The organism is Paenibacillus ginsengihumi DSM 21568, assembly GCF_000380965.1.
Classification (GTDB): Bacteria; Bacillota; Bacilli; order Paenibacillales; family NBRC-103111; genus Paenibacillus_G; species Paenibacillus_G ginsengihumi.
This window is the reverse complement of sequence record NZ_KB905561.1, coordinates 1-98,559: the sequence shown is the minus strand read 5'-3', so window position 1 is coordinate 98,559 and position 98,559 is coordinate 1. Positions and strand designations below refer to the sequence as shown.

Below are 98,559 nucleotides of genomic sequence, written 5' to 3'. Positions count from 1 at the left end.
GAGCCCCCCCGGGCTATTTTCAAGATAGACGCCCATGCCGCTGGCGCAGCACCATCAGAAGATGAAAACAGGCCGCGCCCCAAGCGCTATTTTCAAGATAGACGCCTATGACGAGCGATTCCTCTCGTCATCGGTCGTCACCTTCGGTGTTGAAATTTTGTCGGCGTATACCGCCAAATTTTCAAGAAGACGCCTATGACGAGCGATTCCTTCGTCATCGGTCGTCACCTTCGGTGTTGAAATTTTGTCGGCGTATACCGCCAAATTTTCAAGAAGACGCCTATGACGAACGATTCCTTCGTCATCGGTCGTCACCTTCGGTATTGAAAAATTCGTCGGAGGAATCCCGTCCAATTTTTCAAGATAGAAAGGAGCTTTGTCCTATGATCAAAGGGTTAACGCGGGCCGGGGTAGGGCCGGTCGGCGAGCTGCCGGCGTTCGTCGCGCTCGCGCCGCGATACGGCTTCGGAGCTGTGGACGCCGGGGGCCAGGAGCTGGAGCAGTGGATTGCGGCTGAAGGCGCCGAAGCCGTCCAGGCCTATTTGCGGAAGCATGGCGTACAGATCGGGGCGATCGGGCTGGCCGCGGAATGGCGCGGCTCCGAGGAAGCGTTCCGGCAAGGCTTGGCCAGGGTCGTCCAGGACGCGGAAGCGGCTTCCGCGCTGGGGGTTACCCGCTGCTGCACTTATGTGCTGCCGTCGACGGACATGAACCCGGCGCGCTTCATGGCGCTGGCGACCCGCCGGCTGCGCACCTGCGCGGAAATATTGGACGCTTACGGAATCCGGCTCGGGCTCGAATTCGTCGGACCGCACCATTTGCGCACCCGCTGGGCCCATCCGTTCATTTGGGATATTCCGAGCACGCTGGACTGGATCGACGCGATCGGCAAGCGGAACGTCGGCCTGCTCTTGGACGCGTATCACTGGTACACGTCAGAGGCGACCTACGACGACATTGTCCGGCTGTCTCCCGATCAGATCGTCCACGTGCATATCAACGACGCGCCCGACGTTCCCGTATCGGAAGCGCTCGACAACGGGCGGGTATATCCGGGCGAGGGCGTCATCGACCTGGCGTCATTTCTGCAAGGGCTGCACCGCATCGGCTATCGCGGTCCCGTCGCGCAGGAAATATTAACGCAGGAGCCGCCCACGCAGCCGGCGGAGGAGCTGCTTGCCCGTTCGCAGCGGGGCTTCGCCAAAGTTTTCGCGGCAGCGGGACTGGAATAAAAGCACGAAATCCCCTTGGCGCTGTGAACTGCTCCCCGCAGGGAGCAGTTCACAGCGCCAAGGGGATTATTAGTTTGCGGCCGCGCTCTGGCGGCCGTTTGTCCTGGGACAGAAAAACCGGAGACCCCTACGCCGGGTCCCCGGTTCCGCGTCCAAGGATTATTGCTGTTGGCCGCCCTCCGCCGCCTTTCCTTTCGGCACGCCGTCCAGCCCGTACTGCTGGTCGTATGCGTCGAAAATTTTGCGCGCGATCGGCGCCGCCCCCCAGGCGCCGAAGCCCCCTTCCGGCACGACGACGGCGACGGCCAGCGTCGGGTTCTCCTTCGGCGCGAAGGCGATGAACACCGCGTTGTCGACCTCGCTCTTGGCCACCCACTGCGTGGACGTCCCGGTCTTGCGGGCCAGCGAATACGGAAAATCGCCGAAGCCTTGCACCGAACTCTCCATGCCGCTGATGACCGCATCCCAGTGCTGCGGGGAAAACTCGGCCTCGTTCAGCACAACGGGGCCGTCGAACTTTTGCACAAGCTCCCCTTCGTACGTTTCGATTCTGTCGACGAGCAGCGGCTTCAGCCGCTTGCCGCGGTTGGCCAGCGTCGTGGCGTATTGGGCGAGCTGCAGCGTCGTATATTTCTCGTTCTGTCCCCACGAAGCGAACACCATGCGCGACTGCACCGACTCCTTCGTGTTCGTCTGGAATTCGTTCAGCCCGGCGTACTCCCGGGGCAGCCCGCTTTCCGTCGAGACGCCCAGGCCGAACTGGGCCAAATATTCCGCCCACACGTCGGGCGCCTTCGCGCCGTATTTGGCATGGAACGGAATCCCGATCATCGCCGACATGAACGTGTTCGACGAGAAACGGAGCGCTTGCGTCGCATTGATGTTTCCGAACGCCTTGCCGTCGGAATTCCGCAATCTGGCGCTGTTGTCCCGTCCGTAATAAAATACGCCGGAGTCGTAATAAGTCGTCCGTGGGTTAAAGAACCCTTCCTTGAGACCGATCAGCACCGACAGCGGCTTGATGGTGGAGCCGACATAGACGATCGAGGACGGGTGATATTTAAGCTGATCCTCCGGATAATCCGGATAAGCCGTCGTAATCGTTCCGTTGTTGACGTACGGCGCTACCTTCGTTCTGTAGGTCGTCTCCGGCATGCTGCCGGCGTTCCACAGGTTCGGATCGTAGTCCGGCATGCTGGCCATCGCCACCACCTTGCCGGTCTTGACCTCCATCGCCACCGCATAGCCAGCCCTCGCATTGGGCGCATAGCCGTATCGCTTCGCGCGGGCGGCAGGCGATTTCATATAAGCCAGCTGGTCCACGATCGCTTGCTCCGCTGCCTTCTGCACCTCTTTGTCGATCGTCAAATACAGATTGTGGCCTTTTTCCGGCGGAGTGATCGTCACGTTGCCGACGATTTTTTGCGCGGCATTGACCGGATACGTCTTGTACCCGTTCTTGCCGCGGAGCACGTCCTGGTACATCAGCTCGATGCCGTCGAAGCCGACATATTCGGTATCGATATAGCCTTCTTTATTTTTGTATCCGAGATTATCGTTAGATCGGGCGACGGAGTAGGAGCGCATGTAACCGACCAGCTGGACGGCCATCCGGTTCTCTTCATCGTTGTAATTGCGGATGCTTTCCTCCATAATCTCAAGCCACTTCAGCTGATCCCGGCGCTCCATCAAATAAGCGATCTCGTCCTTGGTCAGATCGGACTTGATTCTCCGCGGCACGTAGGAATAGTTGATGATCGGCACATCGTTCTTGTTGATGTCGTAGCCGACGTCCATTCCCTTAATGATGTCGGCGGCCGTCAACGGGGGGTGCTCGGCGTCCGTTCTGCCGTACTCCCTGAAAATTCGCTCCAGCTCGTAAGCCAGGGCGATGACTTCGTCCTTCTTCTGCCCCGATTCGATCCGGAAGTACAGCGACTGCGCGGACGACGTATAAGCGATCGGCACGCCCGACCTGTCATAAATGTTGCCGCGGATCGGCGGAATCGGCGTATCCTTCTTGGAGACGAGCGCTTCCTGCGCCTTGAGCTCCTCCCCTTGCACGAACTGCAGCATCGCCAAGCGGACGATCAATATGGAGAACAGAAAGAACGTAGCGAAAAAGAACACATTAATGCGCAGCGTAAAAGCGCGCCGTTTGTTGACTTCGCGTTTTTTCGGATCATCCGTCAGCAGCTGATTTTTCACGGCCTTGCTTCTCCCTTCCCCTCGTTGTTGCCCAGCGTCCGACGTTTACAGCATTAATAATTCCCTTAGCGAATGAATGCCGTCCCCGGTATGGTATGCGTAGCGCTTGATTTTCACGGCGTCGATGCCCGCCTGGGCGGGAGCCCAAAGATCGTTCAGGTCGTGGTCGCCGACATACAGCACCTCGTCTGCCGCGAACCCGGACCGCTCCAGCGCGAGCCTGAAAATCGCCGGGTCCGGCTTTTCCAGTCCGACCTCCGTGGAGACGACGACCGGATGAAAATAATGCAGGATGCCTTTATGCTCCAATATCGACTTCAGCGTCGGCGCGAAATTCGACACGATGCCGAGGCGGAAGCCGCGGCCAGCCAGCGCTGCAATAGCTTCCGCAACATCCTCGAACAGCGCGTACGGCTCCGGCGAAGTGAACAGCTCGTACAACCCGCGGCTGGCCTCGCCAATCCGTTCCTCGCTCCACGATTCCTTGCCCGCGTCCAGCCTGGTCAATATGTAACGGTACAGCTCCACCCAGAACGCCCGGTCGCTTTCCGGCGTGCATACCGTCGCCGGGCCGTGCTCTTTCCCGTAATAAAATTGACGAAATGCCTCTTCAAAAAGTTCACCGATGCGCTCCTGGTCCCGATGCAGCCCTAGCGAAGACAAATAACGCTGCATGATCGCCTTCGATTCGGGAATCGTCATCAGCGTATCTCCCGCATCGAAAAAAATCGCTTTATATTGATTGAGCGGCTTGCGCAGCCGGATCGTCATCATCCGTTCCCTCCCTGATCTCATCTTACCAGTTTACCACATTTCCGTTCCAAAAAGGAGAAGCCGAAATCGGCTCTCCTTCCCCTCATCACGATGGAAAAAAAAGAACCGTCTCGGCATGCTCAAGCTTCCTTAATATGCGTCTCTTCGAAATTCGGGGGATCGAACCAATTCCCCCCGCTGGATACCCAGGTGGAATCGAGCGGCGCCCATCGCTGCTGCTCCGACAAGTACACCTCGTTCCAGGCATGCGGACCGTAGCCGCCTCTTCCGTCATAGCCAAGCCCGGTGACGACCTTGACCTCCAGTCCGACCGAACGGGCCATGACCGCATACAGCCGGGAGTAGTCGATGCATACGCCCTGCCTGGTCGCAAAGGTCATTTCCGGAGTCTGCTCCTTCCATGTTCGCTCTTCTTCGTACAGCCGCACCTTCTCCCAATCGTACGCGATCCGGGTGCCAACCCACTCGTACAGCAGCTTCGCCTTCTCCTCGTCCGTGCGCCCGTCCGCCGCAATCTGCTTGGCCGCTGCCGCAATGTCTGAAGGAATGTTCGCATCGATAACCTCGTATTTCCGCTGCAAAATGCTTGCGAATTCCTCTTCCACCGCCCGGGTGAATACCGGCAGCCGGCTGGCAAGAAATTCGCCGGTAACCGGCTGGATGATTTCCTTGGCGCCCTTCTGATAAAGCGATGAGGCTTGAATGTAAGTCGCAGCCGGAGACTGCGGGAACAGCGTCGTCACGGCGAACAGCAGCGCGACGAGCAGCAAGGCCCAGGCGACGCCGGTCACCGCGCCGATGCCGGCGCCGATCGCGCTGCTCCACAGCGAAGGAGCGGACCGCCGCTCCTGTTCGGAAAGCGGCGATTTAGGGGACCACCGGTCGACAAGCGGATCGGCTATGCGGTACAGCAGCTGCTTGCCCAGCAGGTAGGCGAGCACGAACAGCAGGCTGAAGCGGAGCAGCGGAAAATCCCTTACGGCCGTCGCAAACGTATAGTACAGCTGCTCCCCGAAACCGAGCTCGCGCGCCGGGATGGCGATGCCGAGTCCGGAGAGCCACGCTTGCACGACCGGCGACAGGGCGCTGGCCACGTGCCATGCGGCGAATAGGGCAGCGGCCGTCACCGCCCCCTCCAGCATCATCGCCACCAGCCGCCTGGCCGAGGAGGAGGCGCCGCGGCGCATGCCGTGGCCGATGGAATACAGCAGCGTCAGCCCGATCAGCAAGGTGACGGCGTTCCAGCCGTCCGTCCATTCCTTCAGAATCTCCACAGCAACCCCTCCTCGCTTCGCTGCTCCGGCCGATCCGCGTTCATCGGCGAAAGCCGCAAATTACAAGCCCGCGTTCTGCTTCGCCTGCTCAATCACCGTCTTCAAAATCCCGTCCGCATTGACGGTGAACGTCTTGTTCATGAACGTCACCTTCACCTCGGCGGAACCGGTCTTCCCTTCCAGCCGCACGCTCCTTGTCATCACTGCGAACGTTCCGTCTGGTCCCGATTCATACTTCGCATCCTTCAGCTCGTTCTGAATCGCCTGCAGCGCCTGCTCCTTCACTTCCGCCGTGACTGCCGCGGCCGCCGTCGTGCCGAGCTCCAGCAGCTGGTCCTTGTAGCTGGCTCCGTAATAGAACAGGCCGGCGACCAGCGCCAGCACGATCACCCACTTGACGACAGTCTTGACGATTTTAATGACGATAACCAGCGCCAGCAGCACCCCGACGACAACGAACCAGCGCTCTGCCAAAAACGTACTGATAAATTCCAAAATGACCCTCCCCTTTTCCTGCATGCGCATTATCCGATCTTATCCCCGCTTGCCGTCTTGCTCGGCGCGGCACCGTCGTTTACCGCTCTGATTCCGGGCGTCTGTTCCATTACCCATCTGCCGGGAAATGAGATGGCCAGCTTCGGCGTCGAGCGCTGGCGGAAGCAAGGGATTTATTGTCTTCAGCCTGATTGTAGCAGGGATTGTGCTCCCGTTTCAATCCCGCCGGACTGTGCTTTGAACATCGCTGCCAAGCGGGCCCGCCGGCAACATTATTTTGCAGGACGGACCCAAAACAGGCCGTCACCTGCGAACTCGTTTAATTGGAGCTATATTTAAGGAGGTGAAAAGCATTGCAAAGAAAGTTTGACCGCACGAATCATTTACCTGTTAAATCTGATAGGAGTGAACGCTTCATGACATCTGCTGTTTTACGCAAAACGGCACAAGTGACCGCGCTCTTGATGGTTCTTACTCTGGTCGTGCCTGTTCTCGCGTTTGCAGCAACAGGATTCAAGAGCGGGCTGGAGTACCGAAGCGGAACAGTGAGCGGGTCTGTCTATTCCGACGTATACAGCGAGAACGTCACCTCGCAGGTATACATCTATTCGCCGGACGGTACCGAACTGGGGGTTGTACCAGCAACTTATTCCACCTATGACGGTACTTATAACCTTTATGACTTCAGACAAGTAGACCTTGGCAATTACGATTATTTGCGCCTGAAGGCCGTCATCTCTGACGGCGACGTTACGGAATCCGTATACGAAACCGTCTATCGCTCGGGTAGCAGCGGCGGTCGCGGCGGTGGCGGTGGCGGCGGTTACTGGGGCACCGGCAGCGAGCTGACGGTGAATAGCGACGGCCGAATCGATGCCTACTCCCTGGAATCCGCTCTGCAGAACTACGATACGGTCACTCTTAAGCTTAGCGGCAACTTCGTCTTGATCCCGGCCAAAGCGCTGGAGAAATTCGCAGGCGACGCCAGCAAGAAGATCGTGATCGCAGGCAATGCCGGCACCTACATCCTTCCGCTGAAAGCGGTCGATCTGGACAGCCTGTCCGCGCAAGCTTCCGCGGAGATCGACGATCTGTTCATGAAGGTAGGCATTGCTCAAGCGGACGAGGCTGCGGCCGATGCCGCGAAAGCTGCGGCAGAAGCGCTTGGCGCAACGGCTGCCGGCGATGCTGTCCATTTCTATGTCCAACTGGTCGGTAATGAGAACAAAACGGTCGATGCGAGCTTCGGCAACAACTACATGAGCCGCGAGATCGCGCTCGACAAAACGGTTGACGCAAGCAAGGCGACCGGTGTCGTATACAACCCGACGACGAAAAAGCTGAGCTTCGTTCCGACGCTCTTCGCCACGGAAGACGACAAGAGTGCAGCTACGCTGAAGCACGCAGGCCACGGCATTTACCTCGTCATTGAGCTGGACAAGAGCTTCACGGACATTGCCGGCCATTGGGCTCAAAGCAACATCGAGCTGCTGGCTAACAAGCTTGTCGTCGAGGGCGTAACGGACGAGCTGTTCCAACCGGAGCGCAGCATTACCCGCGCTGAATTCGCGGCTTTGGTCGTTCGGGCTCTGGCACTGGATACCAGCAGCGTATCCGGCTCCACTTACTTTAACGACGTTAAGTCCGGCGAATGGTATACCGGCGTGATCGGCGCCGCGGCAGCTGCGAAGCTGGTTGACGGTTACGAAGACGGCTCGTTCCGTCCGCACGACTACATCAACCGCGAAGAACTGGCCGCTATGGTCGTTCGCGCGCTGGATTACGCAGGCTTCAAGCCGGAAGTGAGCGCAAGCCGTCAAGCTGAGCTGCTCGCGAAATTCGTGGATTCCAGCGACATCGTCTGGGCAGACGCTGAAATCGCGGCAGCGATCGAGTCCGGCATCGTCGACGGCATGACCGACGACCAGATCGGACCGCGTCTGAGCGCGACGCGCGCGCAATCGGCAACGATGCTGAAGCGTCTTCTGACAGAAGCCGACTTCATCAACTAATTCACAGCAACAAAAGCCAGGTCAATACCACTCTCCGCATCACGGCGGCCCGGCAATTAGCCGGGCCGCTTTTTAAACTTTATCCATAACGACATGCGTTTTGCCGAATCTTCCCCCCAGATAATGCAGGGTCCGAGCAGTAATGCCTGTCATCTGGGCAATATCTTTAACCGCTAATAATCGTGTCTTCATCCCAAAACTCTTCTACCTCGTCCAGTATTTGAGCAGCAGGCGTTATTGTGGCCTCGAAGATCGTTTCTTAAGTAATATTGAATCAAATAATATCCGCAAGCGTAGCCAGCGCTATAAGGCATATTGACCGGTTTAAAGTTTTGAAGCTTTGCGATCTCGGCGCCGTAAAGATACGGGGCAAATTGATCAAAGCCTGTTAATTGCAACTTCTCCCTAAGCACAGGCTTAATGCGCTTGTTCAGTGTTTCGGCGTCTGTATTCGTTACCCAGGGGCCAAGCCATTGTAAGAAGACTTAACACCCGGCCTTCAAAGACTCATTGAAACAAGCATTCCGTGGCACCATGGCAGGTTATTCACAGGGTTGAGTTATCCACATTCCGATTTAATATTCATTTTTCATCACTCCAGGTCGTTTATTGCGGTAATTTTACACTATGACGCAACGTCATAGTCAAGCAGTTACGGTCGTTAATCCGCGCGTCATTCGCCAATCTTCCGTGCATGTCGAACGTTCCATCGATTGCTGCCGCATTTTATCCCCCCCGCCCCCCGCAGTCGACATTTCCCGGGAAATGCATACATAAAATGATTGGAGCTTACAGCCAAAATACATATACTATAAACAGGAGATTGTCTAACGATAGCAGACGCCACAGCACACGCGGTGCCGATCCGTCAATAACGTCCGCGCAAATGAGGTGACATCATGTCGATCGCCATCATCGTTGAAGGAAAAAACGACAAAACGAGGTTGAAACGGCTGCTGACCGATCAAGTGTTAATCTTATGCACCTACGGCTCTTTAAATACGGCAAGGCTGGAGGATTTGAAGAAGAAGGTCGGCGACCGCGAGCTGTACCTATTCACCGACAACGATTCGTCGGGCAAAAAAATAAGAGCGATCCTGCGCGACACTTTCCCGGACGCCGAGCAAATCTATACTCGCAGAGGCTACGCCGGGGTCGAAGGGACGCCGGAGGAATATTTGCTGAAGCAATTACTACGCCGGGGTCGAAGGGACGCCGGAGGAATATTTGCTGAAGCAATTGGAAAAAGCCGGGCTCGAGGAGTACATTCAATACCCTTCCTCGGACCCGGCTTGGGGACAACCGCAGCCGCCTGCAGGCAGCCGCGGCTTAACCAATAAACTGCAGCAAATAGATGACCAGCGTCACCGTAAAAATGCTGAAAATGGTCGACGAAAAGACGACCTGTGACGCAAATTCAGGCTCGCTATCGTATTCGACGGCGATCAGCACGCTGCTGAGCGATGTCGGAACCGCGCAGGACAAAATCAGCGCTTTGGCCATCAAGCCGTCGATCCCCATCGCCCAGACGATGAGAAAGCCGACAGCCGGCCCGACGCACAGCCTGAGCACATTCGACAGCATCACGTCGGAAAAGTTAAACTGCCACTTCATGCTGCCGAGCTGCACGCCGAGCGTCAGCAAGGCCGTAGCGATAAAGGCGTTGGACACATAATTGATCGGGGCATAGATCGGGTCCGGCACAGGAATGTCGAAGCCTCTCATGAAGAACGCGATCGGAATGATGTAGATGACCGGGAGCGTGAAGATCGTCTTCATCGTCGCCCGCAGATCGGCCTTCTTTTGCGCATTGACGCTGTAGATGCCATACGTATTGGGAAGCAGGCTTTGCATCATCATAATAATGATCTGGATCGACAGCGTGAACGTATCGCCGACAAACACCAGCTGATTGAGCGGAAGGGCGTAATTGGCGCTGTTATAAAAGATGACGCTGTTCCGCATAGCCGGCACCATGCCGCCGCGATAGCCGCGGATGCGGATGACCAGTTCCACAATCAGAAACATCGCGGCGAAGAAAATAGCAAAAAACAGCAGCGTTTGCAGCAGAACGCCGAGCGAGATCGTCGATTCGTAGAGCATTTTGAAGACGATCGCCGGCGAAAACAAGTAGAAATTCAGCTTCGACAACGTTTTGATATCCAGCTTGAAGGCCCGGTACAAAATGATCCCGATGCCGATCATAATCGTCAGCGGAATAACGTTGTTCAGCAAAATATGCCAGAAGTATGTCATAGCAGAATGCAGGACTCCTTGAAGTTATTCCTTGCCGAGATTATTCCTTGCTCACTTGAATCAAATCGTTGACGATGAGATCAAGGTCCAGGTCCGGATCGTCGCCTAAATAATAAGTGCGAATATTCCCTTTGCCGTCGACCAGCAAAATATAATTCGTATGGGTAAAGGTGTCGCCTTGCGGGTCTTTCACGACCAAAATGCCGTAATCCGTGGCAAGCTGCATCGCCGCGGCCTCATCATTGTCCGGATTGCGCAGGAAATACCAGCCGCTCAAATCGGCATTGTTCATTTTGGAAAACTCCTGCAGCCGTTCCCTCGTATCCTTCGTCGGGTCGAAGGTAATGGAAACGATGGCCGTGTCCGAACCGAATACGCCCTTCTCCTTCAGCTTGTCCTGAATTTTCGACAGCGTGTAAGTCGTCGGCAGGCAGACGTCCGGGCAGGTGGAGTAATAGAAATAGACCAGCTTGGCCTTGCCCGCGGTATCGGCCAAGCTTACCTGATTGCCGTTCAAGTCCTCCAGCGTAAAATCCGGCGCCTTCTTGAGCACGCCGATCTCTCTCCCCGGCTCCTGGAGCAGCATGTAAGCAAGATAACCGATCATGCCGAGCAGCAGGACGATAATGACCCATTTGAACCCGTTATTTTTCATGAAAGCCCTCAAACCTCCATCATAGTAAATTGACAAAAAGAATCCCCATGCAAAAAACGCATGGGAATCGCTAATTTGAACCGTCTCAGCCTTGCGCCGTGTTAATAATCATGACGATCAGCAGAAGAGTCAAATAATTGACGGAGAAAATGAACATTTTCTTGGCCCACATCTCTTCATCCTCGGCCTTGAAGCCTTTGAGGGCCAGGAATACCCACAGAAGCCCCATAATCGCAGCCACAAAAAAGTACACGAGGCCGACATATCCGAACAAGTACAGCGTCAGCGATACAGGGACGAGCAGAACGACATACCGGATGATGCTCATCTTGGTGATATAGGTTCCCTTCACGACGGGCAGCAGCGGATAACCGGCAGCGCGGTATTCTTCCAGGCGGCGAATGCCCAGCGCCCAGAAATGCGGCGGCTGCCACAGAAACAAGAAGCTGTACAATATGAGCGCTCCCGCATCAAGCTGCGGCGTTACCGCGCAGTAGCCGATGATCGGCGGCATCGCGCCTGCGAAGCTGCCGACGAAGGTGCTCCAGACAGAAGTGCGCTTGAACCAGGCGGTGTATACCCACACATAGAGGAACATGCCGATCAGGCCGAGCATCGCCGAGATCGGGGTGGCGCCGAACCAGAGCAGCGCAAGTCCCAGGATGCCGAGCATAATGCCGTACACCAGCACGACTTGCGGCGACAGCTTGCCCGCAGGCAGCGGCCGGTTCTTCGTCCTGGCCATCTTCACGTCAAAATCGCGGTCCAGGTAATTGTTGAGCACGCAGGACGCCCCCATGACGAGCGCCGCGCCGACGATGGTATATAGTAAAAGAGCCCAATCGATCTGCCACTTGGAGGCAACCCAAAAGCCGCCCAGCACCGCAAGCGAGTTCGAGAACACGATTCCCGGTTTGGTCAATTGGACGAAGTCTTTCCAGCTCGCCTTCGCTGCCGGGCTCGCTTCCGCCGCTTCCACTGCCGCGTCGGTCCCGAGCTCCAGGCTATGTTGTTTCATTCCGGTGACCTCCCAATAAATAGCTTGACACGCATCGCTGCGTGCCTTCCTTCATGTCTTCTATATCATATCAACACGCCAATCGTTTGACAACAAAGCGGCGGGGGAATTCATAATATTGTCGATATATGTGACAAATCTTACACGGACTGCGGCTGTCGGCGCGGTATGCGCCGCCTCACCTATTATACCGCGTTTTATGGCCATACAAAAAAACCGCCTCCCTATCGCTTGCGCGCGGGAAATGCGGCTTTGGCGTTACGGCGTTACTTGGGAACCTTTAGCGGCGGTTGGCCGAACAGCTCGCGGCGAACGGCGGTCCAGGCTGTCTCGACGACCCGTTCCAGGTCGATCACCCGACGGCCCAGCGCCGATACGATGACGCCGTGCTTGACCGCGGAGCTGACGCCGCAGTAGACGGGCGCTCCCGCTTCCATGAACAGCTCCAGAGCGCCGCGGAGCATGCCGGTCGTGTCCGGGCCGATCCGGTCCGAAAACACATAAAAGGAAGCGAGGTGGGTATAATCCTCAAAGCGCCCTGCCGCTTCGACCTCCGACGCCGCCGGCTCAAGCCGCTGCCTGGACTGATAAATGGGCTCCTCCTCCAGCCATACGGTCAGGCGGCTGCGGTACTGCTCGTACTGGAACAGCTCGCCGCGATGCAGGCGGCCCGGGCATACGATATCGCTCATCACAAGCGCAGCGCCCGGCGCGAGGACGACGTCCGTGGCGCTGCGAAAGCGGGCATCCTTGTACAGCGTGACCGGCTCCGGCATGTATTCCACATAGGCGCCTTGCTCCAGCACAAGCTTTTGGCGCTGCTCGCTGGCGCCGCCAGCTCCGGGAACGGACGGATGCACCTTCGTATACGACTGGTTCGTAACGAAGACGTTCGCCGCTTCGCCGAAATGCCAGCTCAGCTCGTACCGGTCTCCCGCCATCATGCCGGGGGATGCATCCATTACATAGACGCCGAGCTGGCGGTTCGGAAAGGAGAACGTCTTGGCGATTTTCAGCGGATACGAATGAACGCTTCGCTCCAGCCGCGTCGCGCCCCCGGAAGCCGAGAACTCGGCGCGCACCGAACCTGTCACTCTAGGCATGGCCGTATTCGTGCTCGACCCAATGAACGATGCGGTCCAGCCCCTGGCCGTCCATCAGATTGGAGAAAATGTACGGCCGCTCTCCGCGCATTTTTTTCGTATCCTCTTCCATCACCGCCAGACTCGCGCCGACATGCGGCGCCAGATCGATCTTGTTAATGACGAGCATATCGGAACGGATAATGCCTGGGCCGCCCTTGCGCGGAATTTTTTCCCCTTGCGCGACGTCGATTATATAAATGAAGCGATCCACCAGCTCCGGGCTGAACGCCGCGGCCAAATTGTCGCCGCCGCTCTCGATGAATATGATGTCCAGCTTGTCGAAGCGCCTCTTAAGCTCCTCCACGGCCTCGAAGTTCATCGATGCGTCCTCGCGAATCGCCGTATGCGGGCAGCCGCCCGTCTCCACGCCGATGATGCGGTCGGCCGGCAGCGCCTGCGAGCGGATCAAGATTTCGGCGTCTTCCTTTGTATAAATATCGTTCGTAATGACGGCGATGCTGTACTTGCCGCTTAGCTCGCGAGCGATCCGCTCGACGAGCGCCGTTTTTCCCGAGCCGACAGGCCCCCCGATGCCGATGCGCATAGGCCGGTCTGCAGGCTGGCCTTTCGGCCGCTCCCATTCGTGATGATGATGCGCCCCTCCTTGACACATAAGCCATTCCTCCTAGAGTGGTATCGAGATTCAGGACATAAACAACCGCGAATACAGCCCTTCATGCCGCATCATGGCGATATCCGCCAGCGGCGTGCCGCCGTCGCCGTCCTCCCACGGGTCGAGCCGCTCCGCCTGCCTCCACGCTTCGCCAATCGCCGGCTGCAGGTCTGCCAGCAGCTTCTGGCCGTCGGTCTGGCCGAGCGACATGAGCCGCAGACCGCTGTTGATGCAGGTCATGACGCATGTGTACAAATATCCTTCCGCCGCGATGGTGAGCGGCGCTCCGAGACGCAGCGACAGCCAGCCGTGAACGAGCGGATGCGCTCCGACGCAGCGGCCCTCGCGCATCGCCTCGTCGAGCGGCGCGAAATCGAGCTGCGGATAGACCGACCGGGCGAGCTGAAGCAGGCGGCGGCCCATCTTGGCGACGCCCTCCCGCGTCTCCGCCGCGCCGCGCTGCGCATGCTGCAAGCGGTCGAGCTCCCACAAGCGGTCCCAGCGGGCGTCCGGCGCGCATATATAGACCGCCTTGACCGCCAAAGCATCGACCGGGGCCCAGGCTGACGCCAGCATCGCCTGGATGTAGCGGCCCAAGTCCTGCGCCGTCCGGACGCGCCCTTCCTGCACCAGCGTCTCCAGCCCGAACGAATGCGAGAAGCCGCCGATCGGCAGCGCGGAATCGAGCCACTGCGCGTAGGCAAGCCACGAAAACGGCACAGGGCGATGATCGCTCTTCTCGTTGGCGCTCGCGTTCATGCGCGTTGCCACCTCCTTCCGTTGACGCATTCCGGAGAACGGGTGCTTCAGAACAAAAAGTACCTCTGCCCCATCGGCACGACCGAGACCGGCTCGCAGGTAACCGGCGCTCCGTCCACCTTCACCTCGTACGTCTCCGGGTTCACCTCGATGGCCGGCGTCTCTCCGTTATGAATCATGTCCTGCTTCGTCACGCTGCGGCAGCCGCGCACCGGCTCCACCCGCTTCTGCAGCCCGAGCTCGCGGTGCACGCCGCGATCGTACGCCGCTTGCGAGACGAACGTAATGCTGTGCCGCAGCGCGCGGCCGAACGCGCCGAACATTGGACGCCCGAACACCGGCTGCGGCGTCGGAATCGACGCGTTCGGATCGCCCATCTGGGCGAAGGCGATCATGCCGCCCTTCACCACCATATCCGGCTTGACGCCGAAGAACGCCGGCGACCAGACGACAAGATCGGCCAGCTTGCCCGGCTCGACCGAGCCGACCAAATGCGCGATGCCATGGGCGAGCGCCGGATTGATCGTATATTTGGCGATGTACCGCTTGATGCGGAAGTTGTCGCCTTCCGCCGCCGCGTCCTCAGGCAGCGCTCCTCGCTGCCGCTTCATCTTGTCCGCCGTCTGCCAGGTGCGGATGATCACCTCGCCGACCCGGCCCATCGCCTGGGAGTCGGAGCTGATCATGCTGAACACGCCCATGTCGTGCAATATATCTTCGGCGGCGATCGTCTCGGGACGAATCCGCGAATCGGCGAAAGCGACATCCTCCGGAATGCGGCTGTCTAGATGGTGGCAGACCATCAGCATATCGAGATGCTCTTCCACGGTGTTGACCGTATATGGCCGCGTCGGATTCGTCGAAGACGGCAGCACGTTGCTCTCCGAGGCGATGCGGATAATGTCGGGCGCATGCCCCCCTCCCGCCCCTTCCGTATGATACGTATGAATCGTGCGGCCGCCGATGGCGCGGACCGTATCCTCGACAAAGCCGGCCTCGTTGAGCGTGTCCGTATGGATCGCCACCTGCACATCGTAGCGGTCCGCGACGCGCAGGCAGGCGTCGATGGCAGCCGGCGTCGTGCCCCAGTCTTCGTGCAGCTTCAGGCCGATCGCGCCGGCCTCCACCTGCTCCGCCAGCGGCTCCTCGAAGGCGGCGTTGCCCTTGCCCGTAAAACCGAGATTCATGGGAAAAGCCTCGGCGGCCTCCAGCATCCGGTGTATATGCCAGGCGCCCGGCGTGCAGGTGGTGGCGCTCGTGCCCGCGGCCGGCCCCGTGCCGCCGCCGATCATCGTCGTCACGCCGGACTGCAGCGCCGTCTCGATCTGCTGCGGGCATATATAATGGATGTGCGTATCGATGCCGCCGGCCGTCACGATCTTGCCTTCCCCGGCGATCACCTCGGTCGACGCTCCGACAATCAGCTTCGCGTCCACGCCGTCCATAATATCCGGGTTGCCGGCTTTGCCGATGCCGACGATGACGCCGTCGCGGATGCCGATATCGGCCTTGACGATGCCCCAATGATCGATGATGACCGCATTCGTGATGACCGTATCGAGCACGCCGTCGGCGCGCGTATGGCGGCTGGACTGCCCCATGCCGTCGCGAATCACCTTCCCGCCGCCGAACTTGCATTCCTCTCCGTATATCGTGTAATCTTTCTCGATTCGCGCCCACAGCTGTGTATCGGCCAGCCGCACCGCATCGCCGGTCGTCGGCCCGAACATCATCGCATAGGCTTTCCGGTCCATCTCCTTCAAATCAGCAGCCCTCCTCCCATTCGGTCAGGCGAATCCGCACCGGCTCCGGCAGCACGCCGCGGCGCACGCGGCCTTGGGTCAAGCCGTTCAGTCCGAACGAAAGCCGCGCGCCGCCGAGCTCGACGAGCGTCACTTCCTTTTCCTCGCCGGGCTCGAACCGGACCGCCGTTCCGGCGGGAATATCCAGCCGCATGCCGAACGCCGCTTGCCGCTCGAAGCGGAGCGCGCGGTTCACTTCAAAGAAATGATAATGGGAGCCGACCTGCACGGGACGGTCTCCGGTATTGACAACACGGATCACGACCCGTTCCTTGCCTTCGTTCAATCGAATCGAGCCTTCGCCAACCCGATATTCTCCAGGAATCATCACGCAACCCCTCCCTGCTTCCCAAATAACTGTTCTTCCTCGCGAATAATTGCCCTGCCCGCGGCTTGTGCTGACGCTTCGCCCGGATGCGCCCGCATCGGCACCCGCTTCAGCGGATCGGCTGATGCACCGTCACCAGCTTCGTTCCGTCGGGAAACGTCGCCTCCACCTGCACCTCGTGCACCATCTCCGGCACGCCCTCCATCACTTGCTCCGCCTTCAGGATCGTCGTGCCGTATGCCATCAGCTCGGCGACGGACATGCCGTCCCGCGCCCTCTCCATCATGTCGGAGGTAATGAGCGCGACGCTCTCCGGATAATTCAGCTTCACGCCCCGCTGCAGCCGGCGCCGGGCGATATCCGCGGCCACGGTCACGAGCAGCTTCTCCTTCTCCCTCTCGGTCAAATACATACGATGCCTCCTCATCCAAACACGAATAATCCGTTGCTGATACGTTTATTATATTCGTCATTTGTGCAGCTGTAAATATTGAATGTTAATTTTTATTACAAGATAATGTCTTTAATTATCCATTTTTTGTATATTTACAGTTATTTATTTGATTATATGTCTTTTTAAAGCACGCAAAATGGTCAAATCAATTCACAAAAATCATTTTAACAAAAATTATGTTAGGTATATTGACACTAAATTACGATATGAAATATGATAAGGCATGTAAGCAATCCGGCAATGCCAATAATTAGGGGAGTTGATCTTTATGAAAGTAAAGAAAAAAGCATTGACCCTGCTGATGGCTGCCAGCTTGTCGTTCTCCGCCCTGCTGGCCGGCTGCGCATCGCAGACGAATTCGTCGGGAACGGCAGGATCGCCGGGCACGGATGCCGCGGCCGGCGCCGGATCGGGAGACGACACGGTTTACGTCGGCGTCCTGCACAGCCTGACCGGAACGATGTCGATCAGCGAGGTGTCCGTCAGAGACGCTACGCTGCTGGCGATCGAGGAGATCAACCAGGCCGGCGGCCTGCTCGGCAAGCAGCTGAGGCCGGTCGTCGAGGACGGCGCGTCCGACTGGCCGACCTTCGCGGAGAAAACCAAGAAGCTGCTGCAAAAGGATAAGGTGGCCGTCATCTTCGGCGGGTGGACATCCGCCAGCCGCAAGGCGGTGCTGCCGGTCGTCGAACAAAACAACGGCCTTTTCTTTTACCCGGTGCAGTATGAAGGACTGGAATCTTCGCCGAACATTTTCTATACCGGAGCGACGACGAACCAGCAGATCGTCCCGGCCGTCACCTGGCTGCTCGAAAATAAAGGCAAGAAATTTTTCCTGCTCGGCTCCGATTACGTATTCCCGAGAACGGCTAACAAAATTATCAAGGAGCAGCTGAAAGCCGAAGGCGGCACGCTCGTCGCCGAGGAATATACGCCGCTCGGCCATACCGATTACAACGCCATCATCAGCAAAATCAAGAAAGAAAAGCCGGACGTCGTGTTCAATACGCTGAACGGGGACAGCAATGTCGCCTTCTTCAAGCAGCTGAAGGATGCGGGCATTACGGCAAACGACTTGACGACGCTGTCCGTCAGCATCGCCGAAGAGGAAATTCGCGGCATCGGCGCTTCGGTGCTGGAAGGCCACTATGCCGCCTGGAACTATTTCCAAACGACCGACACGCCCGAGAACAAGAAGTTCGTCGAAGCGTACAAGGCCAAGTACGGCAGCGAGCGCGTAACGAGCGACCCGATCGAGGCCGGATATTTCGGCGTCTATCTGTGGGCAGAAGCGGTGAAGAAGGCGGGATCGTTCGAGGTGGACAAAGTGAAGGAAGCGGCCAAAGGCATCGAGTTCAGCGCGCCGGGCGGCAAAGTGACGATCGACGGCGAGAACCAGCATGTGTACAAAACGGTGCGGATCGGCGAGATTCAGGCGGACGGCATGTTCAAGGAAGTATGGAACTCCGGCCAGCCGGTGAAGCCTGATCCTTTCCTCAAGACATACCCTTGGGGCGCTGCGGTTTCCCCGCAGTCCTGATTCCATCCATCGCCGTTTGACGCCGGGGCTGCCTTCCTGACAGGCAGCCCCCGCCATTATGCCTGTCTCCGACCTATGAAGGAGTGATTGTGAATGAGCCTCGTGTTTTTGCAATTGTTCAACGGCGTCAGCCTAAGCTCCATCCTGCTGCTTATCGCGCTCGGCCTTGCCATTACATTCGGTCTGATGAACATCATCAATATGGCCCACGGCGAATTCATCATGATCGGCGCCTACATGGCCTACACGGTGCAGCAGCTGTTCCAGCAATTTCTCCCGCCCTCCGTGTTCGGGTATTATTTCATCCTGTCGCTCGCCGTTGCCTTCCTGGTCGCCGCAGCGATCGGCTGGCTGCTGGAAACGACATTGATCCGCTACCTCTACGGCCGGCCGCTCGACAGCCTGCTCGCCACCTGGGGCGTCAGCCTCGTCCTGCAGCAGGCGGCGCGGAGCATCTTCGGCGCGCCGAACGTCGCCGTCCAGGCCCCCGCCTGGCTGGAGGGAGGGCTCGCCGTCACCGCCGAGCTGACGCTGCCCTACAAGCGTCTGTTCATCATCGCGCTCGTCATCGTCTGCCTGGCGTCCATTTATCTTTATTTGTACCGCACCCGCGGCGGCCGCAATATGCGCGCGGTCATGCAGAACCGCTCGATGGCCTCCTGCGTCGGCATCTCTTCCCGCCGGGTCGATGCCTTCGGCTTCGCGCTCGGCTCCGGGCTGGCCGGCATTGCCGGCTGCGCGCTGACGCTGCTCGGACCGATTGGCCCGACGATCGGCACCTATTATATCGTCGACGCCTTCATGGTCGTCGTGCTTGGCGGGATCGGCAAGCTGATCGGCACAGTAGCCGGCGCGCTTGGCATCGGCGTATTCAATACGCTGTTCGAGTATGCGACGAGCGCCACGCTGGGCAAGGTGATCGTCTTCACGCTGATCATCGCGTTCCTGCAGTGGAAGCCCGCAGGGCTCGTTACCGTTAAATCCCGGGCGCTGGATTAAGGCTGCCGGAAGGAGTGAACCGTTCTATGATGTTAAGGATTGGCAGCACCCGAATGAAAATTGTGCTGACGCTGATACTGATGGCCGTTCTGCTGATCGCGCCCATGCTGCTGTCGGAGTTCCGCTTGTCGCTGCTGGGCAAATTTCTCGCTTATGCCGTGCTCGCCATCGGGCTCGACCTGATCTGGGGCTATACCGGCATCTTGAGCCTCGGTCACGGCGTTTATTTCGGCCTCGGCGCTTACTGCATGGCCATGCATCTGAAGCTGGCGGCCGCCGGCGGCCACTTGCCCGATTTCATGTCGTGGAGCGGCGTCGAAAGCCTGCCGTGGTTCTGGGAGCCGTTCCGGTCGGCGGGAGCCGCGCTTGTGCTCGCCCTGCTCGTGCCGGTTGCCGTCGCCTTCGTGCTCGGCTACCTGACGTTCCGCAACCGAATCAAAGGCTCCTTTTTCTCCATCCTGTCCCAAGCGCTCGTAATCATCACGGTGACGCTGTTCGTAGGGCAGCAGGGCTACACCGGCGGAACGAACGGGCTGACCAACTTCGATACGTTCCTCGGCATCCCGCTTGGCGATCCGCAGACGAAGCTGACGCTGTATTATGTGACGGTCGCCGTCGTCATCGCGACGCTGGCCGCTTCCTTATGGCTCGTATCGAGCCGGCTCGGCAAAATTCTCGTCGCCGTCCGCGACGCCGAGAACCGCGTCCGGTTCATCGGCTTCAACCCGGTCGCCTACAAGGTGTTCATTTACTGCGCATCGGCTGCGCTTGCCGGTTTGGCCGGCGTGCTGTTCGTGCTGCAGGAAGGCATTATTTCGCCGGCGCAAATGGGCATCGTGCCGTCGATCGAGATGGTGCTGTGGGTCGCCATCGGCGGACGCGGCACGCTGTTTGGCGCCGTGCTTGGCGCCATCGTCACGAACGCCGCCAAGTCGGCCCTCAGCGAAGCGTATCCGGAACTGTGGCCGATCATGCTGGGGGCCCTGTTCATCGTCGTCGTCCTGTTCCTGCCGAAGGGCATTGCCGGCACTGTCAAGGAATGGAGCGAGCGCAGAGGCTGGTTCTCCTCCCGCGGCCAAGAAGACGGGATGCCCGCCCGCCAGGCGCCGCCGGCGTCGCCGGCAGCCGATATTTAATTTTTTTAACAAGGAGGCTGCAAGTTTATGAGCATGACCGCATCGTCGCTTAAGCAGGAGCCTGCAGAGCCGCTAGTGCGCGTCGACAGGCTGGAGGTGGAGTTCGACGGCTTCAAGGCGATCCGCGGGCTGAATTTCTCCTTAACCTCGGGCGAGCTTCGCTTCCTGATCGGCCCGAACGGCGCCGGCAAAACGACGCTGCTCGATGTGCTGTGCGGCAAAGTCAAGCCGTCGCGAGGCAAGGTGCTGTTCAAGGGCAGCATCGATCTGGCGCGGCATCAGGAGCATCAGATCGCTGAGCTCGGCATCGGCCGCAAGTTTCAGGCCCCGTCGATCTTCGTCACCTTGACCGTGCTGGAAAACATGCTGCTGTCGATGCGCCAGAAACGGGGGCTGCTCAGCACGCTGATCGCCAAGACGACCCCTGAGCAGCGGGAGAAAATACACCATTACCTCGGCATCATCGGCTTGGCCGGCAAAGCGCGGGAGAAGGCCGGCTCCCTCTCGCACGGCGAGAAGCAGTGGCTGGAAATCGGCATGCTGCTGATCCAGGAGCCGGAGCTGCTGCTGCTCGACGAGCCGGCGGCCGGCATGACGGACAGCGAGACGGAGAAAACCGGCGAGCTCTTGCAGCGCATCAGCGACAAGCAGACGGTTGTCGTCGTCGAGCACGATATGGATTTTGTCCGCCGCTTCGCGCAGGCGGTGACCGTCATGCATGAGGGCATGGTGCTGCGGGAAGGCACGATGGAGCAGATTCAAAACGACAGCCGCGTAGCGGAAGTATATCTCGGAAGGCAGGGCGAGCGAAATGACTAAGGGCATGGCCGCATACGGAGCGGCAACGGACGGCGCGTTGGACATCGAAGGGCTGGAGGCGGGGTACGGCGAGAGCATGATTTTGCGCAAGGTCGCCCTGAGCGTGCGTCCCGGCCAGGTCGTCTGCCTGATGGGCCGCAACGGCGTCGGCAAAACGACGCTGCTGAAGACGATCATGGGACTGATCAAGGCGAGGAGCGGCGTCATCCGCTATGCCGGCATGGAGCTGACGAGCGCTCCCCCGGACCGGCGGGCAAGAGCGGGCATCGGCTACGTCCCGCAGGGGCGGGAAATTTTCCAGCAGCTCACGGTGGAGGAAAATTTGCTGCTCGGCCTGGAAGCAGCGGCCGCCCCGCTGCGCAGCAAAGGCATCCCGGAATCGGTCTTCGAGATGTTTCCGATCCTGAAGGAAATGCTGCGGCGCAAAGGGGGCGATTTGAGCGGCGGCCAGCAGCAGCAGCTGGCGATTGCCCGGGCGCTCGTCGCCGAACCGAAGCTGCTGCTGCTCGACGAGCCGATGGAAGGCATCCAGCCCAACATCGTGCAGGATATCGAGAACGTCATCGCCGCGATCAAAGCAAGCCGCCGCATGTCCGTGCTGCTCGTCGAGCAGAGCCTGTCGTTCGCGACGGCAATCGCCGATTATTACTACGTGCTGGACCGCGGCACGATCGTGGCCGAGGGCGGCTCCGGGGAGCTGAACGAGGAGCAGATGAAGCAGCATCTGGCGGTATAACCTTACGCGCTGCACCGGGGTTTTCGGCGGCTGTTGTACAGCTTTTCGGCGGGCCTTTCGACGGACTTTTCGGAGAACTTTTGGATAGCTTTTCGGCGGGCCTTTCGGCGGCTTTTCGGCGGCTTTTCGGAGGACTTTTGGGCAGGCTTTTTGACGGATTTTTCGACGGACTTTTCGGTATACTCTCAAGGCCGAAGGTCCTTTTTTTGCCTTCATGAGAAAGTGTGTTATGATGAACAAAAGGGCCTGTCCGCGCAAGGTCCTTCAATCGATTCAGGGAGGGGAATCCACCGATGACAACGACTATAAGGCACATTGCCGACACGACCGTGCTGAACAACGGCGTCAAGATGCCATGGGTCGGCCTTGGCGTATGGAAAACCAAGGAAGGCGACGAAGTGATCCAGGCCGTGAAGCATGCGATCCGGGCCGGCTACCGTTCGATCGATACCGCCGCAGTGTACGGCAACGAGACGGGGGTCGGTACGGCGATCAAGGAGAGCGGCGTGCCCCGCGAGGAGCTGTTCATCACGACCAAGGTGTGGAACAGCGATCAAGGCTACGATACGACGCTTCGCGCCTTCGACGAAAGCCTGCGCAAGCTGGGCCTTGAGACGATCGACCTCTACCTGATCCATTGGCCGGTCAAAGGCAAATACAAGGAAACGTGGAAAGCGCTGATCCAGCTTCAGAAGGAAGGCCGGGTCAAAGCGATCGGCGTCAGCAACTTTCAGGTGCACCACCTAAGCGATATTATCGAAGACAGCGGCGTCGTTCCTGCCGTGAATCAGGTCGAGTTCCACCCGCTGCTGAACCAGGCGGAGCTGCGGGCTTACTGCAAGGAGAAGGGAATCCAGCTGGAAGCATGGAGCCCGCTCATGCAGGGCAATCTGGATCAACCGCTGCTCTCCGAGCTGGCCGCCAAATACGGCAAATCGCCGGCGCAAATCGTGCTGCGCTGGGATCTTCAGCACGGCGTCGTGACGATTCCGAAATCGATCAACGAACAGCGCATTCGCGACAACGCGGATCTGTTCGATTTTGTGCTGTCGGACGAGGACATGGCCAAAATCGACGGACTGAATCAAAACAAGCGGTTTGGGCCCGATCCCGACAATTTCAACTTCTAGCATCATGAGCGCTTTCCGGCGCACGAAGGCGGCGCAAGACGCCTTATCCGATGGCAGATCGGATAAGCGTTTTGCGCCGCTTGCCGTCTCTGCTCTTTGGGTTCACGCCGCACTCCCCCGCCCCGCTCTCTCACGCTGGCAGGCGAGCTCCGCGTTGGTGCATGCACTCTGCGGCAGCGCGCGAGCTCCGCGTTGGTGCACGCACTTTGCGCCAGCGTGCGAACTCCGTGTTGGTTCTGCCCTCCCCCGGCCCCCCTGGGCACATGAAGCGACGAATCCTGCAAAAAGTGCAACATTTTCCGTGTCCTTTGCGCTCGAGGAAGGAGAATGTTGTATTTTGTGCAACAATTTGGGCGGGATGAGCTTCATACCCGTGAATATCGCCCGAAATGTTGTACGTTCTACAACTTTGAGCCGCAAATATGGTTGATTCCCCCGTTTTTATTGCACAAAATACAACATTTGCTGACCTTCAACCCTTTAGTCACGTCAGGACAAATGGGCAGCCCGCCGGCTTTTTTTCGGGAGATGTCACCTTTTGGCCGGGCGCTCCATATAATGGTCTGTGCATAAGCCCAGAAAAAAGGATGTGATCGACCGTCATGGCTGTCATTAAGGCGAATTCCAACGATCTGAAGCTGCTGGCCCGGCTTCTCCGGGCGGAGGCGGAAGGGGAAGGCGATCTCGGAATGCTCATGGTGGGCAACGTCGGGGTCAACCGCGTGCGTGTGGATTGTCTGGACTTCAAAAACATTCGCACGATCCCGCAGATGGTGTTCCAGAGCCCAGGGGGCTTCGAGGCGACTCAAAAAGGCTATTTCTATCAGCGGGCCCGCGAGTCGGAGATCCGGCTGGCGCGCAGAGCCGTAAACGGCGAACGGCAGCATCCGGCCTCCAACGCGCTCTGGTATTTCCGTCCCGAAGGCCAATGTCCCCCCACCTGGTGGAACCAAACTCATGCGGGCCGCTTCAAAGCGCATTGCTTCTATAATCCTTCGCGCCAGGATTGCCCCAGCGCTTACTAAGGAACGCGCGCAAAAAAGCTAATGGGACAACCTGTTCGCTGCATACCATGTAACAAGCGGTTGGATCGGCCGCAAACGATGAAGATGCAAGGAGGGTTTTGCTCAAATGACAAGCAATATATACCCAAGGCCGGGGGGCAGCATCCCGAGCGGCAGCGTGCCCGGCGGCGCCGCGCCATACGGATATCCGTCCTATGCCCAGGGGGTGCCCCATGCGCAGCAGCCCATGGGACAGCCGCCGCTGCAGCAGTCGATGTTCCCGCAGACGCTTGGGCAGCAGCACATGACTCCGCCGCCGGGAACGAGCGGCGCAACCATCTCGGGTCCTTTCTCCGTACCCCAGCCGACCCCAGTCGCCGGTATAACCCCGCCGGGTCAGCTGCCGATCGAGCAATCCTACATCGAGAATATTTTGCGGCTCAATCTCGGCAAGATGGCAACCATCTACATGACGTTCGAGAACAATTCGGAATGGAACGCCAAAGTATTCAAAGGCCGGCTGGAGGCCGCGGGCCGCGATCATATCATTATCAGCGACCCGGCGACCGGCTTGCGCTACTTGCTGCTGATGGTCAATCTGGATTACATCACATTCGACCAGGAATTGAATTATACTTACCCGATCGGCGGCGGGACGCAGACGGGACGATAACGTCAGACGCCGGCGCAGGGAATCTCCTGCGCCGGCGTCGTTTGTGCGGCGGCCGCCAGCCTGCGGGCCGTTTTCGCTCCAGGCTTTGCGGCCCGGGCGAATGCCACCCGCCAGGCTTTGCGGCCAGGCGAATGCGATCCGCCGTTGGCAGCCTCCGCTTGCCGCTCACCCGAAAACTTGGAACGCATCAAATCAGGTATTCTTTCAGTGGAAGGTCCGACTTGCGGATTTCTTCCGCCACCAGCGCTGCCACCTGTGCCGCGCCGTCCTCGTTGAAATGAGTGTCGTCCTGAACGCCATCCGGGTAATTGGGATGCTCGTTCGGCTTCAGCCAGACGAACAGCCGCTTCGAGTTTTCCGGTCCGAGCGATCGGTACAGCTCCTGCGTCCGCGGACACAGATCAAGCAGCGGCACGCCGCGTTCCCTGGCCAGCTTCCTCATCGCATCCGGATAAGCGCCGTGAGAGGGCGTCAGCTCCCCCGCTTCGTCGAAATGCCGGCGCTCGACAGAGGTCAGCAGCACGGGCCGCGCGTTCTTGGCGACGGCCAGCTCGATATAGCGCGCCAAATGCTCGGGATACGTCGTCTCCGGGTCGGTATGCCGCTCCTCGTCCGGCTTCTGATCGTTATGGCAGAACTGGATCATGAGGTAATCGCCGGCGCCGATCGCCTCCTCGATCCGCTGCAGATGCCCTTCCGCGATAAAGCTCTTCGAGCTGCGCCCGCATCTGGCTTCATTGACCACTTCGACCTCCGGGCCGAACAATCGTCCGATCATTTGCCCCCACCCGGCCATCGGCGCCTGCTCCTGCGGATACGTGGCCGCGGTCGAATCGCCCGCAATAAAGATGCGCACCGGTTTCCTGCCTTCCTTCATAAAACGCTTCATCTCCTGTCGTCCCTGCAGGCGAACAAGCCTCGCCATCGGTCTCTTCTATTGCCGTCTGAATCGATGGGCCCAAGGCGGGCCGCCCGGCTTCCAAGAACGAGTATATAGGAAAGCGATAGTTTCCTCAATGAGATTTTGGCCTGTCATCCCGGCTCCGCTGCTGCGAAGAAAAGGCCGCGCGGCGGCAAGCCCCGCCGACTCCCGCCGACTATTGGCCGACGTCCCGCTCTCCCCGCTTGGGCCAGCCTTTGACTGCCTGCAGCAGCCGGTAGATCGACTTCGATTCCTTCGCCAGCAGCGGACCCAGTATGGCGAGCAGCAGCACATACAGCACGGCGAACGACTGCACGGTCGGCAGCAGGCCGCCGGCTTTGCCGATGTTCGCCATAATGATCGAGAATTCGCCTCTGGCGACGAGCGTCAGGCCGACATTGAGCGACGCTTTGGACGAAAAGCCGGCGATGCGGCCGGCGATCGCGCCAGCGGCGTAATTGCCGAGGATCGTAAATACGACGCCGACAATGGCCATCCATACCGCCCCGCCCAGGGAGAGCGGATCGATGGTGAGCCCGAATCCGAAGAAAAACACGGCGCCGAAAAAATCGCGAAATGGCAGCACTTGATGTTCGATCCGTTTGACATGCTGCGATTCGCCGAGCACGAGACCGATCAGCAGCGCGCCGATCGCCTCGGCCACGTGCAGCGTCTCCGAAAACCCGGCAACGAGAAACAGAAGCGTCATAATCGTGAGAAGAAACAGCTCTGGAGTGGACACATTCAGCGCCTTGTCGATCCAGCGGACAACGAACCGGCCGACAACCAAAAATGCGATAATAAAGCCGAGCGCAGACAGCGAAACAAGCAGCACATCGGCCAGAGAGCCTGCGCCGCTAAGCACGAGCCCGGACAAGAGGGAGATGTGCACCGCGACGAACAAATCGTCGAACATGATCATGCCCATAATCATTTCCGTCTCGGGATTGGCCGTCCGCTTCAGATCGACCAGCACCTTGGCGACGATCGCCGTCGATGAGCTGGTCATGATGCCGCAGATGACGAGCGTTTCATGCAGCGGCATCCCCGCGCTCCAACCGAGCAAGAGCCCCGAGGCGAAATTGATCACGACATAGCAAGTGCCGCCGATAAGAATGGCCCGGCCCGATTTGACCAGCCGTTTGACAGAAAATTCGAGTCCCAGATAGAACAATAGAAATAAAATGCCGAGACGGCCCATGAAATCGATGAACAGCGAGCTTTCGATAAACCTTAGGTCAATGATCCAAAAATGCGGGGCATGCGGCCCCACGGCCATTCCAGCCAATATATAAAAAGGGATAACCGAAAAGCGCAGCTTCGAAGACAGAAAACCGACGATCGTAATCAAAGCTGCGGCAAGACCTACTTCGAAAACAAGCGTTTCCGCCATTACTCCGCCCCTTTCGCTTCTCCTTTCGACAGCAGCTGCTTCAGACCGTTCAAATGTATCCTTTCCCCGACGACGATCAGCATCGAGCCGGAAGAGAACACATAGTCCGGTCCGGGATTAATCGTTTTGCGATGATCCTTCTCGACGACCGCGATGACGGTCGCCCCCGTTCTTTGCCGAAGATCCAGCTCCCCGATCCGCTTGCCGATACATGCGAACGAAGGCTCGACCCGAATCCATTCGATGATCAGATCCTCCAGCACCGCCTCCCTGGTCTCCTCCAGCTTCGGCTTGTAGACGATGCCGGCCAGAATGGCCGCGATCGCCCGCGATTCCTCCTCGCTGAGCGTGACGACGGCGAGCACCTCATCCGGATCGCTCTCGCTCATCCGAAAAATTTCGCGCCGCTCGTCATTGTGAACGATAATGACAAGCCGTTCTCCGCTCCGGGTTTCGACGCAAAATTTTTGACCGATGCCCGGCAATGCGGATTCCTTAATTTCCAAATCCATTCCCTCCATCCAGGGGTCACGGCCCTCTTGAGCCCCCCTGCATCACATTGATTATGGCGCAAACCACATACTGTATCCGACAACAGCCAAAGTGAGCAGCAATAAGACAGCCGTTCCGTAGGACAGGATCGCAAAAAATCGTTCGACTTTACGCTCATCCTCCGGCCGCTCTTCCGGTTTGCCTGGATGCTTCATCACATACCTACCTCCCACGCCGCTCCCTTCTAAGGATCGTCCGAATCGGGGAACTGGATGCCGCCGATGACGACTGCCTCGTTCTTGCCGTACAGGGAGATTCTGAAATATTGTCTTTCCAGGCGCATCAGCAGCTGTCTTCCCGTTTCGGATAAATAAGAAAACCGGCCGCGGTCCGGATTCTCTTCCCCCGGGAACACGAGACGCACCCAGCTTGTTTTCATCGTACCGAGATGCAGCAGCTGGATATCGGCGCCAATCACGACAAATGGAGGAGACGGCTCCTGTTCGCCTTCAAACTCTCCTTCATGCTCACCGATCCATTCCTGCAGCATCGCCATATACCGTTCGATAAAATCGCTCGTATTCTTCGAACCGATCCCGTCCTGCGCCAGCGCAATCCGCTCCTTCTCCTCCGCCAGGACGCGGAGCTGGTGCGACAGCATTTCGCGGACGGGCCGGACCGACTCTATTCCATGCATACAACCACCTGCCTCGGACAACGAGATGAATAGGCCATTAAATAGACTAATACTAAATCTAAATAAATACACGCGACATTTTTACAGGCCGCGCTGCTCACCTATCCAACGGAATCGCCTCCTTATTGAGAAGCTGCATACATTAAATGTAAAAAAGCCTTAAACATGCGTGAAGGCACTTCGTTCGCGCCAGCAAACGAAATGCCTCTTAGCTTCATTATCGCATACTCGAGTGCAAAGATCAACAGAATCAGCAGATCATAGAATGAATTGAAACATTTGTCATAAAATGTCTATATCCAGGCTGCAGTTCCTCAAGCTCCAGGCATCGTCCGTGAATGCTCCCACCGCTCGACTTAGGCCCCGCGCCATTTTCACACACGCTCTTCTGCATATTGTCTAATTATCTATAATAAATATTATTTTAGAATAATTATAAAAAAGTATTGACTATTAAGTAATAATCGTTTAAATTATCATCATAGTCATTGATACTGATTCTCAATTGCATTCTCGCTATCAAGCAAAACGATTCTAATCTATTCATTGATGAGGTGAATGGCATATGTCTTCTAACAAGTACGATTTGACCACGAGCTGGGGCGCTCCCGTCGGCGACAACCAGAACTCCATGACGGCAGGCTCGCGCGGGCCGACGCTGATTCAGGATGTGCATTTGCTGGAGAAGCTGGCCCATTTCAACCGGGAACGCGTTCCCGAACGCGTCGTTCATGCCAAAGGCGCCGGCGCGCACGGTTATTTCGAGGTAACGAACGATGTCACCCGGTATACGAAGGCCAGCTTTTTGTCGGAGGTCGGCAAGCGCACTCCGGTATTCGTCCGTTTCTCTACAGTGGCCGGCGAGCTTGGTTCTGCCGATACGGTGCGCGACCCGCGCGGCTTCGCCGTCAAGTTCTATACCGAGGAAGGCAACTATGACCTGGTCGGCAACAATACGCCGGTGTTCTTCATCCGGGACGCGATCAAATTTCCCGATTTCATTCATACCCAGAAGCGCCATCCGCAGACCCATCTGAAAAATCCGAACGCCGTATGGGACTTCTGGTCGCTATCTCCCGAATCGCTGCACCAGGTGACAATCCTCATGTCCGACCGCGGCATTCCGGCGACATACCGGCATATGCACGGCTACGGCAGCCACACCTTCAAATGGGTGAACGCGCAAGGGGAGGGCGTATGGGTCAAGTATCATTTTAAAACGGAGCAAGGCATCAAAAACCTGGATGTCGATCTGGCCGCCAAGCTGGCTGGCGAAAACCCGGATTATCATACGGAGGATCTGTTCAACGCCATTGCAAACGGCGATTACCCCGCTTGGAAGCTGTGCGTGCAGATTATGCCGCTGGAGGACGCGAATACGTACCGCTTCGATCCGTTCGATGTGACGAAAGTATGGTCGCAGAAAGATTATCCGCTGATCGAAGTCGGACGCATGGTGCTCGACCGCAATCCGGACAACTATTTCGCCGAGGTCGAGCAGGCGACGTTCTCTCCGGGCAATTTTGTGCCGGGCATCGAGGCTTCGCCGGACAAAATGCTGCAGGGACGCCTCTTCGCTTACTCGGACGCCCATCGCTACCGCGTCGGAGTCAACCACAATCTGCTGCCGATCAACCGCCCGATCGCTCCGGTGAACAACAACCAGCGGGACGGCCAAATGCGGTTCGACGGCAACGGCGGCGCTTCTGTCTATTATGAGCCTAACAGCTACGGCGGAGCAAGCGAATCTCCCGCGCACAGGACGGCTCCTTTCGAGGTATCCGGCATGGCCGACAGCGTTGCGTATGACCGCGACGACCATTATACCCAGGCCGGCGACCTGTACCGGCTGATGAGCGAGGCTGAGCGCGACCGCCTCGTCCGCAACATCGTCGCCGCGATGAAGCCCGTCGAGAAGGACGAGATCAAAATCCGGCAAATCGGCCATTGGCACAAAGCCGACCCGGATCTCGGACAGCGCATCGCCGACGGCCTCGGGCTGCCTGCGCCGCAGAACGAATAAGTCCGGGGCGCTCAGCAGAATATAAGTCAAGCGTAAAAACAGACTTCCCTACATCGGGCGCGGGTGCCCTCAAGGGAAGTCTGTGCTTGTTTCAGCCGCGCGGGAGCGAATATCGCAACCTATTCATCCCATATCCGGCCGACTCTTCATGTTTGTTACTAAAGCTTATTGCAGCTTCGGCCCGCTCTTCGCGCCCGGCTCCAAAAGCTTAAGCGAATTTTACCTTGGCGCTTCGTGTGCTTTTGCCTTATAATTTAAGGTACCTCCAGAACGCCTGCCAAACCGCTTCTGACCCGAAGGTCGTGGCGTCGGTCCGTTACAGCGTGCAATCCAAGATCATGGAGCTGTTATCCGAATCGCCGGATATTCAGCAGCTGCTGCTGGACCCGATCGCCTCGCTGAATACGGCGGACGATTTCCGGGAGTACCTCAGTTCCGCAGAAATGCATCTTGCCGAATTCCCGCAGCTGACCGAGAAGCAAATTCGCAAGCTGTTTCCAAAAAATAAAAAATTGGCGCTTCCCGATCTGTCCGTTGATTATCGATTCGTTACCTATCTCGGCTGGGTCGATATCTCTTCCACCAAACTGTTCATCGTTTACCCTTTGGACGGACAAGTCGTCGGCATTGAAGGGAAGTACACGCCTACCCATAAAAAAAGCGTCTGCTTTCTGTGCAACAGGCACAGCGAGACCGCGCTGTTCACCGCGGTATCCAAAGCGCGGCCGGCCCATGCTTCGCCCGATTATTATAAAGCGGTCGGGAACTACATGTGTCTGGACAGCCGGGAATGCAACAAGCACATTACGAACGTCGACGCGCTGGAAAAGTTTATTCGCAGCGTGATCGGTACTTGACGAATCATCATCCAATGTTCAGGATTGACCCCATAAGAATCAAAAGGAGCTGCCGCAGCAGCTCCTTTTGTTATCTCTCGACACGTTACAAGCGATGTCCTGCCGTTCCGACCCGGCCCTCCGTTACCGACCGTCGCCCTACGCCCCGCCATTCCACGCCAGAAAATGAGGCCGTTCCAGGGCAGACTTGTTCGGCTTATGAATCGCCACCGTCCACCATTCCTTGGCTTCCCGATTCCAGATGACGGTCGGGTCGGCTGCCCCGTCATGGATCGGGTCGCGGAACAGCGGCGCCTGCGGCGGTTGTGCGGGACCCGGCATCTTTTCTCCCTCCTTATAAGGCTCCCGCTTGACTCGCGCGAGCTTGCTGCGGAAGCTCCTGTCCGATCAGCTCCAGGCAAATGATGACATTGATCGACCATTGGGAGGCGGTATTGGTCGACATCCACGGAATTTCGCGGAGCGGCCTGACGTATTCGGTTCCGTCCACGTCCTCCGTCTCCAGCTTCAGGCTGACCTGCCAATGGGTCTGCTCCTCCAGCAGCAGCTTCCAGGCGAGCTGCGCCAGCTCCCGGTCGTTGCGGCGGGCGGCGGAGTAGGCAGCCAGCGAAGTCGATAGCATCGGGATATTCCACTGCTTCCCTTGAATCTCCCCGGACGTGCGGCGCGCCTTCTCCTCGCTCGGCAAATTGTAGAACTCTCCGAACTCATCCAGCATGCTCTCCCACTCTGGATCATCCAGCAGCGAGGCAAGCTCCATCCATACCTGGGCGCCGCCCATGCAGATGATGAGATGGTGTCCCCAGTTCTCGTTGCCCATGAAGGACAGCTCTCCGGTCTTCGGATCGTATCCGAACACCGGTCCGGTCAGAAGGCGGTACGGCATCTTTTTCAGACTGTCGATGCCGACGCGCATCTTGTCCAGGCAGGCCTGATCCTCATACCGCTCCCACCGGGTCATCCAGTTCGAGCAGAAAGCTGCCCAATCGGGGCCGCTGCGGGCATGCGTCGGGAACTCGTCCTTCGGATAGTAGTAGCGCATCGGATCGAGCCGCTCCAGCGCGTAATCCGCATCCCTCACCTCGTCCATAATGTCCCCGATTCTTTCATCCGCGGTGAGATAATAATAGAACCGATGCAGGCCGGCCATGCCGATCCGCGCCTCCTTGCAGCCGCAGCCCCAATGCAGCACGTTGTGGCGCGAGCCGAGCCCGGCGTACTCGCCGATATGATACACGTCCACCTCGCTCGTATGGCGGGTCATCGCCTCCGCCAGCCGGAACAGATCCTCCCGCCCGCTCCTCAGGAACATGTACCACAGCCAAAAGTTCGGCGCCAGCTCCGTATTTTGCCAGGCGCAGCCGCCGATATCGTATTTCCACGTATGGCGCACCGGGTCGTAGCTGTGCATGAAGTCGCCGTAATCCCAGAAGCCGTACCAGCCGCGCTGCTCGACCTCCTCCTGATAAAAGCGCACGACTTCGTCCAGCGTGTCCTCGAGCTGCGCCTTAAGGGGCGTGCTGCGGTCCGGAAGGCTCCAGGCGCCGAACGCCTTCACGCCGTGATAGTGCTCGGGCGCGCAGACGAAAAGCGGCGGCTCCTCCTTCTCCCCGGCCAGCTTGCGCAGCGTCTCCGAGGCCGGGGCGGCGTCGAAGCACCAGATGCCGAGCTCGCTCGTGTTGCCGATGCCGTACGGCGTGCTGCGCAGCTCGTCCGCGCCTTCGTAAGCCGATGCGACATGCGTCTCCGTATCGTAATGGCGCAGGTCCATGGCCGGCGCGTCGGGCGACCAGAACCATGCCGTCACGACCGCTTCGCTGCCGGATAAGCCGCGAACCTCCAGCGCCGACGGGCACTTCTGCCAAAAGCGGCGCAGCCCGACCGCAAGGCCGCCCGCCTCGCTGCCGGCATAGGCGAGCCCTGCCGAGCGGCGGCCGCCGACGGCCCTGATCCAGCTGCATTCCGCTTTATCCGTCCGTTTATAAATCGTATACGAATCGGCCGATACCTGCGTCAGCTTGTACGCATCCCACACCGCGGCGTCGTCCAGCAGCTCCAGCAGCCGCTCGTCCTCCGCCGGGTTCAGCTTGATCGGCAGACCGGCGATTTGGCGGCGGTACGCTTCATTATATTGGGGATCGAGACGCCAGTTCAGCAAGTTTTTGGGCGATTCGCTGAACAATCCCGTGTCGCCCGCCAGGCGGACGTTCCGGTTGTACAGCGGCCCTTCCAGCGGCACGCGGAAAGCGATCCCGAGCCCTTTGATAAAATCCTTGTGCGGGTTGCCGTCGTACAGAAACGTATGCACCGCCTTGATCCCGTGCTGGCCGGCATAAAAATACAGCCGCAGCGTGAAGGGCAGCCATTCGCGCGCGTCGGCCGCGGCCGCCCGGTGCCGGCCTTCGAGCTTGACCACGGCGCGGACGGGCCCGCTCTGCTCGACGGCCGCCCGCCGGATATAGCCGGCAAACGGCTCCTCCTTGACCGTGCGACTGCCCAAGGTATATGCCCGCGACTCGCGAATCCCGACCAGTTGACCGCCCGAACAGACGCGCGCCTCCCCGCGGACAATTTCGCGGATGACCGAATCCCCCTGCCGGTTGATCCGGCAGCGGATCGCTCCGGTATCCACCTCGATGTATTCCTCGGCTTCGGTCACACGGATGCGCTCGGCGGGCGCAGCCCCTTCCCCGCGCATCAGCGTGTACTCGCCCTCCTCGGCCTGGAGCAGCGAAGCGGCGTGCGCGGTCCACTTCACGCTGCCGTCCGGCCAATAGGCGGTCGGCCAGCTCTGCACCGGGACCGGCTCGCCCGACGGCGCGACGAGCGCCAGGCTTTCTCCTCTGCGCAGCTCGCCCCGCGCCCATGGCACGCCCCAGGTGACGCCGGCGGGCACGTGCGGGCGCTCTTTTAACCAACGAAGCGATATGGTAGGTTGTTGACTCATGCTGTCAGGCTCCTTTCGATCATTCCGACGGCCGCGCGGCGATCACGATCCCGTGAACGCCCAGCTTCACCTGCGGCGGCAGCGCCTCTCCCGTCAGAACATCGGTGTATGATTTTCCGTCCAAAGCGACGGTCTGCTCCTTGCCGCTGAAATTCATCAAGAAGACGTAATCAGTCGTTCCGTCCGTGCGAAGCTGGGCGGTGACGCCCGGCGGCAGCTCTGTCCCGATCGTGCGGCGGATGCCCATCTCGCGGATCAGGGCCGAGTAGAAATCGGCGTGGAACGATGCATCGTTCCGCGAAGCGATATAATAAGCTTTTCCTTGCCCGTACCGGTTGACCGTCAGCGCCGGCCGTCCTGCGTAGAAGTCGCCGCCGTAATGCGCCAGCGCCTCCGCCCCTTCCAGGTGAATCAGATCGCACAGCTCCGCCGCGCGATACTCGCTGCCCAGCGGCAGTACGCCGCCTTCCTTCGGAATGACGCGATTGCTGTCGCGGTCGTACAGCGAATCGATCTCCTCGGACCAGATGCCGAGCACTTTGCGCAATGGGCCGGGGAAGCCGCCGAGGAAGCACAGGTCGTTCTCGTCGACAATGCCCGACCAATAGGTGGCGACGAGGGTGCCACCGTTCTCCACGAATCGCTCGAGGCGCTCGCCTACGCCGGGACGGACCATATACAGCATCGGGGCGACAACCAGCTTGTACTTCGAGAAGTCGCTCTCCGAATCGATCACATCCATCGGCACCCCGGCTTCCCAGAACGGACGGTAATGAGCCCGAATCGTCTCCTCGTATTTGATCGCCTGATTGCGGGGCCCCTGCGCGTTCTTGACGGCCCAGCGGTTCTCCCAATCGAATATGATCGCCGCCTCGGGCTGCACGCTCGTGCCGATTACATCCTTCAGCTTCTCCAGCGCCTCTCCCACCTGCGCGACGTCCTGAAACACCCGGGTATGCTCATGGCCGGCATGATCGACGACCGCTCCGTGGAACTTTTCGCTGGAGCCCCGGCTTTTGCGCCACTGAAAATATTGCACCGTATCCGAGCCATGGGCCACCGCCTGCAGCGACGACAGCAGGTGCATGCCGGGCCGCTTCAGCTTGCTGATCGGCTGCCAGTTCGTGTTGCTGGGAGTGCTCTCCATCAGCATGAACGGACGCCCGTCCTTGAGCGAGCGGAAATAGTCGTGGTTCAGCGAGATCCAGGCGGCCACGTCGCTGTCGTCGTCCGCCTCGTGCCAGGCCGGATAGCTGTCCCAGGAGATGACGTCGAGCAGGTCGCTGAATTTCCGGTAGTTGAGTCCCTCGTAGGCGAGCATGAAATTCGTCGTCACCGGCAGGTCGGAGCGGACCGCCCTAAGCGGCGCGATCTCGTGCCGGCAAAAATCGACCGTCTGGTCGGTCACGAACCGGCGCCAGTCCAGATTGAGCCCGTGCGTCTCCTGCTCCCCGTGCGGCGCCGGCGATTCGAGCTGACTCCAGTCCGTATACGTGTGGCTCCAAAACGCTGTCCACCACGCCTCGTTCAGCCGCTCCAGCGTGCCGTATTTGGCCTTCAGCCAGCTGCGGAAAGCTTCCTGGCAGTAAGGGCAGTGACAGCCGCCGCCGTATTCGTTGGACACGTGCCAGCCGATAACGGCCGGATGGTGAGCGTAACGCTGGGCGAGCTGCGTATTCATGCGCGTGACGTGCCTGCGGTAAGCCGGCGATGTAAAGCAGTGATTGTGGCGCCGGCCGTGCAGATTGCGGACGCGGTTCGCTCCGACGCGCAGCACCTCCGGATATCGCTGCGACATCCAGGCTGGTCTGGCGCCGGACGGCGTCGCCAAAAACGCATAAATGCCGTGCTCGGCGAACGTATCCAGCACCCGGTCGAGCCACTCGAACCGGTACACGCCTTCCTCCGGCTCCAGCGCGGTCCAGGCGAAAATGCCGACGGACATGACGTTGCACTTCGCTTTTTTCATCAGCCGGATGTCTTCCTCGAAGACGCCGGGGTATTGCAGCCACTGATCGGGATTATAGTCGGCTCCGTGCAGAAACGCCGGAACTTTGCTGCTGATGGGCGGATATCTTTTCATACCATCGCTCCTTTGGCCCTCGTCTGCGTTTTTGGCAAAAAGATAGACGCCTATGACGAACGACTCCCTCGTCATCGGTCGTCACCTGCGGCGCTGAAAATTCGCCGATGAGCTTCGTCGAATTTTTCAAGACAGAGGGCGTGCAATTATATACGACTATTGTAAGCACTTGTCCGCCGGCGCGGAATGCAGAATCCGGCTGAATTGCTGTATAATGCTGCTGACCGCCTATCCGCCATCGCCGCAAGAGCGCCTCGGGCCAAAAGCGAGGCAGCTGCGACAGGCGAATCTCCTTCGTCATCGGTCCCGGATCACAATTCCGCTCACAATCTCTCTAACGCTTGCGACAAACGCTATTTAGCTGAATCGAGCGCTTTTGAAAATGTAAGCGAAACTGACGAGCGCTATTTTGTCCGAAACGCCGAATCCGGTAGCTAAAAATGCGAAATAAGGCTGCTCACCAGCGTTAGAACGCCAAATCGATCATTTTCAGCGGAATAAGCTCTGTAGCAAGCGTTAGCCCAGCCAAACAATCCAAGGATAAGCGCCCGCGCTTCAGCGGACTTTTTTCTTGGGCGCAGAAAGCAGCCGCATCTCGCTTTAACGCTTCACCGAAATGAAACTTTCTGGCGTGCAACGTCTCGCGAATACCCGTCTTTGCGGCAGCTTTTTAAGCGAGACAGCGATTGGAAACGGCAAGCACGTTGCGGGCGAGGGCTCGATATAGCTCGCTGATCTCCGCCTCTGCCGCATCGATTCGGTTCATCGTCAGCCTCCCGCTGCCGTTCCCGGCCAAATGCCGCTTCCAGCAAGACGAACCCATCTTCCATTCGAAAGACGGGTTCATGCCTCTGATATGGTCCGAGGGCTTCACGGCGATCATGATGCCAGGAAGCCCCTTCTGGAGATGACCGCTCAGCCGTCATATTAACTGACGCTAGTTAAAATCCACTTGTCCACCGCATAGGCGATGCCGTCTTCGTGCAACGTCTTCGTGACAAACCGCGCCTTCCCCTTCAGCTCGTCGCCCGCATTACCCATAGCGATGCCGGTGCCGACCGACTCCAGCATTTCCAGATCGTTCAGCCCGTCGCCGAAAGCGGCTGCTTCGCCCGAGGAGATGCCCAGATGCTCCATCAGCCGGTACAGCCCGACCGCCTTGTTCATGCCGCCCGGGTTGATATCGAACGCCCAATCGCGCCAGCGGTGCAGGTAATAGGCGCCAGGCTCGGCGCCGACGTAAGCGTGCTGCTCGTCCTCGCGGCCAAATACGATGCACTGGTATATATCCGGCACGTCATCGCCCGAACGAAGCAGAATCGGCTCCATAAAGCCGATCTCCTGCTGGGCTTGGCGAAAATAATCGCAGTGCTCCCGGTTCGTGAACATGCTGTCCGAGCTGTATAAAAGCAGCGTATGCCCCGCCCGTTCGGCCTCCTGCAGCCAGCGGGCTACCGTCTCCTTAAGAAAAGCGGTCCCGAACGCCGTCTTGCCGCGGTAGCCGATATGGCTTCCGTTGCAGGTCACCGCCCAGTCGATGCCGAGCTCCCGGCGAAGTCCCGCTATCTCGTACTCGCTGCGTCCGGTGCACAGCACGACCGTCACGCCACTCTCCTTCAGCCTGGCGACCGCGGCCTTCGTCGATTCGGGCAAATAATCCCGGTCTCTGAGCGTGCCGTCCACATCGAATGCTGCCAATTTGATCATCTCGCGCCACTCCATTTCTGTATACCAATGATGAAGGCATCATCGTCTTCTGCTTTCGATTATACCAGAGACCGCCGGGCTTGGGCGCAGACGGGCGATATTTTCCTGTGGATAACCTTCTCTGTGGATATGTTGACGGATACAGCTTAACCTATACACAAAAGGGCTCCGATCGCTGTGAATATTGTGAACAACATTGTGGATAACTGCGTCTTGGCGCACTTTTTCCTGTGCATATCTCGCCGCGACGCCCGCCATGCGGCCGCCCCGTCCAGTCCCTTCCGGGCTTGTCGATCAAATCCCGAATCACCTGCGCCTTCGCTTCTTCCAGCGGATAGCCTATCGGGTATGTGAATGAATGAGAACGCCGGATGGCCCTGAACAGTTCTCGAGTTCATTAATATTTTTAGGGCTGAACATTGCACAAGCGGGCTGTGACTTGCGGAGATGATACTCACCTTTTCGTAAGTACCTGTTCTAAAAGTGCATACTTACAAAATGACAGCGGACGTTTTATACTCAGGACACATCCTATCTTGAAAATTCGACGAAGCTTATCGGCGAATTTTCAACACCGAAGGTGACGACCGATGACGATAGGAATCGCCTGTCATAGATCTTTTTTGCAAGGAGGCCCGCATTTTGAAAACACTTGTGATCGTTACTCACCCCAGCATCGAAACCTCTGTCATTAACAAGCGATGGAAGGAAGAACTCCTGAAATACCCGGAGAAATATACGGTTCACGAACTGGCCAAGGCTTACCCTGACGGAAATATCGACGTGAACAAAGAACAAGCACTCGTGGAATCGCACGGCAATCTTGTTTTGCAGTTTCCTGTCTATTGGTTTAACTGTCCGCCGCTGCTCAAAAAATGGCTGGACGACGTGTTCGCTTACGGGTGGGCTTACGGTTCCACTGGGGATAAATTGAAAAATCGCAAAGTCGCTTTGGCGGTATCTGCGGGAATACGGAGAGAGGATTACAGCGAAACCGGAAGATACCGGTACACGCTGGGACAAATATTGGTTCCGTTCGAAACGACGTTCCGGTACTGCGGTGCGGATTATCGTTCGTTCTTCGCGCATTACGGCAATGAGCAGGAGCCCGGCGGCAATGTGCCCGGTGCCGAAACCGAATCGCCTGCAGACGCATTGGAGCAAAGCGCTAAGGATTATTTGCGCTTTATCGACAATATGTAATAAACAGCGCTTGCAAAAAAAAGAAGTATTTTCTTCATTCAGGAATTACTTCTTTTGCTGTGAAGCAACCGCTATCCCTGCGGCTGCAGTGCGCTTTCCCGCTCGGGCAGACGGTTGTTTTCTCCCCACTCGCACATCATGTTTAACAAAGGAACGAGGGAAAGTCCGCGCTCCGATAGCGAGTATTCGACTTTTGGCGGGACTTGGGGGAATTCCTTCCTGATGATCAGGCCGTCGGCCTCCAGCTCCTTCAGCATGACGCTGAGCGTTTTGAACGAAATCGTGCCGATGCTTCGTTTCAGCTCGTTGTGCCGCATGACCTTATGCTCGGCCAGCTTGTATATAATGATCATTTTGTATTTGCCGCCGATTAAAGATAGCGTGTATCCAAAGCCGGTATCCTTCAAGTCTACGCCTGTCGGAACACAGGTTTCGCGCCGCACTGGCTGCACTCTCCTTTGCTGGCCTATATGTTCAGAGGCATGTGCTTTACATTTTATTATGCAAGCTTGCGGCAAGGATGTAAAGCATGCCGGGGCGCGAGCCGAGCGCCGCCTTGCGCCCGTGCCAGCTTGCGACGCGGCTTGCGGCAAGTCGGCCGCACGAAAAAAGCTTCCCGCCACAGAATAGCGGAAAGCTTGTCGGTTTAAGGCCTGGCGGCCGCTTCGGTGCGGCGGGTCCGGACGATGCGCGCCAGCGGGTGCAGCCGGCCGCTTACTCGCCCGGCAGCTGCTTCGGCGGCGCGCCGAACCATTTGGCGTACAGCGCGCTGTAGGTGCCGTCCTTCACAACGGCGGCGATCGCCTCGTTGATGCGGCCGATATATTTGCTGCGTTTTTGACCCATGACGCCGTAGCTTTCTTTGTTCAGCATCCCGCCGACGATCTTCACCTTGCCGTCGCCGTTCGTCTGGATATAATCGTGAACGTTGCGTTCGTCGAAAATGACGGCATCGACAGCTTTATTTTTCAGCTGGTCGTACGCTTCGGATATGTCGGGGTAGCCGCGAACCTCTCTGATCCCCGGAATCCCGCTGGCATACAAATAAGCCGTCGATCCGGTGCGCGTCGCCACCACCTTGTCAGCCAAATCGTCTTTCCCCTGGATGTCCTTGTTATCCTTGTGTGTAGCAATCACCAGCCCCGTGTCGAAATACGGATCGGAAAAGGCGACGTTGTCCTTGCGGGCTTTGTTGATCGTCATTCCCGCAATAGCGAGGTCGACCTCGCCGCTTTGCACGGCCTTGTTCATTTCCCCGTAGGACAGCGGCACCAGGTCGTACTTCAGGTTCGCTTTCCGGGCGATCGCCTCCCATAATTCCACCTCGAAGCCCTTATTTTGCCCCGCTTCCGTATAGGTGAACGGGCGAAAATTGCTCTCAATGCCTACCTTGAGGGTCTTCTGGTTGCCGCCGCAGCCCGCCGCGGACAGCATCGCCAGCATGACGGCCAGCAGCCCGATCCCCCGCTTGCTCCATAAGCCCATACTCATTGCTTGTTGCACCCTCCTTCGCATGGTAAACAAAGGTATTGTTTGCCATAGCTTGGGCTGTTATTCAAGCAAACGGCAAGATCGCTGCAGGCGATCGTTTCCCGGATTACAGCGCTTTGCTCATCAGCACCGTGCGAACCGGAAAGCCGTTCGGGTTAACGACGGTCTCTTCCTGATCGACGCAGTAACCGACGGAGCGATACATGTTTCGCGTAACAGACAGGCGAACTCTGCACTGAAGCTTCAGAATACCGCGGCAAGCTTCGCTAGGGCAAGCCTTTTGCGTTGCCCCATTGGCCTGAACATCGGCACGAAGCGCGAGATCTGATCCGATCGGAATCGAGAAAAATGGTCTTGACAATGCAGGTAGGTTCCTTTTATTGTTAATATGTCGATTTTGATATTGATAATCATTATCATATTAACTTTTGCATTCATTTCCACGGAGGAGAAGGAGAATGAACATGAAGCCGCGATGGATGTATTTGACGCTTGCTTGTGTGCTGCTTCTGAGCGCCTGCGGCGGACAAGCGACGGCGCCGGCCGACACCGGAGGCGTCGCTGCTGAGAACAAGCCAGCCGAGACCATCATTTACCAATCCGAGGACGGGCCTGTCGAGGTGCCTGCCCATCCGCAGCGCGTCGTTGTCTTGTCCAATTTTACCGGGCATGTGATGGCTTTGGGCGTTCCGCTCGTCGGCGTCGACAAGTGGGCCAAATCGAATCCCCGGTTCAGCGAAGCTTTGCAAAACGTGGCGGAAGTATCGGACGAAAGCCTGGAAAAAGTGATGGAGCTGGAGCCCGATCTGATCATCGGCGAGTCGAAAACCAAAAACATCGAGCAATTTCGGCGAATCGCCCCGACGGTGACCATCTCCTATGGCAAAACGGACTACTTGTCGCGATTTATCGAAATCGGCAAGCTGCTGAACAAGGAGAAGGAAGCGCGGGCATGGATTGACGATTTCCAGAAGCGCGCGAAGCAGGCAGGCGAAGAGATCCGGGCCAAAATCGGCGAAGACGCCACCGTCACTGTGTTCGAAAGCTACGAGAAGGCGCTTTACGTCTTCGGGGACAATTGGGGCCGCGGCACGGAAATTGTATATCAGGAAATGAAGCTCGGCATGCCGGAGAAGGTGAAGGAGCATGCGCTCAAGGAAGGCTATCACATGCTTTCCCTGGAGGTGCTGCCCGAGTTTGCCGGCGATTACATGATTCTCAGCAAGGACGGGAGTGCGGATCTCTCCTTCCAGGATACGGAAACGTACCGGAATATCCCTGCCGTCAAAAACAACCGCGTGTTCGAGGTTGATGCCAGAACGTTTTTCTACAACGATCCGGTGACGCTGGAATATCAAATGGAGTTCATCACGAGCCGTTTCCTCGGCAAGTAAGCCGGAGAGGGGCGCACATGGCGTGCGAGCAAGCAGCGAAGCATCAAACAACCAGGCGCACGGGTCATGCCGATTATAGCGCAGACCAAGCTTGAATGCCGCCGCTTGCTCGCCATCGTCAACCCGGGTAACGGACAATTGGCAGGCTAGAGATCATTATTGTCGTCTCTTCCAGCGAACGGCACTCAGTATCGTTCAGAACGAAACTGAGGAACGCTATTTGGTCAGAAACGCCCATTCGGGTCGCCCAAAATGCCGAATAATACTGCTCACTTGCGTTACAATGTCAAATCTAGCGTTTCAAGTAAAATAAGCTCTGTGGCTAGCGTTAGCACTAGTCCAGTCACCATTCAATAGTGTTTATTCGAAGTTTTCAAACCAACATAGCTAAACTACAACATATTCATTCCAAATACTTTCAAATTCCTCTTTACTTATCTGCATTGGAATAAACTAGTTAAACTTTCTGTAACGTTAAACGAACGCGCCTCGAGGGGTCTTGGGCACTCCCTGCGAAGCGCGTTTGCTAAAATGTTACCCGGACAATTGCCCCCCGCATTACCGCGCCGGCCTGTAAGGGCTCTGCTCCTTGTACTGCAGCTCGTACAGGCGGTAATAGTAGCCGCGCTGGGCAATAAGCTGATAATGGTTGCCGATCTCGCGTACCTTGCCCTTGTGCATGACGACGATCTGGTCGGCGTGCTGGATCGTCGAGAGGCGGTGGGCGACGATCAGCGTCGTCCGGCCCTGCGAGATGTTGTGCAAGGCGTCCTGTACGATCAGCTCCGTCTCCGTGTCGATGTTGGAGGTCGCCTCGTCGAGAATCAGGATTTGCGGCTGATGGGCGATCGCCCGGGCGAACGACAGCAGCTGGCGCTGGCCGAGCGACAGGTTGATGCCCCGCTCGCCGAGCTGCGTGGCGTAGCCGTCCGGCAAGCTGCGCACATAGTCGTCCATATGTACCATGCGCGCCGCTTCCCTCACCTGCTCGTCGGTGATTTCATGATCGTTCAGCCGGATATTCGAAGCGATGTCGCCGGTGAACAGGAAGACGTCCTGCTGCACGACGCTGATCGAGCGGCGCAGCTCATCCAGCGGAATATCGCGAATATCGATGCCGTCGAGCTTGATGCTGCCCTTCTGGATGTCGTAGAAGCGGTTGATCAGCTGAATGATCGAGCTTTTGCCCGCGCCGGTCGCGCCGACGAAGGCGACGGTCTGGCCCGGCTGGATCGTGAAGCTGACGTCCTTGAGCACCCATTCTCCTTCATTGTAAGCGAACCAGACATGCTCGAAGCGAATTTCGCCGCGCACCCGCTCCGGCAAATGCTTCGGATTGTCGCTGCAGGCGATGGCCGGCTTCTCGTCCAGCATGTCGAAGATCCGCTCCGCGCCGACCATCGCCTGCTGAATCTGGTTGTATTTCTCGGCCAGACTCATCAGGGGCTGGAAAAACTGGCGCACATAGTGCGTAAAGGCGTACACGATACCGAACGTGATGCTGCTGTCGATGACTTTGACTCCGCCGTACCAGAGCAGCAGCGCGATGGCCAGATTGCCCATCATGCCGATCGCCGGCTGAAAGATCGAGTTGATGACCGTGCCGCGCATCCCGGCCCGGTAATACGCGGTATTGTGATAGTCGAACTGCTCCCGCTGCCGCTCCTCGCGAATGAACAGCTGCGTAATCCGGATGCCGGACAAGTTCTCGGCGAGGAAGGCGTTCAGCCGCGACAAAATGGTGCGCGTCCGGCGCTGCGCCTCCCGCACGACGCGGCGGTACCAGAACGTCAGCAGCGCCAGCACCGGGATGACGGTGAACGACAGCAGCGCCAGCTCCACGCTCATGTGCAGCATGACGGCGACGATGCCGACGAGGACGATGACGTCCTTGACCAGGTTGACGACGACCTGGGAGTACAGCTGGTTCAAAGACTCCGTATCCTGCGTCACCCGCACGACGAGCCGTCCGACCGGATTGCGGTCGAAATAGGACATCGACATCCGGCTCAGATGGTTGAACAGCTGCTGGCGGATGTTGAAAATGATCGTCTGCCCCGTATACTGCAGCAGGTTGCTCTGCAGATAGCTGAGCGCCGCCGCGCCGATCACGGTCAGCAGGAACAGTACGCCGAGCCGGACGAAGCCGGCGTAATCCTGCGCGCGGAACGCCGCCAGCGCTGCCTCGTCCAGCGGCGCGGCCGCGAATGTGCGGCCTTCCGACAGCACCGCGGCGCGGCCGTCCGCTTCCGCCGCTTGCACGGCCGCCTGCGGCGAGCTGAGCCAGCCCGCGATCAGCCAGTACTGTCCGTCCGTACGAACGATTTGGACAGCCTCCGCGCCTTCGGGCGGCGACGCTTGCGCCGCGGCGGCGTCCTCCTCATCCAGGCGGACGTACGACTTGCCGTCCCATTCGACGACCCGGCCGTATCGCTTGAGACTCTCCGCCTGCTCCGCTCCGGCCGCCAGCATCGGCCGGTTCAGCCCGTTGATATGGCCGTCGATAACGACCTTCATAATGTACGGCCGCGCCAGGTCGGCGACGACGATCAGGAACGCCAGCGCGATGCACAGCACAATCATTTTCCAATACGGCTTGGCATAGGACAGCAGCCTTGTCAGCAGCTGGGTGTCCTTGAACTGCTTGACCGCCTTTTCCTCGTGGATGCTCCGGCTCATGCCCCCGCACCTCCCTGCACCATTCGGGGCTTGGAGCCTCCGATGTCAGTCTCCTCCTGCCGCTCCGCCTCTTCGTCGAGCAGCTGCTTATGATACATGTCCGCGTAGATGCCGCTCATGGCGAGCAGCTCCTCATGGGTGCCCCGCTCCACGATGCGCCCCTCCTCCAGCACGACGATCTGATCGGCCGACTGTACGGACGAGATCCGATGCCCGATAATGATCGTCGTTCGCCGGTTCATGACCGACTTGAGCCCTTCCAGAATCAAATCCTCGGTAATCGTATCGACCGCCGATAAGCTGTCGTCGAAGATAAGAATCGACGGCCGCTTGATGATCGCCCGGGCGATGCTGACGCGCTGGCGCTGTCCGCCGGACAGCGAGATGCCCCGCTCTCCGAGCGCCGTATCAAACTGATCGGGGAACTCGACGATATTGTCGTACACCTGGGCAATCTTCGCCGCCTGCTCCACCTCTTCGTCCGTATACGGATGCGGGTCGAAGCCGATGTTGTCGCGGATCGTGGATGAGAACAGGAATTGGTCCTGCGGCACGATGCCGATCTGCCCGCGCAGCGTGCGCAGCGGAATTTCGTGAATATCGTGACCGTCGATGAAGATCGTGCCCTGCGGCGGATTGTACAAGCGGACGAGCAGATGCACGAGCGTGCTCTTCCCGCTGCCGACCCGGCCGACGATCGCCAGGCTCGAGCCTTTCGGCACCTTAAGCGAAATATCCCGCAGCGCCGGACCGGGCGCTTCCGGGTACGAGAAGGTCAAGTTGCGGATCTCGATGCTCCCTTGGATCTCGTCAATCTCCGGCTTCGCCATCTCGTCGTCGACGATGTCCGGCTGCGTATTGAAAATTTCCAGCAGCCGCTTCTCCGAGGCGCGGCCGCGCTGCAGGATATTGACGACTTTGCCCAAGTTCTCGATCGGCCCCATGAGCAGCGACAAATACGTGTTGAAGGCGACGAATTCCCCCAGCGTAATGATATCCTTCATGACCATAACGCCTCCGATAATGACGGAGACGAGGAAGCTGAAGCCGACGATCCCGGCGCTCAGCGAGCCGAACAGCGAGTTGGAACGGACGAACCTGCGGTTCATATCGACCGCATGCTGATTGTCCCTGGTGAACAGCTCGCGCTCCGCCTTCTCCTGCACGAACGCCTTGACGACGCGAATGCCTGCGGTAAATTCCTGCACCCGGCTCGTCATGTTGCCGATGGCCACCTGCATGTCCGCCGACTGCTGCTGAATGCGGCGGTTGAACTTGTAGGCCAGCAGGCTGAGCAAAGGCAGCGGCAGCATCGTTAGCAGCGTCAGCCAAGGATTGACCGAGCTCACCATCGCCACGATCGAGATGACGATCAGCAAAAGCGCTTCCAGAACGTTATAATAGCCTTGCATCGTTACCTCGCGAATGACCCCGACGTCGCTGATGGCGTGCGACATCAGATCGCCGATCCGCTGATTGTTGAAATATTGGGCGGACAGCTTCTCCCAATGCGAGAACAGCTCGCCGCGCACCCTCATCTCCAGCTGCCGCGACAGGCGGAACAGGTAGATTCGCGACCAGGAGCGGAAGAAAGCGATGCCGAAGGCGACGGCCGCCATCCAGAGAGCAAAATCGACCGCTTCCCGGTACGTCAGCGAGCCGATCTGCAGATTGTCGGTGAAGCGCCCGAGCAGCCATGGTATCAGCAGTTGAAGCAAGCTAGATATGGACAATAATGCGAATCCCATCACATAGGCCCACTTGTGGGATTGGATATGCGTCCGGAAAATATCCTTTCTCTCCATGCGTTCTCCTCCTGCCGAATGAAACAGACTATTGTAAGGGTAACTCGAAGCGGAGGGAGATGCCATGGATATCCTTGCCGCAAATCATGTACTATTTTACTTTTTCAAACCGCCAAATATGGATTTTCTCTCTCCCTCCGTCCACCCATTCGCCCAATGGAGCAAAGTGCCGGTATACATCCGCTGCTGCCCCGGATTCGCTCCCGCTCCGCCGGCGCGCCCGCTTCATGTCGGCATAGGCCGCTTCATCGATTCCTTGCCAAACCTCCACAAACAGGTTCCTTTGGTCCGTCCCCTCATATAATGTGCATTGCGGATAATGAGCTTTCACCGATTCCGCCCACGCCAGGTAAAGCTCCCGGCACGCCGGCTTCAGACGGTATTCGACAAAAACGAGACACATTTTTTTGCGCTCCTTTGCTTTATTTTAATGAAGAAAATGATACACTAATGATAATAATGAGCATGATGTATACTTTGATTGAAGCGGTTCGTTCCGAAAAGCTTGGAGGATGATGCACATGGACACGGGTACCCACCTCGTCATCGGCCTGGGCCTCGCAGGTCTGGCTCACGTCGATCCTGTGGTGGCCTCTGATTCTGCAGTCGCGACAGCCATAATGATCGGTACGATCATCGGTTCGCAAGCTCCCGACTTCGATACGGTGCTTCGGCTGCGCGGCAACGCAACGTACATTAAGAATCACCGGGGCCTGTCCCACTCGCTCCCGGCTATCGCTATCTGGACGCTGCTGATTACGGGCGGGCTCGCCCTGTTCTTCGACGGGCTGCCGATCGCTACAGCGCTGTTATGGGTGTTCATCGCCGTGGCGTTTCACGTCTTTACCGATTTGTTCAACACCTATGGGACGCAGGCGGCGCGGCCTTTTTCGAACAAGTGGATTTCGTGGAATATCATTCACATCTTCGATCCCGTTATTTTTATTTCGCACGTGCTGGCCATCTTCCTCTGGGCTGTGCATCTGGTCGAGCCGGAGAGGCTGTTCCCGCTCCTGTACGCTTTCCTGGCGCTCTATTATGTATGGAGGACCTGGGTGCATTACCGTCTGGAATCGACTGCGCACCGCAGCGATCCGCAGTACGCGAAAGGCGACAAATATACGTTCATCCCGACCGTGAACCTGCATCACTGTCAAGTCGTCAAAAGCCAGGCGAACGGCTCCTATATGCTGGGCGAGTATAAGAACGACAAGCTGCAATGGATCGACTGCGTGCGCTGCGATGTGCACCCTGCCGTCGAAGCGTCGAAGAAGCATCCGAATATCGCTTCTCTCCTGTATTTTACGTCCTTCGCCTGCGCCGATGTCAAGGAGCATGAATGGGGCTACGAGGTGCGCTGGATGGACGTCCGCTACCGCCACCGCAAGCAGTATCCGTTCGTGGCCGTGCTGCTTATGGACCGGCAGTACCAGACGATCGATTCTTATGTCGGATGGCTCAGCGAATCGCGATTGGGGAAAAGACTGCGGGTCGACCTGTATTAGTCCGGCCCGCTTTTTTTGGGCTTTCGCAAGACGCCGATTTACAAGCGAAGCCTTCGTATCGCAACATGAAAAGCTCAAGGAGCATTGCGCTCCTTGAGCCCCTATTGATGAGACGCTTGATGCCTTCACTTGTCGCCGTGATTAGCGAGCTTGGCCGCCTGCCAGCTGTTGCTCGGCGATTTGAACCAAGCGGCGAGTGATATGACCACCGATCGCGCCCGTGTCGCGAGTAGCCATATAACCGTAGTAACCGTCTTGCGGAATTTGAATGCCAAGTTCTTGGGCAACCTCATACTTCATTTGATCCAGAGCTTGCGAAGCTTGAGGAACAACCAATACGTTGCTGCTGCGGGATTGACCTGCACCCATGTTCAGCACTCCTTTCAATGGAATGAATGTCTTTGATGTATTTGCAAGCTTGCAAGCTTATTATGCGACGCATCCACAAAACTATACGCACCTTTTGAAAAAAGATGATCTCTCATCCATCGCCGTCTCGAAAGGAGTTGAACACCGTGCCCAAAGGTCTCGCATTGCTATTTGCCGTCATCGCCACCGTGCTGCTCGGTAGCATCAGTTATTTCATGGCCGCCGGACAAGCCGGGATGGCGATCATCTGCTCGCTCATCGCCGTCCTGTTCATGGGATTCGGCTTCGCCGTCAAAGCCAGGATGAGAAAAAAGAAGGGCTAAGGGTGCTTTACAGCACCACAAAGCCCATTTTTTCTTTGACCTGCTTAAGCGTCGCCGCCGCCAGCTCGGAAGCCCGCTCCCGGCCTTGCCGCAGCACGTCATGCAGCTCGCCCGAGGCGCGAATTTCCCGGTAGCGCGCCTGGATCGGCTCCAGCACGGCGACTACCGCTTCGGCCAAATCTTTCTTGAACGGGCCGTAGCCCTGCCCTTCATACCTTGCTTCGATCTCGGCCAGCGATAGATCCGAGCACATCGAGTAAATGCTCATCAGGTTGCTGATCTCCGGCTTATTCGCCGGATCGTATTTCACCTCGCGGCCCGAATCGGTCACCGCGCGGCTGATCTTCTTGCGGATGACGTCCGGCTCGTCAAGCATGGCGATATAGCTGCCGGGATTCGGATTGCTCTTGCTCATCTTCTTCGACGCATCGTCCAGCGACATGATGCGGGCGCCGACCTCCGGATAATACGGCTCCGGGAGCTTGAACATGTCGCCGTAGCGCGTATTGAAGCGGTGCGCCAAATCTCTCGTAATCTCGAGATGCTGCCGCTGGTCGTCGCCGACGGGAACCAGGTCCGCGTTATACAGCAAAATATCGGCAGCCATCAGCGACGGATACGTGAACAGGCCGACGCCGACCGACTCCTTGCCGGCCGATTTTTCCTTGAACTGGGTCATTCGCTCCAGCTCTCCCATGTACGACAGCGTCGTCATGATCCAGCCGAGCTCCGCATGCTCGCTCACGGTCGATTGCAGGAAGATCGTCGCCTTGGACGGATCGATGCCTGCCGCAAGATACAGGGCGCTGACTGCCTCGCTCTGCTCGCGAAGCGCCTCAGGCTCCTGGGGCACGGTGATCGCGTGCAAATCAACGACCATAAAATAGCAGTCGTGCGTGTGCTGCAGTTTGACATAGTTTTTCAATGCGCCGATGTAGTTGCCCAGCGTCAACCGTCCGCTAGGCTGCATGCCGGATAGTACGCGCAGATTGGCCATGGCTTATTCCTCCTTCATGATCCTTCGAATCAGATTCAGGTCAGGGAACGCAAAAAAGGCCCTCCGCCCGCAAGGGACGATAGGACCGTGGTGCCACCCTTATTCGTTCACAAAAACGCCTGCAACCCCGCTCCTCCTCACGGCGGTGCAAGGCTTGTCTGAACCTCTGATGCCCCGTAACGGAGGGCTGCCGGCAGATGCATACTGATGCGGCGCTCGTCGCTTATCGCTGCTCCCGGGTCTCGCTGCTCCCGGGTCGGGCCTGTTCCGCACGTTCCGCCTGCTGCTCAGGGATCCATTCGCTTCGTCCGCCCGCCCGCCGGTTCCCAGCCTTCCCGGCTCTCTGTGGAGCTGATTCGTCCGCCTACTTGTTCCCGTCATCGCTTTGCTGTATTGGCATTAATATAGCCGAAACGGTTTCGCCTTGTCAACTTCTTTTGCAAGCTTGTCCCTCCCCCCAAAAAACGTGTCCTATAGGCAGTACAAGCTGCATACGCTATAATAGATGATAAATATTACGAATATAAAAAGGAGAACCGCCTATGCCCGCGTCGCTGCTTCGCTGGGGACCTGCGCTGACCGCCTTGCTCTGCCTGGTCCTCCTCGGCCTCATTATCGCCGACAAGCCGCTGCCCGATCTGAGCTTTCTGCAGGCGGACGGGCTGCAAAACTTCAAGACCTTGTTTCTCAGCATTATATTGGAAGCTTTTCCGTTCGTGCTGCTGGGCGTGCTCGTCTCGGCGCTCTTGCAAATGTTCGTTTCCGAGCAGACCCTCCGCAGGCTTATGCCCAAAAATCCGCTGCTCGGCATCGGCTTCGCCTGCGTCGCCGGGCTTATTTTTCCGCTGTGCGAATGCGGGATGATTCCCGTCATCCGGCGCTTGATGAGAAAGGGCATGCCTGTCTATATCGCCGTCGTGTTCATTCTCGTCGGGCCGATTATCAATCCCGTCGTCTTCGCCTCGACGTTCATGGCGTTTCGCAGCCGGCCGGAAATCGCCTATTCGCGAATGGCGCTCGCCTTTATTGTCGCGTTCGCGATCGGCTGGCTCGTCTATAAGCTCGTCAGAACGAATCCGCTGAGGCTCGCCGGGGCGAATTCGCGGCATGGGCAGCCGCACCGGCACGACCATGGCCCTGTTCCAGGCGGCATACAATCGCGGGCCCAGCCCGACCGCCGCCCGGCCGCCTTACATGCGGGGCACGATCACCGCCATCCTCATGATCACCATCACGACCATGCCCATGCGCACGGCGCCGGGTTCAAGGGCAAAGTGACCGGGGTGCTCGGCCACGCCTCGGACGAGTTTTTCGACATGGGCAAATATTTGATCTTCGGCGCCATGCTGACGGCGCTTATCCAGACGCTCGTCGCCAGGGAGAGCCTCGTTGCCATCGGCCAGGGGGAATTCAGCTCGCATCTGTTCATGATGGGGCTCGCTTATGTGCTGTCGCTCTGCTCGACCTCGGATGCGTTCGTCGCCTCGTCGTTTACGACGACCTTTTCGACAGGCTCGCTGCTTACCTTTCTCGTGTTCGGCCCGATGCTCGATATCAAAGGCACGCTCATGCTGCTGTCGGCCTTCCGCGCCCGCTTCGTGCTACTAATGTCGGCGCTCGTCATCGTCGTTGTGCTGGCCGCGTCGCTGCTGTTCGAACGGCTATTTTTTGCTTAAGTAAAGGAGTGTGAATCTTGAGCCCGCGCATGCTCGCCTTTCATCATTTGCTGAAATCGTCGATTTTGCTCGGCTTTGCCGTCTATATCGTATATTTGGTCAGAACGGATAACATATTCCTATACATAGCCCCGCGCATGGTCGACTATGTCAAATGGTCGGCGCTCGGGCTGTATGCAGCCGCCGTCTATCAGCTTTATTTGGCGGTGCGCCATTTTGTTGCGCCGCGCGGCAGCGCCGCAAGCTGCAGCTGCGACGGCCACGACCATACGCCGTCCCGCTCGCTCTTCAAAAACGCCGTCGTCTACGGGCTGTTTCTGTTTCCGCTGCTGCTCGGCTTCCTGCTGCCGGACGCCACGATGGGCTCGAGCCTGGCCGCGAAGAAAGGCATGAACTTAAGCAGCGCAAGCTCGGTCAAGAAAGCGGGCAGCGCAGCTGGTGATGATCCGGGCGCTGCGGAGCTTGACGCGAAGCCGGATGCCGATGCCTCGGACGGGGAAGCTTCTGCCGCTCCTGCGGCTCCCGAAGCGGTTCCGCCGGCTTCCGCAGAGGACGAGGCGTCCCTGGACGAATTGTTTCCGTCCGACAAATTTACGTGGGCCTATGCCAAATATGCCAAGGAGCTGTATCAAAGCGAAGTCATTCAGGTGAAGGAAGAGCTGTATATGGAGACGCTGACGACGGTCGATCTGTACCTGGACCGGTTCGTCGGCAAAAAGCTGGAGCTGACCGGCTTCGTATACCGCCAGGAGAATATGAAGGATAACCAGTTCGTCCTCGGCCGCTTCTCGTTGCAGTGCTGCTCGGCGGACGCTGCGCCGTTCGGGGTGCTGGTCGAATACGACCGGGCCCGCAACTTTGCCACCGACAGCTGGGTAACCGTCACGGGAACGATCGGGAAGACGACATTCGACGACATGGAGATTATGGTGCTGAAGCCGGAAAAGGTGGCGAAGGCCGAACCGGCGAAGACGCCGTATGTTTATCCGAATTACGATTTCGGAACATAGGCCGATACGATGCAGGGGGACGGGGAAGCCTGTCCCCCGTTCATGCAGCAGCCGGCGGCGCCTGGTTTTTAGCCGGGCGAATGGCCGGCGAGCAGCGATTTCGCATGAGCCAGCGTATTCGGGTACAGCGGGCGGTAATCAAGCCGGTCCGCAAATTCGACAAACTGCTGGCCGACCTGCCGAACCTGCTCCGCGTACTCCTTGCGGTCGACCGCATATTCCACCAAAATGCGCGGCTCATCCCCCTGCCTTTCCTCCAGCTCCGTAAGCATGATCCGCTCCCCCTCATGACGCACCCGGAACGAAAACGCACGGCATTCCGGATCGCCGCAGCCGCAGCAAAAGAACGGCTTGCTCTCCCACATGTCCGGCTCGCTCCAACGGTCCGGGTCGACGTCCCGGTACAAACTGAGCAGCATGGCCGGCATGCCGACATCGACGCACAGCGGCTCGTCGATAACCGTCTCGCCGTCGATTTCGAGCTTTACGTCCGCATGGATAATTTGCAGGCCGACATCGTGGGACCAACCATTGCAGGTAAGTCGAAAAGCCATGGCGAATACCTCCTATCTTGAAAATTTGGCGATATACGCCGACAAAATTTCAACACCGCAGGTGACGACCGATGACGTAAGGAAGCGCTCGTCATAAGCGCCCTCAACTGCCCAAGCTGTGTTTTTTCAGCTTTCCCTTCCTGAGTTGCTTCTTCCTGGGCTGTTCCTTCCTGAGCTGTTTCTTTCCGCGCTCCCGCCGAAGCTTCCGAATTTCTAACGCTAGTGACAAACGCTATTTTGATAAAACGTGCCCTGATAAAAATGTAACGAAACTAAGTAACGCTATTTGGTCAGAAATGTTGAATACGGCAGCCCAAAATGCCAAATAAGGCTGCTCACTTGCGTTACAACTTCAAATTGATCGTTTCGAGCGAAATAAGCTCTCTGGCTAGCGTTAGCCCAGCAAACAGCACCCTAGACCAGCGAGCATGAAGAGAAGCTTCTATCCGAAGCACCTTCGCCAGAGATGAGCGAGGCTGCGCTTGAGCGGCAGCGTGCGAACTCCGCGTTAGCATCCAGCTCCTCGTCAGCGTGCGAACTCCGCGTTAGCGCGGCCCCTCCCTGGGCACATGAGGCGACAAATCCTGCAAAAAATGCAACATTTTCAGGCCTCTTCGCACCAGAAGAAGGGTAATGTTGCATTTTGTGCAACAATTTGAAGGCAAATGGGCTCCACATCGAGGATCATTGCTAAAATGTTGTACAAAGTGCAACATTGAGCCGCAAATAGGGGTTATTGCCCCGTTTTTGTTGTACAAAATACAACATTTGCTGACTCTCTTGAAGATTGGACGGAATCCTCCGGCGAATTTTCTTGAACCGCAGGTAACGACCAAGGACGGAAAGGATTTGTGGTCGAAATTTCCAGCAGGTGCCATGCGTATAAACCGCGTTTTGGCACATACTACCTAACGAACAGGAGGTGATATCGATGGGCGCAGGACAATCCCGCAGCAGCAACGTTCTGGTTGTTCCTCAAGCTTCGCAAGCTCTGGAACAAATGAAGTATGAGGTTGCTCAAGAGCTGGGCATTCAAATCCCTCAAGACGGATACTACGGCTTCATGGCTACTCGCGATACGGGTGCGATTGGTGGCCACATCACTCGTCGTCTCGTTCAAATCGCCGAGCAGCAACTGGCCGGCAGCTTCCAAAGATAAGCAGCCTTCCCGTATACTTACTTCTTTCACGGCGGCTCTCAGGAGTCGCCTTTCTCTATTATAACGGATTCGCATCCCGGAACAAGAAGCCGCCCTGCCAAGGCCAACTTCGGCATTGTGGACAGGACGGCAAGACATACCCTGATCATGAAAAAAAGACAATAAGGAATAACGAATAAATAATGACGTTCGTATTACGGCTAGTCCTTCCATTCGGACGGTTTGTTCAGCAAGTTGGACATATTATAATTCGATTCGAAGCAGACACTTGTGCAGAGCTGGTTTTGCCTCATGGCGAATTCGAACTGGATCTCGCCGTGCGTCCAGCGCATGAGCTTTACCGCTTCAAGCGCGGTTTGGCGGATCGATTGCTGGTGTACTTCCGACAATCCCTTGTCCATTTTTCGAAGCTCGTTCCCCTTGCTCTCGATCGGAAAATGTCGAATCCCGAACTTTCCGACCACATTGTTGCGAATCTGCACGAATACGGTACCGGAAGTCAAATGAGCGAGTTCTTCTTTCAGCTCCCGAAACACCATATCCAACTGCCTAGCCAGCGGCAGCGTATTCCGAATCATGAATGAAAAACCTCCTTTCCGGCATAATATGAAACCATGATGTTAGTTCTAGTGCTGTAGACCTATTATAGATCATTTTACCTATTTTTCAACATAAAAATTTACTTTATTTAAATATTTTTATCGAATTCAACATGAAATAACAAAAAAAGACATGGTTTTTCAAGCATTGTCGAAAACAGTCGGTTTATTTATATAGTTCTATAGACCTATACGATACTTTATAGATCAGCGTGTTCGGCATTCAGCTCGATGATGTTGCGGTCCGGGTCCAGCACATAAATTTGCGGAAACCCTGCTTTCGAATTCGGCCTGGCGTCATATTCGATGCCGCAGCGGTCGAGCCAGGCCAACGTATCCTTGAAGCTGGTCACCCTGAACGCAAAATGCCCGTCCCGCGAATCGATGCCCCCTTGACGCAGGCACTCCCCCCGATGCACGATCAAGTGAAGCTGCTGGCCGGAGGAGCCGACCGCAAACCAGGCCCCGGGAAATTCGAACGGCGGCCGCTCGATCTCCTGCAGCCTGATCACCTCCCGGTAAAATGCCTTGGCCCGCTCCAAATCCGTCACGAGCAAACTGACATGATGCATGGCGCTAACCTGGATCATCCTGTTTGCACTCCTTTCCTTTATTCCGTATCCCCCATGCTCATACCTTCAACTATTCCGTCAAAGCGAGGAACTGCTCCACATCCGCCGTCGTCACATCCATCGCCCGCTGCCAGAACTCTTCCCGGCGCAGATCGACCCCCAAATGCTTCATCGCCAAATCTTCCACCGTCATCGTCCCGGTATCGCGCAAAAGCGCCGCATATTTGTCTTCAAAGCTCGCTCCGCCGCTGATCGCCTCGGCATACAGCCCTGTGCTGAACATGTAGCCGAACGTATAAGGGAAATTATAAAAAGGCACCTCGGTAATATAAAAATGCAGCTTCGATGCCCAGAAATAAGGATGATATTCGCTCAACGCGCCGCAATAAGCTTTGCGCTGGGCATCCAACATCAGCTCGTTCAGCCGCTCCACGCCGACCAACCCGCGGCGTCGCTCCTCGTAAAAGGCGGTCTCGAACAGAAAACGGGCGTGGATGTTCATATAAAAAGCGACGGATCGCTGGATTTTGTCCTCCAGCAGTGCGAGCTTCTCTTCCGGCGTCGCCGCCTCCTTGACGGCCGCATCGGACACGACCATCTCCGCAAAGGAGGATGCCGTCTCCGCCACGTTCATCGCATATTCCTGGGCCATTGCCGGCAAGTCATTCATCACGTGCTGGTGGTAGCCGTGTCCGAGCTCGTGGGCAAGCGTCGACACATTCGAAGCCGTTCCGGCGTACGTCATAAAAATGCGCGTTTCCTTGGCGATCGGGAACGACGTGCAAAAGCCTCCGGGGCGCTTGCCGGGCCGGTCCTCCGCTTCAATCCAGCGCTTCTCCAGCGCCATCTCGGCGAACTCCGCCAGCTTAGGGCTGAAGCGGCGGAACTGCCGGACGATCAGCTCCGCTCCCTCGTCATAGCTGTATACGCGGCCTCCTTGGCCGAGCGGAGCCTCGACGTCGTGCCAGCCGAGCTTATAGAGGCCTAGCAGCTTCGCTTTGCGCTCCAGAAAGCGGACGAAAACCGGCTTGCTCTTCTCGATCACGCTCCACATCGCATCCAGCGTCTCCGCAGACATCCGGTTGATAGCGAGCGGCTCCTTCAGCACCGAATCCCAGCCGCGGCGCTCATACAGCTTCAGCCGGAAGCCGGCGAGACGGTTGAGCGCGTCTGCGCAGTAGTCGGCATGCTTCGCCCATTCCTCTTCCCACAGGCGGAAGACGCGATCGCGTACGGCGCGGTCGGCGCTATGCATCCGGTTGGCCGCCTGACCTGCGGATAGCGCTTCCGTACGCCCGTTCTCCTCGAGCAAAATGCGGAATTTGCCGACCGTCGTATTGTACAGCTCGCCCCAGCCGTGGTAGCCGTCCACAGCCAGATCGCCGGCCAGCGCTTCCAGCTCCGGCGGCAGCTTCTCGGCCGCGAGCGTCCTTCGCTCGTCAAGCGGGTATGCGATCGCGGCAAGCTCCGGACGCGCCAGCATGCCCGCCCATAGGTCATCGTCGATCTTCGCCAGCGCATCGTCGAATCGGGTCATTGCCGCAGCGTAATCGGCCGCCAGCGTGCGGACCTGCCCGCCGAGTATGACCGCCTGCTTGTCATCCTGATTCTCAGCCGCCAGGCAGGCGGTGAACGAATCGGCCTCGCGCACCATCAGCAGCGCCTGCTGCGCCAGCTCCGCAAGCGGCAGCAGCGACGCGGCGCCGGCTTCGGGGCTGCCTGGTCGCCGCCATTCGGCGATCGCCGCGTTCAAATCGGCCAGCGTACGCTCAAGCTTGCCCAAAAACTCGGCGAAAGCCTGCGATCCGCTTCCTCCCGAAAAAAAACGTTCCAAATCCCATGTTTGCGGCAACGGTCGATTCATGATTCCATCTCACCTTTCCTGGAAGTTCCTGTTTCTTTCTTCATTAAAGCATATTTTCCGACCGGCGCCTACGACAAACCAATCCTTATGACACCGTCATGCCGGCCGCCGCCTGCGGTTACGGATCATTCGCGGCAGCATCGTCGTATTATCAGGACACCACGTTGAGCGCGAACACAACCGCTCGTCATCCGCCGCGGCCTGCGGTTGTTGAAATTTTTTTCAGATAGCCGGCAACTGTTCAAGAGCTCGTTCCAAACGCCTCGCTGGCTCTTTTTCCGGTTGAATTCCCTACGGAGGTTATGTTTAAATGGACACAATACTACGATTCGCGACAACGTTCGCGCGAAAGGAGCGTTCGCCAATGAAGCCTCTGCAAATTTCCCCGGAAACCGCCCAAAAGCTGGCCAAGGAGCTGAACGTGCCGATCGAGCATCTCATGCATATGCCGCAGCATATTTTGCTTCAGAAGCTGGCCGAGCTCGCTTCCAGGACCGGCACCAAGAAGGAGACGGAATGATTCCGTTCGAAAATACGTGGCCGTACGAGCGTTACGGGCCAGATCTGTATCTTCACTCCTGCCCCTTCTGTCAAGCGCCCAATGTGCTGCTGCCGCTTAAGGAGAAGGATTTGACCGCCATCCGCGAAGGCGCCAAGCGGCTGCTCGTGCTGCCCTGCTGCCGCGGCAAGATGACAGTGGTCGACGCCGACGCCGATTACCTGCTTGCCGCCCGCCCGCTGCGCCGCAAGGCATAGAATGGCCGATCGCTTCCAGGCTTCGTAAGCCGCTCAATGCATAAGGGACTGTCCGCAGGGAGCCCCAGGCGAATCGCAGCCGCCGCAATCATGCGGCCTGAGGCTGACCATCGTCTCGGAGGCTCCGGGACAGTCCCTTTTTCTTCAACACCGCAGGCGACGACCGATGACGCAGCAATCGCCCGTCATAGGCGTCTTTCCTGCATATGCGCTTCCTGCGCTTGCTGCACTTTCTCTGCTTGCTGCACTTCTTGCGCTTCTTCCTTAAGCTGCCCCTGCACCGCCCTCATCTCTTCCCGGGTAACGGCCCACTGCTCCCGGGAAGCGCGGATCATCGCCGCATCCATAATACGCTTGTCGTTAACGACCCGGGAGAACCACCGGGCGGCTTCGTGATAATGCTTGAGCCGGCGGTTCAGCTCCCCGATCAAATACATGAGCCGGGCCTGATTGAGCTCATCCATCCCGGTCTCGTAGACGAGCATGTACTCGTTCAGCGCGTGCTGCAGGAAGCGCCGCTCCTGATCGCCGTCGCCCTGTTCGCGGTACAGCCAGGCGATATGGTGCAGCAATCCGGCGATGACCCGCCGCTTCTCCTTCTTGAGCTGGGCGCAGACGAGGGCCAGCTTGTAGGCTTGAATGGCGTCCTCGCGCGACCGCTCGCCGCCGAAATCGCGGCGCTGCCATTGCTCCGAAATGTTCGCCTGGATCGCCGCCTGTCCGGCCGGAGTCAGATCCGAGAAATTTTCCGTCGAGGCATAGCCGCAGTGCGGGCATACCCGCACAACGTAATAATCGGGGTTCACGTCCTTGTAATGCAGGCAAAAGTCCGCATCCGTCTTGACCGTTTTCCTGAAGCTGGGGCGCACTCTCGACGTGCGGAACGCCTCCCCGCAATGCGCGCAATCGATCTTTACCTGAAACAGCGGTTCCATCCTAACCGCCCCCCTTTAAGCCCCGTGTTTCGGTGCTTGTTGTTAGCCTTTTTCTATGAATTAACGAAATGATAGGCCGGACCGCGCAGCCTCTCCAGCACCGCATCCCTCAAGGACGGCTCCATTCCCGTCTCCTCCAGCGCCTGCTTCATGCAGCCAAGCCACGCTTCCGCCCGTTCCTTCGTAATCGGGAAGGGCAGATGCCGCGCGCGCATCATCGGATGCCCGTAGCGCTCGGAATAAAGCGGAGGCCCGCCGAAAAACTGGCTTAAAAACATATATTGCTTCTCCATGACCGGACGGATGTCCTCGGGAAACAGCGGCCCGAGTAACGGATGGGCTTGTACCTTCGGATAAAAAGCTTCGACGATCCGGCGGATCGTCTCGGCCCCACCCATCGCTTCGTAAAAGGTTCCATGCGTTTCTTCCGGCATACCCTCTCATCTCCTGGCGGTTATCGTTGTGAGGCAAGGCAGGGTCTGTCAGCCTTCGCTTAAGCGTCTTCCTCGGCGTTCATCAGCGTCTCCCTTATGACATAGACAAAAGCGCAGACGATAATGCCGGCAATGACACCCATCATAAGGATCACCCTCCCTATCGTTATGGTTCCATTGTACCATAAAGCCCGATGAATGATTAGCCGCTTGCGCCCCGCGTGTATGTTTTTTTCGTTACGCTTGTACAGAAGGAGCGTCATGTCTTGCAGGACAAGGACATATGGTGAAATGAAGGGTTCGTCCGACGCTTGAACCGAGAAGGGAGTCGTTGCCATGCGCCTCAAACTGTCCGCGTTTTTTCCCGCCGCTTTGCTGGCGATTGGCCTGGCCTTGCTGATGGCGGCGTTTCCCGCGGAGTCGCTCCGCGCTGCCGTCAAAGGAGTCGGCATCTGGTGGGATGTCCTCTTCCCCGCGCTGTTTCCATTTTTGGTGCTGTCCGAGGTGATGCTGGGTATGGGATTGGTCCATTTTTTCGGGACGCTGCTGGACCCGCTCATGCGCCCCGTCTTTCGCGTCCCCGGCATCGGCGGCTTCGTCATGACCATGGGCTTTGTGTCCGGCTATCCCGTGGGCGCCCGCCTGACCTCCCAGCTGTGGGAGCAGCGCCTGCTGAACCGGGAGGAGGGAGAGCGGCTCGTCTCCTTCACGACATCGTCGGACCCGATCTTTCTGATTGGAGCTGTATCGGTCGGGTTTTTCCATAATCCCGCCCTGGCCATGCTGCTGGCAGCGGCCCACTACGGCGGCGCCGTGCTCGTAGGGCTCGTGATGCGTTTTCACGGCTGCAGCAAGCGGGAGCGCCGCGATTCCGCAGCCGCCCCCGAACGTCTTCGCCACAGACGCGGCGGCATTATAAGGCAAGCGCTCGACGCGATGCACGAGGCGCGCATAAGCGACGGCCGCCCGCTCGGGCTCATGCTGCAGGAAGGCGTCGGCGCGGCGCTCAGGCTCGTGCTGGTGATCGGCGGACTCGTCGTGTTTTTCTCCGTCGTGATGGAGGTGCTGGCTTCGGCCAACATGATGCAGCTCCTGTACGCTGTCCTCCACACGGCGCTGCAGTGGTTCTCCTTCCCCGCCGGCCTGGCGGAAGCCATCGCCAACGGCCTGTTCGAAGTCACGCTCGGGGTGAAATCGGCGGCTTCCGCCGGCGGCTCGCTGCTGCACCAAGCGGCGATCGCCTCCTGGGTGCTGGCCTGGGCCGGGCTGTCGGTGCACGCTCAAGCGATGAGTCTGCTGCACCATACGAACCTGCGCTACGGCCCGTTCCTGTTCGCCAGAGCGCTGCACGGGCTGATCTCCTGCGCGCTGGTGTTCCTCTTATGGAGCTGGCTCGCGCCGCCGCAGGAGACGCTGGCCGCCTGGGGGCCGCTGCCGCTGCCCGGCGCCGCGGATTCCCCTGCCGCCTGGCTGCGGCAGACGATGCCTTACTCCATCGCCGGCGGCGCCGGGCTGCTGGCCCTGATGCTGCTTGTCTCGGCGGCGATCTGCGCAGGGCGCGCATGTGTCAGGCGCATGGCCCGTTAATGTGCCCATTCCATTATTCAAAAAGTAGGTGAGACGATGCCACACTGTTTCAATCAAGCACGCCTCCAGCTGCCTGAGGCGATCTCCGGCCTCTCCGAGCTGGCGTATAATCTTTGGTTCAGCTGGAACGAGGAGGCGTGCGAGCTGTTCGCCCGCATTGACCGGGAGCGGTGGCAAGCCAGCGGTTTCAATCCTGTCAAGCTGCTGAAGGAAACGGACGAGGAATCGCTGCTCGCGCTGACGAAAGATTCGGCGTACATGCGGCTGTACCGCAACGTGATGCGCCGGTGGGACGATTGCCGCAGGGCGGGTACGTGGTTCGACGATACGTATCCCGAGCACGGGGGACGGATTATCGCCTATTTTTCCGCCGAATTCGGCTTGCACGAGTCGCTGCCGATCTATTCGGGCGGCCTCGGCGTGCTGGCGGGCGATCATTGCAAATCGGCCAGCGATCTCGGCGTTCCGCTGGTCGGCGTCGGACTTCTGTACAAGAAGGGATATTTCCGCCAAAAGCTGGACGCAGACGGGAACCAGCTCGCCGAACCGATGCGACTCGAGCCGGAAGAGTTGCCGATTTCTCTTGTTCCGGCCCCGCCTACTGGCGGCGGCCGGAAGGACACGGACAAGGAGGCGGATCAGGCGGCTGAGAAAGCAGCTGACGAAAAGTCCGGCGCCAGCCCAGCGCCTCTTCTGGTAGAGGTTCCTGTGGCGGACCGCATCGTGCAGGTGCAGGTTTGGCTCGTCCGGGTCGGCCGCATCCCGGTCTACCTGCTCGATGCCGACGTGGACGGCAACAGCCCCTGGGACCGCGAGCTGACGGCACAGCTCTACGGCGGCGGCCCCGATGTGCGAATCGCCCAGGAATTGCTGCTTGGCATCGGCGGCGTGAAGGTGCTGCGGGCGCTCGGCATTTCCCCGGCCGTGTTTCACATGAATGAGGGCCATGCCGCTTTCCTTGCGCTCGAACGCATTCGCGAGCATCTCGACGAAGGGCTGCCGTTCCCGGCGGCGCTCGAGGCGGTGCGGGCCGGCACGGCGTTCACCACGCATACGCCTGTGCCGGCAGGCCACGACGCCTTTCCTCTGCCCATGCTCGAGTATTATTTGGGCTGGCTGCTGAGCCGTTACCCGGATCATCGGGATGACCTGCTTCGTCTCGGGCTGGAGGAGGACCGCCAGCTGTTCAACATGACGTATCTCGCCCTCAGCACGGCGGCGCTGCGCAACGGCGTCAGCCGGCTGCACGGGCACGTCTCGCGGAACATGTTCAGAGCGTTCCACGGGCCGCTTGAGGCGCGGGACGTGCCGATCGGGCACATCACGAACGGCGTCCATCTCTCCACCTGGCTGGCCCCCGAGCTGAAAAGCCTGCTTGACCGCTGCCTTCCCGGTTCCTGGCCGCTCCAGCAGGCCGAGCCGCATATTTGGCGGGGGCTCGAGCTGATTCCGCCGGAGACGCTGTGGCACGCTCACAGGCAGCTCAAGCAGCGCCTGATCGGCCGCGTCCGCGCCAACCTGGCCGAGCGGCAGCGGCGCATGGGCGGATCGCAGGAGGCGGTCAGCGAGGCGCTGACCTGCCTGTCGCCGGACGTGCTGACGATCGGCTTTGCCCGCCGCTTCGCCACCTACAAGCGAGCCCGGCTCATCGTCAGCGATCTGGAGCGGCTGGACCGGCTCGTCAACCATCCCGAGCGGCCGGTGCAGCTCATCTTCGCCGGAAAAGCTCATCCGGCCGATGCTCCCGGACAGGAGATGATCCGCGACATCGACCGCGTGTCCAGAATGGAGCGGTTCCGCGGCAAGGTGGTCCTGCTCGAAAACTACGACATAAGCCTGGCCAGGCAGCTCGTCCAGGGCGTGGACGTCTGGCTGAACAATCCGCGGCGGCCGCACGAGGCGAGCGGCACCAGCGGCATGAAGGCGGCTGTGAACGGCGTCCTTCACTTCAGCGTGCTTGATGGCTGGTGGGAAGAAGGCTATGACGGAAGCAACGGCTGGGCTATCCGCGACGGCGGCGAAGCGGACTGGGAGACGCAGGATCGCGCCAGCGCGGAATCGATTTTCCGGACGCTGGAGGAAGAGATCGCACCGCTTTATTACGACGGGGCAGAGCTGCCGCTGAAATGGATCGAGCGAATGAAGCGCTCCATCGCCACGCTGGCCCCCGTCTATAACACGCACCGGATGGTGCGGGATTACGTAAGCGAGGTGTATATCCCTTCCCTGCGGCGGGCGGAGCGGCTCATGGCGGACGGCGGCAAGGAAGCGGCGGCAGTCGCCGATTTCAAGCGGTTTATGCTGGAGCATTGGCGCGAGGTCCGCATTGTGGAGGTCAACGACGGAGGATCGACGCCGGACGGCGCTCCGTCCGCCGAGCTTAAGGAAGTGACCGCTACCTTGAAGCTCGGCCCGATCTGGCACAAGGACGTGGCGCTGGAGCTCATTTACTACGAAGAGCGGCCGGACGGCTGGCATCCGGTTATCGTCGCCATGACTCCCGCCCGACAGCTGCACCATCACACAGTGCAGTACAGCGCGCGCATTCCGCGGCATCTGCGGCACGGGGCGCATTTCAGCCTGAGGGCGCGCCCGGTCAGCGACAATTTCGCGCATCCGTTCGAGCTCCCGCTCGTGACAGCCTTTTAAGCGCCGGGCGGCCTTTGGCGGGGAGATAAGCCAACAGGCCCGGTATCGGCAGGCTGAAGCCGACGGCAGGCGGCCTGACGATGCTGGCCGCCCGACAACGTACAGCTTCTCGGAGGCCGCAGGCGGTGCATATCGCAGCATCCATCAGGACCGGATTCGACAGGTGTATCCGCCGCGGCGATTCCGGTCTTTGCCTGTTGGCCGGCCGTCCGGCCAGGCTTTCTCTCGGAGGGAAGGCAGGACGGGCATTGTATTCTGGGAAGCAATTGATTATTATGTAATAGACAACTATGCCTGCTTGCGCGGCACCATCAGAAGACAAAAACAGGTCTGGAGACCTAGGCGTTTTTCAAGAGAGACGCCTATGACGAGGGATTCCTGTCGTCATCGGTCATCACCTGCGGTGCCTGAAAATTCGCCGGAGAATTCCATCCAATTTTTCAAGAGAGCCTGCAAATGTTGCATTTTGTACAACAATAACCGGGGGATCAACCCTATTGGCGGCTTAATGTTGCACTTTGTGCAACATTTCGGGCGATGTTCCCGGGTTTGAAGCCAACTCCGCCTAAATTGTTGCACGAAATACAACATTCCCCTTCCTCTGGAGCGGAGATGCCGGAAAATGTTGCATTTTTTGCAGGATTTCTCGCCACATGTGCCGGGGAGGGGCCGCGCTAACGCATCGTTCGCACGATGACGCGGAGTCCGAACGCCGTCGCGAAGTTCGCACGATGACGCGGAGTCCGAACGCTGTCGCGGAGTCCGAACGCCGTCGCGGAGTTCGCACGATGACGCTGGCTTCGGGTGCTGCCGGCTGAGTATCTCCGTCGCAGTAGCAGTAAAGGTAGATTTGCACAATAAAGGGCCATTCCGAAAAAGGGCCATTCCGAAGGCAAGGTTTTCTCAGCGCCGCCAGAAAAATTTGGCTTCTATAAAGCGTTAAAGTGTTAAATCGAAGTACGGCCTTTTGTACCAGACAACACTGCCGTTCAAGCGCAGTCCCGCTTATTTGGTGATGTGCTTCGAGAAGCTCCTTCACGCTCGTTAGTCTAGGGTGCTGTTTTGCCGCACTAACGCTAGCACAGAGCTGATGGGATTTGAATTCTAACGCAAGTGAATAGCCTTATTCCGCATGTTTGGCTACCGGATTCAGCGTTTCTGACTAAATAGCGCTCTTTTAGTTTCGTTACATGGTTAACAAAGATACGATTCAGCAAAATAGACGCCTATGTCGAGCGATTCCTGTCGTCATCGGTCGTCACCTTCGGTGCCTGAAAATTCGCCGAAGGACTTCGCCCAATTTTCAAAATAGACGCCTATGCCGCTGGCGCAGCACCATCAGAAGATGAAAATGAGCCACGGGCCCTGGGGGCTATTTTCAAGATAGACGTCCATGCCGCTGGCGCGGCACCATCAGAAGATGAAAACGGGCCGCACCGCCCTGGGCGCTATTTTCAAGATAGTAACAAAGTCTCAATATTCGGCTCGAACAGCTTGAAACGCAAGGTGATAACATGGACTGGAACGAAGCATTGAACGGCGGAATGACGGGCCCCGGAACGACCTGCAGCCTCATCATCGTCGGCGAAACGCAGGAAGGGCTCCCCTTTTGCTACGAGGATCGCTTCTATCTGTTGAAAGCCGATGCGCAGCAGATGACGGTCAGCTTGAATTATTCCGTCATCCATCCCTTGGAGAAGCTGCAGCATGTCAGCTTTATCGAATTTTCAATCCGCGATCAAGGCATTCTGTATTACGCATTCGTCAAGCTGCTTCATATGGAAATTACTCGCCATGTCTGCCTGCTTCAGCTGTCGGTGCCGAGCGAACTGTATGCCTATCAGCGGCGCCGCTACCCCCGGATTACCCTCACGCCCCGAACTCCGATAGCCTGCCGGATTATCGGCTCCAGGGGCAGAGAGACGGAACCCGGAGTGACTTTTACCGGACAAATCATGGATATTTCGGGAGGCGGGCTATCGTTTGTCACGTCAAGCCGGATTATCGGCCCGCTGCTGCTGGAATTATCGTTCCTGCTTCCGGATCTGTCCCATGATTTCGTATTGAATGGGGAAATTGTACGTACTGTCCATTTTAGCAGCGATCTGTACCGGATTGCGGTGGAATTTCGCGATGTGCCCGAGAGCACGCTCCATCTGATCGAAGCGTACTGCCAGGAACACGGCGGCAAGTAGCGACCGGGTCCGAATCCCCCGCTCCTGTTCCGACAATTCCTAAGGAGGATCCCTTTTGAAATACAACGTGATCAACCGCGGAGACGACATTTCCATCGAGCTGATGAATACGTTCCATGAATTGGTGAAGCCTTACGGCCTCGTTCTCGACGAGACGGAGCCCGATATCGTGCTCTCGATCGGCGGCGACGGCACGCTGCTGCATGCTTTCCATCGGTATAAGCACGCACTCGACCACATCGCATTCGTCGGCATCCATACCGGGAGGCTCGGCTTTTTCGCCGACTGGAAGCCCGACGAGGTGGAGCAGCTTGCCCGGCTGATGGGCGAATGCGCCCTGGAGAACGACCTGAGAGCCGTCAATTATCCGCTCGTCGAGATTCAGATTACGACCCAGAACGGCGTCGAGACGGAGCTGGCGCTTAACGAATTCACCTTGAAGGGCGTCGACACGACCTTGGTCGCCGAGCTGCGTATCAACGACGAGCCGTTCGAGACGTTTCGCGGCGACGGCATCTGTATCTCGACCCCTTCGGGCAGCACCGCTTACAACAAAAGCTTGGGCGGCGCCATCGTGCATCCGTCGCTCGACGCGATCCAAATCGCGGAGATCGCCTCGATCAACAACCGCGTATTCCGGACGCTGGGGTCGTCGATTTTGCTGCCCAAGCATCATCATTGCGATATTTACCCGAAAGCGCAGCAAAACATCCTTCTTTCGCTCGATCACTTGTATATTCAGCGCAACGACATTGTCTCCATCCGGAGCATGGTCGCAGCAGGAAAAAAAGTCAAATTCGCCCGCTTCCGCCCCTTCCCGTTCTGGAGCCGCGTCCGCGAAGCTTTCATCGGCTTCGAACGGTAAGAGGCGCGCGTACGGACGATCGAGTAGGAGGGGGCGGCTAGCCCCCGTTCTCTCACAGCACCGTACATGCGGGTCCGCATACGGCGGTTCCAAAAGGTTAACAAAGCTCCGGATAACGAGAAAGCAAACTTTTCAGCCCTTTCGCTTCCCAATAGGAAGTCGGGAGGGCGTTGTTTGTATTGCGGGACATTTCCCACGATCCGCGGCGGGAGTTCGCCATGACGATGCAGGCCCATTCCGGAACACCGAGCGCCCGGAGCTCGCGGATACGGGTGCGACCCCGTTTCCACTGCTTCCAGAGGCACATGCGGAGCCTTCTGCGAATCCACTGGTCCAATATTTCACAGTGTTTCTTCACGGCGGCCAAGCGGAAGTAGCCCAGCCTAGTCGGGAGATACGTACTTCCATCGACATGGACTTCGTTCGGTCCGTTAGCTCCCGGACCTTCTCCTTGAATCGCGAGATGGTCTTCGGTGCCCATCGAATCGTCTCATTCTGCTTCGACAGGAAACGGAATCTGAGGAACTTGCGCATCCACCACGGGCGGTCTACCGCGCTATTGTCCCGATTCACTTTCCGTTTCTGCTTTCCCTCTCCTAAGCGAATCACCGATTCCATGACATGTTCTCCGGCGCGCTTACTTGCGACGAAGATGTTGCAGTCGTCCGCGTATCGGACAAACCGCAGGCCGCGCTTCGTCCGTTCCTTGTCCAGATCATCCGGCAAAATGTTCGCCAGCAGCGGACTTAAGGGACCGCCTTGCGGCGTACCCTCTTCCGACTTCTGGCAAACTTCGCCCAGCATGACTCCGGCGTTCAGATCGGCGCGTATGAATTTCAGGACACGCTTGTCCGTCACTCTCCTCACCACCCTGGCCATGAGAATGTCAACGATAAGAACCTCGCCCAAAGCGAGGTTCTTTGCCATCCAAAACGTATGCGCCAGGTTTAATCATTGACGGAATGCCGGACTCCTCGCTCCCGGGAATTCATCGGATGGGCGGCAAAGAGGTATTTGCGCAGTTCCATAAACCCGGCGACACCCGAGGTTTTTGACGATGATCCTGCGCCCCTTTTTCCCAATCCGCTTCCTGAACGCCTGTTACCCATGGACCGATACAGTCCCCGCCGTATAACTCTGATGCGAAGCTTTTCGTCAATGTGCCGTTTGGAAAGTTTGTCTGTGTCAACAAGTTTAATTGATATCGATTCTCATCGGTCGATCATAGTCAATCACGCCACGCAGGATTCGCTCGTCACAGGCTGTCCTAGCATGCCCGCTGTCGCTTCGCTGCGGCGGGGCATGCTAAGTCGCAAGCTGCCGGCACCCGCTCCGCCTGAACGCGGCCCTTCCCTTCGCCGCGGCCAGGGCAAGGCGGCTTAACGGCGCGAGTCCGGCCCTTGGCGCGGTTCCTCCGGGCCATGGGCCGCAGCGAAGCGCCCCGCCGCCTGTCAGCCCTTGCGCGGCTCATCCTTGGAGCCGGGCTGCGCCGCATCGGGCTTGTGCCGCGAATGGTCGGCGCGCGGCCTATGATGGTGCGGCCGATGCGCCCCTTGTCCGCCTGGCGTCCTGGCGTAAGCCGGCGCGGAGACCCCTTCCGCCGCTTGCGCTGCGGATGCCTGCCCGCCGCCCCCCGCATCCGCGCTGAACACGGTTGCGGCGGCTCTCGGCTGATGCGGCGCATCCACCGCGGAATGCCTGTGAGTCTTGCCGGGAACCTTCTCAAGAATAAAATAAGCGCAGCCGAAATTGCAGTATTCGTTCAAATAATCCTGAACGGTGGAGAACAGCGAGTCCTTCATCGCCTTCGGATTGCCGTCGCGGAAAAAGCCGCGCAGCCGCAGTTGATTATATCCCCAATCGCCCACGATATAATCGTACCGCTCCAGCACCTCGCTATAGCGTTCGCGAAATGCTTCCTGCTTCCAGCCGTTTTTGTGGTCGACGAGGACGTGGTACTGCCTGTTGCCGATCAGAACGGAGTTCTTCGTTCCGTCCGTCGCTTTATCGCTGAGCATCGCTCTTCACTCCTGTCGTTCCCGCCGAAATGACCTGGTCGTGCGCGTGATACGAGCTGCGCACGAGCGGACCGGATTCGACGTGACGGAAGCCCCGCTTCATCCCTTCCCGCTTCAATTCGGCAAACTGTTCCGGCGTGTAATATTGTTTGACCGCCAAGTGGCTCGGGCTCGGCTGCAAATATTGGCCTATCGTCAAAATGTCGCAGTCTACGGCCCGCAAATCATCCATCGTTTGCACAATTTCATCCCACGTCTCGCCGACGCCGATCATGATGCTTGATTTGGTCGGAATGGACGGGCGAATTTTCTTGGAACGCTGCAGCAGCTCGAGCGAGCGGCCGTACTTCGCTTTGGAGCGGACGCGGTCGGACATCCGTTCGACAGTCTCCACATTATGGTTCAAAATATTGGGCTCGGCCTCGAGCACGGTGCGCAGCGCTGCCTCGTCCCCCTGAAAATCGGGGATCAGCACCTCTATGCCTGCCAGCGGAAGGCGACGGCGAATGGCGCGGATCGTCTCGGCGAAGATCGATGCCCCTCCGTCCTTCAGGTCGTCTCTGGCGACCGACGTCACGACGACATGGCGCAGCCCCATCTGCTCGGCCGCTTCGGCGACGCGCTCCGGCTCCTGCAGATCGAGCTCGGTCGGCAGACCGGTTTTGACCGCGCAGAAACGGCAGGCTCTCGTGCAGATATCGCCCAAAATCATGAACGTCGCCGTCCGGTTGGCCCAGCATTCGTGTATGTTGGGGCATTTGGCTTCCTCGCATACCGTATGAAGCGTCTTGCCTCGCATCATGCTTTTCAGCTCTTTGTAGTGCTCGCCCGTCGTCAGCTTGATCTTCAGCCAGTCGGGCTTTCTTTCGATTTGTCGGGTAGACATCGCGACATCCCTGCTTCCCGTATATATTCATGGCTTGTTCGCGAACGTGAGCGAATATCCCGTTTCCGTTATTATAATGCTGTAAGCCCATTACTGCAATGGAATGGCGCCGGAATCCGCGAAGCGCCGCATCCCTTGTCCACATCGGACGGCGAATGTGATACACTAGGAAAGGAATAACCTCGGATATCAAATGCACATTAAAACGGAACCGGAGGGGAAAAGCTTTTTATGATGAATGTGGACAACATTTTGAAGCTGGTCCGTTCCGGCGATTTGGATATTGCGGAAGCCAAGCAGCAGCTTGAAGAGCTGTGGCAGGGAAGCCGGGAGGATGCTGCGGCTCGAACGGGAAGCGCTGTCCCGCAGCGGGTCGACGATACCCTCGGCTATGCCCAGCTCGATCTGGACCGCCCGGCGCGCACGGGCTTTCCCGAGGTCATCTTCGGGGAAGGCAAATCGGCCGAGCAGATCGCTGCCATCTTCGAGCGCCTGATGGCCGGCGCTGACCGGGTGCTGGCGACGCGCGTCAGTCCGGACAAGGCCGCAGCGGTGCTCGAAGCCGTGCCCCAGGCGATCTACCGCGCAGAAGCGCGGGCGCTGACGTGGCGGCGCGAAGACGCCAAGGCGAATGAGGCCGACGGATATATCGCCGTCGTCTGCGCCGGCACCTCGGACATGCCGGTCGCCGAGGAAGCGGCGGTCACGGCCGAGGTGTTCGGCTGCCGCGTCGAGCGCGTGTACGACGTCGGCGTCGCCGGCATCCACCGGCTGTTCCGCCGCCTTGACGTCATCCGCGGCGCCGACGCTATCGTCGTGGCGGCCGGAATGGAAGGTGCGCTGCCCAGCGTGCTCGGCGGGCTGGTCGCTTCGCCGGTCGTCGCCGTGCCGACGAGCGTAGGCTACGGCGCGAGCTTTCAGGGCCTGGCCGCCCTGCTGTCGATGCTGAACGCCTGCGCGCCGGGCATTGCCGTCGTCAACATCGACAACGGCTTTGGCGCAGGCTACAGCGCGGCATTGATTCATAAAAACGCAAACAAAAAGAGGTCATTGTCATGAAAATTTTGTATCTGGACTGCTTTTCCGGCATCAGCGGGGACATGACGCTGAGCGCGCTCGTCGACGCCGGCGCAGACCGGCAATATATCGAGGACGAGCTGCGCAAAATTGCCGTCGAGCCCTTCACGCTGGAATGGAAGCGCGTCGTGAAGCGCGGCATCGCCGCGCTGAAGCTGGATGTGCTGCCCGACCCTGACGCGGGGCCCAGGCAGCACCGCCATTATTCGGAGATCATAGACCTGATCGTCCGCGCCGGCTTTTCCGAGCGCGTCGTCAAGCTGAGCCTGTCCATCTTCGAAAAAATCGGCATCGCCGAAGCGAAAATTCACGACATTCCCGTGGAAAAGGTGCATTTTCACGAGGTAGGCGCGATCGACTCCATCGCCGACGTCGTGGGCGTCGCCCTGGCCATCGATTCGCTCGGCATCGAGAAGATTTATTCGTCTTCCGTGCCGCTCGGGTCTGGAACGGTTCGCTGCGATCACGGCATCTACCCGGTGCCGGCGCCGGCTACGCTGGAGATGATGAAAGGATTGCCGATCGCTCCTACGCCTTATGCCATGGAGATGACGACGCCGACGGGGGCCGGTATTATCGCCGGTCTGGTGGACGAATTCAGCAAAGGCTTGCCGCCGATGATCGTCGAGGCGATCGGCTACGGCGCGGGAACGCGCGATTTGCCCAACCAGCCCAACGTGCTGCGCGCCATCGTCGGCAAGGCAGACCCGTTCCTGTTCAAGTGGCAGGCTCATCATGTCGAGCTTCCGCACGAGCACAGCCACTCGCATTCGCATGACCATCACCATGACCATGAGCATCATCACGACCATCATCATCATGACCATCATCATCATGACCATCATCACCACCATGACCATGAGCATCATGAGCACCATCACGATCACCTGCACGGACATCAGCATGCGCATGACAACCATGGCAGCCACAATGGGCAGGGCCATCCTAACGATGCCGGGCATGAGCATTATCATGGGCATTCGGATCGTCACGAACAAGGGCGCCGCCACCGCGATCATGGACACGAGCATGAGCATGCCCATGAAGATTACGCGCCGGAAGACGAGCATGAGCATGCCCATCGCCACGAAGAGCATGACGAACCGCTGCGGGTGCAGCGAAGCAGTCACCATTAACGCTGCAGCGTAATAGCGCCGGGAATCCGGCACTGTCGAAGCTGCTGCCACAGAGGGCCGGTGGGACTAGAACCGCCGGCTTTTACCTCCGAAACGACTTTCGATGAAACGAAATAATGTCGCGAAACAGCGACTGTCCATCGTCGGTAACGGCGAAATCGGGGGATAGCGGAAGCGCCAGCGCGCGGTAAGGCTCGGGAACCCAAATATACCGGTGAACGTAGGATGTGGCGATAAAGCCGCAGCTTTCCCAAAAAGCCAACCGCCTGCGGTTTTCTTCCGTATCCTTCGCTTCCGCTTCGATGATCACCGCCTCCGCCTGATATTCGCGCACGGCCCAATCGCGAATTTGCGCGAATAAGTGCTTGCCTAATCCTTTGCCGCGCAAATCCCGGCGTACCGCCATGTAGTCCAAAATAAGCCGACGCCGATCCCGCCCCCCGCTGAAGCCGGCGACGGCCATCGCCGCCGCTTCTTCTCCGATCATCCCCGCATGCAGACAGGCGATCCCCCGGCTGACCATGCTCCGCAGCACTTTCTCCGGTTTGGCTCCGTGAACGAAAGCATCCCGATAAATCGGCCCCAGCTTGTCCCACCATTGTTCATTCCATTCTGTCAATGTCTTGAATGCCAGCTGCATGTCGAGCGCCTCCCGTTCTGCCAAGATTGCCGATACCGCGACCGGCGCGGACATCGATGGGCGTCCACTCCAGGACGAGCAGCCCCGCTTGAGCGGTCAGCTAAAAAAAGATGACCTCTGAGGATTACAGAAGTCATCTGCTGAATGCTTGGCAGCGATATGCCCGCCACAAAGGGGACCGCTCGCGGCGGATTGCCGGCGATTGCTATTCGCTTCGCTCCCTTGAATCCGCTGCCCGCTGCCGCTGCTCCATAAACGCCCGGCGCACTTCGTCATACACCTGCTTCAAAGGGACGCCGTACGTTTTGGCTGCCTGCTCGCATTCCTTGAATTCCGGCGCGAATTGCACCGCTTCTCCCCGGTGCAGCCCGACTTTGACACGGATTCCTCCCCAGGGAGTGGCAACTTCCACGAATTCCCTGCCCAGCCGATGACAGGAGGCGCGAATATACCTGAGCCCGAGCGTCGTCGTTTCCCTGAAAATGATCTCTTCCATCACGCCGAGCGCCGTGTCGTGCGCAAGCACGTTGAGCATGATGCCCGGCCGGCCCTTCTTCATGATGATCGGAATCCAGTAGACATCGTTAGCTCCCCGCTCGAACAGCAGGTCCGAAATATATGAGCAGGTCTCCGGATTCATATCGTCCATATTCGCCTGAATCACGACCATGCCCTCATCGATATGCTCCTCACGATGATCAAACGGCATCATGTCCGCCTCCCCGTACGGCAGTCCGGGCAGCCGAACTGCCAATCCAACGACTTTATTCAAGCCTATGTTATAAAAATCTTCCCGTCAAGGCAATATAAGTTCAAAAAGAAAAGCGGGCAAGCCGCAGCTTGGCCTGCTTAACGCCCCGGCAAGCAACAGGCAAAAGTCCGATCCAGCGCCGCTATCCGATTTTGAGGGAGGTTACCGCCATGGGAATTTGGAAAGCCCGCACATTCGCCATACTTCTGCTCGGAGCCGCGCTCGTCTCCGTTCCTGTCGGCAGCAGAGCGCTGGCCGCGCCCGCCGAACGATCCGCTGCCACGGGCAAGGAGCGGCAGTCAGCCGACATGAAAAGCGTGTTTGCCGAACGCAAGCAGCTGTTCGAGCATATCGCCGCTGTGACGGGTGTGCCCTGGTATTACCTGGCTGCCGTCGATCAATATGAACGCACCATCCGTCTGGCCCAAAAAAAGCAGATGCCAAACGGGCTGATCGCCATCGATTATCCCGAATGGCAATGGTGCGGCCTGATGAACCCTGACTACGAGGACAATGACGCCCGCAGCATCGGCTTCTTTAACGGTATCGGAAAAGACGGATCAGGAGACGGGCTCGCCGACCGCAGCAGCGATCTGGACCGGCTGTATACGATGGCCCATTGGCTGCTCAAGCACGGCAGCGCCGAGGACGACTTCGGCATCGGGCTGTGGGAATATTACCATAACACCCGCAGCGTTCAGCGCATCCTGCAGTTCGCCAAAATTTACGCTGCGTTCGATTCGCTTGACCTGCACGAGCATCGCTTCGTGCTGCCGCTCGGCGCGGATTATTCGTACCGAAGCACCTGGGGAGCGAGCCGCGGCTGGGGCGGTTACCGGATTCACGAAGGAACCGACCTGTTTGCAGGGCACGGCGTTCCCGTGCGCAGCGCCACATACGGCATCGTCGAGGTTATGGGCTGGAACCCGTACGGCGGCTGGCGCATCGGGATACGCGATCTGAATAACGTCTATCATTACTACGCGCATTTGTCCGGTTTTAACAAGAAAGAAATCAAGGAAGGCACCGTTGTGAAGCCCGGCCAGATCGTCGGCTGGGTCGGCAACTCCGGGTACGGCAAGCCGGGCACGGCAGGCAAGTTTCCTCCGCACCTGCATTATGGCCTCTACCGGGACAACGGCTTGACTGAATGGTCGTTCGACCCTTACCCTTATTTGCGCAAATGGGAACGCGAAGAACGGATGCGCTCCAGGTAGCGCACCCTCCCCTCTCATGAACAGAAAAACCGGTCTGGCGGCGACGATTGTCGATGCCGCAAGGCCGGTTTTTTTGCGGAGAGAATCGTATCTGTCGGCCAGGAGACGATTATCCCGCGGACAGTTTTTCCCGCGCCGGCAACCGCTCTCCCGTTTTACGCGATGTCGAGAAGTTCCTCAGTCCCACGAATCGCCAGGCTCAAAAACCGCTCCCGAAGCTGCTAAAGAGGCGGCCCCCGGGAGCTTTGGCCAGCTGCGGCGGCTCAGGCTGCGCATCGCTCAATCGGGCAGCTGAATGTCCACTTCCCGGCCGGACGCCGCAGAGCGGAGCATGCCGTCGATGATCGCCTGGTTGCGCAAAATTTGCTCGCCGGGAATCGGCGCCGGCCGCCCGTCCCGAACCGCTTCGACGAAATCCCGCACCTTGTCGTAGAAACGGTCGTTCCGAGGTTCCACGACCGGGATCGGACTCTCGGTCTGGAAGCCGTTCACGTCATGGAACAGGGTCATCGAGCCGACGCCGCCGTCCCATACTCCGCCCCAGCCGTCTGTAGGCTGCGGCGTCGTCACGCGAAGGCCGGCGTCCGTCCCGAGGAACAAGGTCGGACCGAGTGAATCCGCATGCATCGCCCACGAAATTTTGAAGTTCAGCACGAGGTGGCCTTCGAAGCGGATCAGGGCGACGCCGAAATCCTCAACATTGAAGCGGTCGGCCTCCGGATGATATTTCGGATTCGTCCCGAAATGATTGGAGCTGAAGGCCGACACCGTCAGCGGCTTCGGATAGCCGATGGAATGAAGCGCCATGTCCAGCGAGTAGCAGCCGATATCGGCCAGCGCCCCGGAGCCGGCCAGCTCCTTGCGGATGAACGTGCCTCCCGGCATGCCGCGGCGGCGACCGCCTCCGGTCTGAATATAATACACCTTGCCAAGCGTGCCCGACTGGACGATGTCTTTCATTGTCCTCATATTCGGGTCGTAGCGCGGCTGGAAGCCGATCGTCAGCATTTTGCCCGTGCGCTGCGAGACGCGGACCATCTCCACCGCCTCTTCCAGCGTGACGGACATCGGCTTTTCGAGCAGCACGTTTTTGCCGGCCTCCAGGGCGTCGACCGTCGTGCGGCAGTGCGCCGCATTCGGGGTGCAGATGCTGACGCCGTCGAGCTCCAGCTCGAGCAGCTTCCGGTGATCCTCGAACGCCCGGGCCTGCGGCAGCCCCATCCTCCCCTTGAATTCCTCCGCCTTGCCGGGCACGATATCGGCGACCGCCACCACCTCGACATCGTCCATTTTCTTATATTGGCGGACGTGTGCGCCGGCGATGCCGCCGCTGCCGATTATGCCGATCTTCAGCTTTCGGGTCATTGCTCCTTCCGTCCTCTCCTCGCCAAAATCTCGGTTTCGGTTATTTCTATGTCCAGTTTACATCGAACGCCCGCTCAGGAAAATTGCAAGATTGCGCCCAGGAGAGTGCAAAATCGCGACAGCCGTTTTGTGTGAAAAATTATAAAAACTGTGTGGATCTGACGGCAGCGCCTGGCGCCCTTTTCCCTTTACAATACGGTTATTCCCATATCACGGAAGGTGTGAGCATGATCCAAAATCCGATTTCTTTGCAAGAGGTGCGTATTGCCGATGAGTTTTGGTCGAAGTACGAAGAGCTGGTTCGCGGCACGGTCATCCCTTATCAATGGGAGGCGCTGAACGACCGGGTTCCGGGAGCGGAGCCGAGCTATGCGATCCGCAATTTTCGCATCGCCGCCGGACTGGAGGAAGGGGAATTCGGCGGTCTCGTGTTTCAGGACAGCGATGTCGCCAAATGGCTGGAGGCCGTCGGCTACTCCCTGTCGTCGCATCCGGACCCGGAGCTGGAGCGGCTGGCCGACGAAGTGATCGACATCATCGTCAAGGCGCAGCACGAGGACGGGTATATCAATACGTATTTCACGATCAAGGAGCCCGGGCGGCGCTGGACCAATCTCCTGGACTGCCACGAATTGTACTGCGCCGGGCACTTGATGGAAGCGGCCGTCGCCTACTATCAGGCAACGGGCAAGCGCAAGCTGCTGGACGCTGCGTGCCGGTACGCGGACTACATCGATACGGTGTTCGGGCCGGAACCGGACAAGCTGCAGGGCTACGACGGCCATCAGGAGATCGAGCTTGCGCTCGTTAAGCTGTACAAGGCGACCGGGAACGAGAAGTACCTGCGTCTGAGCCGCTATTTTATCGACCAGCGCGGCCGAAAGCCGCACTTCTTCATCCAGGAATGGGAGCGGAGAGGACATATCGGCTACTGGCGACAGGAGCCTACGGGCGAGCCCGACCTGAAGTACAACCAGAGCCACCTGCCCGTCAGGGAGCAGGACGCCGCCGTCGGCCATGCCGTGCGGGCCGTCTATATGTATTCGGCCATGGCCGATCTCGCCCTGCTGGACGGCGACGAAGAACTGGCCGAGGCGTGCCGCAGACTGTGGAGCAGCATTACGGAGAAGCAAATGTACATTACCGGCGGCATCGGCTCGACGCATCACGGCGAAGCGTTCTCCTTCGATTACGATTTGCCGAACGATACCGTCTACGCGGAGACGTGCGCTTCGATCGGCCTGATCTTTTTCGCCCACCGGATGCTGCTGCTGGAGCCGAGGAGCGAGTACGCCGATGTGCTGGAGCGGGCGCTGTACAACAATGTGATCGGCAGCATGTCGCAGGACGGCAAGCATTACTTCTATGTGAATCCGCTTGAGGTATGGCCCGAGGCCAGCCGGCACAATCCCGGCAGGCGCCATGTCAAGCCGGTGCGCCAGCCGTGGTTCGGCTGCTCCTGCTGCCCGCCCAATGTAGCCAGGCTCATCAGTTCCCTGGGCCGATATATTTATACGGCCAAGGACGACACGATCTATGCCCATCTGTACATCGGCAGCGAAGCGACTGCCCCGCTGTCCTGCGGGGATGTGCGGCTCGAGCAGCAGTCGTCCCTTCCCTGGGACGGCGCGGTGAAGCTGACGGTGCGACCCGAACGGGAGCAGCGCTTCGCCATCGCGCTTCGCTTGCCCGGTTGGTGCGGCGAAGCCAGGCTTGCGGTCAACGGCCAAGCGGTTGATTATGCGCTGGAGCACGGGTATGCGCGGATCGAGCGGGTCTGGTCGCCGGGCGATACGATCGAATGGGAGCTGTCGATGGAGCCTCTGCTCATCCAAGCTCATCCTTACGTGCGCGCGAACGCCGGCAAGGCTGCGATACAGCGCGGTCCGCTCGTCTACTGCCTGGAAGAAGCGGATCACGAAGCCCCGCTGTCGTCTATCGCTTTGCCCGGCAAACCTGTCTTCAGGCTGCGGCGGGACCCCGGACTGCCCGGCCATCCCGTCGTCATCGAGAGCGAGGGCAACTCGGACGCCGTCGCGGACGATCCGCGGCTCTACCGCCCCAGCATGAAACGGTCGAAGCCCGTTCGCGTGAAGGCGATCCCGTACTTCCTGTGGGGCAACCGGACCCCTGGCGAGATGTGCGTCTGGATTCGCTCCTAGCCTGATCTGCGGATGATGATCGCCCCCAAAGCAGCGGCAGCGCCAATACGGAGATTAGTCCGCGGGCGCTGCCGCTTTGGCGTAATATAGCTTGAACACGATGTCTTGCGCGTAATTGCCGAAGCCGGTACCGAACAGCGTCGCCCCGCCGACGTTCGCGGCGTCCTCCGGCACCGCGATCCGGAACGTCCAATATTTGCGGCGAATGTCCAGATCCTCCAGCGTCACGTCGGACATCTTCTCCCCGTCCATGAACGTGCCGCTCTGGTTCACGCGAATGATTTTCAACAGGCCGTACTGATTGATGTTCAAATTCCACCAGCTCGGCGTGTACCGTCCCTTGGTCCCTCCGAAATCGCCCGGGCTCGTCCAATATCCGAGGGAAACGCCGTTCAGGACGAACGTAATGTCCGACGGCCACTCGTGATTGACGCTCGGCGCTTCCGACGAAACCTCCAGCGAAATCTCCAGCTCCTCGGGAATTTCGTTGCCGAGCAAATAATTCGGCACTTTGTATTCGACGTACCCTTGCCCGAACCATAAAATTTTGGCATCCACCCGCTCCGGGTCGAGAAAGCAGCGCGGGTCGTCAAAATGCCCGATAATCTGCTTGGGCGTCGCCAGGCCGCAGGTCGGCGCAATGTCGAAGTCCGTGTAATGCCCGACAGACACCTCCGTGCGATGGTACTCTCTCTCGCCGCTTTCCTTGCCCGGGAACGAAATGCCGATAAAATCGACGTTCAGCCTGCTGATTTTTTGCACGCCGCCCTTGCTCGGCACCAGCTCGTTGCGGATGATGCCGGCTTTCTCCAGCTTTTTGACATGCATGGTCATAATCGCGCTGCTTAGCCCGAGCGCCTGGGCCAGCTCTTTCACGTTCATCGGCCGCTCGGCCAGCAGCCGGATCATCTCCAGCCTGACCTTGCTGGCCAGCGCCTCGTATACAGGGAGCCATTGCTCGTCGATCTGAATTTGCATAGATGGTATCCTCGATGGTCAATGATTAACAAATATATAAATTAATATACAGGAAGACTGGCCGTTTGTCCAAAAATCGCTCCGCCTCTGTTGCGCATCCCCCGAACAAAAAGGTACATTAAGGAGGAGAATGGTCCGGGGCCTATAATCTATGAATCCGGAAGGAGCGACAGATGATGAAGGTGACGCTGCTGGGAACTTCCAGCGCCGCCGGAAGCAGGGAGCGGGACAATACCTATCTGCTGCTGGAGCATGATCAGGACGCCTGGATGATCGATGTCGGGGGCAACCCGCTCGGCAAGCTGAAGCAGGCCGGGATGCCGCTTGACCGTATTCGCGGCGTTATTTTAACGCATTTTCATATCGATCATATTTTCGGACTGCCCTCTCTGCTGTGGGGAATGTGGCTTGGAGGCAGGCAAGAGGCGCTGACGGTCTATTGCGACGCCGGGCACGCGGCCCAGCTGCAGCAAATTTTGGCCAGCTACCGGACGTCCGAATGGCCGATCGGCTTTGCGATCGACATCCGGACCTTCGACTGGACGAAGCCATCGACGTTGTTCGCGCAAGGGGAGCTGTCCGTCTCTGTTTTCCCGAGCCTGCACGTCGGGGCGACCGTCGGCGTACGCGCCGCCGTTTCGGAGCGGGTGCTCGTCTATTCGGCCGACACGAGGCCGAACGAGTGGATTGCCGCGCAGCAGCGGATCGACGTGCTCGTGCACGAAGCGACGGCCGCGCGCGGCGCGATAAGCGTGCATACGAGCCTGGAGCAGCTCGTCCGCTTCTACCCGCTGGAGCGCATCGGGCGCGTCGTGGCTGTCCATCTGACCGACGACGAGCCGTATGGCGACGTGCTGGCCGAATGCGAGGCCCGGGTCCGCGAGCGAATCGCGCTGGGAGCGGATCTGATGTCTTTCCCGGTATAGCGGATGAGCAAGAGCGATCCTTGCCTGATCGCCCTTTCGCTTCATTGGGCCCGTGTCCTGGTCGCACACCCGCGTCATCCCGGACGCCGGAATGCCCGGACGTCTGCCGTCCCTGCGTACACAGAACGCCGCTCTCCCCGCCGGCGATGGCTAAAATTGCTTTGGAATAGAGCATCTTTGGCGTCGACAACGGCTGTTTTTTTCCGATATGATATACAAGAAAAAAATGCCTTGCGACGGCATTTCATTGGGCGACTGCGGCCCGCTGAACCTTTGTCGGCCGATCTGGCAAAGGTTCAAGTATCGATTAGGGAGACGGATACACGATGGATCATATTATCGAGATGCGAGGGGTTCACTACAGGCGCGGCGATCGGGAGCTGCTCAAAAACATCCACTGGCGCGTCAAGCCAGGAGAGCATTGGGCGTTGCTCGGCCTGAACGGCTCGGGCAAAACGACGCTGCTCAATATCGTGAACGGCTATATTTGGCCGACTCAAGGAGAAGTGTCGGTGCTCGGGCACCGGTTCGGCGAAGTCGACCTTCGCGAGCTGCGCCAGTCGATCGGCTGGGTCAGCTCGTCGCTGCAGGAGAAGCTGTATGGAACCGACAGAGCCCAATTTGTCGTCATTAGCGGCAAATACGCCACCATCGGTCTGTACGAGCGGCCGACCTCCGAGGATACCGACCGCGCCGCCGCGCTGATGTGCACGCTTGGCTGCGGCCATCTGTGGGACCGCGAATTCCGCACCTGCTCGCAGGGGGAGAAGCAGAAGCTGCTGATCGCCCGCGCGCTGATGGCCGACCCGAACATATTGATTTTGGACGAGCCGTGCAACGGGCTTGATTTGTTTTCCCGCGAGCGGCTGCTGGACAGCATCCATGAGCTGGCGCTCCAGGAGCAAACGCCCAGCCTGATCTATGTCACGCACCATACGGAGGAGATTGTGCCCGTGTTCAGCCGCACGCTGCTATTGCGCCGGGGCGAGATCGTACGCGCCGGAGATACGGCAAGCGTGATGGAGGAACGGACGCTGAGCGACTTTTTCGAAGCGCCCGTCGTGGTCGAGAAGCATCATCGCCGCGTATATGTGCGGGCCGCCGGGCCGGAAGCGTAAGCGGCGGTTTCAGGCAAAAAGCGGCGCCTATGCCCGCTGCCGCTCCGCGGCGACAACGGCCTGCCCAAGCGGATGGGAGGCCGTTGCCTGCATTGCCCGGCAAAGCTCATGGCTGGCCGCTGCTTGGCTGCTGCTTCATGTTCGGGTGCCTCACCGGCTTTGCCGCCCTGGCTCCCTATGAGCGCTGCACTTGCGGCAAAGACTCCGGACGCAGCGCGTCGACGATGCGCCGGTTGACCTCTTCTCTGAACGCGAGCAGCCATTCCGCATTCCTCGGGTAAGACGAGAACGTCAGCTCTTCCCCCGCCAGCTCTTCGATGAGCCGAATCACTTCATCGCGACCGACGAGGCTCTCCAGCAGCTCGAGTGCACGCAAATCCTGCAGCGCCTCGAACAACACCTCCATCCGGATCGATTCGATCGGCCCGTCCGCTCCCGGATAGACGAGAAAAGCGTCGCCGGATGGAAAAGCGTGATCGGCATCGGTCGTGACAAAAGGATTGATCGGACGAACCGAATACTGCGAAAACCAGAAATTGTATCCCCAATGCAGAAAGCCCTCAATGCCGTATTTATAAAGCTGGATGCCGATAATCCGGTTGCGCGCGGACGGCTGGTTGAAAAACCGGTTGGACACGTCCTTGTACTGCGAGCAGCAATAGTACGTCCACAGCCCGTCGATGCCCTCCGCCAGGAAAGGCTCAATATGATCCGTTGCGGGAATCGGCTTGCGGACAAGCCCGTTTTTGTAAAACTCGACGCGCGAAAGCGCATCCACAATCGGAAATTCGCCGACATGCCTATGCAAAATCGCAGCCGCCGCGCTGTACGACGCAAGATGCTCCAGCGCAGGCTCATCGGAGACATGGAACCAGCAGCGTCCTTCCAGCCCGCTGTCCTTGACAAACGCGACAAGCGCAGGCAAAAACTGAGCGAGAAACTGCCCGTACGCTTCACCGGCGGCGTCGGTGTCCCAACCGAAGATGCGCTTCAAGCGCCCGTCCTCGGTGGCCATAATTTTCGGCGCATGTTTCGCGCCCCATTGCGTGAACAGATGGGAAAATTCCAAATATTTGATGCCGGTCCTGTCGCACATCTCGACCCAGCGGCGCAGCCGGTCGAAGCCGAACGCATAACGGCTGCCGTCCTTGATGACGTCGACCAGTTGGACGGTCGGTCGCTCGCCGCCTGCCTTCGTATCGAGCGGCGGCGTGAACAAGGGTGTCAGCAGCATGTTGACGCCATGGTCGACAGCGGTCAGCACAAAGCGCTCCACGAGGCTCCAGTGTGCTTCGCTGAACACGTCCACGCCGTAATATTGGGCAATGCAATCCGTATGGAACCATTCCGTGTGGATCAGCTTCTGCTCCGGCAGCTGCGCCGGCAGCACGTCCAGCTCGAAGGCGCACTTGGCCAGCGGCTCGCCGGACTCGCTCTCCAGGACGAGCGCGATCGGGTATGCTCCGGCCGGACGGCTCCCGTCAAGCGCCACCGTGATCCAAAGCGAGCGCCACTGATCCGGCGGGACGATGATGCCTTCTGTCGGCGAAATCGGATACAGCGGGTCCGGATACAGCCCCGGCTGTGTGCGCAGGACATGCTCGTCGTGGTCGCCATAACACGGCAGCTCAGACGGCGCCAGTCCGACCGAACGGACCGTGATCCGCTCCCGCAGCTCCGATTCGACCCGCACGCGAACATGTCGGAGCGAGCGGGGATTTCCCGACAGACGGTAAGCGATCTGGTAGGCAAACGTCTCGTTTTCCAGCGCGGAGGCGCGAAGAAACGGCTGCTCCTGCGGCTCTTCGTCGGCGAAAACCTTGGCCAGCGAGCTGAGACAGCGGGTTTCGATGACGGACACTTGTTCACCCTCCTAGAGGATAGGGATGCGTATTCCACCCTTATCCGGCTTGTTGGTTTTACGCTTAAATGGCTTCGACGAAGACAGCCGCTTTGCCTTCTTGCCCTGCATAAAATTTTGGCCAAATCCAGCCGCAAAGTTGCGGCGGTCTGTCAAGTCTTGTGTTGAAGCCCGGGACTCAACCTCGCTTCGCACAACGGAGCGAGGGTTCGTTTTTTAGAGCTCCGTCGGCAAACCGTGCAAACACATATTTATGCAATCGGTATGACGGCGCAGCGCAGCCATTGTCGCGGGTGCCGGTCTGCTGTGAATGATGCCGTAATCTTTCTCGCCGTACTGCTTGCGGACAGAAAAAGCGAGCTTTTCTTCGCCAAGCGAGAATTGGGCGTCCACGCCTTCCTTGTTGCCGCGCGCGTCAAGGCGAATCCAGCGGCCCGACTCCGCCAAATATACAGCATTCAGCGCATGAATGACATAGCCGGTATCGGGCGTATCGCCGAGCGTCAAGCGCTGGTAGCAGAAGCCTGCCGGAATCCCTTGCCGGCGCAGCAGAGCGCACAGCAGGTTCGCTTTGGCGTAGCAGATGCCTTCCTCGAACCGCAGCACCTCCGAGGCCGTTCTTGTGACGCGATGGCTTCGGATATCCCAAGAGTGGGAGATGCGGTCGCGCACGAATTCGAAAGCAGCCTGCGCATAGTCCTGCCCGCTCTTCGCCCCCGCCGCCCGTTGCTCGGCGCATTGGGCGACGGCGGGATGGCTGAAATCGACTTCCTCCGTCTCCGCCAAATAATCGTCCGGGCAGGCGGATTCGCATATCAGCTTCATCTTGTCCTCTCCATGGCGGAAAAATATGCCGTCATCATCGACAGTTTTATAATTATACATAGAAGTGAATATAAATTTAATCACATCTTGCCTGCTCGCCAGCGTTAGAGCCCAGCCAAACAACAATAAAAGGCGACCAGCGAACCCTCGTCCGCCGTCGCCTTTCCGAAATTTTCGGCCAGTCAAAGCACGGAGCGCAGCGCGGCTTCCAGCTCCTTCCGCCGCTCTTCCAGACTTCTTTGCTCCTGCAAATATTCGGCGAGTCGCTCCTGAAGCTTCGCAGCATCTTCATCGGAGGCGGCTTGGCCGCCAGCGGCTGCCAGCTTGCTTGCCAGCAGCGTCAGGCTGCCCTCCAGCTGCTCCGCTTCGTCTCCGAGCTGCTCCAGCCAATCAGCAGCGTTCTCCAACTCGGGCCCCAGCCTCTCATTCCAACGTTCGGAACCGGCGGCATCAGCCATCTCCTCTCCCCGTCCGGTCAAGCTGACGCTGTAATAGCGCATCGCCTCCAGCTCACCGGTATAATCCATCACGCCCTGCTCAATCAGCCGGCGCACGCGGTATTCGATGAAGCTGTCGCTCACTCTCTGATCCGAATGACCGATCACCTCGCCAATCAACCGCGCGGACTTGATATACCTGCCTCCCAGCGCCTTCAGCTTGCGGGCCGCCTTCACGATCTCACCGTCAAAATAATGCTCCGGCACAGTTCGCAGCTGCCCGTTCTCCGCCACCCGCAGCACGCCTTCCTCGGCGGCCAGCCGCCGCCAATCGGCCGCATAAGCTTCCCGCGCCGCGGGTGTCAAGGGCTCGGCCTCCTCCAGCAGCGGGCACAGCTTTTCGGGAGAGATCTCCCCCATGCATCGGTATTCGGCTTCCGGAAAGCGGCGATTCAGCAGCGATGTCGGGTTAACGAGCGAAATATCGGCATCGTCAGACATCGCGTTGAGCAGGCAGCGCAGCGCCGTCTGCTCCCCTGCCGAATCGCCGGCCCATACGACGACGGGCAGCCCTTGCAAGCGGTCGGGCCAATGAAGCCAGTTCAGGGCTGCCTTCATCACATAAGCCTCCATATCCGCCTTTTCCCGTTCGTTGATGCTCTCTCCCCACCAATTCATCCGCTTCTTCCACAGCTGCGGAAGCTCGAAGCCGAGCGGCCCGACCATCAGGTCGTCGCCCAACACGACCACCTTCTCCCCCGGTTGTTCGCGCAGCGCGATGCGCAGCGAGCCGCCGGCGGAATCGCCGAACGCGATATGGACGCGCCGGATTCCCGTTAACGAAAACGAGGATTCCTGCAGGTACGCCTCGTTGCCAAGCTCCCATTCCTTGTCGAATTGCCGCAAATACAGCTCCATGAACTGGTGCCGCTCCTCCGCCAGCGCCCGGCCCGCCTCCGTGTTCATCAGCCCTTTGAGCTTCAGCAGCTTTTCGTAGAAATGATTAATCGCCGTGCTGCGTCCGCTGCGGTATTCCTCCCTCGACATCTGCTGCCGTGGACGGAGGCCCGGATCGTACACAAGCTGCCCTTTCCAGCCCGAATAGGCGAAGGTGCGGGCGATGCCGATTGCGCCAAGGGCATCGAGCCTGTCCGCATCCTGCACGATGCGCCCCTCCAGCGTCGCCATTGGCCGGCCGTCGCCTCCCCCGTAAGACATCGTCGCAACGATATCGGCGACATGCTCCCGTTCGGATGCCGCAACGCCTGTCCGCTCCATCCATTCAGTCACTTTGCGCAGGCCGGCCTCCTTGCTCCCGTTCAGCTTCTCGTCCGCGATATCATGCAGCAGCGCCGCCAGCTCGCAGACGAACTCGTCGGCCTGCTCCAGCGCTGCCAGCGCCTTGGCCGTGCGCGTCACCCGGACGATGTGCCACCAGTCGTGGCCGCTGCTGTCGCGCTCCAGCTCGCTCCTCGCATACGCTCTCGCCTGCTCCAAAATCGCACTTCGGTCGGTCACTCTCGGCTCTCTCCTTATAAGCTCATTTTCATTCTCTATGAACATAGACTCCCCAGCCCGGCAAAAAGTTTCAACCGCGAAATGGGCCTTGTCACTGGAGCTGCCGAAGCTGCCAGAGGCGCTGGAGCCGCTGGAGCTGCCGGATCTGCCGGGGGCGTTGGAGCCGCCGGAGCCGCCGAAACTGTCGGAGCCACTGGATCTGCTGGATCTGCCGGAGGCGCTGGAGCTGCCGGAGCAGCCCCCGACCCTGTGTGTCGAGACGGGCGTCGGTATTTTCCGCTGCCCCTCCCCCCAGCCGACTCTGGAAGTCCGACTTCGCAATCTTCGAGCTCAATCAGGCTGGATGGACCCAAAAGCTGAAGGAAAACCGAGAAGAAAAACGTATATCGACGTCTATTCAAGGATGAGCATGTCCGCTGATGAGCTCGTCCGCTTAAGAAAATTGCCCCATGACTTAAGCTGCAAACGATTTCACGTTTGGGTGGGTACCAGTATGACTCGAACCGCAAGGCATGGCTAAGGCAGCATAAACCGAGGGCGAAAAGCGGTCCATGGAGCCATGAGTCACCATATGCTCTCTAACGCAAGTGACAAACGCAATTTAGCTGATTCGTGCTCTTTTAAAAGGTAACGCAAGCTGGGTAGCGCGATTTTGTCAAAAACGCTGAATCGGGCAGCCCTAAATACCGAATAAAGCTGCTCACTTGCGTTACAATTTCAAATCGATCGTTTCGAGGGAAATAAGCTCTGTGACTAGCGTTAGCTTCAGGTCTGCCATGTCAGCCCGGCAAAACGTAAGCCCACAGTTACTTCCTTGATCCCGCTCAGCCACAGCCGCTTTTCGTACTTGGCCGCAAAATAAAAAACCTTTAAACATACCCGAGTGTTTAAAGGTTTTTGGCTCTCCGCAGGCCAAGTCTGGATGTTGATTCGATAAAGAATTAACGGCTCGGCTTGAGCGCTTCGATTTCAGCTTCCGATAGCCCGCTTGCTTTGGCGATAACGGAAACTTCCATTCCCATCAAGAGCATGTTTTTGGCGATTTCAGTGGCCTTCTTTTGTTCCCCTTTGGCCATGCCTTCAGCCATTCCCTTCGCCATTCCCTTCGCCATTCCCTCTGCCATTCCTTTTTCCGTAGCCCATTCAATCATGGAGGCTTCGTCATGCAAATACTTCTGCCGCTCCTCATAACGCCTGCGCGCCTCGCGATCCTGGCTTAGAAACTCCAGCGTATCCATGGCCTTTTTCAAAGTCGGTTCATTCATCTTCAGCACCTCCCAATTCGATTTGTCGGCACCTTTCAAGAACAAGAGCCAATTGATCAGGCCGCCTTCTACCGGAATGGCTTGATCATCCAGCTTGGACAGCTCCATGAAATGAATCTCGATATCGTCGCACAGCTCAATTCCCGAGCTATCCTCCCTCAGATGGAACACATTATGATAACGGTCGTTTGAAATAAACGAATAGTTCAAGATATTGATGTTAACACACTTTTTCAGTTCCTTGTAGGTCTGTCCTTCCTGCAGCTGGCTGGAATAACGTTTGCCCCAGTAATAAAGCGTGCGTTTCTCAATATCATATTTATTGAACAACTGCATTTCGATATCAATCAGCTTGCCCTCTGCCGTCTTTGCCCAAATGTCAAAAATGGACTGCTTATCGAGAGGGGTATCTTTATCTGTGTATGGATTAAGCAGAACAATCTCCGTCAGCGGCGGCTCACCGGACTCGGCAAACGTACGATTTAAGAAAGCGAGCAGCACATCCTTATTATCTTCACTGCCGAAAATTCGTTTGAAGACGAAATCGTTCCGGGGGTCAAGCAAATCCGCCATCTGACAATCAACTCCATTTCTTTTTTAACGTTACAGAAAGTCTAACTTTGCTAAAGCGATAAAACAAAGTGTGACTTTCTGTACCAAGATAAACTACCGCTTAACCGCGGTCGCCCTTCCTTGAATGGACGTCGATAGACGTTTTTCTTATTATACCACGTTTTGAGTTGGATTTTGTAGGTTCTACGTCTGTCTTCACAGTCTCTTTCCCTGGGTCTCCATTAAGAAAAACCTTGCTTTCGGCAAGGTTTTTCTTTGCTGCGACCGATACTCAGCCGGCGGCCCCCGAACTCCGAGTTGGTGCTGCCCTTCCCTGGGCACATGAGACAACGAATCTTGCAAAAAATACAACATTTTCCGTACCCTTCGCATAGGAGGAAGGGGAATATTGTATTTTTTGCAACAATGTGGGCAAGATGGGCTTCAAATCGGGGAACATCGCCCGAAATGTTGCACTTTCTACAACAATGAGCCGCAGATGCGGTGTATCCCCCCGTTTTTGTTGTACAAAGTCTGACGCACGGGACGTAGCCCGGGACAAAAACCCCAGCCCTATTTCATGCTGGACGCCTTCAATGAACGAAAACCGACCGCCTCATCGGTCAGTCTTCGCTGATCATTCGCGTTGTTTAAGATCACTTCGCGTTAAGCGCCGACACCTTCAGGCGGTCCAGGGACACGCTGCGCCCGCGGGGATGGCGGATCTGCACCGTCTTCCGCTCGCCGGGAAGCAGATCGAAGAAGTTGTCGCTGAAGCGGATGTTGCCGTGCGGCACGTCCAGCTTCACCATCCGCGCGAGCGAGCAAGCCGCCGTCACGGTCACGGTCTGCTCGCGCTCGTCAACCTCCACCTCAAGCGCGGCAGGCGGCAGGCGCAGATCCTTCTGATCGCGCAGATAGCACAGGTTGTCCGGGGCGTCCCAGCCTTCGGCGGACAGCCGCACGACAACGTCCTCGGCGGCGCGGCCGGCGAGCGCCTCGGCTTCCGGCAGGCGGCCCAGCTCGGCCGCCGCATTTCCCGGCACGCAGGCGTCGAATGCGCGCGAGAACAGTTCCTGCCCGGCGAAATCGTACACCGTCAGTCGCACCTTGCCGACGATCGGCTCCAGGCGGTCGTTCACGACCCATACGGCCAGCGGCTCGCCGGGCTCATGATCGAGCGAGAGCAGCACCGGATCATAGAACTTCTTCGCGTAGAAATACGACGCCTTCGGCAGCAGCTCGTAGTCGATCAGCGACCAGCTCGTTCCGGGCCAGCTGTCGTTGAGCTGCCAGATGAGCGTTCCGCTTGTGCGGCGCTTGTTGCGGCGGTAATGCTCGATGCCGTATTTCAGCCCTTCGGCCTGCGTCAGCATGGAGAAATTCATGTATTCCTCGATGTCCCTCGGAATGCCGGTATAGCCTTCCATCAGCAGGATGCCCTTCTGATGGTTCGTATCCTTGTTGCGGTAAGCCATCTCGTCGCTGTTCCAATAAAACTGGCCGGCCGGAATGTTTTTCTCCAGCGTGTAGCGGTTCGCCGAGGCGTGCATGCCGAACTCGCTGCTGAACAGGGCGAAGTCCTTCTTATAGTTTTTGAAGCTGACCCCTTCCACGCTGTAATCGATCAGTGGCGGCTCGCCGCTGCGGCGCGGATAGACAGAGCCGTGCCATACCTGCCAGTTGTGTCGGTCGCCGACTTCGGGATCGTTGGCGTCGTCGCCTCCGAACGGCGAAGAAGGCCAATAGGCGCGGCTGTCGTCGAGCGCCGCCAGCACCTCCGGCAGCAGCTCGTGATAGATGCTCTCCCCGTAGAACGGGCACGTAATGTCGCCGCCGGCGGTCTTCATGTCGTACAGCCAGTCGATCTCGTTGTTGCCGCACCAGAGCGCCAGCGACGCATGATTGCGCAGCCGCTTCACGTTGTATTCCGCCTCGCGGCGTACATTTTCCATGAAATCGCGGTTGTAGTCGGGAAACAGCGCATTGGCGAAGGCGAAGTCCTGCCATACGAGCACGCCGCGCCGGTCGCATTCCTCGTAGAAGACGTCCTTCTCGTAAATGCCGCCGGCCCAGACGCGCAGCATGTTCATATTCGCTTGGACGGACAGCTCGATCAGGTCGCGGTAGCGGTCGTCCGGCGCCGCGCCGATCAAGTTGTCGACCGGGATCCAATTGGCTCCCTTCGCGAACAGCTTAACGCCGTTGAGCACAAACGCGAAGGCGTTGCCGCCCGCCTCGTCCTTCAGCTGCAGCTCGATGGTGCGGATGCCGAAATCCGCTTCGTACCGGTCGACCGGCTCGCCGCCCGCCAGCAGCGCGACCTCCAAGCGGTAAAGGTAAGGCTCGCCAAGGTCATGGGTCCACCACAGGCGCGGCTTTGGCACGCGCAGCAATGCGGCGGCATGGCTCCCGTCAAGCGCCATCGCTTCCGCTGCGACGACCGCGCCGTCAGCGGTCTTAAGCGTTATCTCCGCCCGGCAGACGGCACCGCGGCGATAGGCGGTCGCCTCCACGTCAACCTGCACCAACGCTTCCTGCTCAGCCAGCGAGGCCGTCCGCGCGAAGACGCTGTCCAGCCTGGCGACGCGCCGGCGTTCGAGCCGCACCTTCCCCCAAATGCCGACGGTGACCATCCGCGGCCCCCAGTCCCAGCCGAAATTCATCGCCGCTTTGCGAATCCAGGGGCGCTCCTTCGTGTAGGACGACCACTGAACCTGCTCCTTGTCCCGGTTGTGCAGGTAGAGCGGATCGAAGCGGACGGCGATGGTGTTTTTGCCGCTGCGCAAAATCCGCGTGACGTCGAACGTATGCCCCATCAGCGCGTTGTCCGTCTTGCCGATCTCCAGGCCGTTGACATAGATCGTAGCGAACGTATCGAGGCCCTCAAAAATGAGCTCATGCCGCTCCTCCCGCCCTTGCGGTTTCTCATAGTCGAAGCTGGTCCGGTACCACCATTCCTTCTGCTCGATCCAGCGGCACTTCGCATCGTTATGCCCAAAGTACGGGTGATCGATAATCCCCCGCTCGATCAGCGCCGAATGCACGTCGCCAGGCACCCTGGCGGTAATCCAGAAGCGGTCGTCCAGCCCGGCGGCGGCCACGTCCAGCGGTCTCGCCTGCCCGACGTCAAAATGCTGAATTCTCCACAATCCCGACAATTCCATGCGTATCCTCTCCCTTTCCATCCGCGTCTAGCGCGCTATTCCTCCATGCTACCGGCGGCCGCTCCCCCGCCTCCCGCGGCTTCCTCGCGGAATTCGCTCGGCGTTTTGCCGGTAAACTTTTTGAACAACTGGCTGAAATATTTGACGTCCTCGTAGCCGACCTTCGCCGCCACCTCGCTGATCTTGGCCGGCGAAACGGACAAAATCTCCATCGCCCGGCTCAGCTTGCGGCGGGTCACATAATCGCCAAAGGTCGTTCCGGTCTCTTTCTTGAACACCTCGCTCAAATGGTTCGGATGCAGATGCACATGCCTTGCCACCTGCTGCAGCCCCACATCGCTGCCCAAATGCTGCTCGATGTAAGCCATCGCCTTCTGCACATGCGCCGCCGGCCCTTCCGCCAGCCGCTGATGATACAGGCTCATGACCGCGCGCAAATAAGCGAAGAGCGCATCCTTCGGCAGCCCGCCCTCCTTCAGATTGAGGTGCGGAGCGGACAGCTCCGGCGGCATCCCCCTGCCGGTTGCCGACAGCGCCCGCTCCAGCCAGCGATGCGCCGACAGCGCGGCAGAATGCACCGCCGCTTCGAGCGATTCGATCGTCGTCTGCGGATCGTCCAGCTGCGCCTTCATATACCGCTGCACCCAATTTTTCAGGTCGACGAGATCGTTGTCCAGCAAAATCGCCGACAGTTCCATCTCTTCCTCGTGCGTACAGACGGTTTTGCCGCCCTTGCGCTGCCGAATCTCCTCGTACAGACAGATGCGCTTGCCGAGCAAGCCTTTGTAGGCGAACGCCTCCTCCGCCGTTTCGTACGATTCCCGGCACTGCGCAAGCCGCTCCACCGGCACGCCGACAGCGGCGAAGAGCGTGCATTTCAGCAGCTCCTCGATCTTCTCCAGCAGCCCCGCCAGAGCGAGCTTCCCCCGGCTGTCCAGCCGCACGGCGACGGCGATGCGCTTCTTCTGCATCAGCGTCTCGCAGCGCAGCAGCTCCCCCAGCATATTTTCCACCGCGAACAGCAGCAGCGCCGCCATCGGGGCCGATTCGCCCCAGCCCTCGGCATGAATGAGCGCAATCTGGTACCGGCCTTCTCCGCCGCTATCGGCCTCCGGGAACAAGCCGGGCAAATAGGCAGGCAGCCGCCCCAGGTCGGCTTCGTCCGTCTCGCCCAGGAGGAGCCGCTCCAGCATGAGGCTGCGCGCCGCCTTCTGCTTCGCCTGGTCCTCATTGCGGGCGGCCCACTTCTCCTCAATTCGCCGCTTCGCTCTAAGCACGGTCCTGATGATTTCCTCAGGACGGCTCGTCTTCAGCAAATAATCGCTCACCCCTTGGCGAATCGCCTGCTGCGTATAAACGAAGTCGTCGTACCCCGACAAGATGATCACTTCCGCGTCCGGAAGCAGCGCCTTCGTTTCCTCGGCTAGCTGCAGCCCGGTTTTCCCGGTCATGCGAATGTCCGTAAGCAGAATGTTCGGCCGCTCCCGCGGAATCCGCTTCAGCGCCTCCTCGGCGGAAGCCGCCGGCTTGAGCAGCTCCAGGCCCAGCTCGTGCCAGCGGATCACCTTGGCCAGCCCTGTCCGTATAATGACTTCATCGTCAACGATCATGATTCTCATGGGATATCCTCCAACACGGGAATGGAAAACGCGACGCGCGTGCCCGCCTGCTCCCGGCTGTCGATGCGAAGGCCCGCTTCAGGGCCGTAATGCAGAATCAGCCGCTCGTGCACGTTGCGCAGCCCATAGCTGATGTCCGGCGCCTCGCCGCGCTCCGCCAGATGCAGGCTGCCGCGGATCTCCTCCAGCCGCTCCTCGCTCATCCCGACGCCGTCGTCCTGGATGATGAAGCTCATCCGCTCCCCGTCGCGCCCGACGTAGACGGAGATGACGCCCCGTCCTTCTTTTTTCTGAATGCCGTGAATCATCGCATTTTCAACCAGAGGCTGCAGCAGCAGCTTGAGCATATATTTATCCTGCAGCGATGGATCGACTGTAAAATCGATATCGAACTTGTCCGGATAACGGATCGACTGCACCTGGGCATAGTTGCGGATATGGTCGATTTCCTGATGCACCGGGCAGTATTCTTTGCCTTTATTCAAGCTGAACCGCAAAAAATCGCTCAGCGCCCCGACCATATCGGCGATCCGCTTCTCCTCGGTCATGAGCGCCATCCAGTGAATGGACGACAGCGTGTTATACAAAAAATGCGGGTTAATCTGCGCCTGCAGCGCCCGCATATCGGCTTCCTTCTTGCGCGCCTCGCCGCGAATCAGCTCACGCTTCAGCTTCTCGATATGACTGCCAAGCCGGTTGTAGCTTTGGGCCAGCCGGCCGATCTCGTCGGAGGACGAAGCCGGATATCGGGGCAGCGGCTCGTCCGGATTCAACCTGGACAGCAGCCGGGTCAGCGCCCGCAGCGGATTGGTGACCCTGCGCACGAAGTACAGGATCAGCGCCGCTGTAGCCAGCACCGACACCGTCACGGCGGCAGCGGTCAGCAGCAAAATGTACCGGTTGCGGGCGCTGTACTGCTCAAACGGAACGAGCCCGACGATCGTCCATCCGACGAGCGGTTCCCGATAATACAGCACCGTCTGCTTGTCCGCGCCCCGCCCGTAAGTGACCGCCCCGCTTGCCGGATTTTCCAGCGCGTCCGCAAGTCCGGGAAACAGCGAATCGACCGGCATGGCCAGCCACTCTTTTTCCGTGCTCGAAAGAATAAGGCCCTGTTCGTTCAACAGCGCAATGCGCCCCTGCCCTTCTCCGAGCCGCCCCGGCTTCCAGTAACGGGAGATCGCCTGCTCGTCCAGCGTAATCGACACCCAGCCCAAAGGGCGGTAGTCGCCGATGCTGCGCAAGGGACGAATGAACGAGAACACGTTCTGTCTTCCGGCGTAATTGACGATGCTGTACAGTCCCGTCCACCTTTTCTCCGTTACTTGACGAAGATCGAGCTGCTTGTCCAGCTCCGACTCGTAGAGCGTCATCGTCGAGATGGGAACATCGCCGTTGCCCGGGTAGATCGTAATATGGGACACGTAAGGCTTGGATACGACCAGATTCGATAAAAAGCCTTGAATGCGCACCCGGGCGTTCCCGTCGTCGCCGCTGGCGCGGAGGTACTGCTGCACTTCCCGCTCGCCGATCAGGAAGATGGACAGATGGTTGACATCCTCGACAATAAAACGCAGGTTCCCCCGCATCTGAGCCAGCGTATCGATCCCCGACTGCTTCGTATTCTCCTCCGTAATCCGGGAGGAAATCAGATAGGCGAATACGCCCAGTGACAAAAGCGGGATTAATGTCGCCGCCAACATAATGACGGACAGCTTGCGCTGCAACGAACGGCCTATCCAGCGCAGCATCGCAAGTCACCTCCTCCGCGCACCGCACACCTTAAAGCCTGAAGCGAAAAAAGGGCGGCGGAACCGCTTGAAAGCCGGCTCCGCCTGCGGGTATCAGCCTTTCACCGCGCCGGCCGTCATGCCCTTCATCACCTGCTCCTGGAACATCAGATACATCGCGATGGTCGGAATGACGGAGATCGTCATGGCCGCAAGCGTCAGGCCGTAATCGGTCTGATACCCGTCCGCGAACGTGGCGATGCTCAGCGGCAGCGTCTTCAGGCTCGTCTTGCTGATAAATACGAGAGCGAACGAGAAATCGTTCCAAGAGTGCAGGAAGCTGAGAATCGAGACGGTGGCTAACGCCGGCAGCGAAATCGGCAGCATAATGCGCAGGAATACGCCCCACAGCCCTGTGCCGTCAATGTAGGCCGCTTCCTCGATCTCCTTGGGCACGGACGACAAATAAGCGGTCAGCACGAAAATCGCCGTCGGCAGCGCAAAGGCGGTATACGGCAAAATCAGCGCCCAATACGTATTGAGCAGCGATATTTGCTTCATCAGGATGAACAGCGGAACGAGCGTGCTGTGAATCGGAATCAGCATCCCGACGACGAAGAAAGTCATGATCCAGCCCTTGAAACGGAATTTGAAGCGGGCCAGCACGTAAGAAGCGAGTGCCGCGATAAACAGCGTCAGAGCCAGCGAAACGACCGAGACGATGACCGAGTTCAAGAAAGCCGTGCCCATCTTCGACGATGCCCAGGCCCGCGTGAAATTTTCCAGCTGCCATGCCTCGGGCAACGCGAACGGACGGTTCATAAATTCCGCATTCGTCTTGAAGGCGCTGATGAATAGCCAAAATAACGGATACAATGTCAGCAGCCCGTATATGGTGAGGAATGTCCAGAGGATCGCTCCCCTCCATTTTTTCACGGAAATGCCGGTTTTATGTGACGGCGCCTGTCTCGCCTGCAGAGCAGATTGGTTCATGGCCGGTTCCCCCTTTCGTTATCCATTCTTTCTGCGGCTCGTCAGCCATTGGCTCGTCCCGATGAAGAGCAAGCTGATCAGCACGATCGAGGTCGAGATCGCGCTCCCGAAGCCGTAACGGTAAGACGAGAACGTCGAGTTGTACATGTACGTCGCAAGCAACTCCGTCGCATGCGCCGGTCCGCCCTTGGTCATGATGTACACGAGGTCGAACGATTTCAAGCTGCCGGAAATGCACAGGATGAGCGCCACCTGGATCGTGCCCCAAATCATCGGCAGCGTCACGGAGAACAGCTTCCTCGCCCCGGTCGCTCCGTCGATCTGCGCGGCATCGTGAATGTCTCCGGGAATGTTTTGCAGCGCCGACATGAAGATGATGAGATACAAGCCGACGAAGCTCCAGATGAGCGGAGGCGTCAGCGAGAAGATGGCGATGTTCGGATCGGACAGCCACTGCAGCTTCCAGCTTTCGAGACCGAGCGCATCCAGCAAAAAGTTCAGTATCCCGATCTGCGGATGGTAAATGTACTGCCAGATCATCCCGATGACGACGGCGGACAACACCATCGGCATGAAGATAGCGGAGCGGAGAAATCTTTGCAGCATATTGCTTTTGTTAAGCATAATGGCCAGGACGAGCGCGATCGGCACTTGCCCGAACACGGAGGCGAGCACGAAGATCACGTTGTTTTTGAGCGCCCGCCAAAATACAGGATCGCGCAAAATCTCCGCATAGTTGCCAAGTCCGATGAACTTGGCCTCGCCGATGCCCTTCCAGTCGAAAAAACCGTAGTAGGCGGACCATACGACCGGCACAAAGACGAACAAGGCGTATATGAGCAGCGAGGGCAAGAGGCCCATCACAACGAACCGGCGGATGCGCAGGGTATTCATGAATGATCACTTCCTTCGCTAAATAGTCAGCCCTCCGCTAGGGAGGGCTTTATTCGGGAATAGCGGTTTTATTTGCCGATCGCACCCGCTTGCGCGTCTTGAATTTTTTGGGCGATCGTCTCCGGGTTGCCGCCCATCAGCAGCTCTTGCAGCCCGTTGTTGATCACCTCGACCGCGGCCGAGCTCAGCTTGGAGTCGTATACCGGGCTGATTTTCGTTTCCTTCATCAGATTGTTCAACTCCACGAACAGCGGGTGGGCCTTGGACTCGTCCAGCTCGATGTTGTAGCTGACAAGCGTGCTGCTGTCGAGCGTCGCCTTCTGGCCTTCCGGACCGGCCAGCGCATAGAGCAGCTCCATGGCCGCGTCTTTTCTCGCGCCCTCCAGCTTCTTGCTGACGCCCATGCCGGTTCCGACGACACCCGAGGTCGATTGGGGATCGCCCTTGCCTCCTTCGATCGGCGGCAGGATGGTAATGTGCGTCTTGTCCAGCACTTCCTGCGGCGCCGTCTTCACGAGATTGGCCAGCGCCCAGCCGCCGTCGATAAACATGGCGGCCTTGCCTTGGTTATACAGCTGAATCATCTGGTTCTCGTCGATGCTGTTGAAGCCGTCCTGGAACGCCTTGGCGTTGCCCAGATCCTGCAGCACCTTCAGCGCTTCGATGAACTGCGGATCGGTAAACTTCGCTCCATCCTGGTTCACCGCCTTCAGCAGCCAATCCGTTCCCGTCACGCGGTCGGCGATGGTGCTGAAGATGGTCGACTGCACGACCCAGTTCGCCTTGTTGCCGAGCGCGATCGGGATGACGTTGTTCTTGTTGAAGGTGTCGATCGCCGCCTTCAGCTCGTCCCACGTTTCCGGCACTTTGACGCCGTACTGGTCGAAGATCGCCTGGTTGTAATAGATGAACGAGCTCGGCGCCAGGTTCATCGGGACGGAATAAATTTTGCCGTCCACCGTATATCCGTCCAGAGCGTTCGGGATGAAGTTGTTTTTCCATTCCGGCTTGCTGTCCAGGAACTCGTCGATCGGCTGCAGCAGGCCGCCGTTTACGAACTCCTTCGTCATCGCGTCAGGCCACATGACGAACAGGTCCGGCATTTCGTCCGCCGCGGCGACCGTGCGGAGGCGCGTCTTCAAGCCGTCGGTCGGCAGGCCCTCCACCTCAAGCTCGATGTTCGGATGGGAAGCCTGGAAATCGTCCAAAATTTGTCTCATCGCAATCGCTTTCGCATCCTGGCCGGTCCAGTTGTGCCATACGGTCAATTGCACCTTCTCTGCGGAGCCTCCGTCCGCCCCTTGCGTTCCCGAACCGCCGCCGCAGCCTGCCAGCACGGAAGCCGACAGCGCCATCGTCATGCCGATTTTATATATGTTTTTCATGCGGTTAACCTCCCCTTTATCTTCTGTCCTCATTCTAACCCGTGAGCGTTTCGTTCAGTAAGGAGACAATGATAAGCATTAGGGTAGAAAAATATCGGATCGGGGGCTTGGATCGGGAGCCGCTGTGCCGACCGACTGGCAGTCCGCTAGACTGTCAATCCGCCGCAGAACCGCCAGTCCGGCAGTCCGATAGTCCGCCAGAGAACCGGCAGTCTGCTAGATCGTCAGTCGCCAGTCCGCCAAAGAACCGTTAGTCTGCTAGCTCGTCAGTCGCCAATCCACAGAGAACCGTCAGTCTGCTAGATCGTCAGTCGCCAGTCCGCCAGAGAACCGTCAGTCTGCTAGTCCGACAGTCCGTCAGCCCTTGTTCGGCCTTGCAGCGTTAAGCCTCCGCAGCTGCGCTTGAGCCGGAAACCTTGTGGTATAATAAAGCACAATATATAGAATATTTGCATCTGTGGAATTTTACGTGATGCATGATTAATAGCGAGATGGGCGCCTACGGCGAGCGCTTCCTTCGTCATCGGTCGTCACCTTCGGTGTTGAAAATTCAGCTTGTAGATAAAGCTGAATTTTCTCTAGAGAGAGCCAGCAAATGTTGTATTTTGTACAACAAAAACGGGGGAATAAATCTTATTTGCGGCTCAATGTTGTAAAATGTGCAACATTTTGGGCGCTGTTCCCGGGTTTGAAGCCAATCTCCCCTAAATTGTTGCACAAAGTGCAACATTCCCCTTCTGCTGGTGCCAAGAGGCCGGAAAATGTTGCATTTTTTGCAGGATTTGTCGCCGGTGTGCCTGGGGAGGAGCCGCGCTAACGCGGATTTCGCAAGATAATGCGGAGTTCGCTCGCTCATGCAGAATCCGAACGCTAGCATGAAGCTTTCACGCTAACGTGGAGTCCGCACGCTGGCGCGGGTTTCGGGGGCCGCCGGTTAAGTATCCCTGTCGCAGTAAAGTGTAACCTTGCACAATAAAGGGCCATGCCCAAGGCAAGCTTTTCTCAGCGCTGCCGGAAAAGCTGCCAGAAAGATTAACTTCGATAAAGCGTTAACTTGTTAGATCGAAGCGTGGCTGTCTGCGCCGGGCAAATCGGCCGCTCAAGCGCAGGAAGGGGCCGCGGGACCGGCGCTATTTTCAAGATAGACGCCTATGACGAGCGCTTCCTTACGTCATCGGTCGTCACCTGCGGTGTTGAAATTTTGTCGGCGTATATCGCCAAATTTTCAAGATAGA

The 98,559-nt window shown here is 58.4% G+C and carries 86 protein-coding genes and 3 pseudogenes; 33 read left to right on the top strand and 56 right to left on the bottom strand.

Annotated features, from left to right (window positions below):
* Positions 1–383: 383 nt before the first annotated feature.
* The gene (locus F591_RS0110020; RefSeq protein WP_019534464.1) at positions 384–1,232 is read left to right on the top strand and encodes a sugar phosphate isomerase/epimerase family protein; all 849 of its coding nucleotides are present in this window, start codon (positions 384–386) and stop codon (positions 1,230–1,232) included.
* Positions 1,233–1,391: 159 nt separating this feature from the next.
* Here the strand turns inward: F591_RS0110020 and F591_RS0110015 are convergent, their stop codons facing one another.
* From F591_RS0110015 to F591_RS0110000, 4 genes are all read right to left on the bottom strand, one after another.
* Complete coding sequence (locus F591_RS0110015; RefSeq protein WP_019534463.1) at positions 1,392–3,440, bottom strand: peptidoglycan D,D-transpeptidase FtsI family protein; 2,049 nt, start codon at positions 3,438–3,440, stop codon at positions 1,392–1,394.
* Positions 3,441–3,485: 45 nt separating this feature from the next.
* Positions 3,486–4,214 (bottom strand): HAD-IA family hydrolase, encoded by a 729-nt coding sequence (locus F591_RS0110010; RefSeq protein WP_019534462.1) that lies wholly within the window; start codon positions 4,212–4,214, stop codon positions 3,486–3,488.
* 119 nt (positions 4,215–4,333) lie between these two features.
* A complete protein-coding gene (locus tag F591_RS0110005; protein WP_425414348.1) occupies positions 4,334–5,479 on the bottom strand; it encodes a transglutaminase domain-containing protein in 1,146 nt (381 codons plus the stop codon).
* A gap of 69 nt (positions 5,480–5,548) precedes the next feature.
* Positions 5,549–5,983, bottom strand: a complete 435-nt coding sequence (locus tag F591_RS0110000) for a hypothetical protein (protein ID WP_019534460.1) — start codon at positions 5,981–5,983, stop codon at positions 5,549–5,551.
* Positions 5,984–6,399: 416 nt separating this feature from the next.
* Here F591_RS0110000 and F591_RS0109995 point away from each other — a divergent pair, with 416 nt between their 5' ends.
* Positions 6,400–7,995 (top strand): S-layer homology domain-containing protein, encoded by a 1,596-nt coding sequence (locus F591_RS0109995; RefSeq protein ID WP_019534459.1) that lies wholly within the window; start codon positions 6,400–6,402, stop codon positions 7,993–7,995.
* A gap of 166 nt (positions 7,996–8,161) precedes the next feature.
* Here F591_RS0109995 and F591_RS30255 read toward each other — a convergent pair.
* Positions 8,162–8,465: pseudogene (locus tag F591_RS30255) on the bottom strand (DUF2268 domain-containing putative Zn-dependent protease); the annotation flags it as partial.
* A gap of 429 nt (positions 8,466–8,894) precedes the next feature.
* Here F591_RS30255 and F591_RS27760 point away from each other — a divergent pair.
* Positions 8,895–9,273, top strand: a pseudogene (locus tag F591_RS27760) (toprim domain-containing protein); the annotation flags it as partial.
* 51 nt (positions 9,274–9,324) lie between these two features.
* Here the strand turns inward: F591_RS27760 and F591_RS0109980 are convergent.
* From F591_RS0109980 to F591_RS0109935, 9 genes are all read right to left on the bottom strand, one after another.
* Entirely contained in the window at positions 9,325–10,251 is a 927-nt protein-coding gene (locus tag F591_RS0109980) for an AEC family transporter (protein ID WP_019534458.1), read from the bottom strand.
* 40 nt (positions 10,252–10,291) lie between these two features.
* The gene (locus F591_RS0109975) at positions 10,292–10,906 is read right to left on the bottom strand and encodes an SCO family protein (protein WP_019534457.1); all 615 of its coding nucleotides are present in this window, start codon (positions 10,904–10,906) and stop codon (positions 10,292–10,294) included.
* Between the two features lie 85 nt (positions 10,907–10,991).
* On the bottom strand, positions 10,992–11,924 hold the full coding sequence (cyoE, locus tag F591_RS0109970; protein WP_019534456.1) for a heme o synthase: 933 nt from the start codon (positions 11,922–11,924) through the stop codon (positions 10,992–10,994).
* A 266-nt stretch (positions 11,925–12,190) separates the two neighbouring features.
* Positions 12,191–13,027, bottom strand: a complete 837-nt coding sequence (locus F591_RS0109960) for an urease accessory protein UreD (RefSeq protein WP_026326504.1) — start codon at positions 13,025–13,027, stop codon at positions 12,191–12,193.
* Complete coding sequence (ureG, locus tag F591_RS0109955) at positions 13,020–13,682, bottom strand: urease accessory protein UreG (RefSeq protein WP_019534453.1); 663 nt, start codon at positions 13,680–13,682, stop codon at positions 13,020–13,022. The genes F591_RS0109960 and ureG overlap by 8 nt, the downstream gene beginning before the upstream one ends.
* Before the next feature lie 30 nt (positions 13,683–13,712).
* Positions 13,713–14,441 (bottom strand): urease accessory protein UreF, encoded by a 729-nt coding sequence (locus F591_RS0109950; RefSeq protein WP_019534452.1) that lies wholly within the window; start codon positions 14,439–14,441, stop codon positions 13,713–13,715.
* 47 nt (positions 14,442–14,488) lie between these two features.
* Positions 14,489–16,195 carry an urease subunit alpha gene (ureC, locus tag F591_RS0109945; protein ID WP_040741426.1) on the bottom strand — a complete coding sequence of 569 codons (1,707 nt, stop codon included), beginning with the start codon at positions 16,193–16,195 and terminating at the stop codon, positions 14,489–14,491.
* Between the two features lie 10 nt (positions 16,196–16,205).
* Positions 16,206–16,571, bottom strand: coding sequence for an urease subunit beta (locus F591_RS0109940; protein ID WP_019534450.1), 366 nt, complete (start codon positions 16,569–16,571; stop codon positions 16,206–16,208).
* A 109-nt stretch (positions 16,572–16,680) separates the two neighbouring features.
* Positions 16,681–16,983: an urease subunit gamma gene (locus F591_RS0109935; RefSeq protein ID WP_019534449.1), complete on the bottom strand. Its 303-nt coding sequence runs from the start codon at positions 16,981–16,983 to the stop codon at positions 16,681–16,683.
* A gap of 310 nt (positions 16,984–17,293) precedes the next feature.
* Here F591_RS0109935 and urtA point away from each other — a divergent pair, with 310 nt between their 5' ends.
* From urtA to gerQ, 8 genes are all read left to right on the top strand, one after another.
* A complete protein-coding gene (gene urtA / locus F591_RS0109930; protein WP_019534448.1) occupies positions 17,294–18,565 on the top strand; it encodes an urea ABC transporter substrate-binding protein in 1,272 nt (423 codons plus the stop codon).
* A gap of 93 nt (positions 18,566–18,658) precedes the next feature.
* A complete protein-coding gene (gene urtB, locus F591_RS0109925; protein ID WP_019534447.1) occupies positions 18,659–19,564 on the top strand; it encodes an urea ABC transporter permease subunit UrtB in 906 nt (301 codons plus the stop codon).
* Between the two features lie 26 nt (positions 19,565–19,590).
* The gene (gene urtC / locus F591_RS0109920; protein WP_019534446.1) at positions 19,591–20,700 is read left to right on the top strand and encodes an urea ABC transporter permease subunit UrtC; all 1,110 of its coding nucleotides are present in this window, start codon (positions 19,591–19,593) and stop codon (positions 20,698–20,700) included.
* Between the two features lie 27 nt (positions 20,701–20,727).
* Positions 20,728–21,519 (top strand): urea ABC transporter ATP-binding protein UrtD, encoded by a 792-nt coding sequence (gene urtD / locus F591_RS0109915; RefSeq protein WP_019534445.1) that lies wholly within the window; start codon positions 20,728–20,730, stop codon positions 21,517–21,519.
* On the top strand, positions 21,512–22,255 hold the full coding sequence (gene urtE / locus F591_RS0109910) for an urea ABC transporter ATP-binding subunit UrtE (RefSeq protein ID WP_019534444.1): 744 nt from the start codon (positions 21,512–21,514) through the stop codon (positions 22,253–22,255). Before urtD ends, urtE begins: the two co-directional genes overlap by 8 nt.
* A gap of 293 nt (positions 22,256–22,548) precedes the next feature.
* Positions 22,549–23,385, top strand: coding sequence for an aldo/keto reductase (locus F591_RS0109905; protein WP_019534443.1), 837 nt, complete (start codon positions 22,549–22,551; stop codon positions 23,383–23,385).
* 602 nt (positions 23,386–23,987) lie between these two features.
* Complete coding sequence (locus F591_RS0109900) at positions 23,988–24,410, top strand: cell wall hydrolase (protein ID WP_019534442.1); 423 nt, start codon at positions 23,988–23,990, stop codon at positions 24,408–24,410.
* Positions 24,411–24,516: 106 nt separating this feature from the next.
* Positions 24,517–25,062 carry a spore coat protein GerQ gene (gerQ, locus tag F591_RS0109895; protein ID WP_019534441.1) on the top strand — a complete coding sequence of 182 codons (546 nt, stop codon included), beginning with the start codon at positions 24,517–24,519 and terminating at the stop codon, positions 25,060–25,062.
* A gap of 2 nt (positions 25,063–25,064) precedes the next feature.
* On the opposite strand, the gene F591_RS0109890 is transcribed toward gerQ, so the two are convergent.
* The 6 genes from F591_RS0109890 to F591_RS0109865 form a co-directional block, all read right to left on the bottom strand.
* On the bottom strand, positions 25,065–25,250 hold the full coding sequence (locus F591_RS0109890; protein ID WP_019534440.1) for a hypothetical protein: 186 nt from the start codon (positions 25,248–25,250) through the stop codon (positions 25,065–25,067).
* Entirely contained in the window at positions 25,250–25,939 is a 690-nt protein-coding gene (locus F591_RS0109885; protein WP_019534439.1) for a rhamnogalacturonan acetylesterase, read from the bottom strand. Before F591_RS0109885 ends, F591_RS0109890 begins: the two co-directional genes overlap by 1 nt.
* Positions 25,940–26,159: 220 nt before the next feature.
* A complete protein-coding gene (locus F591_RS0109880; RefSeq protein ID WP_019534438.1) occupies positions 26,160–27,377 on the bottom strand; it encodes a cation:proton antiporter in 1,218 nt (405 codons plus the stop codon).
* Positions 27,377–27,889, bottom strand: coding sequence for a cation:proton antiporter regulatory subunit (locus tag F591_RS0109875; protein WP_019534437.1), 513 nt, complete (start codon positions 27,887–27,889; stop codon positions 27,377–27,379). The genes F591_RS0109880 and F591_RS0109875 overlap by 1 nt, the downstream gene beginning before the upstream one ends.
* A 51-nt stretch (positions 27,890–27,940) precedes the next feature.
* Positions 27,941–28,087: a hypothetical protein gene (locus F591_RS31340; protein WP_156829507.1), complete on the bottom strand. Its 147-nt coding sequence runs from the start codon at positions 28,085–28,087 to the stop codon at positions 27,941–27,943.
* A gap of 26 nt (positions 28,088–28,113) precedes the next feature.
* The gene (locus F591_RS0109865; protein WP_019534435.1) at positions 28,114–28,566 is read right to left on the bottom strand and encodes a GreA/GreB family elongation factor; all 453 of its coding nucleotides are present in this window, start codon (positions 28,564–28,566) and stop codon (positions 28,114–28,116) included.
* A 565-nt stretch (positions 28,567–29,131) separates the two neighbouring features.
* Between F591_RS0109865 and katA the strand changes: the two genes are divergently transcribed.
* Together katA and F591_RS0109855 are read left to right on the top strand one after the other, a co-directional pair.
* Positions 29,132–30,589: a catalase KatA gene (gene katA, locus F591_RS0109860; protein ID WP_019534434.1), complete on the top strand. Its 1,458-nt coding sequence runs from the start codon at positions 29,132–29,134 to the stop codon at positions 30,587–30,589.
* Positions 30,590–30,813: 224 nt separating this feature from the next.
* A complete protein-coding gene (locus F591_RS0109855; protein WP_019534433.1) occupies positions 30,814–31,446 on the top strand; it encodes a FusB/FusC family EF-G-binding protein in 633 nt (210 codons plus the stop codon).
* Between the two features lie 138 nt (positions 31,447–31,584).
* Here F591_RS0109855 and F591_RS0109850 read toward each other — a convergent pair whose 3' ends face one another.
* From F591_RS0109850 to F591_RS0109830, 5 genes are all read right to left on the bottom strand, one after another.
* On the bottom strand, positions 31,585–31,767 hold the full coding sequence (locus tag F591_RS0109850; protein ID WP_019534432.1) for a hypothetical protein: 183 nt from the start codon (positions 31,765–31,767) through the stop codon (positions 31,585–31,587).
* Between the two features lie 13 nt (positions 31,768–31,780).
* Positions 31,781–34,393, bottom strand: a complete 2,613-nt coding sequence (locus F591_RS27755; protein WP_040741421.1) for an exo-rhamnogalacturonan lyase family protein — start codon at positions 34,391–34,393, stop codon at positions 31,781–31,783.
* Between the two features lie 19 nt (positions 34,394–34,412).
* On the bottom strand, positions 34,413–36,476 hold the full coding sequence (locus F591_RS0109840; protein WP_019534430.1) for a beta-galactosidase: 2,064 nt from the start codon (positions 36,474–36,476) through the stop codon (positions 34,413–34,415).
* A 670-nt stretch (positions 36,477–37,146) separates the two neighbouring features.
* On the bottom strand, positions 37,147–37,359 hold the full coding sequence (locus F591_RS0109835) for a hypothetical protein (RefSeq protein WP_019534429.1): 213 nt from the start codon (positions 37,357–37,359) through the stop codon (positions 37,147–37,149).
* 44 nt (positions 37,360–37,403) lie between these two features.
* Positions 37,404–38,183: a Cof-type HAD-IIB family hydrolase gene (locus tag F591_RS0109830; RefSeq protein ID WP_019534428.1), complete on the bottom strand. Its 780-nt coding sequence runs from the start codon at positions 38,181–38,183 to the stop codon at positions 37,404–37,406.
* A 642-nt stretch (positions 38,184–38,825) separates the two neighbouring features.
* Between F591_RS0109830 and F591_RS0109825 the strand changes: the two genes are divergently transcribed.
* Positions 38,826–39,386 carry an NAD(P)H-dependent oxidoreductase gene (locus F591_RS0109825; RefSeq protein WP_019534427.1) on the top strand — a complete coding sequence of 187 codons (561 nt, stop codon included), beginning with the start codon at positions 38,826–38,828 and terminating at the stop codon, positions 39,384–39,386.
* 71 nt (positions 39,387–39,457) lie between these two features.
* Here the strand turns inward: F591_RS0109825 and F591_RS0109820 are convergent, their stop codons facing one another.
* Both F591_RS0109820 and F591_RS0109815 read right to left on the bottom strand, forming a co-directional pair.
* The gene (locus F591_RS0109820; protein WP_019534426.1) at positions 39,458–39,829 is read right to left on the bottom strand and encodes a winged helix-turn-helix transcriptional regulator; all 372 of its coding nucleotides are present in this window, start codon (positions 39,827–39,829) and stop codon (positions 39,458–39,460) included.
* Positions 39,830–40,100: 271 nt separating this feature from the next.
* Positions 40,101–40,877, bottom strand: a complete 777-nt coding sequence (locus F591_RS0109815; protein WP_156829506.1) for a transporter substrate-binding domain-containing protein — start codon at positions 40,875–40,877, stop codon at positions 40,101–40,103.
* A gap of 464 nt (positions 40,878–41,341) precedes the next feature.
* On the opposite strand from F591_RS0109815, the gene F591_RS0109805 reads away from it, so the two are divergent.
* Positions 41,342–42,271, top strand: coding sequence for an iron-hydroxamate ABC transporter substrate-binding protein (locus tag F591_RS0109805; protein ID WP_019534423.1), 930 nt, complete (start codon positions 41,342–41,344; stop codon positions 42,269–42,271).
* Between the two features lie 558 nt (positions 42,272–42,829).
* On the opposite strand, the gene F591_RS0109800 is transcribed toward F591_RS0109805, so the two are convergent.
* From F591_RS0109800 to F591_RS0109790, 3 genes are all read right to left on the bottom strand, one after another.
* Positions 42,830–44,950 (bottom strand): ABC transporter ATP-binding protein, encoded by a 2,121-nt coding sequence (locus F591_RS0109800; RefSeq protein ID WP_019534422.1) that lies wholly within the window; start codon positions 44,948–44,950, stop codon positions 42,830–42,832.
* The gene (locus F591_RS0109795; RefSeq protein WP_019534421.1) at positions 44,947–46,755 is read right to left on the bottom strand and encodes an ABC transporter ATP-binding protein; all 1,809 of its coding nucleotides are present in this window, start codon (positions 46,753–46,755) and stop codon (positions 44,947–44,949) included. The genes F591_RS0109800 and F591_RS0109795 overlap by 4 nt, the downstream gene beginning before the upstream one ends.
* 91 nt (positions 46,756–46,846) lie before the next feature.
* Entirely contained in the window at positions 46,847–47,158 is a 312-nt protein-coding gene (locus tag F591_RS0109790; RefSeq protein WP_019534420.1) for a hypothetical protein, read from the bottom strand.
* Positions 47,159–47,276: 118 nt separating this feature from the next.
* Between F591_RS0109790 and F591_RS0109785 the strand changes: the two genes are divergently transcribed.
* Complete coding sequence (locus F591_RS0109785) at positions 47,277–48,260, top strand: metal-dependent hydrolase (RefSeq protein WP_019534419.1); 984 nt, start codon at positions 47,277–47,279, stop codon at positions 48,258–48,260.
* Between the two features lie 141 nt (positions 48,261–48,401).
* On the opposite strand, the gene F591_RS0109780 is transcribed toward F591_RS0109785, so the two are convergent.
* A complete protein-coding gene (locus F591_RS0109780; RefSeq protein WP_019534418.1) occupies positions 48,402–48,629 on the bottom strand; it encodes an alpha/beta-type small acid-soluble spore protein in 228 nt (75 codons plus the stop codon).
* A 146-nt stretch (positions 48,630–48,775) separates the two neighbouring features.
* Between F591_RS0109780 and F591_RS31950 the strand changes: the two genes are divergently transcribed.
* The gene (locus F591_RS31950) at positions 48,776–48,952 is read left to right on the top strand and encodes a DUF5325 family protein (protein ID WP_019534417.1); all 177 of its coding nucleotides are present in this window, start codon (positions 48,776–48,778) and stop codon (positions 48,950–48,952) included.
* Between the two features lie 7 nt (positions 48,953–48,959).
* Here F591_RS31950 and trpS read toward each other — a convergent pair whose 3' ends face one another.
* The gene (gene trpS / locus F591_RS0109770; protein ID WP_019534416.1) at positions 48,960–49,949 is read right to left on the bottom strand and encodes a tryptophan--tRNA ligase; all 990 of its coding nucleotides are present in this window, start codon (positions 49,947–49,949) and stop codon (positions 48,960–48,962) included.
* A 542-nt stretch (positions 49,950–50,491) separates the two neighbouring features.
* Between trpS and F591_RS0109765 the strand changes: the two genes are divergently transcribed.
* Both F591_RS0109765 and F591_RS0109760 read left to right on the top strand, forming a co-directional pair.
* Positions 50,492–51,625, top strand: coding sequence for a permease (locus tag F591_RS0109765; protein ID WP_019534415.1), 1,134 nt, complete (start codon positions 50,492–50,494; stop codon positions 51,623–51,625).
* Positions 51,626–51,642: 17 nt separating this feature from the next.
* Positions 51,643–52,635, top strand: a complete 993-nt coding sequence (locus tag F591_RS0109760) for a TIGR03943 family putative permease subunit (protein ID WP_019534414.1) — start codon at positions 51,643–51,645, stop codon at positions 52,633–52,635.
* A 68-nt stretch (positions 52,636–52,703) separates the two neighbouring features.
* On the opposite strand, the gene F591_RS0109755 is transcribed toward F591_RS0109760, so the two are convergent.
* Positions 52,704–53,189 carry a hypothetical protein gene (locus F591_RS0109755; protein WP_019534413.1) on the bottom strand — a complete coding sequence of 162 codons (486 nt, stop codon included), beginning with the start codon at positions 53,187–53,189 and terminating at the stop codon, positions 52,704–52,706.
* 931 nt (positions 53,190–54,120) lie between these two features.
* Here F591_RS0109755 and F591_RS0109750 point away from each other — a divergent pair.
* Positions 54,121–54,348, top strand: coding sequence for an alpha/beta-type small acid-soluble spore protein (locus F591_RS0109750; RefSeq protein ID WP_019534412.1), 228 nt, complete (start codon positions 54,121–54,123; stop codon positions 54,346–54,348).
* Between the two features lie 200 nt (positions 54,349–54,548).
* On the opposite strand, the gene F591_RS0109745 is transcribed toward F591_RS0109750, so the two are convergent.
* The 3 genes from F591_RS0109745 to F591_RS0109735 all read right to left on the bottom strand — a co-directional run bounded on the left by F591_RS0109745 (position 54,549) and on the right by F591_RS0109735 (position 57,383).
* Positions 54,549–54,926, bottom strand: coding sequence for a hypothetical protein (locus tag F591_RS0109745; RefSeq protein WP_019534411.1), 378 nt, complete (start codon positions 54,924–54,926; stop codon positions 54,549–54,551).
* A 221-nt stretch (positions 54,927–55,147) separates the two neighbouring features.
* Positions 55,148–55,537, bottom strand: coding sequence for a VOC family protein (locus F591_RS0109740; RefSeq protein WP_019534410.1), 390 nt, complete (start codon positions 55,535–55,537; stop codon positions 55,148–55,150).
* Between the two features lie 52 nt (positions 55,538–55,589).
* Positions 55,590–57,383, bottom strand: a complete 1,794-nt coding sequence (locus F591_RS0109735) for a M3 family oligoendopeptidase (protein ID WP_019534409.1) — start codon at positions 57,381–57,383, stop codon at positions 55,590–55,592.
* A gap of 364 nt (positions 57,384–57,747) precedes the next feature.
* On the opposite strand from F591_RS0109735, the gene F591_RS30235 reads away from it, so the two are divergent.
* Positions 57,748–57,903 carry a YycC family protein gene (locus F591_RS30235; RefSeq protein WP_019534408.1) on the top strand — a complete coding sequence of 52 codons (156 nt, stop codon included), beginning with the start codon at positions 57,748–57,750 and terminating at the stop codon, positions 57,901–57,903.
* Positions 57,900–58,139 carry a hypothetical protein gene (locus F591_RS0109725; RefSeq protein ID WP_019534407.1) on the top strand — a complete coding sequence of 80 codons (240 nt, stop codon included), beginning with the start codon at positions 57,900–57,902 and terminating at the stop codon, positions 58,137–58,139. Before F591_RS30235 ends, F591_RS0109725 begins: the two co-directional genes overlap by 4 nt.
* Positions 58,140–58,324: 185 nt before the next feature.
* Here F591_RS0109725 and F591_RS27750 read toward each other — a convergent pair whose 3' ends face one another.
* On the bottom strand, positions 58,325–59,074 hold the full coding sequence (locus F591_RS27750) for a DUF2225 domain-containing protein (RefSeq protein ID WP_019534406.1): 750 nt from the start codon (positions 59,072–59,074) through the stop codon (positions 58,325–58,327).
* A 53-nt stretch (positions 59,075–59,127) separates the two neighbouring features.
* A complete protein-coding gene (locus F591_RS0109715; RefSeq protein ID WP_019534405.1) occupies positions 59,128–59,508 on the bottom strand; it encodes a globin domain-containing protein in 381 nt (126 codons plus the stop codon).
* A gap of 336 nt (positions 59,509–59,844) precedes the next feature.
* On the opposite strand from F591_RS0109715, the gene ylbJ reads away from it, so the two are divergent.
* The 4 genes from ylbJ to F591_RS0109690 all read left to right on the top strand — a co-directional run bounded on the left by ylbJ (position 59,845) and on the right by F591_RS0109690 (position 66,804).
* Positions 59,845–61,095, top strand: a complete 1,251-nt coding sequence (ylbJ, locus tag F591_RS0109705; RefSeq protein WP_019534403.1) for a sporulation integral membrane protein YlbJ — start codon at positions 59,845–59,847, stop codon at positions 61,093–61,095.
* 36 nt (positions 61,096–61,131) lie between these two features.
* Positions 61,132–63,744, top strand: coding sequence for an alpha-glucan family phosphorylase (gene glgP / locus F591_RS0109700; protein WP_019534402.1), 2,613 nt, complete (start codon positions 61,132–61,134; stop codon positions 63,742–63,744).
* Positions 63,745–65,258: 1,514 nt separating this feature from the next.
* Entirely contained in the window at positions 65,259–65,939 is a 681-nt protein-coding gene (locus F591_RS0109695) for a flagellar brake protein (RefSeq protein WP_019534401.1), read from the top strand.
* A gap of 55 nt (positions 65,940–65,994) precedes the next feature.
* Entirely contained in the window at positions 65,995–66,804 is an 810-nt protein-coding gene (locus F591_RS0109690; RefSeq protein WP_019534400.1) for an NAD kinase, read from the top strand.
* Between the two features lie 97 nt (positions 66,805–66,901).
* Here the strand turns inward: F591_RS0109690 and F591_RS33390 are convergent.
* The 3 genes and pseudogenes from F591_RS33390 to lipA form a co-directional block, all read right to left on the bottom strand.
* Positions 66,902–67,692: pseudogene (locus F591_RS33390) on the bottom strand (group II intron maturase-specific domain-containing protein); the annotation flags it as partial.
* A gap of 563 nt (positions 67,693–68,255) precedes the next feature.
* Positions 68,256–68,822, bottom strand: a complete 567-nt coding sequence (locus tag F591_RS30225; RefSeq protein WP_019534399.1) for a YutD family protein — start codon at positions 68,820–68,822, stop codon at positions 68,256–68,258.
* Positions 68,809–69,708 carry a lipoyl synthase gene (gene lipA, locus F591_RS0109675; RefSeq protein ID WP_019534398.1) on the bottom strand — a complete coding sequence of 300 codons (900 nt, stop codon included), beginning with the start codon at positions 69,706–69,708 and terminating at the stop codon, positions 68,809–68,811. The genes F591_RS30225 and lipA overlap by 14 nt, the downstream gene beginning before the upstream one ends.
* A gap of 231 nt (positions 69,709–69,939) precedes the next feature.
* Between lipA and larB the strand changes: the two genes are divergently transcribed.
* Complete coding sequence (gene larB, locus F591_RS0109670; RefSeq protein WP_019534397.1) at positions 69,940–70,767, top strand: nickel pincer cofactor biosynthesis protein LarB; 828 nt, start codon at positions 69,940–69,942, stop codon at positions 70,765–70,767.
* On the top strand, positions 70,764–71,921 hold the full coding sequence (gene larC / locus F591_RS33260) for a nickel pincer cofactor biosynthesis protein LarC (protein ID WP_026326496.1): 1,158 nt from the start codon (positions 70,764–70,766) through the stop codon (positions 71,919–71,921). The genes larB and larC overlap by 4 nt, the downstream gene beginning before the upstream one ends.
* An 82-nt stretch (positions 71,922–72,003) precedes the next feature.
* Here larC and F591_RS0109660 read toward each other — a convergent pair whose 3' ends face one another.
* Together F591_RS0109660 and larC2 are read right to left on the bottom strand one after the other, a co-directional pair.
* A complete protein-coding gene (locus F591_RS0109660; protein WP_026326495.1) occupies positions 72,004–72,561 on the bottom strand; it encodes a GNAT family N-acetyltransferase in 558 nt (185 codons plus the stop codon).
* 205 nt (positions 72,562–72,766) lie between these two features.
* The gene (gene larC2 / locus F591_RS0109655; RefSeq protein WP_019534395.1) at positions 72,767–73,273 is read right to left on the bottom strand and encodes a nickel pincer cofactor biosynthesis protein LarC2; all 507 of its coding nucleotides are present in this window, start codon (positions 73,271–73,273) and stop codon (positions 72,767–72,769) included.
* A gap of 209 nt (positions 73,274–73,482) precedes the next feature.
* On the opposite strand from larC2, the gene F591_RS0109650 reads away from it, so the two are divergent.
* Positions 73,483–74,529 carry a M23 family metallopeptidase gene (locus tag F591_RS0109650; protein WP_019534394.1) on the top strand — a complete coding sequence of 349 codons (1,047 nt, stop codon included), beginning with the start codon at positions 73,483–73,485 and terminating at the stop codon, positions 74,527–74,529.
* A gap of 279 nt (positions 74,530–74,808) precedes the next feature.
* On the opposite strand, the gene F591_RS0109645 is transcribed toward F591_RS0109650, so the two are convergent.
* A complete protein-coding gene (locus F591_RS0109645) occupies positions 74,809–75,894 on the bottom strand; it encodes a Gfo/Idh/MocA family protein (RefSeq protein ID WP_019534393.1) in 1,086 nt (361 codons plus the stop codon).
* Between the two features lie 227 nt (positions 75,895–76,121).
* On the opposite strand from F591_RS0109645, the gene F591_RS0109640 reads away from it, so the two are divergent.
* Entirely contained in the window at positions 76,122–78,056 is a 1,935-nt protein-coding gene (locus F591_RS0109640; protein WP_019534392.1) for a glycoside hydrolase family 127 protein, read from the top strand.
* Positions 78,057–78,110: 54 nt separating this feature from the next.
* On the opposite strand, the gene F591_RS0109635 is transcribed toward F591_RS0109640, so the two are convergent.
* Positions 78,111–79,034 carry an ArsR/SmtB family transcription factor gene (locus tag F591_RS0109635; RefSeq protein ID WP_019534391.1) on the bottom strand — a complete coding sequence of 308 codons (924 nt, stop codon included), beginning with the start codon at positions 79,032–79,034 and terminating at the stop codon, positions 78,111–78,113.
* Between the two features lie 173 nt (positions 79,035–79,207).
* On the opposite strand from F591_RS0109635, the gene F591_RS0109630 reads away from it, so the two are divergent.
* Both F591_RS0109630 and F591_RS0109625 read left to right on the top strand, forming a co-directional pair.
* Positions 79,208–79,960, top strand: coding sequence for an MBL fold metallo-hydrolase (locus F591_RS0109630; RefSeq protein ID WP_245581011.1), 753 nt, complete (start codon positions 79,208–79,210; stop codon positions 79,958–79,960).
* Positions 79,961–80,286: 326 nt separating this feature from the next.
* A complete protein-coding gene (locus F591_RS0109625; protein WP_019534389.1) occupies positions 80,287–81,078 on the top strand; it encodes an ABC transporter ATP-binding protein in 792 nt (263 codons plus the stop codon).
* Positions 81,079–81,253: 175 nt separating this feature from the next.
* On the opposite strand, the gene F591_RS27730 is transcribed toward F591_RS0109625, so the two are convergent.
* The 3 genes from F591_RS27730 to F591_RS27725 all read right to left on the bottom strand — a co-directional run bounded on the left by F591_RS27730 (position 81,254) and on the right by F591_RS27725 (position 85,719).
* Entirely contained in the window at positions 81,254–82,939 is a 1,686-nt protein-coding gene (locus F591_RS27730) for a DUF4091 domain-containing protein (RefSeq protein ID WP_019534388.1), read from the bottom strand.
* Positions 82,940–83,155: 216 nt separating this feature from the next.
* Positions 83,156–83,764 carry a transglutaminase-like domain-containing protein gene (locus F591_RS0109615; RefSeq protein ID WP_019534387.1) on the bottom strand — a complete coding sequence of 203 codons (609 nt, stop codon included), beginning with the start codon at positions 83,762–83,764 and terminating at the stop codon, positions 83,156–83,158.
* A gap of 182 nt (positions 83,765–83,946) precedes the next feature.
* A complete protein-coding gene (locus F591_RS27725; protein WP_019534386.1) occupies positions 83,947–85,719 on the bottom strand; it encodes a DUF3658 domain-containing protein in 1,773 nt (590 codons plus the stop codon).
* A gap of 88 nt (positions 85,720–85,807) precedes the next feature.
* On the opposite strand from F591_RS27725, the gene F591_RS31330 reads away from it, so the two are divergent.
* Complete coding sequence (locus F591_RS31330; protein ID WP_156829504.1) at positions 85,808–86,239, top strand: hypothetical protein; 432 nt, start codon at positions 85,808–85,810, stop codon at positions 86,237–86,239.
* Positions 86,240–86,660: 421 nt separating this feature from the next.
* Here F591_RS31330 and F591_RS0109600 read toward each other — a convergent pair whose 3' ends face one another.
* The 8 genes from F591_RS0109600 to F591_RS32715 form a co-directional block, all read right to left on the bottom strand.
* Positions 86,661–87,557 carry an Rpn family recombination-promoting nuclease/putative transposase gene (locus F591_RS0109600; RefSeq protein ID WP_019534384.1) on the bottom strand — a complete coding sequence of 299 codons (897 nt, stop codon included), beginning with the start codon at positions 87,555–87,557 and terminating at the stop codon, positions 86,661–86,663.
* A gap of 635 nt (positions 87,558–88,192) precedes the next feature.
* Positions 88,193–90,703, bottom strand: coding sequence for a beta-mannosidase (locus F591_RS0109595; RefSeq protein ID WP_019534383.1), 2,511 nt, complete (start codon positions 90,701–90,703; stop codon positions 88,193–88,195).
* Positions 90,704–90,738: 35 nt separating this feature from the next.
* Positions 90,739–92,322 carry a helix-turn-helix domain-containing protein gene (locus tag F591_RS0109590; RefSeq protein ID WP_019534382.1) on the bottom strand — a complete coding sequence of 528 codons (1,584 nt, stop codon included), beginning with the start codon at positions 92,320–92,322 and terminating at the stop codon, positions 90,739–90,741.
* Positions 92,319–94,073 (bottom strand): sensor histidine kinase, encoded by a 1,755-nt coding sequence (locus tag F591_RS0109585; protein WP_019534381.1) that lies wholly within the window; start codon positions 94,071–94,073, stop codon positions 92,319–92,321. Before F591_RS0109585 ends, F591_RS0109590 begins: the two co-directional genes overlap by 4 nt.
* Before the next feature lie 93 nt (positions 94,074–94,166).
* Positions 94,167–95,045 carry a carbohydrate ABC transporter permease gene (locus F591_RS0109580; protein ID WP_019534380.1) on the bottom strand — a complete coding sequence of 293 codons (879 nt, stop codon included), beginning with the start codon at positions 95,043–95,045 and terminating at the stop codon, positions 94,167–94,169.
* 18 nt (positions 95,046–95,063) lie between these two features.
* Complete coding sequence (locus tag F591_RS0109575) at positions 95,064–95,939, bottom strand: carbohydrate ABC transporter permease (protein WP_019534379.1); 876 nt, start codon at positions 95,937–95,939, stop codon at positions 95,064–95,066.
* Between the two features lie 68 nt (positions 95,940–96,007).
* Positions 96,008–97,324, bottom strand: a complete 1,317-nt coding sequence (locus F591_RS0109570) for an extracellular solute-binding protein (RefSeq protein ID WP_019534378.1) — start codon at positions 97,322–97,324, stop codon at positions 96,008–96,010.
* A gap of 550 nt (positions 97,325–97,874) precedes the next feature.
* Positions 97,875–98,054 (bottom strand): hypothetical protein, encoded by a 180-nt coding sequence (locus F591_RS32715; RefSeq protein WP_083935417.1) that lies wholly within the window; start codon positions 98,052–98,054, stop codon positions 97,875–97,877.
* Positions 98,055–98,559 lie beyond the last annotated feature (505 nt).

Coding starts and splice junctions, on each gene's coding strand:
- F591_RS0110020 (WP_019534464.1), top strand. CDS start 384: ATGATCAAAGGGTTAACGCGGGCCGGGGTAGGGCCGGTCGGCGAGCTG.
- F591_RS0110010 (WP_019534462.1), bottom strand. CDS start 4,214: ATGATGACGATCCGGCTGCGCAAGCCGCTCAATCAATATAAAGCGATT.
- F591_RS0109995 (WP_019534459.1), top strand. CDS start 6,400: ATGACATCTGCTGTTTTACGCAAAACGGCACAAGTGACCGCGCTCTTG.
- F591_RS0109980 (WP_019534458.1), bottom strand. CDS start 10,251: ATGACATACTTCTGGCATATTTTGCTGAACAACGTTATTCCGCTGACG.
- F591_RS0109975 (WP_019534457.1), bottom strand. CDS start 10,906: ATGAAAAATAACGGGTTCAAATGGGTCATTATCGTCCTGCTGCTCGGC.
- cyoE (WP_019534456.1), bottom strand. CDS start 11,924: ATGAAACAACATAGCCTGGAGCTCGGGACCGACGCGGCAGTGGAAGCG.
- F591_RS0109960 (WP_026326504.1), bottom strand. CDS start 13,027: ATGCCTAGAGTGACAGGTTCGGTGCGCGCCGAGTTCTCGGCTTCCGGG.
- ureG (WP_019534453.1), bottom strand. CDS start 13,682: ATGTGTCAAGGAGGGGCGCATCATCATCACGAATGGGAGCGGCCGAAA.
- F591_RS0109950 (WP_019534452.1), bottom strand. CDS start 14,441: ATGAACGCGAGCGCCAACGAGAAGAGCGATCATCGCCCTGTGCCGTTT.
- ureC (WP_040741426.1), bottom strand. CDS start 16,195: ATGGACCGGAAAGCCTATGCGATGATGTTCGGGCCGACGACCGGCGAT.
- F591_RS0109940 (WP_019534450.1), bottom strand. CDS start 16,571: ATGATTCCTGGAGAATATCGGGTTGGCGAAGGCTCGATTCGATTGAAC.
- F591_RS0109935 (WP_019534449.1), bottom strand. CDS start 16,983: ATGTATTTGACCGAGAGGGAGAAGGAGAAGCTGCTCGTGACCGTGGCC.
- urtA (WP_019534448.1), top strand. CDS start 17,294: ATGAAAGTAAAGAAAAAAGCATTGACCCTGCTGATGGCTGCCAGCTTG.
- urtB (WP_019534447.1), top strand. CDS start 18,659: ATGAGCCTCGTGTTTTTGCAATTGTTCAACGGCGTCAGCCTAAGCTCC.
- urtC (WP_019534446.1), top strand. CDS start 19,591: ATGATGTTAAGGATTGGCAGCACCCGAATGAAAATTGTGCTGACGCTG.
- urtD (WP_019534445.1), top strand. CDS start 20,728: ATGAGCATGACCGCATCGTCGCTTAAGCAGGAGCCTGCAGAGCCGCTA.
- urtE (WP_019534444.1), top strand. CDS start 21,512: ATGACTAAGGGCATGGCCGCATACGGAGCGGCAACGGACGGCGCGTTG.
- F591_RS0109905 (WP_019534443.1), top strand. CDS start 22,549: ATGACAACGACTATAAGGCACATTGCCGACACGACCGTGCTGAACAAC.
- F591_RS0109900 (WP_019534442.1), top strand. CDS start 23,988: ATGGCTGTCATTAAGGCGAATTCCAACGATCTGAAGCTGCTGGCCCGG.
- gerQ (WP_019534441.1), top strand. CDS start 24,517: ATGACAAGCAATATATACCCAAGGCCGGGGGGCAGCATCCCGAGCGGC.
- F591_RS0109890 (WP_019534440.1), bottom strand. CDS start 25,250: ATGCGTTCCAAGTTTTCGGGTGAGCGGCAAGCGGAGGCTGCCAACGGC.
- F591_RS0109885 (WP_019534439.1), bottom strand. CDS start 25,939: ATGAAGGAAGGCAGGAAACCGGTGCGCATCTTTATTGCGGGCGATTCG.
- F591_RS0109880 (WP_019534438.1), bottom strand. CDS start 27,377: ATGGCGGAAACGCTTGTTTTCGAAGTAGGTCTTGCCGCAGCTTTGATT.
- F591_RS0109875 (WP_019534437.1), bottom strand. CDS start 27,889: ATGGATTTGGAAATTAAGGAATCCGCATTGCCGGGCATCGGTCAAAAA.
- F591_RS0109865 (WP_019534435.1), bottom strand. CDS start 28,566: ATGCATGGAATAGAGTCGGTCCGGCCCGTCCGCGAAATGCTGTCGCAC.
- katA (WP_019534434.1), top strand. CDS start 29,132: ATGTCTTCTAACAAGTACGATTTGACCACGAGCTGGGGCGCTCCCGTC.
- F591_RS0109850 (WP_019534432.1), bottom strand. CDS start 31,767: ATGCCGGGTCCCGCACAACCGCCGCAGGCGCCGCTGTTCCGCGACCCG.
- F591_RS27755 (WP_040741421.1), bottom strand. CDS start 34,393: ATGAGTCAACAACCTACCATATCGCTTCGTTGGTTAAAAGAGCGCCCG.
- F591_RS0109840 (WP_019534430.1), bottom strand. CDS start 36,476: ATGAAAAGATATCCGCCCATCAGCAGCAAAGTTCCGGCGTTTCTGCAC.
- F591_RS0109835 (WP_019534429.1), bottom strand. CDS start 37,359: ATGATCGCCGTGAAGCCCTCGGACCATATCAGAGGCATGAACCCGTCT.
- F591_RS0109830 (WP_019534428.1), bottom strand. CDS start 38,183: ATGATCAAATTGGCAGCATTCGATGTGGACGGCACGCTCAGAGACCGG.
- F591_RS0109815 (WP_156829506.1), bottom strand. CDS start 40,877: ATGAGTATGGGCTTATGGAGCAAGCGGGGGATCGGGCTGCTGGCCGTC.
- F591_RS0109805 (WP_019534423.1), top strand. CDS start 41,342: ATGAAGCCGCGATGGATGTATTTGACGCTTGCTTGTGTGCTGCTTCTG.
- F591_RS0109800 (WP_019534422.1), bottom strand. CDS start 44,950: ATGAGCCGGAGCATCCACGAGGAAAAGGCGGTCAAGCAGTTCAAGGAC.
- F591_RS0109795 (WP_019534421.1), bottom strand. CDS start 46,755: ATGGAGAGAAAGGATATTTTCCGGACGCATATCCAATCCCACAAGTGG.
- F591_RS0109790 (WP_019534420.1), bottom strand. CDS start 47,158: ATGTGTCTCGTTTTTGTCGAATACCGTCTGAAGCCGGCGTGCCGGGAG.
- F591_RS0109785 (WP_019534419.1), top strand. CDS start 47,277: ATGGACACGGGTACCCACCTCGTCATCGGCCTGGGCCTCGCAGGTCTG.
- F591_RS0109780 (WP_019534418.1), bottom strand. CDS start 48,629: ATGGGTGCAGGTCAATCCCGCAGCAGCAACGTATTGGTTGTTCCTCAA.
- trpS (WP_019534416.1), bottom strand. CDS start 49,949: ATGGCCAATCTGCGCGTACTATCCGGCATGCAGCCTAGCGGACGGTTG.
- F591_RS0109765 (WP_019534415.1), top strand. CDS start 50,492: ATGCCCGCGTCGCTGCTTCGCTGGGGACCTGCGCTGACCGCCTTGCTC.
- F591_RS0109755 (WP_019534413.1), bottom strand. CDS start 53,189: ATGGCTTTTCGACTTACCTGCAATGGTTGGTCCCACGATGTCGGCCTG.
- F591_RS0109750 (WP_019534412.1), top strand. CDS start 54,121: ATGGGCGCAGGACAATCCCGCAGCAGCAACGTTCTGGTTGTTCCTCAA.
- F591_RS0109745 (WP_019534411.1), bottom strand. CDS start 54,926: ATGATTCGGAATACGCTGCCGCTGGCTAGGCAGTTGGATATGGTGTTT.
- F591_RS0109740 (WP_019534410.1), bottom strand. CDS start 55,537: ATGATCCAGGTTAGCGCCATGCATCATGTCAGTTTGCTCGTGACGGAT.
- F591_RS0109735 (WP_019534409.1), bottom strand. CDS start 57,383: ATGAATCGACCGTTGCCGCAAACATGGGATTTGGAACGTTTTTTTTCG.
- F591_RS30235 (WP_019534408.1), top strand. CDS start 57,748: ATGAAGCCTCTGCAAATTTCCCCGGAAACCGCCCAAAAGCTGGCCAAG.
- F591_RS0109725 (WP_019534407.1), top strand. CDS start 57,900: ATGATTCCGTTCGAAAATACGTGGCCGTACGAGCGTTACGGGCCAGAT.
- F591_RS27750 (WP_019534406.1), bottom strand. CDS start 59,074: ATGGAACCGCTGTTTCAGGTAAAGATCGATTGCGCGCATTGCGGGGAG.
- F591_RS0109715 (WP_019534405.1), bottom strand. CDS start 59,508: ATGCCGGAAGAAACGCATGGAACCTTTTACGAAGCGATGGGTGGGGCC.
- ylbJ (WP_019534403.1), top strand. CDS start 59,845: ATGCGCCTCAAACTGTCCGCGTTTTTTCCCGCCGCTTTGCTGGCGATT.
- glgP (WP_019534402.1), top strand. CDS start 61,132: ATGCCACACTGTTTCAATCAAGCACGCCTCCAGCTGCCTGAGGCGATC.
- F591_RS0109695 (WP_019534401.1), top strand. CDS start 65,259: ATGGACTGGAACGAAGCATTGAACGGCGGAATGACGGGCCCCGGAACG.
- F591_RS30225 (WP_019534399.1), bottom strand. CDS start 68,822: ATGCTCAGCGATAAAGCGACGGACGGAACGAAGAACTCCGTTCTGATC.
- lipA (WP_019534398.1), bottom strand. CDS start 69,708: ATGTCTACCCGACAAATCGAAAGAAAGCCCGACTGGCTGAAGATCAAG.
- larB (WP_019534397.1), top strand. CDS start 69,940: ATGATGAATGTGGACAACATTTTGAAGCTGGTCCGTTCCGGCGATTTG.
- larC (WP_026326496.1), top strand. CDS start 70,764: ATGAAAATTTTGTATCTGGACTGCTTTTCCGGCATCAGCGGGGACATG.
- F591_RS0109660 (WP_026326495.1), bottom strand. CDS start 72,561: ATGCAGCTGGCATTCAAGACATTGACAGAATGGAATGAACAATGGTGG.
- larC2 (WP_019534395.1), bottom strand. CDS start 73,273: ATGATGCCGTTTGATCATCGTGAGGAGCATATCGATGAGGGCATGGTC.
- F591_RS0109650 (WP_019534394.1), top strand. CDS start 73,483: ATGGGAATTTGGAAAGCCCGCACATTCGCCATACTTCTGCTCGGAGCC.
- F591_RS0109645 (WP_019534393.1), bottom strand. CDS start 75,894: ATGACCCGAAAGCTGAAGATCGGCATAATCGGCAGCGGCGGCATCGCC.
- F591_RS0109640 (WP_019534392.1), top strand. CDS start 76,122: ATGATCCAAAATCCGATTTCTTTGCAAGAGGTGCGTATTGCCGATGAG.
- F591_RS0109635 (WP_019534391.1), bottom strand. CDS start 79,034: ATGCAAATTCAGATCGACGAGCAATGGCTCCCTGTATACGAGGCGCTG.
- F591_RS0109630 (WP_245581011.1), top strand. CDS start 79,208: ATGATGAAGGTGACGCTGCTGGGAACTTCCAGCGCCGCCGGAAGCAGG.
- F591_RS0109625 (WP_019534389.1), top strand. CDS start 80,287: ATGGATCATATTATCGAGATGCGAGGGGTTCACTACAGGCGCGGCGAT.
- F591_RS0109615 (WP_019534387.1), bottom strand. CDS start 83,764: ATGAAGCTGATATGCGAATCCGCCTGCCCGGACGATTATTTGGCGGAG.
- F591_RS0109600 (WP_019534384.1), bottom strand. CDS start 87,557: ATGGCGGATTTGCTTGACCCCCGGAACGATTTCGTCTTCAAACGAATT.
- F591_RS0109595 (WP_019534383.1), bottom strand. CDS start 90,703: ATGGAATTGTCGGGATTGTGGAGAATTCAGCATTTTGACGTCGGGCAG.
- F591_RS0109590 (WP_019534382.1), bottom strand. CDS start 92,322: ATGAGAATCATGATCGTTGACGATGAAGTCATTATACGGACAGGGCTG.
- F591_RS0109585 (WP_019534381.1), bottom strand. CDS start 94,073: ATGCTGCGCTGGATAGGCCGTTCGTTGCAGCGCAAGCTGTCCGTCATT.
- F591_RS0109580 (WP_019534380.1), bottom strand. CDS start 95,045: ATGAACCAATCTGCTCTGCAGGCGAGACAGGCGCCGTCACATAAAACC.
- F591_RS0109575 (WP_019534379.1), bottom strand. CDS start 95,939: ATGAATACCCTGCGCATCCGCCGGTTCGTTGTGATGGGCCTCTTGCCC.
- F591_RS0109570 (WP_019534378.1), bottom strand. CDS start 97,324: ATGAAAAACATATATAAAATCGGCATGACGATGGCGCTGTCGGCTTCC.
- F591_RS32715 (WP_083935417.1), bottom strand. CDS start 98,054: ATGTTGCACTTTGTGCAACAATTTAGGGGAGATTGGCTTCAAACCCGG.